We start from the raw sequence: 114,488 nt of genomic DNA, 5'->3' as shown, positions 1-114,488 counted from the left end.
CGAGTTCCTTACGGCGGCGGTCCTGCTGGGCGCTGCTGCGTTCAGCCGCCTCGAGCCGGCCCGCGTTGAGAATCCAGAGCCGGATGAGAATTCCGACGACGACCAGACCGGCGCTGACTGAGGTGAAGACAATCCCGGTGCCCAGTGCCCCCTCGGGCAGTCCGGGGGCGGTGATCAGCAGGGCAGCCAGGGTCAGCACTGCCCCGGCGCACCAGCCTGATGCCGCGCAGTACCAAGGTTTGGTCAGGGCCGCGACCACCAGCACCGCGATCTGGGTGACCATGGCGGTCACCGGCCAGGGCCAGACGGCGAGCTCAGCCTCGGCGGTGGCAGCCATGATTCCTGCTGAGGCCAGCAGGGAGAGCCCCAGACCCGGCCAGACCCAGCGCAGGGTCAGGATGATCGCCCCGCAGTGGACCAGTACCAGGACCATGGCCAAGGCCACGTTGACCGAGTAGAGCGCGGCGGTGATCGGCCAGCCGATGGCCAGCATCACCACGGCCACGAATCCCGCACCGATCCAGGACCAGGCCCGGGCGCTGAAGGAGGCCTGATGCCGGGAGATATGCCCGGTCTCTGCGGTGCTGTGGCCGAAGAATTCCCCGCGCCCCTCGGCGCCCAGCAGGGCGGTGGTGAGCATCGCGTCGAAGGAGGCCAGCGCTCGAAGCACCACCGGCAGGGTGATCAGGAACAGGAGCCCGGCCATGAAGTAGACCCCGGCGTCCAGGAGATACTGGGCGGTGCCGCTCTCCGGGATGATCTGCGGGTTGGTGGCCTCCATCAGCATGATGACCGGGCCGTCGTCGGGGATGAAGAGCGACCAGACAAAGTAGGTCAGCCCGGCTGGGCCGGCCAGACTCCAGACTGCGGTGACGGTGAAGGTGATCAGCCGCAGGGGCAGGGCGATGAGCATCTCGAAGACCAGATCCAGCCAGCGCCGCGGATCAAGCACCAGGCGCAGCTTCCCGGCCACCCCGGGCCCCAGGGGCCGATAGTCCACTGCGGCCACCGCCGCGCCCCAGTGCCGCAGCCGGTTGCGGTCCAGTTCGGCGAAGCCGGAGGCCACCACCAGGGTCATCGGCAGCAGCAGTGCCCCGACCCAGATGATCAGGGTTGCCACTGAGGTCACGGTCAGTCCCAGCAGCAGCCCGAAGCTGAACACGGCAATCGGCAGCCCCGGCAGGACATAGGCGTAGTGGCGGCTCAGCTGCTTCATATGGATCACCGTAGGAACCGGTTCCCTGCGGCGGCATCACTCTGCGGAGCCATTGCCCGGCGGTGCTGGTGATACTTCCGGGGTATTCTCCGACCGCGGGTCTGCCGGGGGTCGGAGCTGCCGGCGCCGCTGGGGTAGTTTGAGTCCATGACCGTGCGTGTGCTCATTGTTGATGACCAGTCCATGATCCGCGCCGGCTTCGCTGCCCTGCTGGACGCCCAGGAGGGGATTGAGGTGGTCGGCACCGCCGAGGACGGCGCCGAGATCACCGATGTGGTGCGGAAGTCGCGCCCGGATGTGGTGCTGATGGACATCCGGATGCCACGGGTCAACGGTCTGGAGGCCACTCGCACAGTCCTCAGTATGCCCGGTGAGCCGCCGAAGATCCTCATGCTGACCACCTTCGACGCCGATGAGTACGTCTTCTCCGCCCTGCGGGCCGGGGCCAGCGGCTTCCTGCTGAAGGATGCCGCCCCGGAGGAGCTGATCCACGCGGTGCGGGTGGTGGCCGAGGGGGAGGCGCTGCTGTCTCCGAAGATCACCCGGACTCTGATCGCTGACTACGCGGCCCGCCCGGCCGCCCCGAAGGCTGATCCCGCGGTGGCTGCGGCCCTGACCGAGCGGGAGCTGGACGTTATGCAGCAGGTGGCCCGGGGACTGTCCAACACTGAGATCGCCAAAGCGCTGTTCCTGGCGGAGCAGACGGTCAAGACCCATGTCTCCCGGATTCTGGCGAAACTGGACCTGCGCGATCGCACCCAGATTGTGGTCACCGCCTATGAGTCCGGCCTGGTCCGCGCCGGAGAGTAGCCCTGCGGATTTAGGCTAGGGGGATGACGACGCCGACTCCACCCCAGGCCAAGAAGGTTCCCACCCAGCGCACTCACCACGGGGATACGGTGACCGATCCCTATGAATGGCTCCGCGATAAGGAAAGCCCCGAGGTCATTGAGCATCTCCACGCGGAGAACGCCTATACGGAGTCGGTGACCTCGGATCAGGAGTCGCTGCGCCAGGCGATCTTCGATGAGATCAAGCACCGCACGGTGGAAACTGACCTCTCGGTACCGGCCCACCGCGGCGACTTTTGGTACTTCACTCGCACTATTGAGGGTGAGCAGCATCCGATCTACTGCCGGGTGCCGGTGCAGGACCCCGAATCCTGGGCGCCCCCGGAGCTGGAGCCGGGTGTGGAGCTGGCCGGTGAGCAGGTGTACTTCGACACCAATGCTGAGGCCGCCAAGCACCCCTTCTACTCCCTGGGTGGGATGTCCATCAGCGAGGACGGCGCCCTACTGGCCTACTCCGAGGACACCTCCGGAGATGAGCACTACACCCTGCGGCTGCGGAATCTGCAGACCGGGGAGAACCTCCCGGAGCAGGTGGACAATGTCCACGGCGGCGGCATCCTGGAGCCCACCGGCCAGCGGGTCTACTACATGGTCGCCGATTCAGCCTGGCGTCCCTACCGGCTCTACCAGCACACCGTGGGCACCTCCGCTGATCAGGATCGGCTGCTGCTGGAGATCGAACATGAGGAGCTGTGGACAGGGATCGGACTCTCCGCGGATAAGAAGGAACTGCTGATCGTCTCCGGGAACTCGGAGTACAACGCCACCCGGATTCTGGATGCCACAGATCCCGAGGCCGAGCCCCGCCTGCTGATCTCCGAGGAACGCCGGCTGCTGCATAATGCCGAGCCCATGGAGCTGGACGGCCAGCGGATGATCCTGCTGGTCCATAACGCGGAGGGCCCCAATAATTCGGTCTCGCTGACCACCACTGAGGATCTGGCCGCACAGGATCCTGCAGCCGAGTTCGATCCGGGCACCCCGCTGCTGCGGCATGAGGATTCGGTGAAGATCGATGACCAGCTGATGGTCACTGCAGCCCAGGTGCTGATCAGCGCCCGGGTCAACACGGTGGAGTCCGTCTACCTCCTGCCGCTGGAGACCATCCGCGAGGTGCGTGCGGGCGGGGCACCTGTATCGCCGTCGTCGTTGTCCTCCCCGCAGTTTGAGGAGGAACTGTGCACGGTGGCGCTGGTCTCTGCGGAGTACGAGGCCCCGCTGTTCCGGGTGCTCTACACCTCCTGGCTAACTCCCCCGCGGATCTACGACATCGACCACCACAATGTGGATGACCCGCAGCTTCGGCGTGAAACCCCGGTCAATGATGTGGACCTGGATGCCTACCGGGCCGAACGTGAATGGGCCACGGCCTCCGATGGCACCCAGATTCCGGTCACGGTGATCCGTCACCGGGATGTGACCGCCGATGGGAAGAACCCGCTGCTGGTCTACGGCTACGGGTCCTATGAGATCAGCATGGATCCGGCGTTCGGGATTCCGCGGCTGAGCCTACTGGACCGTGGGGTGGTCTTCGCGGTAGCACATATCCGCGGCGGCGGTGAACTGGGTCGGCGCTGGTATGAGGACGGCAAGAAACTGGCGAAGAAGAACACCTTCACCGATTTCCTGGCCGTGACCGATCACCTCAACTCTGCCGGCTGGGGCGATCCCACCCGCGTGGCAGCCCTGGGCGGTTCCGCCGGTGGCCTGCTGATGGGCGCGGTGGCGAATCTGGCTCCGGAGAAGTACCGGGCGATTGTGGCCCAGGTGCCGTTCGTGGATAACCTCACCAGCATTCTGGATCCGGACCTGCCGCTCTCCGCCCTGGAGTGGGAGGAGTGGGGCAACCCGCTCACCGACGCGGAAGTCTATAAGTACATGAAGTCCTACTCCCCATACGAGAACATCCACGACGTCGACTATCCCGCTATCGCTGCGGTGACCTCACTGCATGACACTCGGGTGCTGTATGTGGAGCCGGCCAAATGGGTGCAGCGGCTGCGTGAGCACCAGCAGGGCGATGCTCCGATCGTGTTCAAATGCGAGATGGACGGCGGCCACGGCGGCGCCTCGGGCCGCTATGAGCAGTGGAAGGAACGTGCCTGGGATTACGCCTTCCTGGCCCACCACCTGGAAGCTTCCGACCGCCAGTTCTGAGGTTGTTTCTGGTCATCTTCTGTAGTTGTCTGACCAGCGCCTTTTCTTCATATCACTGTGGAAGATCGCCATGTCTACCCCTGCTCATAGAGTTAATGCATGGAGCTAAAACTGGCGATGAGGCGCTGCCAGAACTTCGTGCTTTCGAGTGGAACATCAGCATGTCCAGACCCCAAAGTAATGTGGGGTTATGGAGAAAGAGTTCAGTTTCAGCGGAAGACTTCACACGGGGGTCGTCCCGGTACATCGGCATGTCCAGCCCCCTCGTACAGTGGAAATATGAAGACGATCAGTGGTTTAGGAAGGGTGACGTGCCGGGTATCTGGGCATGTCCACCCCCAGGGGTAGCGTGGGTTTTATGAAGGATGAACAGCAGTTTCCCCGCCCGGAGATTCCGGAGCGTGCCTCTCACCTCATCGGTGATGAGGAACTGGAAGCTGCCTGGGAATCCATCGTCGACGCCAACCGTGCAACGGCTGCCTCTATTGAGCACTTCCTCACCCATCGTGGGACCCGGTGGAAAGAGACCATGGGCGAGAATCCTCATGTACGAGCTGCAAATAATCGCCAGGCTAACCGGCATGCCGGACTCCTGCTGGGGATGAGTGACCAGCAGGCCACCGCAGTGCTCAATGCCGCCGAATACGTTCGTGAACATCTGCCGAAGTTCTGGAAAGCCTTCCGCTGTGGTGCCATTGCCCTGACCAATCTGCGCAAGGCCGCAGTGGAGACCCTCCCGCTCATCCACCGAGACGACCTCTTAGAGATCATTGACGAGGAACTGGTCGACATAGCCCCGGGAAAGACACCCACCGAGCTGCGGTCTTGGATTATCCGCAGGATCCCCGAACTGGATGTGGAGCTCTTCAACGAGGCAGCTGAAGAGGCTAAAGAACGCCGCTGTGTGACCTTCCACCACGGCACAGAAGGGATGAGCCTCATTGAGCTCACCATCCCCACGATTGAGGCCAAGGCCATCGAGAAGAAGGTCAACGCCGCAGCGCGAGGCATGAACCGGGCGCAGCCCAAAGATGCTGACAAGCCGCCCGTCTTTGACGAAACAGGCATGCACGGTCAGCCTCTGGCGGCTCCCCGGAGTGCCGACGGTTTTCATCCCGCCTCCACTGGAACCGGCGAGGGCTCTCCGGTGGATCACGACGCCCCGCACCCGGACCACGACCCCGAAATCACCGCCGACGAGATAGACGACCGGACTATCCGCCAGCGGGAGGCTGACCTCCTCAGCGCATGGCTGCGTGACGGTCACTGCTACACCACACCCATCTCAGCCAAGATCTGCGTGATGGTCCCCGAAGAAACCCTCACCGGAGAATCCGAGGAACCCGCCATCACCACCGACCGGGCCAGCGTCATCCCCGCAGCAGACATCCGGAAGATGGCAGCTGATCCCGAGGCGGATCACGAGTGGTACACCGCGGGCACCCGCAAGAACCAGCGGCGTGCTGACCGGGACGTTCTTAGCGTGGTCTACAACGGGCGCTTCGCACCAGAACGACTACGGGACGCTGTGATCTTCCGTGACGGGATCTGCCAGGCCACTGGCTGCACCATCCCTGCTGAACGATCCGATCTGGATCATCAGATCCCCTACGAACGAGCCGGCCCCACCACAGGATCAAACCTCTGGGCGCTATGCCGGAGGCATCACCGGCTCAAATCTCACGGTTACCTACCCCCACCCAACGCGGACCCACCGCGAACGAAAACCACTCGCCCCAAGGCCGCGTGAGGCTGCACAAAAAGGAAAAGATGCCACCACCCCTCACAACGAGGGGGATGGCATCTCCTTCAGGGAGCCCTGTGCGGGCTCAGCAGATTCAGCCCTTGAAGCGCTCGATGCTGCGCTGCAGCTCGGCCTCAGCCTCTTCGCGGCCTTCCCAGCCCTCGATCTTGACCCACTTGCCGGGCTCGAGATCCTTGTAGCGGGTGAAGAAGTGCTCGATCTCCTTGACCAGGAAATCGTTGAGGTCACTGATATCAGTGATGTCATCGAAGCGCTTATCGTCCGGGACGCAGACCAGCTTGGCGTCCCCGCCGCCGTCGTCGGTCATGTTCAGCACACCGATGGGGCGGGCCTCAACCACAACGCCGGGGATGAGATCCACATCGGGGATGTAGACCAGTGCGTCCAGGGGATCGCCGTCCTCACCCAGGGTGTCATCGAAGTAGCCATAGTGAGTGGGGTACTGCATGGGGGTGAAGAGTACCCGGTCCAGGCGCAGGCGGTGAGTCTCGTGATCGATTTCGTACTTCACACGGGAGCCAGCCGGGATCTCAATGGTGACGTCGCGGACAATTGCCACTGTGGGTCTCCTTAGCAGGTATGGGACGTTTTATGCCTCGACAGAAGACTACTACGCCGCCCGATGTCACCGTCGGCAGTGAAGAGCTGACCGTTGCGGGGCATACCCTCTAGAGCCGTGGCTTCTGGATCAGCGGCGTGTTTCTCATAGCCGGGATCAATCTCACCGAGCTCAAGTCCTGACCAGACCATCGGGATACCGGCAGCCGCCTCTGGTCTGGCCCGGTCCATCAGCTGCATATGCAGATGTGGCTGCGTCGTGTTGCCGGTATTGCCGATCTCCGCGATCCGCTGCCCCGCCTCCACCCGGTCTCCTCAGTCGATTGTGTGTAGTGGGCATTATCGCTTGGACGATTTATCTTGCGATGCTTCACTTCGGGGCCATTATGGTTATTCGCGACCTCGAGATCGAAGCAGACAGTGCATCTGGCCTCTGGGGGAGCGATCACTTCTGGTACGGCTTTATCGTCTTGCTGATGCTGACAATCTTCACTGAGGCACTGCGCCAGGGTAAAAAGAATCAGGATGAGTTGGAGGGCCTGGTCTGATGAGCCCGGATACCAGCGATGAGGGGCAGGTCATCTGCCATCTGGATGCCCTGTTGGCCGAACGCGGCATGACCCTGACCGAGCTCTCTGCCCAGGTGGGGATCACCTATGCGAATCTCTCAGTGCTGAAGAACAACCGGGCCAAGGCCATCCGCTACAGCACGATGATCGCCCTCTGCCGAGTACTGGACTGCCAGCCGGGGGATCTCTTCTCAGTCCGCTAGACGGAGACTCACGCCCAGCTGCCTAGCTAGGGTGGTGGCCGCCGCCTTCGCTCGGGCGGTGACACTGCGCTGTGGAAATCCCTGCTGAGCCCAGATGCGGTTGACCACCAGTTCGCCATTGCTGCGCCAGAGATCCACCCGGCCGATGAGCTGGGTGCCTGAGAGCACGGCCATCACATAGTGACCGTAGATTCGTTTGGCCTTGGGGACATATGCCTCAAAGGTGTAGTCAAAATCGAAGATCCGCAGGGCACGACGACGATCTCGCAGCAGGGGGTCGAAGGGGCCGATCAACCGGGCCTCTTTCACCGGCCCCAAGGAGCCAGGGGCGGCGTCGTCGGTGTTTTCAGCCAGGGATTCCGGCAGGACGTAGGCAGTCTCCCGCCAGCCCTGAACGCTTACGGGACTCAGTCCGGCCAGCTCGATCCCGTGGGCGGCATCGGCCTTATTGAGGTGATAGTGGTGGGCGAAATCGGTGACCGTCATGACTCCCAGCGCGGCCGCAGCCCGGTGGGCAAGACTTCCCCGCAGCCGGTCATCGGGCAGGGCCTCAGCCTCGCGCACCTCAGCGGGCAGGGCCCGTTCCGGCAGGTCGAAGAGGCGGATCACCCCGTCCCGGGCGGTGACCACGAGATCGCCCATCCGGACCATAAGCTCAGTAGCTTTCTTCACCGCTGACCAATGCCAGCCGGTGGTGCGTTCCGGACCGAACTCAGCCTCAATCACTCCGGTGGCCACACCGCCGGGATGCTGTTCCACCAGTTCCAGCACGCGCTGCCGAACCTCTGGTTCGATCTTGTGTCCGTGGCGAGCGCCGGTGGCCTCCCTGCGCAGCCGCAGCAGCGGCCAATCCTCCAATGGGAAGACGCAGGCCACTTTGGTGAATGCCTCAAAGGAAGCCGGCTGGTGGTCGGGCCAGAGTGCGGCATCCACCGCTTCAGCCTTATACCCGCGCGGCAGTCGGGTGAGACAGGTGAGCCGCTGGGCGGTGGAGACCCGGGTCAGGGGGTCCAACTGGATGAGACCGAGCCCGCGCAGAACATCAGCGGCGTCCTCATAGGTCTTCGGTCCGCCCGGGGCAGGGATCCCCTGCGCAGCGACCACCGCAGAACGCACCCACTCGCAGCTGACCTCCTCAGGCTGTGCAGACATGAAGCCATCCTGTCATGGTGGCCAGGACATCAGTCGCTGACTGATTCATGCACCCATTGGCGGATCAATTTCAGGCACTCCGTTGAAACCTGTCCGGCTGGGGTACTGAGCCTATCCCTGCTCAATACCCGAGGCTGCTCGGTCACCGCCCATCCGACCACATCAGACTGACCGGTAAGTGGGACATGGTTGGGCCACCCACGATCAACCGAAGTGACCGGGACACTGATCAGCAAAGTGTCCACAGTTTTGAGATACCTCCTACTGGAAATCACCACAATTGGTCGGCGCCCACCTTGCTCACATCCGACCGCTGGATCCAGATAGGCCCACCATAGTTCGCCGGGCTGCGGATCAGGCATAGTCGTCATTCAGATTCTCTAAACCGTCTCCAGCCAAGCGGTCCCATTCACGAGCCTCCTGGCGCCAGCTCTCCATATCTTCTGCAGAAGTGTTGGCGATGGCCTCCCCCAGTCGCGCCCACCGCGCCTCTCGTTCGGCATCCTCCGCGAGCTTTCGCAGGTAACTATCCATTGGGATGTGCTGGGCAGCAGCCTGCTCCTTGAGCAAGTCACGAGTCTCGCGCGACACCTTGATGGTAGTCATAGTCATACTTAAAGTATCCTTCGGAGGATACGCAAGTTCAATAGGGCTCAGAGGTCGAGGGTGAAGAGTTCGCAGGTGGTGTTGTAGTAGCGGTCGGTGGAGTCCTGGTGGGTCATGCCCAGCCGGGCCGCCACAGCCTGGGAGGCAGCATTATCAGCGTGGGTGACCGCCACCAGCTGCTTCAGCCCCTGCGCTCGGGCATGATCGACCAAAGCCTGGGCCGCCTCGGAGGCATATCCCTTACCCCAGGCCCGGGGGTGCAGATGCCAGCCGATCTCGACATCCTGCTCGCCTTCGATCCCCTCAGAGAAGGGAATCGGCTTCAGCAGTGCGAAACCCACTGCCGCGTCGTCGTCGGTGTTCTGTTCCTCGATCAGCCAGACTCCTGCGCTGGGACCGAACTGGGAGCGGTAGCGCTGGATCCGCTCGGCGGCCTCTTCACGGGTGGTCTGCACCTCACCTCTACCGATATAGCGGACCACCTCATAGCGGGAGTACATATCGACGACGAAGTCGATATCCCCCTCATCCGGGGCCCGCAGGCGCAGCCGTGAGGTCAGCATTATGCCTCCAGACGGTGGTTCAGACCGTTGCGGACCGAGGGCCATTCCGTGTTGAGGATGGAGAAGACCACGGTGTCCCGAATATGCCCGTCGGGGAAGAGAATGTGATTGCGTAGCACACCGTCCTGTTTGGCCCCCAGTTTGGCGATCGCGGCCCGGGACTGGTGGTTATGCCAATGGGTGCGCAGCTCCACCGCATTGCAGTCGAGTACTTCGAAGGCCCGCTGCAGCATGAGGTATTTCATCGCGAGGTTGATGCCGGTGCCCTGGGCTTCCCGGCCCAGCCAGGTGCTGCCGATCTCCAGGCGCTTATTCGTTGCGTCCAGGTTCATGAAGGTGGTCACGCCCAGGGCCTTACCGCTGGCGGGATCGGTCACCGCATAGGGAGCCTGTTTGCCCTGCTGCTGCTGATCGAGCAGCCGGGCGATCTCCTTACCCATGGCATCAGGGGCAGGCACATGTCGCAGATACCAGGTTTTCCAGAGTTCGCCGATACTGGCAGCAGCAATCAGCTCCTGCTCATGGGCCGGCTCCAGGGGAACCAAACGGACCAGACGGTGCTCAAGGACGGGGGTGGCGGCGAATTCTTCTGTACTCACCCGATCAACCCTACGCCGGTCTAGTCCCGCTCCAACACAACCTCTTCTGTGTTGGGGAAGAGGTACTTATAGACCAGCCCCGCCACTGCTGCCCCGGCCAGGGGCGCCAGGAGGAAGACCCACACCTGCCCCAGTGCCTCCGGGCTGAACCAGGCCACTGCCAATGAGCGGGCGGGGTTGACCGAGGTATTGGAAATCGGAATGGAGACCAGGTGGATCAGGGTCAGAGCAAGCCCGATGGCGATGGGGGCGAAACCTGCCGGAGCCCGGCTGTCAGTCGCGCCGAGGATGACCAACAGGAATAGGAAGGTCAGCACGAACTCCGCCAGCAGCACCGCAACCGCCCAGCACCAGGATGAAAGTTCCGATCAGCTCCGCGGCCAACCAGGAGTACAACGGTGATGACATGCGGTCAGCCTACCTGTGATCCACCTCATAACCCAGGGTCAGTATTGCCCTGGCCATCGGATACCCACTGACCTGCACGCATAACGCCTTCGACCAGGAGCTGGTCATTCAGAAGGACGAGATCAGCCCGGTTTCCCGGGGAGAGCGCCCCGGTATCGCTCAGCCCGATCATCCGGGCCGGATGGGCCGTTGCAGCCTGCAGGGCCTGAGCAGTGGGGACCCCTGCCTCCAGCACGCTGTGGCGTAGAGCTGCGGAGAGGCTCAGGGTGGATCCGGCGATGGCCCCGACTGCGCCATCGGGGCCCCGCAGTCGCGCCTCGCCATCGGCAACGCGGACCTCGAGACCGCCGAGGGTGTAGTCGCCGTCGCCGATACCGGATGCCGCCATGGCATCTGAGACCAGAACCGTCTTCTCCGGGGCAGTGGTAAAGACCATATCCAGCACCGCCGGGTGGAGGTGGACGCCATCGGCGATCAGCTCCAACCAGGCCCCGGCCTCCAGCAGTGCGGGGATGGGGCCCGGCTCCCGGTGGTGCAGCCCCGCCATCGCGTTGAAGAGATGGGTTCCGGCAGTGGCGCCGGCGGCGAGGGCGTCTTGGGTCTGCCGGTAGTCGGCATCAGTATGGCCCACTGCCGCAACCGCGCCCGCAGAGCTGACTGCGCTGATGGTCTCGAGAGCCCCCGGCAGTTCAGGGGCAATAGTCACCATTCTGATGGCCCCCTGCCCCAACAGCTGCTCGGCTGCTGCGGTCTCGGGGTTGGTCAGGACCTCGGGGTCATGAGCTCCGCTGCGGCCGGGGGCCAGCCAGGGGCCTTCCAGATGCACTCCGGCCAGTTCCCCGGAGTCCACCAGGGGTTTCAGCTCCTTGATCTGCTCGAGGAGCACATCCTGGGGTGCGCTGACCAGTGAGGCGAGCATCGTCGTCGTGCCCTGTGCCAGGTGGGTGGAGCGTACGGTCCGGGCGCCCTCGGCCCCCTGGGTGAAGTCTGCGCCTCCTCCGCCGTGACAGTGCACGTCCACGAATCCGGGGCTGAGCACTCCGTGGCTGTGGTGGAGATCCGCCGGCCCCGGCGGTGTTCCTGTGCCGGATTCAGCGATGCGTCCGTCCTGGATCCGCAGCCAGAGCGGTTCCAATCGGCCATCAGGGGTCAGGCCCCGTTCCGCGGAGATCAGCATGGGTCTAGGGGCGCTGCCAATCGGGGCGGTTCTGGTGCACGAACCGGTAGTAGTCGGTGTATTCCAGCTGGGATGCCGCCGCCTCATCCAAAAGGAGGGTGGCCTTCCGGTGCAACTGCAGGGCCGATGCCGGACACATACTGCTGATGGGGCCCTCCACTGCTTGGGCCACGGCCCTGGCCTTCTGCTCCCCCTGGGCCAGCAGCAGGACTTCCCCGGCGTCGAGAATGGTGCCGATCCCCTGGGTGATGCAGTGCACCGGCACCTCATCCTCGGAGTCGAAGAAGCGGGCGTTATCCGCCCGGGTGGCCGGGGCCAGAGTCTTCAGCCGGGTCCTGGAGGCCAGCGAGGAGGTCGGCTCATTGAACCCGATATGGCCGGTGGCTCCGATGCCCAGGATCTGTAAGTCCACCCCGCCGGCCTCGGCGATCCGCTGCTCATAGCGTTCACCGGCGGTCTCCAGCCGTTCGGGGTCGGCATCGGGGACGTGGACCCGGGCGGGGTCCAGGCCCAGGGGCCGACGCACCTTCCGGTCGATCACCGAGTCGTAGCTCTCCGGGTGCTCCTTGGGCAGGCCGACGTATTCATCCAGGGCGAAGGCAGTCAGTCCGGTCAACCGGGGGTGGGGATCAGCCGCCAATGCCTGGTAGAGCGGCACCGGGGAGGATCCGGTGGCCACGCCGAGGACATTGAGTGCCCCGCGCTCGAGCCGGTCATTGATGAGTCCGGCTCCATAGGCTCCGGCGGCCTGCGCGTCGGCGAAGATGACGACCTGCATTCAGCTCCCTCCCCCGCAGAAACCGGCGGGAATCGTTGATACTGCCATCCTACGTGCCGGGTCCCGGTGACCTGGGGTGACGGGCCGTACTATGGGTCAGGATGACGCTTGATGAGGAACTGGAACAGCTGCTGGCCGAGGCGACCAGGACTGCCGCGGAGGCCGGTGGCGCCCCTCGGAAGGATGGCGAGCTGCCCTGCGCTGCCCCGGGCGCGGAGGCCCTGATCGCCCACCGCGGGGAGATCCTCAGCCATCAGCACGCCGGGATGTCGGTGCTCTTCGACCAGGACGGCAGTCTCCTTCCCGCCTCGCAACAGCGAGCGGTGAGCTCCGAGGAGCTCTGGGATATCGCCTCATTGACCAAAGTGGCAGTTGCCGTCGCGGCTATGGTGCAGCACCAGCGCGGCAGCTTGGACTTAGACGCCCCCGTGGTGGAATACCTCCCCGAGTTTGAAACCGACGACGACGCCGCCACCTCTCCTCTCTCGCGACGGCATGTTCTGATCCGGCATCTGCTGAACCACACCTCGGGGCTCTCCTCAGTGGCCCGGCCCTGGACTGTGCCCGGCGGCCGCGATGACCGGGCGGCCTATCTGCTCAGCCGGCCGCTGGAGCGCACCCCCGGTGAGAGCCATGTCTACTCCTGTGTGGGGTTCATGACTCTGGGGCTTGCCCTGGAGCGGATCACCGGATTGCAGCTTCCAGAACTGATCGCTGAAACTGTCACCGGTCCCCTGGGGATGGAGTCGACCTCCTATACCCCGCAGCCGGGACTGCCGGTGGCCGCCACCGAATATGACACCACCACCGGACGGGGCCTGGTGGTCGGCGAGGTCCACGATGAGGCGGCCGGCGCCCTGGGCGGTTCCGGCAATGCGGGGCTGTTCTCCACGGCGGCAGATATCTTCCGGCTCGGTGAGGAGATCCGCACTGGTTCGGCTGGTGTTCTGAGCCCTGCAGGACGCCAGCTGCTGTCCACTGGGACGCTCAGTGCCGCAGAGCATGAGCGGGTCGGCTATAACCAGTCGATGGGTCTGCGGATGGGTCAATTCGGGTTTATGGGCACCGGGGATACTCAGGTGCTGGGGCATACCGGTTTTGTGGGCACCTCGCTGGTGATCGATCCCATCGACGACCTCGTGGTGGTGCTGCTAACCAATAATGTGCATCCGCATCGGGATGCCTTCATGCTGATGCCGCTGCGCCGGGCGGTGGCCGCTACTGCCCGCCGGGCTGTCACCTAGAGGTCGGCGACTGCCCGGAAGCTGGCGTCCAGGGCCTGCTGAGTGGAGTCCATATCCCGCATGGCCACCCCGGTGAGCAGGCAGTCGATGACCATCAGCTGGGCGATCCGGCTGGCCATTGCCGCCGGTCGGAAGGAGGTCTCCCGGGAGGCGGTCAACAGGGTGATATCCACTGTGGAGGCCAACTGGGAGGTGGGGTGATTGGTGATGCCGATAGTGGTCGCCCCCAGGGAGCGGGCCAATTCGATAGGCGCCAGCACATCGGAGGTGGAGCCCGAATGTGAGATCCCGATGACCACATCCTGTTCCCCGCGCAGCGAGACAGCCGTCATCGCCCCATGCCGGTCAGGATGCTGGAAGGTCGCCAGGCCCAGCCGGGAGAGCTTCTGGTCGAGGTCCAGTACGGCCACTGCACCAGCGCCGACGCCGACCAGGTCGATCCGGCGGGCGGAAACCACAGCGTCCACTGCCTTCTCCAGGGCGCCGACGTCGAGCATCTGGGCGGTCTCCTCCAGGGCACGGGTGCCGGCGTAACCGATCTTGGAGACCACATCCTCCAGGCTGTCGCTGGCATCCAATGCTCCCGAGAGCGGTCCGCGGGAGTTGCGGCCCTCCTCGATTCCGGCCTCTTTGGCCAGGGCCAGTTTCAGCTGGGGGTATCCGGGCAGGCCCAGCCGTTTGGCGAAGCGCACCACTGTCGGTGCCGAGGTATTGCACCGCTGGGCCAGGGTGGTAATGGACTCCCGAGCCACAGTGGCGGGATCCTCCACCACAGCTTCAGCCACCCGCCGCTCGGAGGGGCGGAGGTCTGGCAGCAGCCCGTTGATCCGGCTGACCAAGGTCACCCCGGTCGGCAGGTCGAGAGGCTCGGCACCGGTGCTTCGCTTTCTGGAGGCCATGCTGGAGATCATAGATCAGTTTGCCTCCAGTGCAGGGGCTAACCGTTCGTCATTCATGCGCAGAACCAGCTCCGCGGCCTCTCGGTCCAGGCCCCGGGTGAGCATCACTGCGGCGACTTTCACCCGGTCCCCGGAGTCCCGCAGAGCATGTTTCGCCCGGTTGCGGTCACATCCGGTGATCCGCATGATCAGCCGCTCACCGCGGTCGCGGAGTTTCGCATTGGTGATGGCCACATCCACCATGAGGTTGCCGTAGGTCTTGCCGTTCTGGACCATCACGGCAGTGGAGATCATATTCAGCACCTGTTTGGTGGCTGAACCGGCCTTCAGCCTGGTGGAACCGGCCAGCACCTCGGGGCCGACCTCGACCTCCACGGGGTACTGGACTGCCGCGCTGAGCTCGGAGCCGGTATTACAGGCGATACCGCCGGTCAGCGCCCCAACCTCGGCTGCGGCCCGGACGGCACCGAGCACATAGGGTGTCCGGCCTGAGGCAGCGATCCCGACGACGGCGTCCCGGCTGCTGATCTGCAGTTCGGCCAGATCCTTGGCCCCGGCCTCCTGGGAGTCCTCGGCTGCCTCCACGGCAGAGAACACCGCCTCCCGTCCGCCGGCGATCAGCGCCTGGATAGTCTCCGGGGAGGTGTAGAAGGTCGGGGGGCATTCGGAGGCATCGACGATGCCGAGCCGCCCGGAGGTCCCGGCGCCGAGATAGATGAGCCGTCCCCCGGTGCGCAGCCGGGCGGCGACACCATCGACCAATTGGCTGATCTGGGGCAGGGCCCGGTTCACGGCCCGGGGCACCTCGGCCTCGGCCTCGTTCATCGCCTCAAGGACGCCCAGGGTGCTTCGGGAGTCGAGGTCGCGGTAGCGTTCGTCGATTCCTTCAGTGGCCAGTTCGGCCAGGCTGTGGTCTGCTCCCACACTTTTTGTCATCCGCGGAACTCCTCACCGGGGTTGCTGAGCCGACGTCGCGGGTTCGGAGCCGCGGCAAGCAGGCGTTGGGTGTATTCATGCTGGGGGTTGTCGATGACATCGGCACTGCTGCCGCGTTCGACGACCTCCCCGCGGTACATCACCAGGGTCTCCTCGGAGTAGGCCCTAGCGGAGCCGAGGTCATGGGTGATGTAGAGGACTGCGAGGTTCTCCTCAGTGCGCAGCTGGTCCAAGAGGTCCAGAATCTCCTTGCGGATGGTGACATCCAGCATCGAGACCGGCTCATCGGCCAGCAGCACCTGCGGTTCGGCGGCCAGGGCCCGGGCGAAGGAGATTCGTTGGCGCTCACCGCCGGAGAGCTCATGGGGGAACCGGCGCAGATAGCGCTCCGGTGGGGTGAGATTGACCTTGCGGAGCAGGGCCAGGCTCTTCTCCTCGATCTCCTCGGCTCCCTTAGCGTGACCGTGGATGCTCAGCGCCCGGGCCAGGATGTAGCTGATCCGGTGCACCGGGTTCAGGGAGGCGAAGGGATCCTGAAGGGTCATCTGCACGGTGCTGGTGTAGCGGATGAAGGCCCGCCCCCGGTGGGCGGTGATCGGCTGCCCGTTGAGCAGCAGCTCACCGGAGGTCTGGGGCATCAGCTGGGCCAGCAGCCGGCCGACGGTGGATTTGCCCGAACCGGATTGGCCGACCAGGGCGGTGACCTGTCCGCGGCGCAGCTGCAGGGAGACATGGTCCACTGCGCGGAAACGCTGCCGGTGCAGGCCCACGCGTTTGCCACGGAAGTCCTTGACGAGGTCACGGGCCTCCAGGATCACCTCACCGGCGCCTGCGGCGGGGCCGTTCTGTGCATCTGTGGTGGGGACTGTGGTCATATCCGGGCTCCCAGGTTCGCGAGCGAGCTCAGCAGTGTCTTGGTGTAGGGGTGGCGGGGGTCGGAGTAGACATCGGTGGCCGGTCCGTATTCGACCAGGGTTCCGGTCTGCATCACCGCGATCGTGTCCGAGATCTCCAGCAGCAGGGAGAGATCGTGGGTGGTGAAGATGATGGCGAAGCCGTATTCCTCCCGCAGCTGCATCACCTGTTCGAGCACCTCCCGCTGAACCAGCAGGTCCAGGGCGGTGGTGGGCTCGTCCATGATGATCACATCGGGTTCCAGCACCAGGGCGATGGCGATGGCCACCCGCTGTTTCATTCCCCCGGAGAGCTCATGGGGGTAGGCGGTGACCCGCTCGGGGTCGATGCCGACCTTATGCAGCATCTCCTGGGCCAGTTCTTTCCGGCCTGCCGCTGACATCCCGGGGCGGTGGACCCGCAGGACGTCGTCGAACTGTGCTGAGACCCGCAGGACGGGGTTCAGCGCGTTCATCGCCGATTGGAAGACGATGGCCAGCTCGCTCCAGCGGAAGGCTCGCAGCTCCTCGGCCGGGAGGTTCAGCAGATCCACCTCGGTGCTCTCCCCGGTGCGGGTGCTGCGGTGATAGGTGATCTCACCACCGCTGACCTCTGCGGGGTTGCGCAGCAGCCGGGTGATGGCATTGGTCAGGGTGGATTTGCCGGAACCGGATTCACCGGCCAGACCCAGCAGCTCACCGCGGTGCAGGGTGATCGAGACATGGTCCACCGCCCGGACCGCCCCGTCCTCGGTGGGGTAGTCCACAATGAGGTCACGCACCGAGATCACCGGATCCCCGGGGACCTCGGATCCTCTGATCTGGGGCGGGCTGGCGTCGTCGTCGGTTGTCTCAGTGGATTCCGTACCTCCCAAACTCCCCTCTGAAACCCCGGAGGATGACGATGACGCCTCCGCACCTGCGGCTGCCGATGCTGCGGTGCTGCTCATAGCCGCGGAACCCCGACCGGCCGGGCGTGCTGCCTTGCGTCGGGATTTGCCGGTGCGCAGCCGGGGGTTGGCGTATTCGTCGATGCCGAAGTTGATCAGAGCGAGTCCGGCACCGATGATCGCAATCGCCAGACCCGGTGGGACGAACCACCACCAGGCCCCGACCAGCAGCGCCTGGTTGTTCTGTGCGAAGTAGAGCATCGAGCCCCAGCTGACCGTGGTCAGGGAGCCCAGGCCGAGGAAGGACAGTCCGGCCTCGGCGAGGATCGCCGCGATCGTGGAGAACAGGAAGCCGGAGGCGATCACCGGCAGGGCATTGGGCATCACCTCGTAGAACATGATGCGCATCCGGGATTCGCCGGTGGCGCGGGCGGCCTCGACGAAGTCTCGGTTGCGCAGGGAGAGGGTCTGGGCGCGCAGCACGCGGGCTGCCGGGGCCCAGGAGGTGATGGTGATGACGATGGCCACTGAGATCATCCCGCGGGTGGGCAAATAACCGGTGAGCACGATCAGCAGCGGCATTGCGGGGATGACCAGGAAGACCGCGGTGAGGATATAGAGCATCTCATCGGCGATCCCGCGGAAATAGCCGCCGACCAGGCCGACCAGCACGGAGACGATCTGGGAGAGCACACCGGCGATGAAGCCCACCGCCAGGGAGACCCGAGCGCCGTGGACGAACTGGCTGAAGACGTCCTGTCCGGTCTGGGTGGTGCCCAGCCAGTGATCGGCTGAGGGTGGCTGCAGTGGTGGGTTGCCGGTGGCCCGCGGGGCGTAATCGGTGATCATCGGCCCGAAGACCGCCAGCAGGACGAAGAAGATGACGATGATCAGCCCGGCGCGGACTTTGCCGGAGGCGGGCCAGAGTGAGTTCAGCTTCATGGGTTCAGGCCTCCGCTCGGGTGCGCGGGTCGAGGAAGATGTAGACGATATCGGCCAGGAGGTTGGCCAGGATCACCGCCAGGGAGATCACCAGGAACAGTCCCTGCATCAGCGGGAAGTCCTGGTTCTGTACGGCCTGGAAGAGGGTGTAGCCGACACCGGGGTAGTTGAAGATGACCTCGGTGAGCATGGACCCGCCGACCACTGCGCCCAGGGAGAGGGCGAAACCGGTGATCGAGGGCAGGATGGCGTTGCGGGCTCCGTAGCGCAGCAGCACTTTGCGGCGGGGCAGTCCCTTGGCCTCGGCCATGGTCACGTAGTCCTCGCCGAGGACGGTGACGGTCATATTGCGCATCGAGAGCACCCAGCCGGCGAAGGAGCCGATGACGATGGTCAGTGCCGGCAGGATGGCGTGGTAGATGACTGAGCTGATGAATTCGGGGTTCCACCCGGGGACCAGGATGGGCTGATAGGCGTTGGCCACCGGGAACCAGCCGAGGTTCACCGAGAAGATCAGCACCAGGATCAGGGCCATCCAGAAATAGGGCACACCGTTGAGGAAGGTCAGTGCCGGCAGCACGTAGTCGGAGCGTTTGCCCCGCCGCCAGGCGAGGATGACGCCCAGACCGGTGCCCAGCAGGAAGCTGATGATGGTGGTGACCCCCACCAGGCCGATGGTCCAGGGCATAGCCCCGGCGACGATATCGGCCACCGGCACCGGGTAATAGCCGATGGACAGGCCGAGATCCCCCTGGACGAGGGAGCTGAGGTAGTCCCAGTATTGGACCACCAGGGGCGCATCGGTGAGGCCATAGGCCTCGGCCATCGCTTCCAGAGCCCCCGGGTCCAGGCGACCCTCGGTGCGCTCCATGAGCAGCACCAGGGGGTCGCCCGGCATCAGTCGGGGGATCAGGAAGTTCAGCGTCAATGCGGCCCAGGCGATGAACACATAGAGCATCACCTTGCGCAGCAGGAATTTCACGTACGCCCTCCCAGGGGGATCAACAGCTCCGTCAGTGCTTATTCGGCGGGGGTCAGCTCACGGATGGTCAGGGCGTTATCCGGAGACTGGAACGGAGCACCCAGGGCGTAGGGATCATCCTCATTGGGGAAGCCCTCCCAGCGCTCGGTGCTGTAGTTGAACCAGTTCGGTGCCTGCACCAGGCCGAGGTAGGGGATCTCCTCCACGGCGATGCGCTGCAGCTCCTCCAGGGCCTCCTGCTGTTCCTCGTCGTCCTCGGTGTTGCGGAACTGGGCCAGTGCTTCATCGGCCTCATCAGAGTAGAAGCGGCCGAAGTTGGCGTTGACCGCATCGGAGTCGTCATCGGGGGCGTATTCCGAGGACATCATCTGCGAGTAGAGGTCATAGGGGGTCAGCCCCACGGGGATGGCGGCCATGGTCAGCTCGAAGTTTCCGTTATTGCGGGCTTCGATATAGGCCTCATGGGAGATGCCCTGGGGGTCGACGGCGATGCCGATCTCAGCCAGCTGCTCCTCCAGCAGCTGGGAGATATCCACCCAGTCAGGCCAGTCGGAGGGGATGGCCAGCTCCCAGGACAGCGGGGTGCCGTCGGGGGCCACCCGGATGCCGTCGGAGCCTTCCTCATAGCCGGCCTCGTCGAGGATCTCATTGGCCAGATCGGGATCGTATTCATAGGCGAGTTCTTCGAACTCGCTGGCCATGGCGTCATCGTAGGTCGGCAGTGGCAGGCCGGTGGGGTGTGAGGGCGGGGTGTAGCCCTGCATGGCCACCTCGGAGATCTGCTCGCGGTCGATACCGGCGCTGAGTGCCTCGCGCAGTTCGACGTCCTCGAAGATCTCCTCCTCGTGGTTCATCGCCACAGTGATCTGTCCGCCACCGGGGTACCAGTTGTGCCGGTTCTCCGGGTCCTGGTTGATGAAGACGTCTTCGATATTGGAGATGAAGCCGCCGGACCAGTCGAGGTCGCCTGCGGCCAGGGTGGTGGTCAGGGTCTCACCGGTCAGGGCCGGGTAGTGGATCTCCTGGACCTCGATGTCATCGGCGTCCCAGTAGTCCTCGTTCTTAGCGAGGATATAGAGCTGGTCGCTGAGCTGGTCCAGTTCGAAGGGACCGGTGCCGACGGGGTCTTCTTCATTGACGAACTCCGTGGGCTCATCGAGATCGGCCCAGATGTGCTCAGGCACGATCACAGTGTTTCCGATGGCGGCCTCATCGGCGAAGGCGGTCTCACTGAAGCTGATCACGGCGGTGTGATCATCAGTGGCCTCGGCCGACTCCACCGGCAGTGCGGAGAGGTTGGTGGAGGGGTGTTCGATCATCATATTGAAGGTGAAGGCGACATCCTCAGCGTCGAAGTCCTCGCCGTCGTTCCACTGCACGCCCTCGCGCAGGGTCAGGGTGACCTCGGTGCCCTCATCGTTCCACTCCAGGGATTCGGCCAGCCACGGGATGGGTTCACCGGGCTGCATGGGGGTGGAGATCAGCAGCGGCTCGTAGATGAACCCGCGGGTGCCGGCCAGAAAAGCTGAGGCGAAGGGGTTGAAATTGGCCTGGTGGGTGTTGCCGTCATTGGCGTGGATGGTCAGCGGCTGGACCTCACCGTCTCCGGCGGCTCCGTTGTCGCCTCCCCCGCAGCCGGCCAGGACCAGTGAGGCCGCGGCGAGACCTGCGGTGTATCTGATTGTGCGAGTGGTCCGCATAGTGTTCCTTCCATGGGATTGCGGTTAGCGGTGCGATGAATAGAGATCTGTGGCAGCCGGTGGTTCCTCGGCCGCGGGGCTCGCGGCGAGCACCTCGGTGAGCTCGGCGTCGTCGTCGATTCCTTCCCGCAGGGCAGCTGAGCCCCAGAGGAGGTCGATGAACGGGGGCCGGGTGGCATCAGTCTGTTCCCGCCAGAGCTGCTGCTCGGGGTAGAGCTGGGCGATGGTCTTCAGCACCTTCCAGCCGGTGGTCACCGGCTCGAATGCTTCAGCGTCGGTGAGGTGAAACTGGACCCCGTGGACAGTTTCGCCGGCCCATTTGGAGAAGGTGGGCCGGAAGACGGCCTCGCGAACCTCAAGGCCGGGCAGCTGGTGTTCGCGCAGGGCCGCGGCGAGCCGGGAATCGGTCCAGGCTGCTCCGAAGAGTTCGAAGGGTGCAGTGGTGCCGCGTCCCTCGGACAGGGTTGTGCCCTCGATCAGCCCCGTGGCGGGGTAGAGCACCGCGGTGGTGGTTGTGGGCATATTCGGTGAGGGCATCACCCAGCGGTGGGCACCCAGGGGCCGGTTCTCGGTACAGGTGATGACCTCGAGCTCCGCCTTGCTGCCGGTGGCCGCAGGCACGTGAACCTCGTTGAACCACAGGGCCAGTTCGCCCAGGGTCCGGCCGTGCTGCAGGGGAATGGAGACCCGTCCTACGAAGCTGGCGGCTTCTGGAGCTAGGCCCGGTCCTGCACTGCGGGTGCCCAGGGGGTTGGGCCGGTCCAGGACGGTGACGGCGGTTTCGGTGCGGGCCGCGGAGCAGAGCAGATCGTAGAGGGTCCACATATAGGTGTAGAACCGGGTGCCGATGTCCTGCATATCGACTACCACCTGCGGGGCTTCTGTCCGGCGTAGCAGGGCATCGAGGCCCTCACCTTCGAGGAGATAGGTGTCGAGAATCGGCAGGCCGGTGGCCGCATCGCTGCTGTCGCCGCCGGATTCCCCGGCCTGGGCGGCGCCCCAGTAGCCGTGCTCCGGTGTCAGCAAGGATCGGATACCTGCTCCTGCGGCCAGCAGTGCATCGACACCGCGGCCCAAATCCTCGGTGACGGAGGTGTAGTTGGTGCAGAATGCCAGGGGCCCGGCGGGCAGGATTGCCTCGCCGTTGAGGACTCGATCCAGCCCGGTCTGCACAGATGCCACGTGATGACTCCCTCATAAGGTGGTTGTCAATAACTTACGAGCCGGGGCAATCCATGTCAATAAATTTTGTGATCTGAAACATAGCCGTTACACGGTCAGGCGGGTTCCCATGGTGAGGCCCCAGGGCAGATGCTCGAGGGTGCGCAGCCCCATATGTTCGTAGAAGCCGATGGCGCGGACATTCCGCGCGCCGACTCCCAGATGCACCCCGGCCGCTCCGGCTTCGGTCAGCGCTGCGAGCACGCTGCGCAGCAGTTTGGCCCCGTTTCCGCCGCCCTGCGCCTCGGGCAGCAGGTCAATATGCAGATGGGCGGGGTGTTCGGCCAGCCAGGGCTGGGTGGTCCGCGGCGGGTTGTGGATCTTGCGGATCAGACGGGCATCGGCAGACTCATCCTCCTGGACCGGAAGGGGATAACGACGACGCAGCTGCGGCCACCAATGCTGTTCGCACCAGCGCTCGAAGGCAGTGGTATCAGCCACCCCCACACAGTAGCCCACCGCCAAGCCCTCGGGACTGCGCAGCACCCTAGCCAGCTCGGGGGAATGCTGCAGATAGGCGCCGAGGTAGAGATGCCCCAGCAGATCGGGGTCCTGATAGATCCCGGTGGCGTCTTCGCCGGAGTCCCCGGTGCGCAGGCAGATCTCGTAGAGCTGCCGGTGATCCTCCTGCCGGTAGTGGTCGATATGGATTGAGCGCTGTTGGATGTGCCCATGTTGAATATGCCCAGCGGCTTCGGGGAGGGCGATATCGGTGACCCATGGCAGGGGCCAGCCGGCAGCCCGGGCAGCCAGGCGCAGGGCCCCGATGACCGGCTGGGCGGCATCGCGGGCTCGGGCTCCCAGAGTTTCGGTGATTCTCTGGCGGATGGGTCCGGGGCTGGTCAGTACGGAGCCTGCCAGCACCACGGGGCTTTCGCCGTCGTCGACTGCTGACAGTGTCTGCAGCAGACCGGCTGCTGCGCCTTCGGTGATGGCTGAGGCGGTGGGATCACCGGCTTCGGCCTCTTCGGTGACCCTGCGGGCGAAGGCTCCGAGTTCGGCCGGCGAGCGCTTATCCAGCAGCCGGATGAGGTCCTGTCGGGGGTCACCGCTGCTGGGGCCGATCTCCTGGGTGAGCTCCAGTGCGGCTTCGGTGAGGCTGGTGGGCGCGCCCCGGTTGTCCAGGGCGGCTGCGGCGGCTCGGAGTCCCTCCAGGGCCAGCCAGATACCGCCGCCGATATCGCCGAGTTTCCAACCGAGGCCGTCGGCGCGCTGGGTCTGGGTGAAGCCTCGGTAGCTGGCGGCGATGGCGCCGGTGCCGGCCAGCAGCAGCGCGCCATCGGGGTCAGGGGAGCCTGCGGCGAAGGCGATCACCGGATCCGGGACCACCTGCATCGGCGCCTGGAGTCCGGCTTCGGCTGCCGCGGCGCTGAGCAGATCCTGTGCTGCAGGCATACCGGCTGCCCCGGCACCGGCGACTCCTGCCACCACTGCTTGGATATCCACAGCGACTTCCCGGAGGACGGCGCGGAAGACTTCGGTCAGCTGGGCGGGGAGGTCTCCGGCGGAGGAGCGGAGGTTCGCCCCGGGGCCGGTGACGAGGTTGAGCACCTCATAACTGGGGGTCATCACCGCTGCCCGGCTGCTGGTGCCGCCGATATCGAGACCCAGTACGGCGGGCGGGCGGATGTGGGTGTTCATAGTTAGTCACTTTCCTCGATCAGCCTAATCATGTAAACCTTTTGATATGGATCACCATCGACTTATCCTCGGCGTCCTGCTCCCCGGCTTCACCGGGACCACTGCTCCTGCCTGGCTGCTGCAGGCCGCGGAGGAGGGTCTGGGCGGTGTGGTGCTCTTTGCGCATAACACCCCCGATATTGCCACTACCCGGTCCCTGACTGACAGTCTCCATGAGGCTTATCCGGGCCTTCTGGTCACCATTGATGAGGAGGGCGGGGATGTCTCCCGGCTGCAGGCAGCCACCGGTTCTGATCTCCCCGGTGCCGCTGCCTTCGGGGCCGCCGGTGATCCGGAGCTGACCGAACGTGGCGGGGCGGCCCTGGGTGCTCTGCTGCGCAGTGCAGGGGTCGACGTCGATCTCGCACCGGTTCTGGATGTGGCCTCGGAGCCCCGGAACCCGGTGATCGGAGTGCGGGCCTTCCATACCGATACTGAGCAGACCGCCGCGCATGGTGCGGCCTTCACCCGGGGACTGCAGGCCGGCGGGGTGGCGGCCTGCGGTAAGCATTTCCCCGGGCATGGGGCCACCACGGTGGACTCCCATCTGACCCTGCCGGTGCTCGATGCTGACCGGGAGGTGTTCATGACCCGGGATCTGCCGCCTTTCACTGCCGCCGCCGAGGCGGGACTGGATTCAGTGATGACCGGGCATCTGCATATTCCGGCCCTGGGACCAGCCCCGGCCAGCCTGGAACCGGCGGTCACCGAGCTGGTGCGGGCCCTGCCCGGGGGTCAGGAGATCGCCATCATCACCGATGCCCTGGATATGGGTGCGGTGGCCGGCGCTGACCAGGAGACCTTCGGTGAGGCCTGTGTGCGCGCCCTGGAGGCCGGTGCGGATCTGCTCTGCCTCGGCTCCACCGCGGGCCGGGATGATCAGGAAATGTTCCAACTGGCCTATGACGCTATTGCCGAGGCGGTCCAGGCGGGGCGGCTGAGCTCCGAGCTGCTCTCCCAGGCAGTGAACCGGGCGGAGACACTGCGACGGCGGGTGCGCAGCTACCGTGCCGATGCCCAGGAGCTGGGAGCCGAGGAGGCACTGAATGCGGTGGCTGCCGCCGGCGCGGAGGCCGCCCGGAAGGCTGTGCGGGTAGTGCAGGGCGATCCGGTGCGCAGCGGGGATCCGGTACTGGTGGATCTGCGCCAGAAGATCAATCAGGCCGCTGGACGGGTAACCCCCGGGTTCTGGCGGGCCCTGCAGCAGCGTCACCCCCAGGCGCAGGTCCTGGCCCCTGAGGATCCGCAGGAGCTGGCGGGGATCACTCCCGGCTCAGCAGTGATCGCCCTGACCCGGGAACCCCTGGCCGATCCCGAGGAGCAGCGGCTGCTCGATGAGTTACTGCGTGCCCAACCGGAGGCGGTAGTGGTCCACGGCGGGACCGCGGCATCGGCCCCCGAGGTGGGCTCCGCCGCCCTGGTACTTGCCCATGGGGTCGGGCGGGCAAATGCTCAGGCGGTGCTTGACCTCATCTTCGGCGACACTGATTCCCGGGAGAGCTGATGCGGGTCCTAGCCCTGTCCTCGGGCACCTCGGTGGATGGCATCGACGTCGCCCTGGCCGATCTGAACTTCGCTGCGGATCCCTCAACCCTTGAGCTGAAACCCCTGGGACATCTGGAGGTGCCCTGGGATGCGCAGCTGCGGGAGCAGATTCTGGCCAGTCTCCCACCGGCTGAGGTGGGGGTCCGACAGTGGTGTGCATTGGACACCCGGATTGGGCAGGCCTTCGGTGAGGCCGGGCGGATTGGCCTGGCTGAGTTGGGGTCTGCTGAACTGGTGGTCTCTCATGGCCAGACCCTGTTCCACCATGTGGCCCAGGGACGGGTATTGGGGACCCTGCAGGTGGGTCAGCCAGCGTGGATCCACGCTGCCACCGGGCTGCCGGTGATCTCGGATCTGCGCAGCTCCGATGTGGCAGCCGGCGGTCACGGAGCACCCCTGGTGAGCCTCTTGGATCAGCTCTGGCTGGGTGAGCAGCCCACTGCAGTGCTGAATATCGGTGGGATAGCGAATCTCACCCTGGTCGGAGGCGAGGAGATCAGCACCGGAGATACCGGTCCGGGCAACTGTCTGTTGGATGCCGCTGCTGCCGAGCTGGGCCAGAAATGTGATGCCGGTGGGGCCCTTGCCGCGGACGGACAGGTAGATTCCCCAGCCCTGGAGGCCCTGCTGGCCGATCCCTATTACGCCCGCGATTTCCCGCGCACCACAGGCCGGGAGTATTTCCACCGGGACTATGTGGCCCAGCGGCTGGCCGAGGCCGGGGTTGCGGTACCTACCGGCAATGATCTCTTTGCGACCCTGACGGAACTGACCGCCCGGACCATCGCCGATGCTGTCACCGGTGCCCAGCGGCTGGTGCTCTCCGGGGGTGGGGCGCGCAACCCTGTCCTGGTGGACCGGCTGGCTGAGCTTACCGGCGAGGTGACCACCAGCAGTGAGCTCGGCCTGGCTGCCGATGCCAAGGAGGCCTATCTCTTCGCTCTGCTGGGGTTCCTGGCCGTACATGGTCTGCCCGGCACGGCACCGGCACAGCTGAGCGATCCCCATGGTCCCCGCGCCACAGGCGCCCAGAGGCCTGTTGTTCTGGGTTCGCTGACTCCCCCGGCGCCAGCTCCTTCAGTCGAGCAGTCCTCGGTGCCCGTGGAGCGCCTTCAGGTGGTGGATCCCTAGGCGGTCACGGTCTGCGGGGCCAGGACCTCGGCGGCAATCTCCAGCAGATGCCGGTAGCTGTAGCCGGTGGCCCGGCTCAGGGCGATCTCGCAGGCCCGGTTGCAGGAGGCGTGTTCGGCGGCGTCGTACTCTCTGACCTGTCCGGCCTCGGCTGCAGTGGCTGAGGCGGTCAGTTCGGGGTGGAGCATGCCCCGGTCCCCGGCGAATCCGCAGCAGCCCCAGTCCTCAGGGATATGCACCTCATCGGCAATGGCCTCGGCCAGTGCCTGCAGTGCAGGGTTCAGCCCCGATTTCTGGGAGGAACAGGTCGGATGCAGGGTCAGGGAGTCCACCGGCTGCCGGGGTGTGTCCACCAGGCGGGGCAGAACGGTCTCGATGACGAAGCTGACCGCATCCACCACTGGGGCCTGCTGCGCGATTCCCTGAACCCCCTCGGTGCAGGAGGTGGCATCGACAATCACCGGAATCTCCGCACCGTGGATCTGCTGGAGTTTGCCGATGGCTTCCTGGACCTTCTGTGCCATCACCTGGTGTCCACTGGTGAACCCCTTGGATGACCAGGGGGTTCCGCAGCAGAGCCCATCGATCTCCCCCGGGACGACGACGCTCACCCCGGCTGCCTCACAGAGCCGCAGCACGGCTGACTGCACACCTTCTGAGCCCTCCGCGGGGGCGAACATGGTGCCCTGGCAGCTGGGCAGGAAGATCGCAGCGGGTTCGCTCTGGCCAGCTGTGCTGGTGATCTTCTCGGTGACCCGGCTGCGGCGCTGTCCCCCTGAGGGGAGGTCCTGGGACCACAGCGGAATAGTGTCCGGACCCAGGACTGCCCGGGCGGCCCGGTTGGGGAGGGTGATCAGTCCTGGTGGTGCCTTCTGGGCGATATTCAGGGCAAAGCCTGCGGTATTGACTGCGGTTTTCCAATGCTGGGCCGCAGTCTTCCAGGTGCTCTGGGCCAGTCGGCCGTGTTCTTCCCCGCGGAGGCGTTTGACCATGGCCCCGGTGTCGATCCCCACCGGGCAGGCGGTGGCGCAGATCCCGTCGGCGGCGCAGGTGTCGATGCTCTCGTATTCCTGCTGCTGGTCGAGTTCGGCGACCAGGGCCTCGTCGCCGGCTGCTTTGGCCCGCTCCCGGGCACGGCGGATGACAATGCGCTGCCGCGGGGTCAGGGTGAGGTCCCGGCTGGGGCAGACCGGTTCGCAGTAGCCGCATTCCACACAGCGGTCCACCTCAGCGTCGATCCGGGCCACGGGTTTGAGGTCATGCAGATGGGCCTGGGCGTCCGTGGTCAACACCACCCCGGGGTTGAGCACCCCGGCGGGGTCAAAGGCGCGTTTGAGCGCATGCAGTGCCTCCACCAGCACCGGGGAGTACTGGCGGTCGATGAACGGGGCCATGGCCCGGCCGGTGCCGTGTTCGGCTTTGAGGTTTCCGCCATGGGCGAGGATGAGCTCGACCAGATCCTCGGTGAAGGCCTCCAGTCGTGCCAGGGAGTCGGGATCCTCCGTGTCCTCGGTGATCATGAAGTGCAGATTGCCGTCCTTGGCGTGGCCGAAGATCACCGGATCGGTATAGTCGTGGTCCGCCAGCAGGGCGGCGAGGTCCCGGCAGGCATCGGCGAGCCGTTCCACGGGGACCACCACATCCTCCAGCAGTGCGGTGGTGCCCGGGGGCCTGGCCTCGGCGACTGCTGCATAGAGACCCTTGCGTACGCTCCAGAGCGCTGCGCGGGTGCTCGGCTCGCTGCTGAGCTGGGCCGGGCGGGTGGTGGGCACACTGCTCAGCACCGGTTCGGCGAGACTGAGGGTCGCATCGAGTTCGGCCTGGTCATCCCCGCGGTATTCGACCAGCACTGCGGCGTGTTCGGCGATCGGGAATCCGTGGATGACCTCCGGGGCCTGGGGCAGGCGGCGGGCCACCTTCAGGGAGGCCGCATCCATCAGCTCCAGGGCCTTGGCCCCGGTTTCGACCAGGGCGGGCAGGCTCTGGGCGGCCTGGTCCACGGAGTCGAAGATCAGCAGGCCGGTGGCCGCTGCGGGTTGGACCTCAACAGTGCGAAAGACCGCCTCGGCCACAAAGCCCAGGGTGCCCTCGGATCCGATGAGCAGGCGGGTCAGCAGGGTCAGCAGATCGGGTGCCTCGCAGAAGGCGTCCAGGGAGTAGCCCATAGTGTTCTTCATGGCGAACCGTTCCCGGATCTCGGCCACGGCCTGGGGGTCTGCGGTCAGCTGTTTCTGGAGGCGTTCGAGTTCGGCCGCCAGCTGGGGTTCCTGCTCACGGAGGTGCTCCAGCGCCCCTTCGGCACCTGTATCCACCACAGTGCCTGATGACAGGACCAGCACCATGGACTCCAGAGTTCGAGTGGAGTTGTGCTCGATGCCGGCGGCCATTCCGGAGGAGTTATTGGCGATGACCCCGCCGATGGTGCAGGCGGCTTCACTGGCGGGATCTGGTCCCAGGGCTCGACGGTGCCGGATCAGCCGGGCGTTGACTGCTCGCAGTACCGCCCCGGGCTGGACTCGGACGCGTCGGCCGTCGTCGAGGACTTCGATCTCACGGAAGCCGCGCCGGGTGTCGACCAGGATGCCGGCCCCTGAGGCCTGTCCGGAGAGGCTGGTGCCGCCGGAGCGGAAGGTCACCGGCACACGGTGCTCGGTGGCCACGGCAAGTACTGCGGAGACATCCTCGATGGTCTCGGCGTTGACCACCACCTGGGGAACCAAGAGATAGTGGGAGGCGTCATGGGCCCGGGAGTGGCGGTCGATGGCGCGGCTGAGGACTTTCTGCTTACCCAGGGCGGCTTCCAGCGCGGTCAGCAGCCCCTGCTGCTGGGCGGGGGTCAGTTCCATGAGCTCTCCTCTGCGATCTGTGCCGCCCCCAGGGGCGCCAGGAAGGTTCCTGCTGGCAGGATATCGACCCGTTCGGTGAGGTTCAGGGATCGGATGAACGGGGAGTCGGCAGCCATGCGTTCGAGGTGACGGTGGACGGTCTCCTCCAGCCGGCTGCCCAGGGCAGTGACTCCGCCGCCGAGCAGTACTGCGGAGACATCCATGCTCAGCACCAGCAGCTGGACTGCGGCACTGATGCCCCGGCCCATACCCTCGCGCAGCTCGAAGGCGCGGGGCTCCCCTGCCTCAGCGGCTTCGAAAATCTCCGCCAGTGGCAGCTGGCCGGTGCCACCCCAGGCCCTGCTGACTGCTCCCCCTCCGGTGAAGGTTTCGATGCAGCCGCGCTGTCCGCAGGCACAGGGAGTTCCCTGCTGGTCGATGGAGAAGTGGCCGATCTCCCCGGCCACCCCCTCCTGACCACGGAGCAGTTTGCCGTCGATGACGATACCGGCGGCCACCCCGGTGCCGATATTGAGATAGGCCATAGATTCCGCCTGCGGGGTGTGGGCGGTGTATGCGCCCAGTGCGGCGGCTTTGACGTCATTCTCCACTCGTACGGGGATGCCCAGCGGTGCCAGTGCCTCGCGGAGGTCGAGGTCTTCGAGCTGGAGGTTCACCGCATGCCGGACCCGCCCGCCGGTGGCATCAATCTGGCCCGGGATACCGATGCCGAGACTTGCTGCCGGTTCCTGCCGGTCGCCGGTGAGCTGTGCGACGGCGTCGTTGATTCCTGTGATGACCCCGTCTGCGCCGGGGACGGTGGGCTGCCGCAGCCGGCGGATGACCTCTCCCTGCCCGTTGAGGGCAACACCTTCGATTTTGGTGCCGCCGATATCCAGGCCGAGCCGCAGTCCGCTCATCTGTCCCCTAAGTGCGCCGAAGATTTCCAGAATGTGAATCACACCTACAGTAGCGTCTAACCGATGATGACCTCGCTGTTTCCCCCGCCCCGTAGGATCACCGAGCTCGAGCGGACCCCGCCTGGGCCTGCTGCAGAGACGGTGGTCAGTCAGGACAGTGAGCTGCCCGAGCAGGGGTACCGGCTGGAGTATGCCGAGACCATTCGGATCACCTATGCCGATGCGGCCGGGCTGCGCTATGCCCAGCAGAGCCTGGAGCAGCTCCGGGGGCGTGCAGCTGAACAGCAGCAGGCGGTGCTGGTGGAGGACTGGCCGGATTTTCGTCGTCGTGGGTTCATGTTGGATATCAGCCGGGACCGGGTGCCGACCCGCCGGGCCCTGAGGCGTCTGGTGGATCTGCTGGTGCTGGGCCGGTACAACCAGCTGGAGCTCTACACTGAGCACACCTACGCCTATTCCGACCACGCTGAGGTATGGGCGGATGCGTCCCCGATGACGGCTGAGGATATGCGCTGGTTGGATGATCTCTGTGCGGCCCGAGGTATTGAGCTGGTGCCGAATCAGAACACCTTTGGGCATTGGGAGCGTTGGCTGACTTATGAGAGGTACCTCCCCCGGGCGGAGAATCCGGAGCCCCAGGAGTTTGCCGGTCTTATGCGGCCGCCTTCTACCCTGGCGCCCACTGATGAGAACGCGGAGTTCATCACCGGGCTGCTGGAGGAGCTGACTGGGCCGCTGCGCTCCTCCCGGATCAATATCGGTGCTGATGAGACCTGGGAGCTGGGCACTGGTCTCAGCCGCGAGCGCACTGAGCGCCAGGGGCTCGGCGAGGTGTTCCTGGACTATGTGGAGAAGGTGGCTCAGCCCTGGTTGGAACGTGGGCATACCGTGGAGTTCTGGGCCGATATTCTGGGCAGCTATCCACAGCTGATGGACCGGATCCCGGCCGGTATGGTGCCGGTGGTCTGGCTCTATGACTCCCCTGAGCTGACCGCTGAGGTGCTGGGCAAGCTCAGTGATGCCGAGCGGGCCCAGATGGAAGCCCATGGGGTGGATCTGGGGCAGCTGCCGAATTTTGAGGCACGGGCTGCTGCGCTGATCGAGGCCGATGTGCCGTTCTGGGTGGCCCCCGGCACCGGGACCTGGCAGTCCTTCACGGGCCGACTGGAGAATGCGATCGGGAACATCACCGACGCCGCCCGCACCGGTGTAAAACATGACTCCGAGGGTTTCCTGCTGACCTCCTGGGGCGATCACGGTCACTATGATCCGCTGCCGATCTCCTATGCCCCGGCTCTCTTTGGGGCTGGGGTGAGCTGGAATGCTTCTTCGGCAGAGGCCCTGGCTGAGCAGCTGCCAGAGGTTCTGGACCGGCTGGTCTTCGAGGATGAGGCGGGGGTGCTGGGCAGTGTGCTGGTCAGCATCGGGCAGGTCACCGATGCCCTGGATGCGAAGATGGCCAATGCCAGCCCGCTCTTTCGCGGGGTGCTGAAGGCCGGTGACCTCGAGCCGCACCATCTGCCGAGCGCGGAGAGCCTCGCTGAGGCCCGGGCAGCGCTGACCGGCGCCTTGGATGAGCTTCAGACGGCGAAACCTGCCAGTCCCGAGGGGCCGGTGGCTGTCCGGGAGATTGAGCAGGCTATTCGGTGGTCACTCTTCGCCACGGATCTGCTGGGCTCGGAGCTTCTACGTTCCGGGACACTTCCGCAGGCGGAGGCCCGGGTCTTCTTAGACCGGCTCGATCAGCTGCGTGCTGGTCAGCGCGAGACCTGGCTGCTCTCCGCTCGACCGGGTGGACTGGATACCAGCATCTCCCGTTTCGACCCCCTAGGTCAGCTGCTCAGTCAGTTTGCGCATGCCGCTGCGAGAGGTGCATGAAGTCTTTGAGCAGCTCATTGCCGGTGACCTCCACGCTCCAGCTGGGGCGGAGGAAGTCGGCCTTGGGCAGCCGCAGCTGGATTTCCCATTCGGGCTCTTTGCCGTGGGCATCGGCGACCCTGCGGGTGCCGGATTGGAAATAGCCGAGACCCTTTGAAACCCCGAGGCTGGGCTCATTCCAGTCATAGGCAGCGGATTCGGCGTACTGGGCATCGAAGTGGTCAAAGGCCCACATCAGCGCCGCTGCCCGCTGTTCCTTGCCATAGCCCTTGCCCTGCTGATCCGTGCGCAGCCAGGAGGCCGTCTGGACGGTTCGCAACACCCGGTACTCCTCGGCGTAGACATCCTGTACACCAATCAGCGGCCCCTCGGAACCATCTTCGTCTTTCAGGAAGACCCCCAGAAACAGGTACCAGGAATCCGGGCCGACGGCTGCGCGCTTCGACCACAGCCAGGGCAGGGAGTTCTTGGCGATATCCTCCGGGGTGTTCTCATTCCAGGCCGCGGCAAAGGCGTTCCGGGGTCCTGGCATGATCCCGGAGGAGGCCGCGGCCACGAACCCAGGGAAATCGGTCTCGCGCAGCTGACGCAGGATCAGCCGCGGGGATTCGATCCGCAGGCCGAAGGGCGGCCAGACCTCCTCCAATGAGAGGGAGGGATCATCCTGGGGCACCTGGAACTCAGTCATGCCCCCGAGATTACTTCAGCGCTGTGAGAGCTGGAACTTCAGGGAGAAGTTGTTCAGCAGAGCGGGCAGGTTCCCCGGCTGGAGACTGTGGCTGAGCATATCGATATTGCGCTGCCGGAGGATTTCGCCGAGGAAATTCGAGGTCAGCAGCAGCACCAGATGCCGTCCCGGGCAGATACCGGGGCCTCCGCTGAAGGGGATCAGCGGCCACTCCTCGGGTCCGCGATCATGGTCCCAGACCTCGGGGGCGAAGCGGTGGGCGTAGTCCAGGTGCCGCTCATCGCGATGGAAGAAGGGAGCGAAGATAAGCACCGATGTGCCCTTGGGCATCACCCCATGTTCGAACTCCACCTCACGGGTGGTCTCACGCAGAATCATTGGGGTGGTCGCCCACAGCCGCAGGGACTCCAGCACGGAGGCCCGCAGCAGCGGCAGCCTGGGTGCGGCGACCTCAGCCTCATGGCGGATCTGCATCCGGGCGGCCTCCAGACGGTCCGGATGGGAGCTCATCAGGGCCAGTGCCCGGAAGCTGGCCATTCCCGCGGGGTCGAAGGCGAAGAGCCACTGTGGCACCTGCTGGGCTGCCGGGCCTTCTTGTCCACCGGGCGGAAGAAGGCCCAATTGCCGCGGGCTCGCTGGGTCTCCATGAGCTCGATGAGCTCAAAGTCATCGCGGAAGGAGTCCCCCAGGACCACCCGGTTCACCATCCGGAACCAGGCGTTGTAGAAGGTGTCGTAGTCCAGGGTCCCGCCGGCCTCATCGACCTTCTCCAGGAGACTGGTGGCCTCCTGCTGCACGGCGGGGATGAACTGTTCGGCCATCCGGTGGATGGGATGATCATTGTCCAGCAGTTCCTCGTTGAGCCGGCGCCGTCGTTCCCGCTCCTGACCGTGGGAGACCAGGGCCACCTTAGGCTCGAAATGCTTCAGCGCATTCTGCTTCAGCGTCTCCGCGGTGGCGAAGGGTTCCGGGGACTCCTCGAGAATCCGGTGCACATGCTCAGGATCCAGCACGGTGGCCATCTTCTTAGGCGTTGAGAGCATCAGCGGACCCCGGCCGTATTTCTCCGACATCCTCTGCATCCGCTTGACCGCCCGGGCTTCAATACCGAGACGTTCGACGACGCCGACCATCTTGGGACGCCTGATGATGGGGCCCTTGGCAATCATGGGCAGCTCAACATCGCGCAGGATCTGCGTGGTCTCCCAGGCAGTGGCCTTGGGCAGCGGATTCTGTACGGAGGAAGGTTCTGGGGTGGAATGCGTCATGGGTGCAACTCAACTCGCTCTCTGGTGATGCACTCCTAGTGCTTTTACTGCAACACGCTGACCCGGAAATTCGCTGGCCGTCATAATTCTCGTGTGGCGTGAATCTCCGCGTAATATGACCGGCGCCACCCCGTATGTTTCCCCTCAGGAGATCAGCATGGACTCGCTCAATTCTGTGGTGCTCGCAGTCATCGGCATCGCGATGATGATTGCCGGGTACTTCCTCTATTCGAAGTTCCTGGCGAAGAAGGTCTATAAGCTCAACGCCCAGTTCAAGACCCCCTCCCATGAGTTCAACGACGGGGTGGATTTCGTCCCCACCAACCGGTACGTGCTCTGGGGGCACCACTTCACCTCAGTGGCCGGTGCCGCCCCGATCGTCGGGCCCGCCGTCGCGGTCATCTGGGGCTGGCTGCCGGCATTCATCTGGGTGGTGCTGGGCACGATTTTCATCGCGGGTATGCATGACCTCGGTGCGCTGTGGTCCTCCCAGCGGAATAAGGGCCAGTCCATCGGCACCCTCTCCGGCCGGTATATCGGCCCCCGCGGACGCAACCTCTTCCTGGTTGTGGTCTTCCTTCTCCTGCTCATGGTCGTCTGCGCCTTCGGCGTGGTGATCTCCGGGCTGCTGGTCTCCCAGCCCGGCTCGGTCATCCCGGTCTGGGGCGCACTGTTGGTGGCCCTGGTGGTCGGCCAGCTGATCTACCGGTTCAAGATGAACCTCCTGGTAGTCACCATCGGTGGTGTGGCCGCCCTCTACGGCCTGATCATCCTGGGTGACCAGTTCCCGGTGGAGCTGCCCGATCAGGTGCTGGGTCTGAACCCCGAGGGGCAGTGGATCATTCTGCTGTTCATCTACGCCGCCATCGCCTCCCTGCTGCCGGTCTGGGTCCTGCTGCAGCCGCGTGACTACATCAACGGCATCCAGCTGTTCATCGGCCTGGCCATCCTCTACGGCGCGGTGATGATCGCGACGCCAACTGTCATTGCCCCGGCCTATAACGAGGCCACCCCTGAGGGAACACCCTCACTGGTCCCCCTGTTGTTTGTGACCATCGCCTGTGGTGCGATCTCCGGGTTCCACGGCACGGTGGCCACCGGGACCACCTCCAAGCAGCTGGACCGGGAGACCGATGCCAAATTCGTCGGCTACTTCGGCGCCATCGGTGAGGGCCTGCTGGCCCTGGGCGCGATCATCGCCACCACCGCCGGTTACCAGACCCTGGCCGAATGGCAAGAGGTCTACTCCGAATTCAATGATGATCCGGTGAACAACTTCGTCGAGGGCGGTGGGGCCCTAGTGAATATGGGTCTGGGCATCCCCGAAAGTCTCTCGGCCACCATCCTGGCCACTATGGCCGTGCTTTTCGCCGCCACCACTATGGACACCGGGGTTCGCCTGATGCGCTTTGTGGTCCAGGAAGTCGGTGAGCTGGCCAAGCTCCGGATCAATATCTACGCAGCAACTGCCATTGCGGTGACCATCGCCGCGGCGCTGACCTTCTCCCAGGGTGCCGACGGTTCCGGCGGCATGCTGATCTGGCCGCTGTTCGGCACCACCAACCAGCTGCTGGCAGCCCTGACCATGGGCATCATCACGGTGATGCTCATCCGCAAGGGACGCCCCTTCCTGCCAGTGCTGATCCCGATGGTCTTCGTCCTGGTGATGAGCCTCTATGCCGCCCTGGTGCAGGTCACCGGGTTCTACGAGGATGGCAACTGGCTGCTCTTCACCCTGAACGTGATCATCCTGGTGGCCGGAACCTGGGTGCTGGTGGAGTCCATCATTGCGATGCTCACTGCCCGTAAACAGGAGAAGGAGCCGGAGGACGACGTCCTGCTCACCGAGGAGCAGAAACTGCCTTCCTGATTCAGTTCGGCCGTCCTGGTGGCATAGATCCCCCACGCGCGTGAATGTGGCCCAGATCACAGATCGGGCCATATACTGAAAATTCACGCGCTACATAACCAACGGATCACTCAGGAGCCACCATGGACGCGCCAAACTCACTCGTACTGGCGGTCATCGGCGTCGCGATGATGCTGGCCGGCTATTTCCTCTACTCCCGATTCCTCACCAAAAAGGTCTATAAGCTCAACGCCGAATTCAAGACCCCCGCTCATGAATTCAACGACGGCGTGGACTACGTTCCCACCAACCGTTACATCCTCTGGGGGCACCACTTCACCTCAGTGGCCGGGGCGGCACCGATCGTCGGGCCCGCCGTCGCAGTCATCTGGGGCTGGCTGCCCGCCTTCCTGTGGGTGACCCTGGGAACTGTGTTCATGGCGGGTATGCACGATTTCGGCACGCTGTGGGCCTCGAATCGCAATAAGGGCAAATCGATGGGTGCCCTCTCGGGCACCTATATCGGCAACCGCGGGCGGAACCTCTTCCTGGTGGTCATCTTCCTGCTGATCCTGATGGTGCTGGCCGCCTTCGCCGTGGTGATCTCCGACCTCCTGGTGGCCCAGCCCGGGGCAGTGATCCCCACCTGGGGCGCCCTGGTTGTGGCCGTACTGGTGGGACAGGCCATCTATCGGTTCAAGTGGAATCTGGTAGCCGTGACTGCCGTGGGTGTGGCCGCCCTCTACGGGCTGATCCTGCTCGGGGATGCCTATCCCATCTCGCTGCCTGAGGAGGGTCTGTTCGGCCTGACTCCCAATGCGATCTGGATCATCCTGCTGTTCCTCTATTCCGGACTGGCCTCGATGCTGCCGGTCTGGGTGCTGCTGCAGCCGCGTGACTTCATCAATGGGGTCCAGCTGTTCATCGGTCTGGGCATCATCTACGGTGCGGTGCTGCTGGCCACCCCGACTGTGGTGGCCCCCGCGGTCAACGATGCGGTGCCGGATGACACCCCATCCCTGGTGCCGCTGCTGTTTGTCACCATCGCCTGTGGTGCGATCTCTGGTTTCCATGGCATCGTCTCCTCCGGCACCAGCTCCAAGCAGCTGAATAAGGAGACGGACGCCCGGTTCGTCGGGTACTTCGGCGCCGTCGGCGAAGGTCTGCTGGCCCTGGGCGCGATTATCGCCACCACTGCCGGCTTCCAGTCCCTGACCCAATGGCGGGAAATCTACAGTTCCTTCGAGGCTGGCGGTGTCCCGCTGTTCGTCGAAGGTGGCGCCAATATCCTCAACTCCGGCCTGGGCATCCCCACTGGCCTCTCGGCAACCATCCTGGCGACGATGACGATCCTCTTCGCCGCCACCACACTGGATACCGCAACCCGTCTGAAGCGGTTCGTCATCCAGGAGATCGGGCAGATCGCCGGAGTGCGTATCCCGACTCTGGCGGCAACGGTCATCGCCGTCGTCCTGGCCTTCGCCCTGACCTTCTCCCAGGGCGGAGATGCCTCCGGTGGTATGCGACTGTGGCCGCTGTTCGGCACCACCAACCAGCTGCTGGCGGGTCTTTCGCTGACCATTCTGACCGTGATGCTCATCCGGAAGGGACGGCCCTTCCTGCCGGTGCTGCTGCCGGCGGTCTTCGTGCTGTTCATGACCATCTACGCAGCCCTGGTGCAGCTGATCGACCTCTTCCGCGCCCAGGACTGGCTACTGTTCACCATTGACATGATCATCGTGGTGGCCGCCACCTGGGTCCTGCTGGAGGCCATCATCGCTATGCTGGGCGCATGGAAGGGCCCCAAGGACCCCGAGGACGAGGTCGCACTGAGCGAGGACCAGAAATTCACCACCACCTGATGATCGGGTCGGTGGCATGAGCTGGTTCAAACGTGCCGATAGGGGGCTGCGTGAGTTCTACGCGGCCCCCTACCGTCGCGTCTTCGCCCGGGCCAAACGGGATGAGGAGGACCTCTTTATGATGCTGGTGCTCTCCGAGGCCTTGGGTGTGCCGAACCCGGCCTCCGGGGCCACCCTGGAGCTGCTTCCTGAGATGCTGGACCGGATGCATGACTGGCATATCCGGCAGGGCTTGGACAATTCCCCGATCGATGGACTCTCATGCTGTTAGACCTCGCCTCCTCCCGCCGAGTCCTTTTCATCGGCGGCAAGGGAGGAGTCGGTAAGACCTCCGTGGCCTCGGCGACCGCCTTGCATGAGGCTAAGGCTGGCCGCCGGGTGCTGCTGGTCTCCACTGACCCCGCCCATAACCTGGGCCACCTCTGGGGCCGAACGGTGGGCGATGAGCCGATGCTGCTGGCCGATGACGGCGGCTCCGGGGTGCTGGCCGGTATCGAGATCGACCCCGGTGCGACCATCGAGGGGCATCTAACCCAGGTGGGGCGGACGCTGCGAGATTTCATGCCCGAGCATCTGCATAAGCAAGTCGATGCCCACCTGGATCTGGCCCGCCAGTCCCCCGGCACCCATGAGTCGGCCATTCTGGAGCGGATTGCCGAGGTGGTGGAGCTCGCCGAGCGGGACTATGACCTCATCATCTTCGACACTGCGCCCTCCGGTCATACTGCGCGGCTGTTGGCACTGCCAGAGATTATGTCCGCCTGGACTTCAGGGCTCTTGGCCCGCCGCACTAAGGCGGAGCGGTACGGTGCCGCCGTCCGAGCCCTAGACGGCGATGATGATCCGACCTCCTCCGCTGGTGCCAACCGGGACCGCAGGATTCGTCAGGTGCTGACCCAGCGGAAGCTGAAATTTGAGTCACTGCGTGCCTTGGTCACCGATCCCAAACAGTGCAGCTTCGTCATCGTGCTCACTGCCGAGCGGCTGCCCGTGCTGGAGTCCGCGGAGCTCTACGGGGAGCTGCTTCGCCTGGGCGTGGATGTCGGCGGCCTGGTGGTCAACCGGCTGGCCCCGACTAATCAGGGCGATTTCCTGGCTGCAAGGCGCAACCAGGAGGAGAAACACCTCGTCGAGCTCACCGAGAAGCTCCCCTCAGCGGAGGTGGACACGCTGCCGATGCTGCCCGGGGATCTCGTCGGCGAGGAGGCGCTGAGCCGGCTCACCGCGGCCCTGCGCTGAGCTCAGTCCTCCAGGATGGAGTACAGAACGGGCACGAGGCCGTCGTCGTCGACTGTTCCGGTCACCTCATCGGAGACCTCGACAACTTCCGGGACAGCCTGCCCCATGGCGACCCCACGATGGGCCCACTGCAGCATCTCAATATCGTTGCGGCCGTCTCCGCAGGCGATGGTCTTCTCCTGCGGAACTCCCAGGGCATCGCGCAGCCGTTCCAGGGAGGAGGCCTTGGTGACCCCTTCGGCGGCGATATCGATCCAGGCTGACCAGCCCACGGAGTAACTGACTCCCTGCAGGCCGATGTCTTTGACCGCATGGGCGAACTCATGGGCGGTGGCGTCGTCCGAGTTGACCACCAGTCGGACTGCCTCGGCCCGCCGCATCTCTTTGAAACTCACCATCTCCGGGGCCAGCCCGAAGCTGCGGTCCTCGAAACGGGTGGTGGCGAAGAACTTCCCGGCGGAGGTCTCGATGGCGTAGCGGGCAGTGGAGAGCGAGAGCCGCTGGTTCAGCGCATCAAGAGCCGGGGCGGGGTCGAAGACCTGCTGGTCGATGACCTCATAACCGTCCTCCAGCTCGGTGTCGATCCGCAGGGTGACCCCACCATTGGAGCAGACCGCGTATCCGTGCGTGATACCGAAAGTTTCGATGATCGGCAGTGTGGCCGGCAGCGAACGGCCGGTGGAGACCACTACAGTGTGCCCGTCGCCGACTACAGCACGGCCAGCCTGTTTGACCGCCTCGGACATATGCCCGTCGTGGTTGACGATGGTACCGTCCACGTCCAGACACACCATCATGGTGCCCTGCTGGTAGGCGAAACTTCCCCCGTCGCCGGCCGCGGGGATGCTGAAATCGGGTTGGCGGGCGTGCTCTGCGGACTCCACTGGTGAATTCATAGGATAAACAGTGTACGACGACGCCGATTGCTCAAGTGGGCATCAATAGGCCGGTTTGGCTACTGTTGAGGAAGAATTCACGTAAGGAGCTGCAATGACCGGTTCGACCGTCACTATTACTGCCGGCGGCTACACCGCTGCCATTGGCCTGCGCGGCGGCCAACTGCTGAGCCTGACCAACACCAATCCCTATTCCGGGACCCCGCAGAACCTCATTGTGCCCGCTGACCGGGTGGAGGACTCCGCATTCGCCGGGGCTGTGCTGGCCCCCTGGCCCAACCGGATCGCCAAGGCGTCCTACACCTTCGGGGATACCACCTATGAGCTGACTCCGAATGAGGAGTCCACTGAATCGGCCATCCATGGGCTCTTCTATGCCGTGGATTTCGAGATCCAGTCCCAGCGTGATTCCGAGGTGCATCTGCATGGTGTCCTCGAGCCCAGCGAGGGCTACCCCTTCCGCCTGGAGGCTGCACTGGTCTACCGGGTCGGGGCAGGACTGGGGCTGACAGCTTCGCTGAGCGTGCGCTACCGCCCCCTGGAGGAGGATGCGGCTGCAGCCGCCCCCTTCGGCGCCGGTTTCCACCCCTATCTGACCGCCGGGGATGCCCCGCTGAAGGCCTGCCGGCTGAAGCTGCCGGCTGCCACTGTTGCGAAGACCAAACCCAACGGGCAGGTCACCAACCGCGGCCCGGTCACCGGGGACTTCGACCTCACCGACTCTCCGCTGCTGGCGGGACTCAGCATTGACCATGCCTATACCGACCTCCCTGAGGAGGGTTGGAGCGCGGAGCTGCTGCACGGACCCTCCGGGCTGATGGTGCGGATGATCTCCGACACCCCCTGGGCTCAGGTCTACACCGGGGAGAACGTGGGCCGCTCAGGTGTGGCAGTGGAGCCGATGACCTGCCCGCCGAATGCCTTCAACTCCGGGGAGAACCTCGTGGAGCTGACCCCCGAGGGCGGCTGGCACCGAGTCGGCTACAGCATCGAAGCTTTCCGTCTTTAGTCGTGTTGCGGAACCCAGTACTGGGGTGCGTCGACTACTGAGCGCAGGGCTCGCATTGCCCCGCCGGTGGTGGCGGGGGCGATTCCGGTGGCCGATTCTCTGACGCGCAGATCAGCCCAGGTTGAGGCCAGCACGCGCGTCTCGAGCTGCCCCTCGATACCCGGGCGCAGCAGATCGGTCAGCGGCCCGAAGTCCCCGCCGAGGACCACTTCATGCACATCCAGGACATTCATCGCCCCGGACAGTGAGATCCCCAGGGCCCATCCGGCCCGCTCGATGGCCTCAGTGGCCTGCCGGCCGGCCTCGTCCTCCCATTCGGTGAGATCCACCAGCTCCTGGATCTTCGCAGTGGGCTCCAGCCCGGCGGAGGTCAGCAGGGCTCGCTTGCCGGCATAGACCTCCAGGCAGCCTGTGGAACCGCAACCGCACTCTGGACCAGATGGTTCCACGGGAGTGTGGCCGAGCTCCCCGGCCCAACCATGGGGCCCGGGGTCCACAACCCCATCGATCACCACGGCGGAGCCGATGCCCATCTGAGCGGAGACATAGAGGAAGGTCTGCTCCTGACCCTCAGCCTCGGTGAGCTCCTGGGCGACCGCCAGTGCAGCGAGCTTGGCCTCATTGGCCACCAGAGCGAATGCGCCCAGCTCTCCCTGCTGATCAGGGGCAAGCAGGAGGTCGACGACGTCGATGCCCTGCCAGCCGAGGTTGGGGGCCAGCAGCAGGGACCGGGCATCGGAGGCCACCAGACCGGGCAGAGCCAGGACTGTGCCGACCACTTTGGCGCCGGCTTCGGTGGCCCCGGCGGCTACGCGCAGTGCCATCTCCCCGGCCTGCTGAAGGACCTCTTCGGGGTCCGAGCCCCGGTAATCGCCCTCCTGGATCTCCTCTGCCAGGGCAGTTCCGGTGAGATCCATAGCCCGGGCGGCCATAAAGTCCACATTGACCTCCACTCCGAGACCGGCCAGGGTCCGGCGGGCCGGGGTCAGCGGGACTGCGGGGCGCCCGCGGGTGGGTCCAATGATCGGGGAGCCCTCCCTGACGATTCCGGCAGCCAGAAGATCATCCACCAATCGGGAGACGGTGGAGCGGGTCATTCCGGTGCGGATGGAGAGGTCGGCGCGGGAGAGCGGTTCTGTGGCGGCGAAGATCTCCTCGGTGATCAGCAGGAGGTTGGCTTCACGCAGGGTCTCTTGGCGAGCCCCGGAGGAATTGCCATTGCCATTGCTGTGGCCATTGCGCCCCGGCAGCCCACTGGGCATTGAGCGCCTACCGAGGCGGGCCAGGGAGCCAGAACCGTTCCAGATCACGGACTTGATCTTATCCCCCTGACCAATTAGGTTTCATCTAGAAACAAAATGAGGCGCGTATCACACCGCTTGTGTTACATCGCCTGGATCTCGGATTCCTTTGGAGGACCCCATGGCTTCATCTCCTGCTGACTACAAGCTCTCCTTCGGCCTCTGGACCGTGGGCTGGACGGCCCGGGACCAGTTCGGTCAGGCCTCCCGGCCTGCGTTCGAGCCCTGGGACTACCTGCCCAAGCTCAAGGAGGCAGGGGCCTCCGGTGTGACATTCCACGACGACGACGTCGCCCCCTTCGGCACTGACGAGGCCGAGCGGGAGAAGTACTTCACCAAGTTCAAAGAGGTTGCCGAGCAGGTGGGCCTGAAGATCGAGATGGTCACCACCAACACCTTCGATCACCCCGTCTTCAAAGACGGCGGGCTGACCTCCAATGACCGCTCGGTGCGGCGATTCGGACTGCGCAAACTACTGCGCAATGTGGACCGGGCCGCGGAGTTCGGCGCCGAGACCTTCGTGATGTGGGGCGGACGTGAGGGCTCCGAATATGACAATGCCAAGGACCTCAATGCCGCCCATGACCGTTACGCCGAGGGCATTGACACTATTGCGGCTTATATCAAGGAGAAGGGCTACGATCTGCGGATTGCCCTGGAGCCGAAGCCCAATGAGCCCCGTGGTGATATCTTCCTGCCGACTATCGGTCACGCCCTGGGTCTGATCGCCAAGCTGGATAATGGCGACATCGTCGGGCTGAACCCCGAGACCGGCCATGAGCAGATGGCGGGCCTGAACTTCACCCATGGCATTGCCCAGGCGCTGTGGGCCGGCAAGCTCTTCCACATCGACCTCAACGGGCAGCGCTCCATCAAATATGACCAGGACCTCGTCTTCGGTCATGGTGATCTGATCAGCGCCTTCTTCACTATCGACCTCCTGGTCAACGGTTTCCCCAATGGCGGTCCGAAGTACGACGGCTGGCTGCACTTCGACTACAAGCCCTCACGCACCGATTACGTGGAGGGGATCTGGGATTCGGCTGCGGCCAATGCCGAGATGGTCACCCTGCTGGCCGATAAGGCCAGGACCTACCGGGCCGATCCCGAGGTGCAGGAAGCCTTCAAGAGCTCCGGGATCTTCGAACTGGCCCAGCCGACCCTGGCCGAGGGGGAGTCGGTGGCTGACTTGCTGGCCGACCGCTCCGCCTATGAGGATTTCGACGTCGACGCCGCCGCCGAGCGCAACTACGGCTTCGTGAAGCTCAATCAGCTGGCGCTGAAGCATCTGGTGGGCTAAAACTGGGGCCATGACACTCGTCGCCGGGATCGATTCCTCCACCCAGTCCTGCAAAATCGTCATCCGGGAAGCGGAGACCGGGGCCCTTGTCCGCTCCGGCTCCGCGAAACACCCCGAGGGCACCGAGGTTAACCCTCAGGCCTGGTGGGATGCCTTCCTGCAGGCCGTTGAGGCCGCCGGCGGGCTCAACGATGTCGCAGCTGCCGCAGTCGGGGGTCAGCAGCATGGACTGGTGGCCCTGGATGCTGAGGGTGAGGTCATCCGGGATGCGCTGCTGTGGAATGATACCCGCTCAGCTGCGGCCGCTGAGCAGCTGATCCTCGAATATGGGGAGGCCGAGCAGGGACCGGCGGCCTGGTCCCGGATGGTCGGTTCGGTTCCGGTGGCCTCATTGACGGTGACCAAGTTGCGCTGGCTGGCCGATGCCGAACCGCAGAATGCCCGGCGCATCGCGGCCGTCGCCCTCCCCCATGACTGGCTGACCTGGAAGATCTCAGGTTCCACCGATATCCGGGACCTCGCCACAGACCGCTCTGAGGTCTCCGGCACTGGGTACTTCGATCCGGCTCTGGGTCAGTACCGCTATGAGCTGCTGGCCCAGGCGCTGCGGATCAGTCAGGACCAGGCGGAGCGGATTGTGCTCCCCGAGGTCGCTGAGCCCAGTGAGCAGGTCGGCACCGGAGATGCCTCCCGTGGTTGGGGTGAGCTGGTGCTGGGTCCTGGCGCAGGCGATAATGCTGCAGCCTCCCTGGGTCTGGGTATGAGCACCGGGGATGTCTCCATCTCCATCGGCACCTCCGGGGTGGTGGCTGCGGTTTCGCCGAAGCCGATCCAGGACCCCACCGGGGTGATCGCTGGTTTCTCCTCCGCCACCGGGGAATACCTGCCCCTGGCAGTGACCCTCAACGGTTCTCGGGTGCTTGATGGGGCAGCGCGGATGCTGGGCACCGACCACGCTGGTCTGGCTGAGCTGGCCCTGGCCTCTGAGCCAGGTGCCAATGGACTGGGCCTGGTCCCCTATCTGGAGGGTGAGCGGACACCGAATTTCCCGCATGCCACCGGTTCCTTCGTGGGGCTGTCTCTGACCTCGATGAACCCGCAGGATGTGGCCCGGGCTTCGGTGGAGGGACTGCTCTGTGGTTTGGCCGATGGTCTGGAGGCGATGACGGCCCTGGGTGTCCCGGTCAACTCCATCCAGCTGATCGGCGGGGCGGCAAAGAGCCCCGCGGTTCAGCAGATCGCTCCGGCGATCTTCGAACGCGAGATCCTGGTCCCTGAGCCCGGGGAGTATGTCGCCGACGGCGCAGCCCGACAGGCCGCATGGGTGCTGACCGGCACCCCCACTCCCCCGGATTGGACGGCCTCCTTGGTGCAGACGTTCACTGCGGAGCCGGCCCGGTTCATCCGCGAGCGCTACGCCGAACGCCGCCACCTCTTCGCCGAGCGCAGCTGAACCTTCTCTACAGCCCCAGGAATTCCGCCTCCTGGAGTCCGCCGAGGGCATTGAGTCCCAGGAACAGTCCCAGCAGGAACAGCACCAGGGCCAGCAGAGGCCCCATGCCGCCCTGGGCCCCCTCCCCCACAGCTCGGGTTCGGAATTTGGTCACCCGGTCCCCGGAGGTCTTGCCGGCCTCTCGTTCGCGTTTGCGCCGCTTCCCGGCCTCGGTCCAGGGGTCCAGGCGCATGCTGTACCAGATGAGCCCGGCGGCAGTTCCCGCTTGGGCCAGCAGGAAGACCGGTGATTCTCGGTCCGTGCTGAAGGCGGAGACCAGCTGGTCTCCGAAGAGCACCAGCGAGCCCAGCAGAACCAGCCCGATCAGGGCATAGGCCCCGGCCACCACTGCCAGATAGATCAGGACTCGCCCTGCCCGGAGCCGACCCGGGGCCATCAGCAGCCATACTGGAATCAGCAGGGTGCCGAAACTGGTGGAGTCAATTAGGGCCAGTACGGCCAATATCCCCAGCAGGGCCAGCGGACCCGCCTCACCTCCTGGGGCGAGGTCAAGGGGTATCAGTTCAGTGGTCATACCCGTGATCCTCCCCTGGAACGTTGCCCGTACGCCTCGGCCAAAGGATGGAAGTTCCCTCCGCGGTCTTCCTGGTTCTCCATCCTTTGGGGGAGTTCCGATGACGGTGATTATGGTCGAATAGCTTATGTGAACCGCAGTTACCGTGCCCATCTGCATACCCTGGCCTATCTGGGGCTCGGGGTTGCCTCCTTGGTCGCAGGGTGGACTCTGCCGGCGGCTGTCTGGTGGCAGCAGTGGGGTCTGGAACCCACTGTCTGGTGGAGTGCTGGCACCTTGGCGGCCATGGCTGTGGCCATGGCGTTCAAAGTCACCCGGCCCACTCTGGCCCTGCTCTTGGGCGGAAGCTGTGTCCTCGTTGATCTCTCCTTCGGGGTCAGCCTCGGCATCCTCTTCTGTCTGACTGATCTCATCTACAACCACGGGATCAGGGCCGATCCCTATCGGGCCCGTGCTGCTGAGATGGCGCTTCCGGTCATCGCAGTGGGCTCCGCTGTGCTGCTGGGGGTTATCGCCGGAGGCGATGATTTCCTCAATATCCTGCTGATCACTGTCGCTGTCCTCTTAGTTCCCCTGTGGTGGGCCGTTGAGGTTCGCCGCGGTTATCCGGCATTTGTGGAGGATAAGATCCGCAACCGGCTCACCGAGGAGCGCAATGCCTCCCTGCTGGCAGAACAACGGCGACGACGACGGCAGGCGGTGGAGACCGAACGTCAACATATGGCCCGGGAACTCCATGATGTCGTCTCCTCCCAGGTGGCCTCGATCGCCCTGACCTCCGGTGCGGTGTTGAACACCGAGCCCGATGCCGAGCGAGACCGGGCGGCGTTGAAGACGATCCGTGTCACCAGTGTCGAAGCACTGGAGGAACTGCGTCAGATGGTCCAGGTCCTGCGCAGCGCCGATGCCGATGAGCAGGCTGCCGTTCAGCAGGTTCGAGCCCTTGAACCCGATGTGGTGCTGATGGACGCCCGGATGCCCGGCACTGATGGGATCGAGGCCACAGCCCAGATTGTGGCTCAGACGCAGACCCAGGTGCTGATGCTGACCACCTTCGACCTCGATGAGGTGATCTTCGGCGCCCTCCAAGCTGGGGCCGCAGGGTTTCTGCTGAAATCCGCCGAGCCTCCAGTGTGCTGACCAAACTGCAGGTGACCACGCGGATGCAGGCCGCGGTGATCGCCCGGGAGACGGGGCTGACGGACTAGGCGATCACCCAGTCGAAGGCTTCAGCCTTGGAGCGGGCGCCCTGGGCGGATTTCGAGCGGTTGGGCTCGCCCAGTTCCTCCACCAGCTGCTCCCCCATCCGCACGAGATCTGCGAAGACCTCGGGGTTGAGGTAGTCCGGGCGGGTGGCGAAGAGGAGGTCTTCACTGGAGGTATTTCCGGAGGCTCCGGGGGCGAAGGGGCAGCCGCCCAGTCCGCCGAGGGAACCGTCCAGGCACTGGGCGCCGGCCTGCACGGCGGCGAGGCTGTTGGCGACCCCAAGTCCCCAGGTGTCGTGCCCGTGGAAGACGATCCTGCGGCCCGGGGCCTCAGTGTTCACCCGGGAGATGAGGTTGCTGACCTGTGCCGGGACTGCCTGCCCGAGAGTGTCAGCCAGGACGATATCGGCACAACCGGCCCCGCGGGGGTCCTGGGCGATGGCCACGACCCGGTCGGGGTCGATCTGCCCTTCGAAAGGGCAGGTGAAGGACGTGGCCAGGCAGAGCTGGATCTTTCCATCGACCTCTTGGGTCAGTCGCACCGCCTCAGGCAGGGCCTCGAGGCTGACCTCAGTGGTGCGACCGATATTCGCCTTGTTGTGAGCATCGGAGACCGAGAAGCAGTACTGGAAGTTCTTCACCCCGGCCTCGGCGGCCATGGCCACATGTTTGGGTGTGGCCACCCAAATCCAGCAGCGTTCCAATTCTTCGGCGGTCAGCTGGGCGACGACCTCGAGGGTATTGGCCATCGGCGGGACTTTATCCGGCCGGGCCATGGAGCCCAGTTCGATCTCTGGGACACCGGCTTTGATCAGCTGCCGGACGATCTCTACTTTGCGTTCAGTGGGCAGGACTTTGCCGGTCAGCTGCAGTCCGTCGCGCAGGGTAACATCCCGGAGGTCGGCCCGGGGTGAGTAGTGGTGGCTGGACATCGGTTACTCCTTCTTCGCGCTGGAGGTCGCCTCGCTGATCTGTTCGGGGCTGAACCCCAGCAGCCCTTCGAGGATCTCCTGGGTGTGTTCACCCAGTTCGGGGCCGAGGTGTTCGATAGGTCGGGACTTCTCCCCGAAGACCGGAACCACACCGGGGAATCCGACGTCGTCGAGGGTTTCCTCCCCGGTGGAGACCGACATCGGTTGGACCATTCCGCGGGCCAAATACTGGGGGTCGGTGCTGATATCTGCGGCAGTGTAGATGGGCCCGGCCGGAACTCCAGCGGCATCCAGTGCTTCTAGTGCTTCCTGTTGGGTTTTGGTCTCGGTCCAGGCGCTGATGGCGGCGTCGAGCTCCTCGCGGCGCTGCCAGCGCTGGGCGTTGGTCTGCAGTCCGGGGTCCTCGCCGAGGTCCGGGCGGCCGATGGCTTCCATATAGCGGCGGAAGATGGAGTCGCCGTTGCCGGCGATGACCACACTGGAGCCATCGGAGCAGAAGTAGGCATTCGAAGGGGCCACGCCCTCCATGCGTCCACCGGTGCGCTCTCGGTCGATGCCATAGGCGTGATACTCCGGCAGCAGGGACTCCATCATGGAGAACATGGCCTCATAGAGGGCCACATCTGCAGTGCGCTCGGGCAGTGGGGCGGGTCCGGTGCCCTCTGCTCGGTTGCGTTCGCGGCGGAAGAGGCTCATGGCCACGCCGAATCCGGCGTAGAGCCCGGCGATGGAGTCACCGATAGAGACTCCCACCCGCACCGGGGGACGGTCGGGGTGACCCACGAGGTTGCGGAAGCCGCTGAAGGCCTCAGCCACGGCGGCGAATCCTGGGCGGGGCGCCAGGGGGCCGGTCTGACCGAAGGCGGAGATCCGGGAGATCACCAATTCGGGGTTGATCTCGTTGAGCACTTCGGGGCCCAGTCCCCATTTCTCCAGGGTGCCGGGCCGGAAGTTCTCCAGCAGGACATCGGATTCGGCCACCAGTTCCTTGACCGCCTGGACTCCGGCCTCGGAGCGCAGGTCGAGCACCAGGGATTTCTTATTGCGGTTCAGGGTTCTGTGCAGCATGGAGGTGCTGCCCTTATACATCCGCCAGTTGCGCAATTCATCACCGGTACCTGGGCGTTCGACTTTGATCACCTCGGCCCCGAAATCGGCCAGCAGCCTGCCGGCAGTGGGGGCGGCGATGTAGTTGCCCAGTTCAATGACCCGCACGCCACTCAGTGGCATCAATTACCTCCTGCTTGTGCCTCATATCACAGGCATATCCTACGGTGATGGCCATCAGTAGGTACGACGACGGCGCCTAAAGTCCACTCTCTGGACTCAGTCCAGCCCCACCAGCGAGCGCGGGGTGTGCCAGAGGACATCGGCCAACCAGGCATCACCCAGCCGCCAGTCCTCCAGGACCTCGAGCTGGTGTTCGTACCGGTAGGGGATGGAGGGGAAGTCACTGCCGAGGACAATCTTGCCCGGCAGCCCGGCGATGAGTTCGGGATAGTCCTGGGGCACCGGGGCGATCTGCTCCATGTAGTCGGTGCCGACCATAGTGGTGTCGAGGTAGACCCCGCGGTGTTCGGCGGCCAGCTGGGCGAATGCGTAGTAATCAGGCAGGCCCGCATGGGCGATGATCAATATGAGATCCGGAAACTTCTCGAGCAGTTCATAGATGGGTTCGATACCGGTGTGCTCGCCGGGGTGAGGTCCGTGACCGCAGTGGATGATCACCGGTGTTCCGGCTTGGGCCACTGCCTGCCAGGCCCCAGTCAGTTGGGGGTCGATGGGCGAGAATCCCCCGACTTGGATATGAATTTTGAAGATCCGAGCCCCGGCCTCCAGTGCGCCGATGGCAATCTCTTCGGCTTCGGGTTCGGGGTAGAAGGTCCCGGAATGAATGACCTCCGGATATTCGGCGGCCATCTGTGTGGAGTAGTCGTTGAGCCAGGCCGCCATCCCTGGTCGGTGGGCGTAGTTCAGGGTGCTGAAGGCTTTGACTCCGAGTCCGCGCAGCACCTCGACTCGCTGCTGTTCGGGGAGTCGGTAGGTGATGGGCCAGGCTGGGGCGCCGGCTGCCTCCACCTGGTCGAAGAAGGCCCAGACCTTCTCTTGGACCCGTTGGGGCATGAAGTGCACATGCAGATCGACAATGCCCGGAATGCCCAACCGCTGCAGCAGCATGGACTACCCCCGCCAGGTGGCCAGCCGGTGCACGGTTCCAGGGCTGAACCACAGCAGTGCGCCGGGCACCAGGCTGTCCTGAGCGGGGCCTGCTGCACTGATCGTGTGGACCTCGCCGCGACCCGCGGTAATGAAGTAGGCCTCAGTGGAGAGGGTGTGCAGATGCGGGGAGCCGCCGTGAAGCCCATCCGGGGTCTCCCAGTTGTAGACGCAGAGGTGGGAGAGGCTTGTTCCGCCGGAGAAATGCGGCAGGGCGCGGTCGACGACGGGGCTGGCAGTCAGTGGGTTTACCGGATCACTCATCCCAGCCGGTACTCCTTCGCAATAGCTTTCAGCTGCTGGCCTTCAAGGACTTCCTCGATGAAGACGAATCGGTGGTTCAGCCTCAGGGTACCGTCTGCCGGGAGGTGGATCTCCTGGTCGAAGGCCGGGGAGGGGCTGGCCACGGCGAAGATTCCGGTGCGGGTGAACCATTTGATCGGCGGGACTTCGGCATCAGCACTGGTCGAGGTCCCGGAGTAGACCAGGACTGTGCCCCCGCCGTCGTAATCGTCATGTTCTGAGCTGAAGGCAACCCATTCGGCCTCGGTGCCCATGATCTCGGCTTCATCCGATAGCCCCGTGGAGGAGGTGACCGAGCAGCCGGTCCAGGACCGGGGTCCGCGCCAGAACCAGCCGGTGTAGCCTGCATGCTCCCGTCCGGCGGTGGTGGGGCTGCCTAAGGCGATAGTGCTGCCGCGGGTATTGGTGATCTCTGTGGTCAGATCCACCGCCCAGAGTCCGCGGCCGGCGGCAAACCGGTTCTGATCCAGGGAGTGGATGCGATGGATGCGATGCTCATTCATCCAGTGTTCACCGGCTGCGGTGATCCACTTCAGGTCCTCGTCGAAGGTGACTTCACCACCGCCTGTGGGGTTGTTCCGGAAGCCGGTGTGCTTCATCGTGCCGAGGTTGTCCTTCATGACGTACCACTTGGTGTCTTTGTCGAATGAGGCCCCGCCCCAGAAGTTCTGGTCGTCGACATGGGACCAGGTGAACTGCAGTCCGGTGTGCCAGCGGTGGTCCCAGGGCAGGCGAACCGAGACCTCGGCCCCGCCGGTGAAGCGCAGCGGAAACAGATCACCTGCTACCAAGCACAGTGAACTATCGCCAATCAAGAAAACGGAAACTAACTATTTCTTGAGGATAATTCAATGAAAACTGGTACAAGAAGAACAATCGCCTCAGGGATACTTTCACTGGGACTTGTAGCTGGGGGGTCAGCAGTGGCGGCTGCGAACAACTTCGACCCTGGACCCCCTCCGTTCTGCGACAGCAGAAATCATGTAGCTCAATCTGGGGTGAGCTACATGACGTATATCTTGAGTAGAACGACAACCATAAATAACACCTGGTATCACACATATAACTGGCACACATCAATAGGCATAGATGAGTATTCAGGGGTAATAACATGTCGGCACGAAAATAGACCGACATCGCCTCTCTGATATATGCAGATCCGGAACACGAGGCCTAGAGCTATTTGAGGCCGAAGCCGGCGCGTTCGAAGACTCGGCGCAGGAAGTGTCGCTTGGCTGACAGCACTGCCTTGGGGCCGACTCGGCCGACCAGCTGGCGGGTCCAGGAGCTGGGTTTGCCCCAGCGGCCGAAGTACTCCGCCAGGGTCTGGTCGTAGTCGCCGACATCGGTGGCGGCTTCGGCGTCGTAGGTCTCCCAGTGCAGATAGGCGCTTTGCGGGATGCGGGGTTTGATACCGGCTTCCTCCCCTGGGTCGGGGTGACCGATCTCCAGACCCAGGAAGGGCACCACATACTCTGGGGTGCCGAGTATCTCCCCCACCCGTTCGGCGTCGTTGCGCAGGGAACCCAAAAAACAGGTTCCCAGCCCAAGAGAACGGGCAGCTGCCACCGCGTTCTGGGCGTTGATGCCGACATCGCAGGCACCGACGAGAATCTCATCAAGGTACTCGGCACCGGTGTATTCGACCTCCGGCTTCTCCTCTTGGGCCGCGGCCACTGCCTGCCGGATCCGGGAGGTATCGACCAGCCAGACCAGCACCACCGGTGCGGAGGAGATATGCGGGGCCTGAGCGGGGCCGCCCACTTCAGCCAGGGCCTGACGGGCCTCGGCGTCACGGACTGCCACGACGGAGACCACCTGCTTATTCGAGCTGGTGGAGGCTGACTGTGCCGCTGCGGCGATGGTGCGGATCTGGTTCTCACTGACCTCAGTGGGCAGCCATTTACGCACCGACCGGTGGGAGATGAGGTTCTCCAGAACGGGATTCCACTCCTCCGGGATGAAGTCAGGTTCTTTCCCCCAGCGGGCGGTGAGGTGATCCAGCGGTGTGGCAGTGGTTTCAGTCATGGATACGAATCTACCCAGCATCAACCGGTGACCGGACACTATGACTTCGTTTGACCCTCAGCTCACCCGTGCTGGTGTGGTCATCACCCGGGATCCGGGGATGCGGCGCAGCTGACCTGTCAGCGTGACCTCAGCGCCCAGGGGGAGGTCCCCCGCACTGGGGCCGATCCAGAGGTCGATGAGTCCCGGTTCCACAATCCGTGTGTAGTCCAAACCGGTGAAGGAGAACCGGTCGGCATTCACCTCAAAGGTGACCCGCTTCGACTCCCCCGGTGCCAGCTCTACCCGGGTGTAACTGCACGATCTCATTGCCCTGGGCGGCGGCAACCCCTATGTTCGGGATGCCCTGAACAGGCTGCACACCCACGCGCATCTGTTCCGGTTGGCCAATTACGCCCAGATCACCACACGTGCGGTGGATGAGCATGCCCTGATCCTCAGCGCCATGCGGCAGCGCGATCCCGGCGAGGCCGCCCTGGCCATGCGTCATCACATCAAGCTCTCGGCCGAGCGTTTCCGCACCAGCTTTCAGGGCGACTGATCAGCCTGCCTCTGCAGCGAATACCTCAGCGTACTGCTGTCGCAGCTGAGCCTTCTGCACCTTGCCCATGACATTACGGGGCAGGGCTGCGATAAACCGGTAGGCCCGGGGCTGTTTGAACCGGGCTAACTGCTGCGAGACATGTTCCTCAAGCTCCTCGGTCAGTGACTCATCGGGGTCTGCTGCCTCCTTCAGAACCACCGCCGCCAGCACTGTCTCGCCGAAATCTGGATGGGGGACGCCAACCACAGCCGATTCCTGCACTGCCGGATGGTCATCCAGGATTTCCTCAATCTCCTTGGGGTAGACGTTATAACCCCCGGAGATGATGAGGTCCTTATCTCGGCCAACGATGCAGAGGTAGCCGTCCTCATCGATCCGCCCGAGGTCACCGGTGATGAAGAAACCGTCCTCGCGGAACTCAGCTGCGGTCTTCTCCGGCATATTCCAGTAGCCGCTGAAGACATTGGGACCGCGCACCTCAACGATGCCGACCTCGCCCTGTTCCACTTCCTTACCGTTCTGGCGAGAGACCACTCGGACTTCCACACCGGGGAAGGGCTTGCCGACCGTTCCCGGTTTGCGCGGACCTCCACCGGAATCGGCGTCCGAAAGATATGGGTTGGTGGTGTTCATCCCGGTCTCGGTCATCCCGTAGCGCTCCAGGATGGCGTGGCCGGTGCGCTCCTCGAAAGCCTCGTGGCCCACTGCCAGCAGAGGCGCCGATCCCGAGACAAACAGCCGCATGCCAGAGCAGATCTCCCGGTTCAGCCGTGGGTTCTTCAGCAGCCGGGTGTAGAAGGTGGGAACGCCCATCAGCACGGTAGCCGAAGGCAGCAGATCCAGGATGGCCTCGGCGTCGAATTTCGCCAGCCAGTACATCGAGGCACCGGAGGCCAGGGTCATATTGGCGGCCACAAAGAGTCCGTGGATATGGAAGATGGGCAGGGCGTGGATCAGGGTGTCCTCGGCGGTGTAGTGCCAGGTCTCCAGCAGCGCCTGACAGTTGGAGGCCAGATTGTAGTGGGTCAGCACCGCACCCTTGGAACGTCCGGTCGTTCCTGAGGTGTAGAGGATCGCCGCGGGGTCCTCGGGCTGGGCCTCGTAGACCGCGGTATGCGGCTGGGTCTCCCGGAGGAGTGTGCCGTCCTGTTGAGTGCCCAGGGTCTCGACAACCAACCCACTGCGGTGGGCGTGCTCAGCAGCGGCCGATGGGTCACAGACCAGGACCTTCGGGGCGGCGTCGTCGATGAAATAGTCCATCTCGGCCCCGGTATAAGCAGTGTTCAGCGGCAGGAAGATCCCACCGATCTGAAGGGTCGCGAGGTAGAGCGCAATGGCCTCCGGGGATTTCTCCACCTGCATCGCCACCCGGTCCCCCGGTGAGACACCGTCGCTGACCAGATTGGCAGCAATGGCCTCGACCTTCTGCCGGGTCTGGCCGTAGGTGATGCTCTCGCCACCGGGGATATCGAAGAGAACCTTGTCAGGGCGTTGTTCTGCGTGGTTGCGGAATGCCTGGTAGATGGTGCCTTCTGACAATGTTCTTCCTTTCGGTCACACAAAAAGCCCGGCCCCACATCAGTGTATGGGGCCGGGCTTTCTTCAGGTGGGGAATTAGCCGGAGACTTTCTCCAGGTGGGAGCGGATGAACCACTGGAAGAGTTCCAGCTCCTTGATCTGACCGATCAGGAGATCCTCGGTGACCATATCGGTGTCGCCCACCTTGCCCATGACCTGACGGTGGTCCTCAATGACGCCGGTGTAGACCTTGTCGAGTTCCTTGAGGTGAGTCTCCACATCAGCCTTGAACAGGGGGTAGTCCTCCCATTTGCGTTCGGAGACCAGCTCACCGGAGAGCCCGGAGGGTGCAGTACCCAGGGTCGCAATCCGCTCGGCGACCTCGTCTGCGAACTCCCGGATCTTATCGGTCTGGGGGTCGAGCATCTCGTGGACGGCGATGAAGTTGGGGCCCACCACATTCCAATGAACATGCTTGAGCACGAGCTGGAGGTCGTTCAGGGCATGAAGACGGCCCTGCAGCAGGCTGGCAAGCTCCTTGCCATTGTCCTTGCCGATGCCGGGGACGGTGTAGTCAGCGTTCTTCGTCATCTCAACACTCCTTCGATGTTGATGCGCCGGCTCTCTGTCGGCGTCTGAGTTAATCTTAGGAACTCAAAACAAGCCGCGCTAGCAAGATAAGGCTGGTCTCACTAGCTGCTGCGAGAGTTCACAGTTCCTTGCTAACCAGTGAAGGTGAGTGTTACCTGACTAAAAACTGTGAGGAACGAGGACGCCGAGCTACTTCGGTTCAATAACCTCAAGTCCACCCAGGTAGGGACGCAGCCCCTCGGGCACCCGCACAGTGCCATCTGCCTGCTGGTGGTTTTCCAGGATGGCGACGATCCACCGGGTGGTGGCCAGGGTTCCGTTGAGTGTTGCCACCGGGGCGGTGGGGCCCTTGGAACCGTCCTCCTTGGTGGTGCGTTCCCGGATGTTCAGACGCCGGGCCTGGAAAGTGGTGGTGTCCGAGGTTGAGGTCAGCTCCCGGTAGGCGCCCTGGGTGGGAACCCAGGCCTCGCAGTCGAATTTCCGGGCAGCGGAGAGCCCGAGGTCACCGGCTGCGGTGTCGATCACCCGGTAGGGCAGCTCCATCTTGGCCAGCATTTCCTCTTCCCAGGCCAACAGCCGCTCATGCTCTGCCTTGGACTCCTCTGCCGAGCAGTAGACGAACATCTCCAGCTTGTTGAACTGGTGGACCCGGATGATGCCGCGGGTGTCCTTGCCGTGGCTGCCGGCCTCGCGCCGGTAACAGGTGGACCAGCCGGCGTAGCGCTGGGCGCCTTCGGAGAGGTCGAGGATTTCATCGGCGTGGTAACCGGCCAGTGCGACCTCGGAGGTGCCCACCAGGTAGAGGTCGTCTCGTTCGAGGCGGTAGATCTCGTCGTCGTGCTCCACATCGAATCCGGTGCCGGACATGGTCTCCGGGCGCACCAGGGTGGGGGTGATCATAGGGGTGAAGCCGTACTGCAAGGCCTGGTCCAGACCCATCTGCATCATCGCCAGCTCCAGTCGGGCGCCGATACCGGTCAGGAAGTAGAACCGGGAGCCGGAGACTTTGGCGCCGCGTTCCATATTCACCGCACCCAGGGATTCGGCCAGCTCCAGGTGGTCCTTGGGCTCGAATCCTTCGGCAGCGAAATCGCGCGGCTCGCCCACGGTCTTGAGGGTCACGAAGTCGTCCTCGCCACCGGCGGGGACACCTTCGTGGATGAGGTTGGGGAAGGAGCGCTGCAGGGAGGTGAGTTTCTCCTGGGCCTCATCGGCGGCGGCGTCGGCGGCTTTGACATCCTCGGCCAGCTGCTTGACCTCGGCCAGCAGCTGCTGCTTCTCCTCGCCCTGGGCCTTGGCGACCTTTTTGCCGAAGGATTTCTGTTCGGCACGCAGGGTTTCGAAGCGGGTGATCGCCGCGGAGCGGGCCTCGGAGGCCTCTATCAGGGCATCCACGTCAGATTCTGCGGCCCCGCGGGCACGCTGGCTGGCTCGATACTTCTCCGGATCAGCGATGAGGTCCTTGATGTCAATCACGGGTAACAGACTAGTACGCATCCGCCTCCTCCCGCGCCGAGGCGGGCCGGTTCCGCTAGGGTCGCATATATGACGGAGCGGGAAGAGACCGAGAAGCGCCTGGTCGGAGTGGTGCTCAACGTCGCCAAGGACGATGCTGCGCTGGTGGTCCGCCTGGTGCATGCCGCCTGCTCCCGGATGGGTCTGCCCGAGCCGATCATTATGGCCTCCTCCGCAGGAGATCCCGGGCACATCATGACTCGGCGCTGTGTGGATGCCGGCTGCACCACGGTGATTGCCGCCGGCGGTGACGGCACGGTCCGGGCGGTGGCAACCGAGCTGATCGGCACCGATATCGCCTTGGGCATCATTCCCCTGGGCACCGGGAACCTCTTTGCACGCAATATCGGTCTGCCGCATCATGATCTGCTGCTCTGCGCCGAGGGGGCTGTGCATGGGGATCCGCAGCTGGTGGATACTCTCGCCCTGAGCCTGGAGCGGGCCGATGGTCAGGAGGACACTGAGGTTTCGCTGGTGATCGCCGGCGGCGGGCTGGATGCCGAGGTGATGGCCGATACCCGTGAGGTGCTGAAACAGCGTGCCGGTTGGCTGGCTTATGGCGAGGCGGGCCTACGGCATGTGGCCGGTGCTCGTAAGGCAGTCACAGTAGAGCTCGACGACGGCACCACGGCTGATTTCCGGGTCCGTTCCGTCCTGCTGGCCAACTGCGGGACCCTGCAGGCGGGGCTGCAGCTGGCGCCTTCGGCCAGGTTCGACGACGGGAAGCTGGATATTGTGCTGTTCACCCCGCGCCATGCCTTGGATTGGGCGAAGATCGTCACCAAGACAGTTCTGCGGACCCATATGGAGGTCCCGGTGATAACAGTTAAGCAATCCCCCAGTACTCGGCTTTCGATGGCCGAGCCGATGCCCTTTCAGGTCGATGGGGACCCCGTGGGTGAGGTGACCTCAGTCCATGCTGAGGTGGTGCCGGATTCACTGATCGTCCGAGGGGTGGTCCCTCCCCTGCTGGAGGACCCCACACCGGACCCGCCGGTAGCGGACATCACCGAGGACTAGGATTCAAGTCCTCAACGACTCTATCCAGGCGCTAGCAGCTGCGAAGGCTTCTTCGGAGACTTCGGCGTGGACGGCCTGGGGCTTCTCATCGGCCCGGGGGTAGGAGCCGAGGAACCGGATCTTCGGGGAGATCCGGTGGATGCCGGCGAGCGCGTCAGCCACCCGGGGCTCAGCAATATGCCCCTCGAGGTCAATGGAGAAGTAGTAGTCGCCCATCCCGAATCCGGTGGGCCGGGATTCGATCCGGCACATATTGACCCCATTGGTCTCAAAGTGCTCCAGAATCTCCATCAGCCCACCCGGCCGGTCCTCCGGCAGAGGAATCATCACTGTGGTCTTATCTGCCCCGGTGGGTTCGGGCACCGGACCTGGCTTGGCCGCCCGGACAAACCGGGTCACCGCACCGGTGACATCCTCGATCTCGCGGGCCAGCACATGCAGACCCAGCTGCTCGGCCACCAGGGGCGCGCAGACTGCGGCATCGGCAATCGGGGTCTCCCCCAGCAGGCCGTGGGCGGCTGCTGCCGTTGAAGAGGCCGGCCGGTATTCGGCATGCGGCAGGTTGGCCTCCGCCCAATTGCGCACCTGCGCCCAGCCGTGGGTATGGGTGGCCACCGACTGCACCTCATCCAGGGACTTCGGCTCGGTGGCGACCAGCACGAAGGTAATCGGCACCAGCGCCTCGGCGGTGATGTGCAGGTTATGCGCCACCGAGACGGCATCCAACGTGGCGGTGACCCCGCCCTCTACAGAGTTCTCGATCGGAACGACCGCGGCGTCGGCGTCGTCGTTGTCCACCATGGACAGGGCGGCGAGCACACTAGTGGCCGGCAGTCGCTCGGCCTCATCGGCCCCGGGCATCTTCAGCAGGGCTGCCTCAGTGAAGGTCCCAGCCGGACCCAGATAGGAGTACTTCACAGGATGCGGGGGTCCTCTCCGGTGCTGGACTCCAGGGGTTTCTCCGCGTTGAGCCACTCACCGTAGCCGCCAGCGACCAGAAAGGCCGAGTAGCCCTGGCTGGTCAGCCAGCCTGCGATGCGTGAGGCCCGGCCACCGCTGCGGCAGAGCACGTAGTAGTCCTCATCGGGGTCCAATTCCTGGAACCGGGCGGGGATATCGTCCACCGGGATATGCACCGCCCCAGGTGCGTGACCCGGTTCGAACTCATAGGGTTCACGCACATCCAGAATCGCGGCGTCGTCGGGAACTTCTGCTGCGGGGACAGTCTCATAGTCGGACATGACTCAACATTATCGTCTCCGGTGCATAGGGTAAGGATATGGAGTCCTCCATCGCCCAAGCCCCGAATCCCGCCGCCAAGCACACTACTGACCTGTCAATGTCCGATTTTCGCGCGGCCACCGCCCTGCAGTGGCGGCATTCGGTGCTCACCGGGGAGGTTTCCTGTGTTGAGCTGACCACGATGGCGCTGACCGCAGCCGCGACGATGAGCGATCTCGGCTCGTTTCTGCATTTGGATCCGGAGTTTGCCCTGACCCGGGCTGAGCAGCAGGACCGGACGCTTCAGACCCTGCGTGGTGCCTCACCTGATGCATTGGCCCAACGCGCCCCGCTGGTGGGCCTGCCGACTGCGTTCAAGGACCTCGTGCCGGTGGCGGGGCTGCCGCTGACCTTCGGGACTCTGGCTGCTCCCGCGCAGCTGCCGGCCAAAGATGCTCCGCTTGCCCGAACTGTTCACCAGGCTGGGGCGGTCAGCATCGGTAAGACCCAGGTTCCGGAGTTCGGGCTGCCCTGTTATTCGGAGAATCAGCTCGCCGGTCCTGCCCGGAACCCTTTGGATATCTCCCGGACTGCCGGGGGCTCCACTGGTGGTGGGGCGGCCGCGGTGGCTGCCGGGATTCTTCCGATCGCCCCGGGAAACGACGGCGGGGGTTCAGTGCGGATCCCTGCGGCTGCCTGTGGGCTGGTGGGACTGAAGCCAGGCCGCGGCAGAATTCCCGACGACGACGCCTCTGCCTCAGTGCGGAACCTGGTGACCTCCGGTCCGATCGCCACGATCGCCGAGGATGCGGCCCTGCTCTTCGATGTGATGGCTGAGCAGCGCGGTTTCGCGGTGAACGCAGTGCAGCAGGCTCGCCGTCATGGGTTGGCTCCACTGACGGTGGGGGTGACCACGGAGTCTCCCTTCACCCCGGATCTGGATGTCGTCTTGTCCGAGGATGCCCTGGTGGCCCTGGAGAACGGGATCACCGCCTTGGGCCGGCTGGGCCACCACGTAAAGGGCACCGAGGACTGCACCGGGCCGGAGAGGTTCTGGACCGCTGACTATCACCGGGACTTCCAGATTCTGTGGACTGCACGCTTGGCGGAGCTGGGCTTCGGCGAGGAGCAGATCCAGCAGATGGAGCCGCTGACTCAGTACTTTGTGGAACTGGCCAGCTCGCGCTCGACGGCGACCACCGAGGCCGCAGTGGGCAGGCTGCAGGAGTTCGCCGATTCCGCTGAGGACATCTTCGGCCCCTGGGATGTGATCCTGACTCCGATGTTGGCTTCCGCCCCACCGGAGCATGGCTGGTTCGCCTCACTGTCACCGGAACAGAACTATGTGGAGCAGTGCCGGTTTACCCCGTACAGCTCAGTGGTCAATGTTCTGGGACTGCCGGCGATCAACGTGCCGGTACACACCAGTGAGGACGGTCTGAGCTGGTCGGTGCAGCTGATCGGCAAATTCGGCACCGAGGAGCACCTGTTGGCCCTTGCCGCCACCATCGAGCAGAGCCTGGACCGCTAGGCAGCTCCTGATTTGGCCGCCTGCCTTTGGCCACGCAGCAGTACCAGCGGAATGGCCAGGCCGACGACGGCTATGGCCCCGTAGATACCGACCACCGCCCAAGCCGAACCGGCAAGCACCAGCACTGGGGTGAAGGTAACTGCTGTGATTTCCACAGCTGTGTTCGGGATGGTGGCAACGGAGTACTGCTCGAGGGTGTTGGACCTCAACCGCGGGTCCACGATGCGCAGCATAGCGATGCCCATCGCGACGGTTCCCGTACCCCACCCCCAGGTGAAGAGCTGCTTCTCGAACCAGGCATCGCCTAGGACACGAGGAGCCATCACGAGTCCCAGCACAAGCAAGATGCCCAGACCCACCACAAACAGAATTGTGAGAGCAAGCCAGTTGTCTGCAACGACTGACGGTGCGATGGAGGCAATGCCGCAAACAACCAGAACATCGGTGGAGCTTCCAGATATCGACCGCAGTGACTCTTTGTCCATGTGGCGACTCGTTGAGGTCACCGACATCAGCCAGCGCAGCACAAGCCCCAGAATGAATGCCAGGGAGAACAGGGGAAATGCCACATCTGGGAAAAGCCCGCCCAGTATCTCGTTGACACCATAGGCACCTGCGGTCAGAGCAACGATGATCGAGACCTGAAACATGAGGGATTCGATCGAGGCTGAGGAGAAACGATGGTTTCCGATGGGTGAGGGATCTTCGTCGCCATCAAGGACGCCGGTACGAATATCCCGAGGCAGGTGGCGCATTCCCTGGAACTCGTTGACATGACCGCGGTTGGCAGCCACTTTCGCCTGAATGACGCCTCCAATAATGGCGATGAGCATACCCACTGTGGCGGAGGTGAACGCTAGAGACTGTGCACCTTCCCATCCGCTGTCCTCGAAGACGCCGCCGATGGCTGCCGCTGACCCAAAACCACCGACCCAGCCTGCGAAGAGGAGCAGCCCGAACCCGTCCGGAGTCCCCAGTAATGGCGCCAGTATCGCCAAGCCCACCAGAGCACCAATTGCCACCTGACTGGAGTAAATGAGCACGCTGTAGCTGGCGAAGTTTGCCAGGGGCCGCCCGATCTTTCGGAGGTCGAAATCACCGGCAAATGCGAGGCAGGCGAAAATCACAGCGATCAGAACCGAGGCATACGTTCCAAGATGCTCTGAGAACGGCAGGAGACCGAGGAATTCGGGGCCCAAGAACAGTCCTAGGAATCCTGCGATGACGCTTGCGGGGATGAGTAGGGACTGCACCGGTCGCAATTTGGCTCGGATGATGGTTCCTATGACCAGTAACAGGCCGATCAGTCCGAGGTCGGTCAATAATGTCCATGGGGTGAATTCCATGTGATCTCCTCTAGCTGGATTTTCAGATGCGAGATGTGACCTAGTCAGATTCTGTTCACGATGCGCCTCCCCTGCTTCTGAGCAGCATCTGTTCAACTGTCGGCCGGATCGACTCCAGCCGTGGCAGGAGCGCGAAGGGGTCCTCGCGCTGAACGCGGGCGCATAACGGCGAGGTGCGTCCTCCGCCCTTCAGAGGGACCATCTTGGTGCCTGGCCAGGGACTCATGGCCACAACTTCTGTCACGACAGCGAAGCCCAGACCGGCAGCTACTAGACCCAGCATTGCCTGCTCACTGGTGACATGAGCTGTGGGACGTGGACTCACGCCCGCGTCAGAGAACACCGAGGCGATCGCGTCGAAGGCGACAGGAGCCCTGGCCCGCTCAAAGAGAATGACCCCCTCTCCGCGCAACTGAGGCAGATCCATCTCTTCGCTGTCTGCCAGGGGGTGATCACGGGGCAGTGCAATGTATAGGGCCTCATCCAGGAATGTCATCTGGTTATGATCGGGGTCTTTCCAGGTCCGCAGCAGCGCTAAATCTAGGTCTCCCCGATCCAGTGCCCGGGCCTGCTGCTCACTTCCCATATCCGTGACGATGACGTCGAAATCTTCAAGTGTGGGTAAGAGCAGAGGAAGCAGGGCTGTGAAAGTGGAGCTCACCGCTCCAATCCGCAGCGGCCGGCGTGGGTGATCCTGAGCCCGACGAACGAGGTCGGGAATCTGATCAGCTCTGCGCAGCAGCACTTTGGCTTCCTCGTATAGCTGCCTCCCCGCTGGGGTGGGCAGAACATGACGAGTCGAGCGCTCGAATAGAACCACATCGAGGTCTCGTTCCAGCGTAGCGATGGCCTGGCTCAGTGGAGGCTGTGCCATCGTCAGGCGCCGGGCAGCTCGAGTAAAACTGCGCTCTTCATAGACTGCGCAGAAGTACCGGAGCAAACGGACCTCAATGTCTGTCACAGAATCAGCCTTAAGATCATGAGGAGAACCTCAGGGGGTCGAAGGACGAGATATCCAGACTGGGCCCGGAGCCGGTCGCTGATTCAACAGCGAGCTTGCCAAAGGTCGGAGCGAGTTTGAAGCCGTGCCCGGAGAGGCCGGCGGCGACCGCTACATTGTCTGAGATCAAACCGAGGAGAGCCCTGCGGTCAGGGGTGAAGAGGTCCATGTGGACGGAGTGACGGCTGGGCCTGCTGGGCAGATCTGGGATGAGGGAATGAACGGTTTCACCGATCTCCCGGAGAGCATCTTCCGGTAGGTGACGGGGGAGATCATCGGGTGCACGTTCTTCTGGAGGATCGTTCCAGACGTCGCCGACGCCTACTTTGACCAAGGTTCCATCCAATGTAGGTACCCCGAACAGGTGAGTAGTTCCCTCCTCGCTCTGAAAGTCGCGGATGAACGCCGGGCACACCTCAGGGGTGAAGTTGGCAGGGTCGCTGGGGGCGAACCAGGTCAGCGTGATTTTGCGGGCACTCAAGGCTGGAGTCAGTTGGGGCACCAGCTTCGGGGTCCATGATCCAGCGGCGATAACGGCGGCAGAGGCTCTCACTGTTCTATCGCCAACCTGTGCTTCAACGCCTCCGGGGGTATGGCGGAGGGAGTGCACTGGAGTATCAGTCAGGACTGCAGCGCCTGCTGCGACAGCTTGTCTCTGCGCCTCAGCAACACCTGCCTCGGAGCGGATGACACCCCCGAGTTGGTCGAGGATGCCCACATCCTGACCCAGCTTGTGGTGCTGGGGGAACTCTCGATGCAGTTCTTCGGCAGATAGGCGGCGATTGGGAAGATCGTAGCTCTCTGCGGTGTCCTTCACCCCGCGAAGCTGCGGCGCATCATCGGCGGCGATCGAAAGCACTCCGGTCTCAAGAAAGAGTCGCCGCCGTCCTGCCTTTTGCAGGTCCAACCATTCCTCACGCGCGTCCTGCAGCAGGGGAAGGTAGTCCGCCCCTTCGTGATACAGGGTTCGGTATAACCGGGACTCCCCTGCATAGGCGCCCCGGTCGTGCTCCAGACCGAACTGTTCCACACCAAGTACCGACAGCCCGATACGGGCAGCATGTCGAAGGGCAAAGGAACCGACGCTTCCCAGGCCGATGACTAGCAGGTCGAGATCATCGAATTGATCCCTGGTACGCGATGAAGGGGGTTGCGACATGTCCTGGAGTATTTCAGCAGCTCACACTAAGAACAATATCTTTCACATACTAATCTCATCTAGACTAATAGCAGATACATATATTTGTGAGCGAGCAGCCCCCACAATCGAGCAACACCTGGGGCGCTAGTTCTCCTCGTAGCCAAAGAGTGGGTCGTAACTGGTGACTGCCATATGCCACAGTGATTGCCGGTCCACGTCATTCTGGACCTCAACGGTCAGGATGCGCCCATCGGTGTCAGCGTTTCGGAACTCGATGAAATCGTAAGCCTCATCGGCGAGGTTCTGTTCGAAGGATTCCGCATTGGCCTCGGCCCTCTCTGGCTCCTCGTGGACGAGAATGATGCGGGTGATGTGCTCCCCGTCGACTTCATCGAATGCCATGCCCAGATAGGAATACCTCTCCAGAGGCTCGAGATCGGAGCCGCTCCCCCACCGAGGCACACCCGTGATGATCGCAGCGAAGTACCAATGCTCGGAATCGATGGCCTCAGCAGCAGCCATGATGTCCTCGTCATCAGCCACTGTGGCACCTTCGGGGGCCAGGGTGTTGTGATCCTCAAATCCGTTGCTGCTGACCAGTGTCTGACCTTCAAAACCAGTCTCGAATCCATCCGGCACAAGGTCATCATCCTGCAGCATTCCCTCAACACCGGGGTCCTCCGGCATTTCAGCCAGAGTTAAGTTCGCCTCAGGTGCGGCCCAGAAATCGACGTACTGATCCATATCGTGTGGATGGACTCCCAGCTCCTCCTGCCAGGCACCCACCCACCGCTGGTCAAGGAACCTGATCAGAGTGGACTGCTCCGCCTGATAATCGGCCTGAGCACCGCTATGAACTGACCGCAACCAGTCCTGATAGGCCTCGACGCCATCCTGACTCTCGTCACTGCCGATATTCATATTCGGGGCTGGTGGCTTATCCTCCCCGGTGAGTTCCGCCAGCCGGTCATAGTTGGCGGCTCTGATGCTCACCCCAACTAAATCCTGCCCACTACCCGCCTCAGACTCGTCTGCAGGTTGGGAAAAAGGACCGCCGCCGGTTGAATCGGCAGTCTCAGCACCCTCACGAGGATCAGGAATCCGCTCCAACTGATCCGCAAGCCGGTAGTCGGCACCACCACCGAAAACTCCGCATCCGGCCAGGGCAAAGGCCGCAGCGGCCGAGGCTGCCGCCGTCGTGAGTTCTCGGCGCATCGAATGTCACCCTTCGGAGTAGTTGAGCAGCGAATACCCGCCGTATACGAGGTTATACACCCAAGGCACGTTGTAGTCATCGTTGGAGCGTTCGAAGCTCAGCCGCAGAAGCTCCCCATCGACCTCTGACTCCGTCAGCTCAAGTGCGTCATAGGCCCGCCGGTGGGTATGTGCCGTCTCTTCTTCCAGAATCTGTTCGACCAGTTCAGCATTGGCCTCAGCCGTTTCGGCATCGTCATGCAGCAGTACGGCACGGTGGGTATGTGTGCCGTCCTCGTAATCTGAAGAAAGGCCCAGCCACTGATAGGGCTCAAGGAAGTAGTCGAGGTCAGAACTGCAGCCGGGGGCATGGCTGCCCTCACCGCAGGGCGTGGGGCGGCTGACTGCTGCGATGTACCAGTCATCCTCATCGATGGCCTCGGCGACGGTGGTCAGCCCCTCATCGAAGTCCGCCAGGCTGCCCTCGGTGTCCTGATACTTCTGAAGAACTTCCGCACTCTCCTCCGGAGTGCTTGCTTCCTGCAGCAGAATGCCGTCTCCTACTTCCATTCCACTTACCGAGCCGTCATCAGCGGTGTGGATGCCGTCCTGCTCATCATCTGCGTGCTCTGTGAAGAGATCGACGACGTCGTCGCCCTCCAGTAGTGAAGTAGAGAACCCTCCCATGCCGAGGGTACGGATGGTGGTCACGCGGTCCGCGTCCCGCTCATCCAGTCCGAAGGTGGCCGCATACTGGTCATGCGACTCAGACCCATGAGCTAATTCAGCGCGGTCAAATACCTGGGCGCCCGGTGCTTCCAGCCCCAAGCCCTCAGGGCCCCAGACCTCGTTATACCAGTCGGCACCGGCCTCATCCCAGGGCTGGGAGGAGCCCGAGTCTGGACGGTCGATGCCGGTGATCTCTTCAACCCGTTCCAGATCACTGGTGATGACCGAGATGAAGGCAGGATCGTGTCCACCTTCCTGCAAGGGGGTCTCTGGAATCGCCGGCAGCGACTCAATCTGTTCAGTCAGTCCGCCTGACTCCGAGGAGCAGGCTGTGACCGCTGCCATAGCGGCCACAGCCAGCACCCAACCGGTCTGCTTTCTCATCCCATTCCGCCGTGAGCACACAATCGCCATAGTGTGAACTCATCAGGTGAACTCTCGGTGAACGGCTTCAGTGCCGCTTAGTTGAAGGGTGCGATACGAAGACCCTCCGCAGTCATTATCACCGAGGGAGATTCGGTGAAGTGGACTTCCGCAATGACCAACTGCCCATCAGTTTCGGTCTCGAGCTCTTCGATTCCCCACTCACCGGCGAAGTTGCCCATCTGAACCTGGATCGTCCGCTCGTAGTCCGCCGCAGTGTCCGCATCGGGGAAGTGCCAGTAGAAATGGCCGATCTGGGTCCCGTCCTCCTGCCAGATGCCGTGGCCACGCCAATCGTAATCACCGCTGTGCTCACTGTCGGTCAATGAGCGTCGGATACCGGCCCAGTACCAATCATTGGCGTCGATGGCCTCAGCAATAACTACTGCCTCCTCGACTTCAGCAAGAGCCTTCTCCTCTCCCGCCTCCAACCCAGCCAGGGTCTCCGGGGTGCGCCCATAGAGCAGCCGCTCGTCCAGTTCCAGTGAATAGGCTTCTGAAACCACTTCGTCGACACGATTGTTGATTTCTACTGGACCCCAAACTCCGTTCTCATTGACCTCTCCGAAGGCCGCTTCCACCTGATCAATGTCGTATTCGCCCTCGACGACACCGTACTCACCGGCCGCAACAACGATTCGATCCACCTCCAATAGGGTGAACCCAAGGGGCGCTTGGGAGTACGCATCCAAATAATCCTGGTTCAACGGGGAACTCACCCAGGGGGCAGCTTCTACGAATACCGGGGCGTCAGCATCTGGCGCGGTCTCGCGCCCGGTAACAATGTCTGCCCATTCTTCATACTCCTGCTCAGAAGCTCCCGGTTCCGGCTTGGTCGTGCCACTGATCTCCGCGACAGCTTCATAGTCCACCGCATTGACCATGTGCATAAGATCTTCATCCTCGTAGGCCGGAAGGTATTCAAGGTCCTCGAGCAAGCTGGTGGATCCCTCGCCTGCCCCGCATGCGGTGATGAGCCCAGTAATGCCCAGGGCAGCCAGAGTAGCCTGTCCCGTCGTCGTTATTTTCTTAGCCATGTCCTTGGTTCCTAGTCCTCTGGCCTCAGTAGAAGGGCGGGCTGAGAGTCTGTTCAGCCAGCTGAATCGCACGCGGTGACTCAGTGAAATCGACCTCAGCTGTCACCAACTGGTTGTCGACACCCATTTCAAGGGATTCAATCCCCCAAGACTGCTCGAGTTCCTGGAGGTAGGTCTCGATGAGCTCGCGGTTGGCTTCGGCGTCCTCAGAAGACGAGTGGTACCAGTAGAAGTGACCGGTGTAGGTCTCGTCCTCGAGCCAGACGCTGTGACCTCGCCATTGGACCTCGGCACCATCCTCGAGGTCATAGGGACCACTGACGAGCACCGCCCAGAACCAGTCATTGTCATCGATGGCCTCGGCTACTGCGACCGCCCCGTCCTGGTCAGCCAGGGTCTCCACATCCCCGTCCGCCAGTTGGAGGGTCTCCTCGCCGCCGAAGGCGATCTTGCCGTCGATTTCAACGGCACCTGCCCGCTCCCGACTATCTGGTTCGTTGTTGTCCCAAACCCCGGCTTCGCTGGGTTCCCCATAGGCAGCATCGAGGAGTTCCTCCTCATAATCCCCTTCAAAGACTCCGTATATTGCTGGCCCCGAATACGCGCTCACCCGGTCCATATGCAGCGGGGAGAACCCAAACTGCGCGGCGGTGTCCTCCACGGAGGTCTCCCGGGTCATCGTCAGCGCCTGATGGCCTGGCAAGGTGACGAAGATCGGTGCGGAGTCCGCCGATTCTTCCTGCAGACCGAAGAGTGTTCCCTGCCAATCTCGGAACTCATCCTCACTGGCTCCCGGTTCGGGCTGTTCGTGGCCGGTGAGCTCACTGACGGCCTCGAAGTCCACGGCGTCTACGCGGTGGAAAGATGGATCGTCATCGGAATCACTGGGGACCGGCAAGTACTCGAGGTCGCCCGCCAGTCGGTCAGACCCGCCGAAGATCCCACATCCGGTGGTGAGTCCGGTCACACCGATCAGTGCCAGGGCACCCCACCCCGGCGTCGTCGTGCTCTTGGTTTTTCCGTTCCGTTTCATGCTGTTTATGCCCACCCTGCCCTGCTGACAAAAGCGCCGGGGCCAATAGACCCCGGCGCTTCAGCAGAACACCTTGTTCAGTACTTTCTAGGAGTACTTACTGGTTGTCCTTCTTGAAGTTATCGGTGAAGCCCTTGGCCTGCTCCTTGGCGTCGGAGGCGGCGTCCTTCACGGACTCCGCAGCGTCCTTAGCCTTGCCCTGGAGGTTCTGGGCCTTGCCCTCGCCCTCCAGCTCAGAGTCACCAGTGACTTTGCCGGCAGTCTCCTTGGCGGAGCCGCCGAACTTGTCCTTTGCGGCGTCAAACTTGTCTCCGAGTCCCATACTGAACTCCTTTCCACTAGGGAACCTGACACTGCCGACAATACCCAGGTCAGAACGATCTGTCACCAGTCATTCAGGGAAATCACAGCAACCTTCTAGCCCATGTTCTGGCGGGAAAACGGGGTGTCAGGCATCCGGCCTGGTCAGGCTGTGAGGACCAATCCATAGGTAACCTTGAGCGCTTCCCAGGGTTCTCCCAAGTTTTCACTTGCTAATGTGGACAAAGATGAATGCCGAACAACCCCCTGCTGAAGAACTGATCATTCTGCGTGCGCCCACTGTGGCAGACGGCGCAGATCTCTGGCGCCTGGCTGAGGGAACGGGGGTGCTGGACACCAACACCCCCTATGCCTACCTCCTGTGGGCCCGGGACTTCGCCGACACAAGTGTGATCGCCGAAGTGGAGGCGGAACCTGCCGGATTCATCTCCGGGTATATGAAGCCCTCTGACCCCCAGACGCTTTTCATCTGGCAGGTCGCCGTGGACTCCAATTTCCGGGGCCGCGGTCTGGCCAAGAAGATGCTCTTCGAACTGGTCGAACGCACCGGTGCCAAGCGTCTGGAGACCACAATCACCGCGGATAACGAAGCCTCAATCGCTTTGTTCACCGCTCTGGCGCGGCAGAACGACACCGAGATCGTCCGCCGTCCGCTGTTCACCGAAGACCTCTTCCCGGCCGACAGTGGCGAGAGCCACGCGACTGAGGACCTCTATGTGGTCGAACCGCTGAACGCCTGACCTGCGAAGAATTCGTACATCACCCACCCCATCAATAAATTGAGGACTGAGATACTGCATGGCTACTGACATTTTTGAAACTCGCGAGTCCCAGGTACGCAGCTACTGCATGAACTGGCCAGCCACCTTCGAGCGGGCCTCCGGGGCTTATCAGTGGAGCGAGGACGGCACCAAGTACCTCGACTTCTTCTCTGGAGCCGGTGCACTCAACTACGGCCACAACCACCCCGAACTGCGTGACCTCGTCGTCGAGTACGTCGCCAATGACGGAGTCACCCACTCCATGGATATGAAGACCCCGGCCAAGCGCCGCTTCCTGGAGACCTTCGAGCGGATCATCCTGGAGCCGCGCAACCTCGACTACAAGGTCATGTTCCCCGGCCCGACAGGCACCAACACTGTTGAGGCCGCGCTGAAGCTGGCCCGTAAGGTCACCGGCCGTCAGCACATCCTGTCCTTCACCAATGCTTTCCACGGCATGACCCTGGGCTCTCTGTCGGTGACCGGCAACTCTATGAAGCGCAAGGGTGCCGGTATTCCGCTGACCAACTCCTCGAAGATCCCCTACGACGACTACTTCGACGGCGACATCCCCGACTTCCTGTGGCTGGAGCGGGTCCTGGAGGACTCCGGCTCCGGTGTGGACAAGCCGGCGGCCGTCATCGTGGAGACCGTTCAGGGTGAGGGTGGGCTCAACGCCGCCCGTATGGAGTGGCTGAAGGCCCTGCACGATCTGCTGAAACGGCACAAGATTCTGCTGATCGTCGACGACGTCCAGGCCGGCTGTGGCCGCACCGGTAAGTTCTTCAGCTTCGAGGACGCCGGAATCGTGCCGGATATCGTCTGCGTCTCCAAGTCCATCTCCGGCTACGGTCTGGCCATGGCACTGACCCTGTTCAAGCCCGAGCTGGACGTCTGGGAGGGTGGCGAGCACAACGGCACCTTCCGCGGTAACAACCTCGCCTTTGTTACCGGCGCCCGGGCACTGGAGCTGTTCTGGTCCGATGACTCCTTCCAGAAGGAGCTGGCCGGCCGGATCGATGAGCTCAAACAGGGTCTGGAGAAGATCGCTGAGCACGTCAAGGGCGCCTATGTGAAGGGGCGCGGTTTCCTCACCGGTCTGCACTTCCCGAACCCGGACACCGCCGGCAAGGTTGCCGCCGAGGCCTATAAGCGCAACATGCTGATGGAGACCTCCGGCCCCGAGGACGAGGTCGTGAAGCTGATGCCGCCGCTGACCATTGACTCCGAAGACCTCCAGAAGGGTCTGAAGATTCTGGAAGAGGCCGTTCTGGCCGCCACCGGTCAGATGAGCGAGCCCAGCCGCCTGCGCCCCCCGCACTGAGCTAGTCCCGGCGGCGGGGAAACCCCGCCTGCCCGAGCTTCCCAGCGAAATTCCCGTATCCCAGTGAAATTTCCTGGGGAAGATGCAATATCCCTGGGAAACGTGAACCAGCTAAGACCTAAGGAGACGTATGTACACCCTGCACATTGATGACCTCAACGGCACCGACCGCGACGTCAAGGACGGCCACTGGCGCTCCCGCCGGATGGTCCTGGCCAAGGAGAAGGTCGGCTTCTCCCTGCACGAGACCACTCTCTACGCTGGCCAGACCTCCGAGTTCTGGTACGCCAACCACGTCGAGGCCGTCTACTGCGTCGGCGGCAAGGGCACTTTGACCAACCTCGAGACCGGTGAGAAGCACCAGATCACTGATGGCTTCCTCTACCTGCTCGACGGCCACGAGAAGCACCGCCTGGAGATCGAGGAAGAGTGCCGCATGGTCTGCGTCTTCAACCCCCCGGTCACCGGCCGCGAGGTCCACGACGAGAACGGCGTGTACCCGGTGATCATCGAAGACGAGTAGGAGGCGCCGTTCGTCTAAGCGAGGGCCCGGGACCCCGTGCAACATGGGTTGCGCGGGGCTAGGCCCGAGCGGGCGTCTACCCGGTCATCATTGAAGACGAGTAAGACTCGGCTATCTAGTCATCATTGAAGATAAGTAAATAACCCCTTCCCACGTCGTTCTACACTGAACGGCGTGTGGGAGAACCTGAAGCGCCATCTGGGGCGGCTGGCTAAGTCCTCGCCGCCACGCATGGCGCTTTTCATTTTCGCCGCGGTGATCGTCCTGTTCACCGTGCTGCTGATGATGCCTTGGGCCAGTGCCTCGGGCCGTTCGGCCAAACTGCACGACGCCGTCTTTGTGGCCACCTCTGCGGTCTCGGTGACAGGTCTGACCCCGGTCAATACCGCCGAGCACTGGTCCTTCGCCGGGCAGATCATCATCCTGGCCGCCATCCAGATCGGTGGGCTCGGCATCCTGACCCTGGCCTCTTTGGTCGCAGTCTCGGTGACCCATCATTTGGGCCTGCGTACTCGTCTGGTCGCCCAGGAGGGCATTGCCTCCGGCCCGTTGGGTGAGGTCGGATCCCTGATCAGAACCGTGGTGATCTGCTCCGCCGTGGTCCAGACCGCACTGGCGCTGGTCCTCGTGCCCCGGCTGATGATGCTCGAAGGCTCTGTGGGCACCGGAATCTGGCACGGGATCTTCTACTCCATCAGTTCCTTCAACAACGCCGGATTCGTCATCCACCCCGATGGTCTGGCCGGCATCGATAACGATCCCATCGTCCTGTGGACGATCATGATCGGGGTCTTCCTGGGCAGTCTGGGCTTCCCGGTCCTGCTGCTGCTGTGGCGCTACCGGTGGCATATCCGCTCCTGGAGCCTGCATACCAAACTGACTATGGAAGTCACCCTGTTGTTCATGGTCCTGGGCGCAGTCGGTTACGCGATCCTGGAGTGGAACCACTCCGACACCCTGGGCACCATGTCCACCGGTGAGAAGCTTCAGAACTCCCTGTTCGCCTCGGTGATGATGCGTTCAGGTGGTTTCTCCGTGGTGGACAACATCATGGAGCATTCCGAGACCATGCTGATCACCAACGCCCTGATGTTCGTCGGCGGCGGTTCGGCTTCCACTGCCGGGGGCATTAAGGTCACCACATTTGCGGTGATCTTCTTGGCATTCCTCGCCGAGGCTCGTGGTCATGAGGAGTCCTCCGCCCATGGCCGGACCATCCCCGCCCAGGCGGTACGCGTTGCCATCTCGGTGGTGGCCATGGCGGCGACCTTCATCCTCGCTGCCACCCTGGCGCTGATCATCATCGCCGGTGAGGATCTGGAGCGTCCGCTCTTTGAGGCGATCTCCGCCTTCGCCACCTGTGGCCTGACCTCGGGGCTGACGGAGGAGCTGCCGCCCTCGGGCCTCTATGTGCTCTCAGGCTTGATGTTCGCAGGCCGGGTGGGCATTATGACATTCGCTGCGGCTCTGACCCTGCGCCACAGCCGTGTGCGCTACCGCTACCCGGAAGGACGGCCGATCATTGGCTAAATCCCGCAGACAGCAGACCAATAAGCCCGTGCTGGTCGTGGGCCTGGGCCGGTTCGGCATCGCACTGGCTCAGCAGCTTGTCGACCAGGACAAGGAGGTCCTGGCCGTGGACCGCCACCGGTCCCTGGTGCAGAAGTACGCCGATGTCTTCACCCACACCCTGGAGGCCGATGCCACCGATATCGAGGCGCTGCGGCAATTGGGTGCCGAGGAGTTCGACTCCGCAGTGGTCGGCGTCGGGACCTCCATTGAATCCAGTGTGCTGATTGCAGCGAATCTGGTGGACCTCGGCGTCAGCCAGGTGTGGGCCAAGGCCATCAACCCCACCCACGGCAAGATCCTGACCCGGATCGGCTGCCATCACGTGATCTACCCGGAGCACGATGCAGGGGTGCGCGCTGCCCACCTGGTCAGCGGGCAGATGATGGACTTCATCAAGTTCGACGACGATTTCGCCATCGTGAAAATGCGCCCGCCCAAGGAACTGCAGGGCAAGACCATTGATGAGTCCCAGCCGCGTAAGCGTCATCAGGTCAATATTGTGGGTGTGAAGTCACCTGGTAAGGACTTCGTCTACGCCCAGCCGGACACCATGATCGGTCCCGGGGACACCATTGTTGTCAGTGGTGATGTCACCCAGTTGGAGTGGTTCGCCGATCACGCATGAGCGATAACCACCCCCGCGAGACGCCCCTGCCCCGTATTGCCATCCTCGACATCGGAATCGAGTCTTCTACCTTCTCGCCACACCGGTCTGACCTTGATGATTTCAATCAGCGACGCGGGGATGAGCTTCTGGCACGCTACCCCTTTCTGGCTCCCGGTTCACCCTTGCGGGAGGCCGCTGACTGGGTGCCCCTGATGCAGGCAAGCGCCATCCCGGGTGGCGCCGTGGTTCCAACAGCCTATGACCAGATGGAGGCCGAAATTCTGGACCTCCTGGAGGCCCGGGGCCCCTTCGATGGGGTCTTCTTCCATATCCACGGTGCGATGTCTGTGGTGGGACGGCAGGATGCCGAAGGGCAGCTGGCCACCAAGGTGCGCCGGGCCGCCGGAGACCAGGCCATGATCTCCACTTCTATGGACCTTCATGGCAATGTGACGCAGGAGTTGCTGGAGGCGGTGGATCTCATCACCTGCTACCGGATGGCTCCGCATGAGGACGCGGTGGAGTCGTGGGAGCGGGCAGTCCAGAATCTGGTGACGACCCTTCAGACAGGAAGCCGTCCGCGTAAAGCATGGGTGCGTGTGCCGGTGCTGCTGCCCGGGGAGAAGACCTCCACCCGCATTGAACCGGCCAAGAGCATCTACGCCCAGGTTCCAGTGACCGAGCAGCGGCAAGGCGTTCTGGATGCTGCCATCTGGGTAGGTTATGCCTGGGCCGATGAGCCGCGGTGCAATGCCACCGTAGTGGTCACCGGAGAAGACCAAGCCGTCATCACTGCCGAGGCCCGGCGCTTAGCTGAGCTCTACTGGGATGCTCGGGAGGACTTCGCCTTCGTGACCCCAACCGGAACCTTCGCCGAGTGTCTGGATCAGGCTCTGGCCAGTGATCTGCGGCCGTTTATGATCTCCGACTCCGGCGATAACCCCACCGCTGGCGGGTCAGGGGATATGACTTGGGCCGTAGCGCGCCTGCTGGAGCATCCGGCTGTCACTGGCGGGGAGGCCAGCGTCCTCTACACCGCGATTCCGGATCCTGAAGGCGCCCGGGCGGCCTACGCAGCCGGCCCCGGAGCCCAGCTGACTCTGACGGCGGGCGCCAGGGTTGATCATGAGCACCAGGGGCCAGTGACCCTGGAGGGTACAGTCGTCACGGCCACCGACGCTGATCCGGTAGGTGGCAAGGTCGCCGTCGTCGGCGTCGGTGGGCTGCATGTTGTCATCACAGAGCGCCGCAAGCCCTACCACCTGCGTGAGGATTTCGAGTATGCCGGGGTGAACCCGGATGAGTTCGACATCGTGATCTCCAAAGTCGGCTACCTCGAGCCCTATCTCTACGGGTTGGCCGCTGACTGGCGGATGGCTCTGACCCCCGGCGGGGTGGACCAGGACCTCCTGCGACTGGGACATCAGCATATTGAACGCCCCATGTTTCCTTTCGACCCCAAGATGCCGGATCCTGATCTCAGTCCGACCCTGCTCAGCCCGAGGGTGGAGAACGATGCCTGAGAACCAGCTTCTCGAGATCGCGGTCCAGGATGCAGAGGGCGCCCGGGCGGCAGCCGCTGCCGGTGCTGACCGTCTGGAACTGTGCCAGGGGCTGAGCCTCGGTGGTCTCACCCCCAGCCGCGCTCTGCTGGAGGACACCGTTAGGCTGAACCTTCCGGTTCGTGTGCTGATCCGGCCCCGTGCCGGCGGGTATCGCTACACCTCCGCAGAAGCTGCGGTAATGATCCACGACGCCGCCCACGCCCTGGAGGCAGGTGCTGAAGGGGTGATCGTCGGGGCGTTGACTGTTGACGGCCTGGATTCCAAGCTGCTGAGCGAGCTTGTCTCCGCTGCCGATGGCCACCCGGTGGTTCTGCATCGCTGTGCCGATGTGCTGCTCGCACAGGGATGGGGCCCGCAGCGGCTGGCCGAGGAGCTCATCGGGCTGGGGATAACCGGGGTGCTCAGCTCGGGAGGAGCCCCTACCGCGGCTCAAGGAACTGATGTGCTCTCGGAGCTGGCATCCTTCGATGCACTAGAAGTCATCGCCGGCGGCGGAATCAGGGCTGAGCAGATCTCGGCCTTCTCCGCGGTGGATGCCGTTCATCTCTCAGCCTCCAGCCCGGTTACCCGCGGCTCCTCCGGTCCCGGCGGCGGAGAGGAGAACTTTCCCACCACTGACGCGGATCTGGTCTCAGCCGCCCGTGCCGCCCTGGATTCCTTGAACCGTCTCTGATCGCTCAATGTCGGTCATCTATGGCGTAGCCGGTAGGCTTTTGTCCTGTGACGCCCATCGCATCCAAGACCGCGCTCATCTGGGACCCAGCGCTGCTGGGCTACCGGTTCAGCGCCTCCCACCCCATGGACCCGGTGCGCCTGGAACTCACCGAGCGGCTGGCTCGTCAGATGGGTGTGCTCAATCCTGAGCGGATCCGGCTGATCGCCCCGGAGATCGCCGACGACGACGCCCTCGCCGCTGTTCACGACCCCGCCTATATCGCCGCGGTGAAGGCCGAGGAGGTCTCCACTGAACATGGGCTCGGCACTGAGGACACCCCGGTGTTTGAGGGAATCCACGAGGGCGCGGCTCGGATCGCCGGGGGCAGCCTGCAGCTGGCGGATGCGTTGATCACCGGCACCGCAGTGCGTGGAGTGAATTTCGCCGGAGGAATGCACCACGCGGCTGCGGCGAAGGCCGGTGGGTTCTGTGTGTACAACGACGCTGCACTGGCAATCCGTCGGCTGCTGGATTCAGGAACCCGCCGGGCGGTATATATCGACGTCGACGCCCATCACGGAGACGGCACCCAATCGATCTTCTATGAAGACCCCCAAGTCATGACGATCTCCCTGCACCAGACCGGGGTGACTCTCTATCCGGGAACCGGTTACCCCAATGAACTCGGCACCGGCGATGCCGAGGGCACTGCGGTCAATATCGCCGTACCACCGGGCACCGGTGACGCCGGTTTCCTGCGGGCGTTCCACGCGGTGGTGCCGCAACTGGTGCGGACCTTCGAGCCCGAGGTAATCATCTCCCAGCACGGCTGTGACTCTCACGCCCAGGACCCCCTGAGCGACCTCGGGCTCAGTATCGATGGGCAGCGTCAGCTGGCCCTGGACATCGAGCATCTCAGCACCGAGGTGACCGAAGGCCGGTGGATCGCTACCGGAGGCGGAGGCTACTCGGTCTACGACGTCGTGCCCCGTGCCTGGACCCATCTGACGGCTATCGCCGCCGGGGATCCCATTCCATTGAAGACCGAAACCCCGCAGGGCTGGCGGGACTACGTTGAGCAGAGGTACGGGGAGAAGGCGCCTGCGCTGATGAATGACGAGGTGGAACTGTGGTGGAGGTCCTGGGAGTTGGGCTACGACCCCGAGGACAGTGTGGACCGCGCGGTGATGCAGACCCGCAAGGAGATCTTCCCGCTGCACGGCCTCGACCCCTGGTTTGACTGAGATCACCGTTTCGCCGCGCGCTATATCTTTTCCCCTTGGTTCGCCCTTATTCTCGAGAATCTGTAAACTCATCTGAGACCTTTTGGCCTATCCCCGATAGATAAGGACTGTGAACCTATGGGTTCTGTGATCAAGAAGCGCCGTAAGCGCATGGCGAAGAAGAAGCACCGCAAGCGTCTGAGGAAGACTCGCCACCAGCGGCGCAATAAGAAGTAAGCACTGCTTACCGTACAGTGGACCCCGGTTCTGATACCGGGGTCTTGCTGTATCTGGAGGAGATTATGAGCACTCACGACGTCGAAGTCCTCATCAAACCCGAATGCCACCTCTGTGCCGAGGCACTGGAGGTCACCGCCGGTGTCTGCGGCGAGCTCGGCCTGGACTACCGAACCACTGATATCACCGAACACCCGGATCTCGCGGCACAGTTCGCCGAGGAGATCCCGGTACTGCGGATCAATGGTGTGGTCCGCGACTTCTGGAAGTTCGATCCATCTCGGATGCGCCGGCTGCTCAGCTGAGTTCCTTAGCCCGGGCGATATTCGCCTCTACAGCTGCACGTACTGCCGCGGCCAGACCATGCTCGTCGAAGGCAGCGATAGAGCGCTCGGTGGTGCCATTGGGGCTTGTGACATTGGCGCGCAGCTGGCTGGCGTCCTCCTCTGAGGTGACCAGCATTTTTCCGGCCCCGTAGAGAGTCTTAGCGGCAATCTCTGCCGCCATCTGAGGGTCCAGCCCCTCTTCGGCTGCGGCAGTGGCCATCAGCTCGGCCAGATAGAAGGCAAAGGCCGGCCCGGAGCCGCCGATGGCTCCGATGATGTTGATCTGATCCTCCGGCACCGGGAACACCGATGCCACTGGCGAAAGCAGGCGGCTGACCAGATCCACATGCTCGTCACTGGCATGCGTACCGGCAGCCAGACCGATGGCTCCCTCCCCCACTGAGGTGGGTGTATTGGGCATAGTGCGGATTACCGGCTGCCCCTGCTGCAGGGCTACTTCCATCTTGTCGGTGGGCACACCGGCTGCCACAGAGACGACGACGGCGCCGGGCTTCAGCGCCTCTTTCAGCTCAGTGCACACATCGATGATCTGGTAGGGCTTGACCCCCAGGAAGACCACATCGGCACCGGTGACGGCTGCCGTATTCGCATCAGCCTGATTCTCCTCGGCCAGAACCTGCACGCCGTACTGTGCTGAGCGATCCTGGGCTGAGGCGGCCGAGCGTGAGGTAGCGGTGACGTCATCGGCCTGCACCCCGGAGTCCAGGAGTCCGGCCAGAATGGCTCCGTTCATCGACCCGAGCCCGATCATCGCAATCTTCACAGTGCTTCTCCTATATTGTCGGCGGTGCGCTGAGCCTGGACGAGGACCAGCTCAATGGCTTCCTCTTGATGATCTGGAGGATAGCCGTGAATGGCCAGCAGACGCCTGAGTTTTGAGCGCATACCGGCCTTAACCGATTCCCGATTGTCCCAGTCAATGGTGACCGAGTTCTGCACGGATTGGACCAGATCCACGGTGATATCACGCAGCTTCTGATCACCCATTTCAGTCACAGCGGTACCGTTCTGCGCCAAGGCATCGAAAAAGGCCAGTTCTCCGAGCGTCAGGTTGAGCTGCTCAGCGCGCTCTTGCTCGCTTTTCATTTCCTTGGCCACTTTCACCAACTCGGCCATCACTTCAGCAGCGGTTAGCGCTTGGTTGGTGTACTTCTTCACCGCAGCATCAAGCATCTCGGAGAACTTCCTGCCCTTGACCACATTGGTGCGCCGCACAGTTTTGATCTCATCATTGAGCAATTTGCGCAGCATAGCCAGATGGATGTGCTCTTTGTCCTTCTGGGCTGCCAGTCGGTCCAGAAACTCTTCACTGAGCAGGGATAGTTCGGGCTTCTCCCTGCCTTCGAACCCATAGACATCGATCACCCGGTCCGCGGTGATCGCTTGATTGACGATCTGGCTAATCGCCGTATCCGCTTCAACTCCAGCTGTTTCGGACTCCCCCGAGCCGGGGGCACGCATTTTCAGGATGGCTGTGCGCACAGCTGTGAACAGAGCAACGTCGTCTCTGATGGCGGCGGCCTCCTCGCTGGCTCCGCAGAGCGCGAAGGCTTTCACCAGAGCAAGGACATGGTCCAAGAAGCGATCGGTGTAGTTTTTCCCTTCGGAAGTGTCAGCGGCGCCCTGGGCAAGCACGTGGTCCATCACATGTTGATAGACACCAACCCGCTGGGCATCGGTCATCTCGCCCGTAACCCGATAGTCGACCCCATGCAGCATAGAACTGATGATCTGGTGCTTCTCCTGCATGAGGGCAACCATCTCCTCGATGGGCACCCCGGTGGTCTCCCGGTCTGATGGAGAGTACTCGGCCAATGCATCCTGCAACTTGGTGAAGATGCCGATGTAATCAACTATGAGCCCACCGGTCTTGTCCTTGTACCTCCGATTGACTCGGGCGATGGCCTGCATCAGGCCCGCCCCCTGCATGGTCTTGTCTACATACATCGTGTGCATCGCTGGGGAGTCAAACCCGGTCAGCCACATATCCCGCACAATGACCAGCTCCAGAGGATCAGTCGGGTTCTTGGCCCGGGCTTTGAGCTGATTGCGTTGTCTAGCGTCATAGAGATGCGGCCGGAACTCTGGTGGGTCCGAAGCAGAGCCGGTCATCACTACTTTGATACTGCCCTCAGCTACTTCGTCAGAATGCCATTCTGGGCGCAGTGCGATGATCTTGCTGTAAAGGTCGACCGCAATCCGTCGGCTCATAGTCACGATCATTGCTTTGCCAGTCATCTCAGCCCGGCGGGCCTCCCAGTGGGAGACAATATCCTCCGCCACAAGCTCGAGCCGGGACTGGGACCCGACGACTTTCTCCAACCTGGCCCATTTGGATTTTGCCTTCTGCGCCGTGGCTTCTTCGGACTCTCCTACCGCTGATTCAGCAAGCTCATCCAGAGCCTCAAGATCCGTTTTGTCCAGAGCGATCTTGGCCAACCGAGATTCGTAGAAGATTTTGACTGTAGCTTCGTCGGCCACGGCCCGGGAAAGGTCATAGACATCGATGTAGTCTCCGAAAACGGCCTTGGTAGATTTATCAGTGGATTCAATGGGAGTTCCGGTGAACCCGAGGTACGTTGCATTGGGCAGAGCATCACGCATGTACTTGGCTAGGCCCCCGCGCAATTCTCCCGCAGCGGTGAGGGTTACATCCAGACCGTACTGTGAGCGGTGGGCTTCGTCTGCAATGACGACGACGTTTCGCCTGTCGGTGAGCAAACGATCGCCCTCTACCTCGCCTCCGAACTTCTGCAGGGTCGTGAAGATGATGCCCCCAGAGGCCCGGCGTAGTTTCTCACGCAGATCCTCCCGCGTTTCGGCTTGAACTGGGGTTTCTGCCAAGATCGAGGCGGGGGCGAAGACCTCCTCGAACAGTTGGTTGTCGAGGTCCTGACGGTCTGTCAGAAACACCAGGGTGGGGTTACCCATTCGATCATCGCGCATGATCTTCCCAGCAAAGAAGAGCATCTCCAGGCTTTTGCCAGAGCCCTGTGTGTGCCAGACGACACCGCCTCGCTTATCTCCCTCCGGCGAACTGGCGTTGACTACCGAATCTACAGCTTTGTTCACGGCCCAATACTGGTGGTACTTGGCTACGCGTTTGACCGTGATGTTCTTAGCCTGGCCACTCTCCGTGCTGGTGGTTTCCTCGGAGAAGACAATGAAGTTAGAGATCAGATCCAGGAGCCGCGGGGGATCGAATACCCCGCGGATCAGCACATCGAGAGAAGGAGCGCCGGGCAGCGCTTCAGTCCCGTCAGTGGTCTTCCACGGGGCGTAATGCTCAAACCCAGCGGTAAACGTCGCCATCCGCGCATTAGACCAATCACTGATCACAGTCACCGCGTTGGTGGTGAAGAGGCTAGGGATGTCATCCCGATAAGTCTGAATCTGGTTCCATGCCGACTTTAGGCTGGCGGACTGAGCTGAGGGACTCTTCAGTTCAAATACGGCGACCGGGATGCCGTTGAGGAACACGACGACGTCGGGACGCCTGCTCCGGTGCTCGACGATGCTGAACTGATTCACGGCCAGCCAGTCGTTGGCAGTGGCATCTTTGTAGTCCACGAGCTTGAGCCGCTTAGTTCGCTGATGGCCGTCGCTGCTGTAGGTGACCGGTACTCCGTCGAGTAAGAACTCGTGCCGTCTCATGTTCTCTGCAACAAGGTCCTGATGCTCGGTGCGCAAGAAGCGTTTTACCGCCTGTTCCTGCTGCTCTGCGTCGGCCGTGGGGTTTAGCCGAGCGACGGCGGCACGCAGTCTGCCTGTGAGGAGAGTGTCTGACCAGCTCTCGCGTTCAGCATTAAGAGCATCAGGGGCAATGTCTACCCCATGCAGAGTCTGGTAGCCGAGCTGGCGCAGATGGTCCAGGGCAGCATTTTCTACCGCCTCCTCATTGAATGCCACCACGTCAGGCCCTCCCTCAACCGGCACGAGCGATCTACCATCACCCTACAAGCTGCTTAGGAGCTTGCCCCACGCGGTATAATAATGAGTGAAAAGGTTCCACCCCGCTGAGAAAAGCCCCCGGGCTTTGCCGCAAGGCTAGGCGGGGTGGTCATTTTTAATAGTATCGAGTGTTGCCTTGGCTAAAGAGGTCGAACAACTGGGGATCTATCGGCTCGAGAGCCTCAAGAGGACCAGGGTCTTCATTCTCCAGCCAGCGGTACGTAGACCAGGCGAGATAGTCCGCAATCTGTCCATTGAGATCTGATTTCACTGGGTGGAACATGACGTGGAACGGCACGCCAAGTGATTTGATCTTCGGCTTCACCACTTTGAGGAAAGCCTTCCGCTGCTTCCCAGTGAGAACTGAGTCGAAGACGAGCACGATTTGCTCAAACGCATAGTCCGGCCCACATTCAGATACCAACCATCGCGCCACTGCGGTGCCGAAGACTTCCATCATTCCGGCGTCACTTTGGCGTTTGGGGTGAGTGTAATGCTTGTCCACATACAGGACTTTTGCCCCGAAGTGTGAGCTGAGACTTGAGATGGTCTCAGCAGCCCGTTTGCGCGTACTGCGGGAATTATTAGTGGCGTGGAACTCGAGGTCTTCGCTCCCCTCCGCCATGAGCTCGTACTTCAATCGCTGCATGGGGGCGGCTGTCAGGTTAGGATCCATCGTGTAGACCGCGGCAACGACGAAGTGGTCAGTTCCCTTGGCGGAAAAGTTCAGATCACCGGACTCGTCGAGGAATACGAACAGAGTTCGATCAGACACCCAACCCCTCCCCCACAGCCTCAGCGGCTTCTGGGACGCGGACCCTGCCAGAGAGGAGCTCCGGCAGCAACGCGTCCCGGAGACCGGATAACTTCCGGTTCTCATCAGTAAGACTTGTGATCCGGGTGTCCAATGAAGAAAGCTGGGCCTCGAGTTCTCGGACACCGGACTCAGATGGCCACGGAACTTGGGCGGACGTCAGGCTCTTTTTGTTCATCGAGCCAAAAACGGTGCCCTCTTGCTCAAAAGGCGCCCATACTGCATCAGCTGCCTGAAGCGAGTAATAGCAGGTGCTGGGAAAGCTGCTCGTCACAGCTGCGAGGCCGCGACCGATACAACAGTACTCTTTTGCCCGATTCAAACGTCCCACCGGCGCTCGCACCGAGATCAACGTGGCGTTCGCATGTGCGGTTCTTACGGGGCCTGTTGTCCAAACCCGATAACTCGGGTGACGAACACCGAAGTCCTTGACACCCTGATAGAAGGGCACCCCCTCGCCTTCCTCATTGTAGGTGTCGCCGGGCGGTGAACTTCCCATCGTGACCTCAGCGATGTCCGTAAGCGTCTGCACTTTGTCAGCTGCTTTGCGGAAGAGCGCTTCTCCAAGATCCTCAGCCGAATCTATCGCTCGGCAGTTGGAGTCGATCTTGTCGTCCAGGGCACCCAGCGTTGCTGCGATCCCCCGCTGCTCTTCGAGGGGCGGGAGGGGCGGCAGCGGAAATTCCATGATCTGCGTCCCGCTAATGTGCGGTACGGCTGATCCAGTTTCCGTGCCGCGAATATAATTCGTGAAGTCACGGCTACCAATGATGTAGCCCAGGTACCTCTGGTCTAGGTGATCCCTCGCACGAAGCCGCGCCACTCGCTGGACCAACATCGCGGGCAGGTCCGCTTCGCGGACAACCGCATACTTAAGACCGGCCGAAATCCACGGCCGATCCATTGCTATCACCACGTCACCTGATCTGAGCTCGTACTTCGTCAAGTCCGGCGAAATACCCTCTGGCCAGTGCTTCGAGCCGGACCATCGCAGAGTGCCCTGGGCAATGTTGTCACCTCGAAGCAGACGGACGTGGGAAGCGTCCTCACTAAAACCTCGACTCTTGAAAGGGAAGCCGGTGACCAGCTCAACGTGCTGTCCGAGTAAGCTCACTTCAAGTCACCCAGCCGCTCACGGATGGTCTGCTCCAGCTCGCGGCCGCGGTCGAACTCGGCGTAGAGCTCGCTGGTCAGGCGCTCGATCTTCTCCTGGATCGGCTCGTCGTCGTCCTCAACCGCCTCAGCGCCGACGTACCGCCCCGGAGTGAGCACAAAGTCATGCTTCTCGATCTCTTCCAGCGACACCGCTTTCACGAAACCGGGGACGTCGTCGTACTTTCCGTTTTTGTTCCGCCAGGCGTGGTAAGTATCGGAGATCTTGGCGACGTCATCATCATCGAGCACTCGCAATTTGCGAGACTCCATACGGCCCAACTTCCGGGCATCAATGAACAAGACCTCACCCTTGCGTTCCCGGCGCCCGTTGCCGTGACGGTTCTTACTGAAGAACCACAGACTCACCGGAATTCCAGTGTTGAAGAACAACCGATCGGGCATGGCAACAACACAGTCCACTAGGTCTGCCTCCACCAGCCTCTGGCGGATATCTCCCTCACCACCAGATTTAGAGGACAACGAACCATTGGCCAGCACAATCCCGGCCGTGCCGTTAGGCGCTAGGTGGTGGATAAAATGCTGCACCCAAGCAAAATTACTGTTCCCTTTGGGCGGCAAGCCATACTGCCAACGGGGGTCATCAGCCAGCTTGGGGTGGAACCAGTCGTCCTGATTAAAGGGCGGGTTCGCAATTACAAAGTCCGCCTTGAGGTCGGGATGCAGATCCTCTGCAAAGGAGTCCGCTGATTTAGTCCCCAGGTCAGCTTCAATGCCCCGGATAGCCAGGTTCATCTTGGCCAGCTTCCACGTAGTGTGGGTGTACTCTTGGCCGTAAATTGAAATATCCGTCTGCTGTCCGCCGTGAGCCTTCACGAACTCAGTCGACTGCACAAACATGCCGCCTGATCCACAGGCGGGGTCAAACACCCGGCCAGCGTAGGGTTCCAGCATCTCCACAAGAGTCTTGACCACTGAGCGTGGGGTGTAGAACGCACCGGCGTCCTTACCCGTCTCTTTACCCGCAAACTGACCGAGGAAGTACTCGTAGACGCGCCCGAGTACATCGTCCGAACCGTGGTCATCGGTGCTTGTGAAGCCGATATTGCCCACGAGATCCACCAGCTGCCCCAACCGGCCCTGATCTAGGCCCTCCCGAGCATAGTTGCGCGGCAGCACGCCGCGCAGGGTGGAGTTCTCCTTCTCGATGAGGTCCATAGCTGCATCGACCAGCTCACCAATTGCGGGAGTCTTGGCCTGGTCCTGCAGGTACTTCCAGCGGGCATGCTCTGGAACCCAAAACACGTGGTGGGAGGTGTACTCATCCCGGTGCTCCAGGAAGTGAGGAATCTGTTCAGCCGGGATACCCTCAGTGCGCAGCTCAACCTCGAGCTGGTCGCGACGTTCGGTGAACCGGTCAGAGATGTACTTCAGGAAGATCAGCCCAAGCACCACATGCTTGTACTCGCTAGGTTCTTGGTTGCCTCGTAACAGATCCGCAGCATCCCAAAGCCGCTGCTCGAGAGTCTTGGTATCAGCCTTCTTCGGTTTCCTGGCACGGCTCTTACTACCAGTGGCTGCAGTGTCAGTCGTGCCCTGCGGCGTCGTCGTCCCCATGATCATCCAGCCTATCTGGATGCCCCGACATCCTCGGCAATCAGGCACAACCTACCCGTTGTGTGAGCCTATCGGACCTCAAAAGGTGAGGTTCAAAGCTGGGCGATGATCTCAGCGCGTTTGGCCTGGTACTCCGATTCCATCAGCAGTCCCTGGTCATAGAGCTCGCGGAGACTGCGCAGCCGCTCAGCGGCCTCCGGATGCGGCATCGAGGAACCAGTGGGCAGACTCCCATAGGGGTCGAAATCGTTCCCTGGGGCATACGGCTCAGGCGGCCCCTGCCAGGCCAATGCCGTGCGGATCCTGGTCTCCAGCCGAGTGGCGTCCTCGGCCACCATGCTGCTGAATGTCAGAGAGCCGGTGAGACTTTCGATGGTCAGGCTGCTGTTGATCAACCCTCGTTTGCTGTGCACTGCCGTAATCGTTTCAGCGGGACGTTCCTCGAGTTCACGTCCGGTGAGACCTGCCCGCAGACCGAAGACCCGGTGCGTTGTCAGCACCGCAATTCCCTGCCCGTCGTTGAAGGAGGCAGATGCCATCTCCAGGACTGCCTCCTGGGACTGCAGCACTTTGGGCAGTGCCTTGATAGACCCTCCGGTCCAGAATTTACTCGCCATCCGCTGCCGGGCCTCAGCGATCTGCTGCTTATGACTCATACCCGAAGTTTAAACCTGTCCGAGGTACTCTCGGGCGAAGGCCAGAGACTCGCCCAGCATCTGCTCACGCTGGCCGACCTTACGTTTGGACCGGGTGGAGACCTCCACGGCCACCCCGCCCTGGAAACCGCCCTCGCCGAACTCCGGCTGGCTGATCAGCTGCAGGGTCTCAGCCACTCGCTGGTTGCCGTGGCCTGGGACGAGGTGGTCGTCTTTGAACCCATTGGACCAGCCATCGGTAAGATGCACATGCCGCAGCCTGGAGCCCAGGGCTGCCACGTTCTCGTAGGAGTCGTCCTCAGCCGTGGCCGCATGGGAGAAGTCCCAGGTCACGTGCCGATAGCCATAGGGCACCGGATTCCAATGCGGCAGGTACATCGCCGCCTCCCGGCCCCCGGCCCGCCAGGGGTACATATTCTCCACCGCAATCGCCACTCCGGTGTGCTCCTCGATCTCCTCCACCAGGGAAGGGAACCTTTCGGCATAATTGCCCTGCCACCGGAAAGGCGGATGAGCGACGACGACGTCGCAGCCCACCTGTTTTGCCAGGTCGGCTGATTTCCAGAGCTTATCCGAGGCGGAACCCCAGACCTGCTGGGTCAGCAGAAGGGTCGGGGCATGAATCGCCAGTACCGGCAGCCCGAAGCGCCAGGAGCATTCGTTGATCACCGATGCCAACTGAGTCTCTGCCCGGTGGGTGACCATGATCTCCACCCCGTCATAACCGAGGTCCTCGGCCATGGAGAAAGTCTCAGCGACCCCCAGCGGATAGACCGAGGAGGAGGACAGGGAGACCGGGATGGACCGGCGGACCGGCTGCTCAGACACGGGCGTGCTCCACGGCGATCGCTTTCACATCCTTATGGGTGGGCCGCCGCAGTTCGCGGTTGAGGTCCACATGTCCTACTGCCGGGGCATGTGGGATTTCCACATTCACATCCCGGGCCAGAGTGTCCAGCCGGCGAAGGATAAGACCCTCACGCAGCGCCCAGGGACAGATGGTCAGCTCCTCGATGCCGAAAGTCTTCATGGCCGTCTCGGCCACCAGCGCACCGGCAAACACCTGTTTGGAACGCATCTCCGAGACTCCGGGCAGTTTGGCCCGCTCTTTGGCGGTCATCTCGCTGAGTCGTTTGGTCAGCCCCCGCAGTTCCTTCAGCTGTAGGACCCGTTTCACATAGGGTCCCTCGGCCGAGGGAGCGGCCCCGGTCATCCGCGCCAGGGAGCGGAAGGTCTTGGAGGTCGCGGTGACCTCCAGCTGCTCCTTCAGCTGCGGGAATTCCCGGCGAGCAGCCTCAATCTCCTCGCGCACATAGGTCTTCAGTGCCTTGACCTCGGTCTTACTGGGGGCGGCACCATCGGCCATAGTGCTGGGCAGGAAGTCCCGGGTCAGCCGTCCAGCACCCAGTGGCACCGAGAGTGCGGTCGAAGGCAACTCGTCTTGACCATAGGCCAGCTCCAGGGAACCGCCACCGATATCGAAGTTCAGGATGTGACCGGCACTCCAGCCCCGCCAGCGACGCACCGCGAAGAAAGTCATGGCCGATTCCTGAGCCCCGGTAAGCTCCGTCAGCTCAATCTCGGTCTCCTGCTGGACCCGGGCGATAACCTCGGCCCCATTGGCGGCCTCCCGGATCGCGGAGGTGCAGAAGCTGAGCATATCCTCGGCCCGATGCCGAGCAGCGAACCGGACAGCCTCGGAGATGAAGCCGATCAGCTCGTGTTGGCCCTCATCGGTGATCGCCCCGGCCTCGTCGAGATACTTCACCAAGGACAATGGCCGCTTATGTGAGGCGAATGCCGCCGGCTTCGCCCCAATATGAGCATCCACGAGCAACAGATGGACCGTGTTGGAGCCGATGTCCAGAACTCCGAGTCGCATATGCCTGTTCTCTTCCCCTTATGAGCCTCGGCTAGGATTTCGCGGCCGTTTTCCGGCCGCCCTTCTTGGTGGAACCGGATGAGGATCCGCCGCCACTCTTGGCCCGCTTCTCCGCCAACAGGCTGAAGGCCTGATCCTTAGTCAACTGCTCCAGCTGAACGCTGCGCGGGACGGTGACATTGGTCTGCCCATCGGTGACATAGGGACCGAAACGACCATCCTTGACCACCACGGCACGCTCAGTGATGGGGTCAGTGCCGAACTCCGCCAGGGGCGGTTTGGCCGCCCCACGACCACGCTGTTTCGGCTGGGCGAAGATCTTCTTGGCCTCATCCTCAGTGATGCTGAACAGCTGCTCCTCGCTCTGCAGCGGGCGAGTGTCAGTGCCCTTCTTCAGATAGGGACCGAAGCGGCCGTTGAGCGCCAGAATCTCCTCATCACCATCGGTTCCCACGGTCCGGGGCAGGGAGAGCAGCTTGAGCGCATCTTCGATGGTCACCGTCTCCAGGTCCATCGTCTTGAACAGGGAGGCCGTACGCGGCTTTTCCTTCTTAGGCTTCTTCTTCGGCTTCGGTTTACCGTTCTTGTAGTACTCGGTGGGCTGAGCGTCCATATGAGCCTGGATCTCTTCCTCAGTCATCTCCGGGATGACCTCGGTGACATAGGGCCCATAGCGGCCGTCCTTGGCCACGATCTCCCGGCCAGTCTCAGGATCGGTGCCCAGCACCTTGCCGGAGTGGGCGGCCTGCTCGAAGAGTTCCTCAGCCTTCTGCCGGGTCAGCTCATCAGGGGCGAGCCCGTCCGGGATATTGGCCCGCTGCAGCTTCAGCTCACCGTTCTCATCGGCCTCACCATCGGGGTTGGGGCGCTCCAGATAGGGGCCGTATCGGCCAACACGGACCTCAACGCCGTCGGCGACCTCAATGGTGTTGATCGCCCGGGCATCGATCTCACCGAGGTTATCCACTACAGCTTTCAGTCCCGCCTGCGGGCTGTTGGCACCGAAGTAGAAGCCCTGCAGCCAGGCTTCACGTTCGATCTCCCCGCGGGCGATCTGGTCCAGCTCATCCTCCAGCCGCGCGGTGAAGTCGTAGTCCACGTAGTGACCGAAGTGTTCCTCCAGCAGCCGGATGACACTGAATGCGGTCCAGGAGGGCACGAGGGCATTACCGCGTTTGGTCACATAGCCGCGGTCCATGATCACGGAGATGGTCGGCGCGTAGGTAGAGGGTCGGCCGATCTCCCGCTTCTCCAGTTCGGCCACGATCGTAGCCTCGGTGTAGCGGGCCGGCGGCGAGGTGGTGTGCCCTTTGGCCTCAACGTCATCGGAGGTCAGGCCCTGCCCCTCTTCGAGTTTGGGCAGCCGCTTGTCCTTGGCGTTCTCAGCCGGTTTGCCGGCGTCGTCGTTGTCTTTGATCTCCTCGTAGGCGGCCAGGAACCCGGGGAAGGTGATCACCGTTCCGGAGGCGCCGAAGGTCGCGCTGCGGCCATCGCTTGCGGTGCCGGTCAGCCGCACACTGGCGGTGAAACCCTTGGCATCTGCCATCTGGGAGGCGACGGTGCGCTTCCAGATCAGCTCATAGAGTTTGAACTCATCGGCGGAGAGCTCATTGCGCACCTGCTTAGGCGTGCGGAAGGAGTCACCGGCCGGGCGGATCGCCTCATGGGCTTCCTGGGCGGTGTCACTGCGCCGGGCGTAGAACCGGGGCTTCTCCGGCACAGATTCGGCACCGTAGAGCTCGCTGGCCTGCCGCCGAGCCGCCTGCAGCGCCTCATTGGAGAGCACTGTGGAGTCGGTACGCATATAGGTGATGTACCCGTTTTCGTACAACCGCTGAGCCACCTGCATGGTCACCCGGGAGGAGAACCGCAGCCGGCGGGCCGCATCCTGCTGCAGGGTCGAGGTGATGAACGGCGGCTGAGGCCTGCGGGAGTAGGGCTTGTCCTCCAGGGAGTCCACGGTGCAGGGCACCTCAGTGAGCCCCTCCGCCAGGGATACCGCGTCATTTTCACCGAGAACGACGACGTCGCTGCGGTTCTTCTTCAGTTCACCCTTATCAGTGAAGTCGCTGCCGGCGGCGATGCGTTTACCGTCCACGGCATGGAGCTTGGCGCCGAAGCTCTCCCCGGAGTCGGTGACGAAGGTCCCGGAGAGGTCCCAGTAGTCAGCGGGGATGAAGGCCATGCGTTCACGTTCCCGGTCGACCACCATGCGTGTGGCAACCGACTGCACACGGCCGGCGGAGAGGCCCCTGCCGACCTTGCGCCAGAGCACCGGTGAGATCTCGTAGCCGTAGAGCCGGTCGAGGATACGGCGGGTCTCCTGGGCGTCAACGAGGTCAGTGTCGATCTCCCGGGGGCTCTCCATGGCCCGCTGGATGGCCTCTTTGGTGATCTCGGTGAAGGTCAGCCGGTAGGTGGGAACCTTGGGTTTGAGGACCTCGTAGAGATGCCAGGCGATGGCTTCACCTTCGCGGTCGGCGTCAGTTGCGAGGTAAAGTTCGTCGGCCTCTTTGAGCTGCTTTTTCAGCTCCCGGACTTTGGACTTCTTGGAGTCGGAGACAACGTAATACGGCTCGAAACCATTCTCGGGGTCCACCGCGAATTTCCCGAACGGGCCCTTCTTCATATCCGTGGGCAGGTCGGAGGGCTGCGGGAGGTCACGGATATGCCCGGCGGATGCATCGACGATGAAATCCTCGCCGAGGTATTTGGCGATTGACCGGGATTTAGCCGGGGACTCGACAATGACCAGTTTCTTGCCTGACACGTATCTCCTTGGGCTGTGCAGCGGTGCAACTGAGCGCGCCCCAACCGGGCGGTGCGCCGTCGAGTGCTCACTATAACAGTGCGATGGCGGGGCTCCACTTCGGCCGCTGCGGGAACCGCTACGCAGCCGTGCCGCCACTCACTCACGCGCTGATGCGCGCTCGCTCCCGCCTAAACCCACCCGAACGCCTGCTCCGCGAACCCCTGCGCGTCGTTCTGACCACGCGGGCATCTTCGCTCGGCTCAGTCGGCGAGGTAGCCCTCTATATAGAGGTCGAGGACCTCCTGGGTTAGATTATCCTCATCGGCATCTGTGAGCGAACAGACAGCGGTGATCAGCTGACCTGCGTTGAATTCCCCGTCGGCGGCGGAGAGGAACCCTGCCGCCGAGGAGCTGATCGGCCGGGCTCGGCGGAACCCGGCACCCTGCCGGGCGATGATCACCTCGGGGTGTTCGGCGCCGAAGCGCTGGTACCGCTCCTCGGTGACACTCTCCGGCACGGTCAGCGCGCGGTTAAGTACTGTATGGTCGCCGCGGCGTCGGACGGTCTCACCGATCACCGGGCCCAGGGGTTGTTGGATCTCTCCGGTGAGTTCCTCGCAGCGGACCCAGCGCACCGGTTCCCCCTCACCCATGACATGGGCCTGGGGTTTGCCCAGCCAGATCATCCCGAATCCGATCTGTTCGACCCCGCGGGAGGCGAAGTCCCGCAGGTAATGGGCGTAGCGGCGTCGGTATTCGGCGATACTGCGTTCCTCGGAGGCATCGCGCAGCCAGGTCTCGGCGTACTGCGCCGGGGTCTGGACATCACGCTGGATGAACCAGGCATCCAGCCCGGTCCCCTCAACCCATTGGCGGGGGCGGGTGTCCCAGGTTGTGTCCTCTCCGGCGCGGTGCATCTCCCAGTTGCCCAGCATCTGGGCGGTGCCACCAGGGGTCAGCACCCGCGGCAGAGCACTGATCAGTTCCTGCATCAGGGCATCGCCCTCGCGGCCGCCATCGCGGTAGATGTACCGGTCGGCCTCGGTTTCGCCCTCGGTGCGCGGGGTGATCACAAACGGCGGATTGGAGACCACCAGGTCGAACTGCCGGCCGGCCACAGGTTCGAACAGTGAGCCCTGCAGCAGCTCCACCCGCGCTTCGAGGTTCTGCGCGTCCAGGCGAAGCGCCTCGGCGTTGAGCAGCAGGTTGAACCGGGCGAAGTCCAGGGCGCGCGCGGAGATATCGGTGCCGACCACATGTTCTGCGTGGTCCAACAGATGCAGCAGCTGGATTCCGCAGCCGGTGCCTAAATCTAGGGCTGTGCCCACCGGGGCGCGGTGGGTGATCCCAGCCAGGGTGAGGCTGGCCTGGCCGATGCCGAGCACATGTTCATGCGGCAGCGCTCCTTGGACCTCGTGGGCGGCAAGGTCGCTGGTCACCCAGAGGTTCTGTTGCCCACCGGTGGTCTCCACCTGGTAGGGGCGCAGGTCGCTGAGCGGCCGGACCACGCCCTCGCGGGTCTCCACCAGCTCGAGGTCTTCCAGACCCTGCAGTCCGGTGCGCGGCAGGGCCGATTCCACCTGGTCGGGGGTGACTCGGACCGAGACCAGCCATAGGGCTGTCAGGACCGCGCAGCGCTGCCGCCTACTGCTCACCCCGGTGCTGGCTGGGGGCAGTTCAGCCTCGACCACCAGTTGGCCGGGCACCACCTGTTCACGGTCCAGGGCAGTGACCGCATCGGTGCCGAGGAGCTCAGCCACGCCGTCGTTGGTGAATTCCGCCTCGGTGAGGTCGGCATGGAGCTTGCTGATCAGTTCGAGATCGTGGCTGCTGGGTGTTTTCATGGTCGGCGCACCTTGTCCAGGACCCCCTGGTTGGGGTCATTGGGGTTGGCGGCAAGCCGGGCCTCGCATTTGCTGCACCGCACAGTTTCGGGGATGTGTTTGCAGTCCTCGCAGTACAGCTGCAGGTTGGAGCAGCCCCGGTCCAGGCAGTTATAGAACGACGACGTCGCCGCAGAGCAGTTCACGCATTCACCGATGGTTTTGGCGTCCTCGCTGAACCGGGTGTTCATCCGCCCGTCGAAGACGTAGAGCTCGCCCTCCCAGTAGCCGGAGTCTCCGTAGGTCTCCCCGTAGCGGACGATGCCGCCGTCAATCTGGTAGACCTCCTCGAATCCGCGGTCCTTCATCAGGGCTGAGAGCACCTCGCAGCGGATCCCGCCGGTGCAGTAGGTGACCACCGGCTGATCTTTGAGGTGGTCGTATTTGCCGGAGTCCAGCTCGGTGATGAAGTCGCGAGTGGTCTCGGTGTCGGGGACCACGGCGTCGCGGAATTTCCCGATCTGGGCCTCCATGGCGTTGCGGCCGTCGAAGAAGGTGACCTCCACGCCTTCGCGTTTTTTGGTCTCGACCAGCTCGTGGACCTCCTCGGGTTTGAGGTGCTCACCACCGCCGATGACGCCGTCGTCGTTGACTTTCACCTGATCAGGCACCCCGAAGGCAACCAGTTCGGGCCGGACTTTCACGCTCAGCCGGGGAAAACTCTCAGCCCCACCCTCGGACCATTTGAACTCGGTGCCGCGGAAGGGGGTGTAGGACTTGGTCTGTTTCACGTAGCGTTTCACCGCCGCCATCTCGCCGCCGACAGTTCCGTTGATGCCGTGTTCGGAGATGATGATCCGGCCGGTGAGTCCCAGCTGTTCACAGAGCGTGCGCTGCCAGAGTTTGACCGCCTCGGGGTCTTTGATAGGCGCAAACTTGTAATAGAGAACAATGCGAGATTCGGTCACATAACAAGACTACGACCCGCGGCCCCAAGGCTGGGATTCGCGGGGCTGCCGGGGGTATGTGACCGGCCTCTGACCGGCGGCGTTCAGCAGATTGTTACTTCCGCCCACTATCCCTAACTGTGAGGTTCCTTATATGTTGGAACTGAGTGACTACAGGGAAGCGAGCTGCAAATGACTTCTGAGCTGAACGACGCATTGGTCCAGACGTGGGTGACCGGGTGGGCCCGCACCCACGGCTATGAGGTGCAGCATGAAGGCAATATCCATTCTGCACGCCTGGGTCCGGATTCGGATGAGTGGGAATACGTGATCTTCGATCCGGAGGAGACCGAGCTGCGCAAGGTCGCTTCCGCTGTGACTAAGAGCCCCGCCCGGCTGCTGACTCTGATTGCCGAGCCGGATGCCGACATCATGGACAAGTCCGAGGTTGATGGCCTGGAGATGATCAGCGACGAAGAGAAGCTGATGGTGGTCGATATGGAGACTCAGGATGTTGAGGATCCGATCACCCCGGAGACTTACACCACGAGCCGGGAGGACTTCGAGGGCTGGACACTGTTCACCGTGCATCAGGGTGAGAATGTGGCCGCCCGTGGCCGGATGGCTGTAGTGGATGATTTCTGCATTCTGGACCGGATCTACACCTCCCCGGATTACCGCCGGCAGGGGCTGGGCACGTTCGTGACCCGTGCGCTGCTGGCGATTGCCCATGAGCACGATGTCGCCGAGGGTCTGCTGGTTGCCACCCATGACGGTAAGGAGCTCTACGAGTACCTGGGTTGGACTCACCTCGGTGATGTTCATGTCTTCGGCGCTCCGGGGGCGAAGGACCGCCGCCGGCCCAGCCATTCGCAGATCGACGAGGAAATCTCGCAGTAAGGTTTTCCACAGGGGTGGCGGTTGTGCAGCAGTGTGACTAAAGTAACATTCACAGTTCCGCAGAGGGGAACGGAACTGTGTTGCTTAGGTACATACTGCGGCGGCCTGATCTGTTCCGGACTGTCGCGCGACAGGACGGATACGGATTGTGGCTGTGCGATACACGGCGCCCCCTGCGGTGATAATTCTGGCGCTGACCGGCTGCGCCGGAGGTGCGGAGGCCGAGGAGTCGGAGCCCACAGTGCTGGAATCTCTGCCAGCTGCGGAGGGTACGGAGACTGGGAAGGAAGACCCGGGGGAGTCTGCTGAACCGGATGAGCCCTCGGGGGATTCAACGGATGACGACGACGCCGAACCAGTCCCAGCGTCTTCCGACGGTCCAGCCGAAAACTGGCCAAAGCCCGAGGTGCCCGAGGAAATCTACGAACCCACCGAAGAAGGCGCCGAGGCGCTGATTCAGTACTGGTTTGACGCCAGACACTATGCCCGGATCACAGGCGACCTGGAACCCCTCGAATACGTCTCCGCCGAAGATTGCGATGTATGTGACTACGGCATTGCTGCGATAGCCGAAGTTTACGAAAACAACGGTTGGTATGTCAGTGAGCCAGAGATCATTCTCGACTCCTACGTGCAGCTCGAATCAGAAACCAATGCCACTGGCATCTTCGGGATGCAAGAACCGATGTTCCAGACATACTGGCAAGAAGAGCTATACGACGAAAAGACCGAGGACAACTTCAGTGGTTTCGGCTATTCCGCCGTTTATGTCGACGACAGATGGCAGGTCTTCGACTTTAGTTACCTCGGGGAATACGACGAAGAAGCAGATGAGCCCATTGAGGACAGTGAAGAGCTGTGAGTTCATTGACGATCCTTGGTTCCACACTTCTTCTTGCCTTTTCTCCAGCTTCCACAGGAGCAGAGGATAGTGGCCCTGAGTTGGAGGTAGAGGGATGGTGGGACGAAATGACCACAGAAGTACAAGTTCAACGCGAGACTCCTTCTACTGAATCTCGCACTGAGAGACAACGTCCCTCTGAACCTGGCTCCCCTGGCCGCAACGCTCCACCCAACGCCCCTATCTCTTCACCTGGCGGCCCAGGCTCCTCCCCACCGCCGGCGTCGTCGTCCTCTTCGCATTACTGCGTAGTCCGCGGCGCTCTCAACATGCCTTGTCAGAACGTACTGAACAACATCGGCAGTTCCATCACCGGAGGCTCCAGCGCATGTGTGCTCGGCGGGATGTTGGGCCGAGGCCGCGTTGGTGAGGCACTCACCGCCCCGGACTGCAGCGATGAGCCGCCGGTTCTCTCAACTCCGGAAACGCCCACTGCGGACACCGTCGTAGAAACCGAGGAAGAGGAGACCATCAGCGTCTATGAGCAGATCCCGGGGCTGATGGAGGAGGAGTTTGCCTCGCTGCCGATTGACCCTGGAGAGGTCAGCTTTGAGCCCGAGCTCCTTGGCTTCGGTTACATCAACCGGCACACCAACATCTTCAGCACTGCCGAGACCCAGGTGCTGACCACCGAGCTGCTCGGTGTGGAGGTTGAGGTCCGGACCATCCCCACTGAGCATCACTTCGACTACGGGGACGGAACCACCCGCAGCAGCGCCGATCCCGGCGGGCCGGTCAGCGGAGAGGCCATCATCACCGACGCCGAGACTCCCACCAGCCACGTCTACCAGGACACTAGCCGGCACCCGGTGCAACTGAACACCACGTTCATCGGCGAGTACCGGGTGCCCGGCGGCCCCGCTCCGCTGGACAGCTGGACCCCGATCACCGGTACCACCACCATCCCGGCCACCCCCGGTGAGGCCGATATCTGGCGCATCAACCACCGGCAGGTCTCCGGCGAGTGCCAGGACACCACCAACTGGGGCTGCTCCGGCCCGGTGGAACTAGAGCCCGGCGATCAGCCACCGGAAATCTTCGCCGATCACTACGATGACGCCGGCAACTACACCGGTCCATAGCTATTTTGTTCACTCTGCGTAGGGATTTGCACTCTGCATGACGCTATAACGCTACGCACAGTCCACAAGGCTACGGAGAATCCGGGACACCCCCGCAACCGGCAGTACGCTGAACGGGTGCACCATCCCCATCACGACGACGCCGGGACTCCCCTGGCCCTGTTACGCGCGGCCAAGCTGCCGCTGCGGGTCGGGGAAGGCTCCCCGATCAAACACATCCACACCCTTGAGGCACGTGATGCGCGCACCGTGGCATGGCCGCAATGGGTGCCGGCTGAGCTGAAGGCCGCCTACCGGCAGACCGGGGCCAGCACGCTCTATACCCACCAATGCGAGGCCGCCAAGGCTCTGCACACCGGGCGGCACACCATAGTGGCCACCGGCACCGCCTCCGGAAAGTCGTTAGCCGCCCAACTGCCCGGGCTCGCTGCCATCCTCGGCGCAGAACCAGCCCCCGGGGTCACCGCACACCCCGCCGGAGAGGCCACCATCCTCTACCTCTCCCCCACCAAGGCCCTGGCCGCCGATCAGCTCGATGCCTTGGAGGAACTGGCTGAGACCGTGGGCCGGGCCGGTCCCTCCGGTGGTATCCGTCCGGCCAGCTATGACGGGGACACCGACCCGGAGTCCCGCCAGTGGGTCCGTCAACACGCGAATCTGGTGCTCAGCAACCCGGATATGCTCAACGCCGGCATCCTGCCCAACCATCGGGGCTGGGCACGGTTCCTCTCCCGGCTGCGCTACGTGATTATTGATGAGGCCCATACCGCCCGGGGCATCTTCGGCTCGCATATCGCCCTACTGCTGCGACGACTGCGGCGGGTGGCCAGGAGCTACGGAGCCGATCCGGTATTTGCCGGAGCTTCGGCAACTAGTGGTGAGCCGGCGTCGTCGTTCGCTCGACTCATCGGCGAGGCAGAAGGCAACGTTACCGCCGTCACCGATGACGGCTCCCCACACGGCGCGGTAGACGTCTATCTCTGGGAGTCGGCGCCGGCCGAACAGACCGGCGACAATGACGCTCCGCTGAAACGCAGCCTGACCGTGGAGTCTGCCGATATCCTCACCAGTCTGGTCACCGCCGGGTACCGCAGCCTGGCGTTCATCAAGTCCCGGCGCGGGGCCGAGACCATCGCTACGATCACCCGTGACCACCTGCTGGAGACCGACCCCGCGCTGAAGGATCGCGTGGCGGCCTACCGCTCCGGCTACCTCAAGGAGGAACGCCGGGAGTTGGAGGAGGCCCTGCGCACCGGGGCGCTGCTGGGGGTGGCCTCCACCCCGGCACTGGAGCTCGGCATTGATATTGCGGGGCTGGACGCCGTGGTGATCGCTGGCTGGCCGGGGACTCGGGCAAGCTTCTTCCAGCAGTTGGGCCGGGCCGGGCGCACCGGGCAGCGCGGGGCGGCATTCTTCGTGGCCGGGGATGACCCCTTGGACACCTATATGCTCAACCACCCGGAGACGATCTTCAGCACCGGGGTGGAGGATGCGGTCACCGATCCGGACAACCCGCATGTGGCCGCCCCCCACCTGCTAGCCGCAGCTCAGGAACTCCCACTCCTCCCCGATGACATCGGCGGGCAGGGCCTCTTCGCCGGACTGGGCTGGTTGGTGGATTCGCTGACTGAGCAGGGGCATCTGCGGCGCCGGCCGCGGGGCTGGTTCTTCGGCCACGACGACGTCTCGGCAGCCTCCTGGGTCAAGCTGCGCTCCGACGGCGGCGGCCCGTACACCATTGTTAGCGTGGAGGACGGGACAGTGGTCGGAGAGATGGGCGCCGCCCAGGCTCAGCCGCAGGCCCACCCGCAGGCGGTGTACGTACACCAGGGCCGGACCTTCATCGTGGAAGAGCTGGACCAGGAGAACAACACGGTGCTGGTGACCCCCGTCAGCCCGCCGTTCTACACCCAGGCCAGGGAGACCACCTCGATCAGCGTGCTGGAGGAGACCGAGCGGCAGGTCCATGGAGATTTCACCCTATGCTTCGGCACGGTGGAGGTCAGCTCGGCGGTGACCGGGTTCCAGCGCAAGGCGCTGGGCAGCTCAGAAGTGATCTCCGATGAGCCGCTGGACTTACCGCCCTCGCAGCTGCGCACCCAGGCGATGTGGATCAGCGCCCCGGAGACCGCCCTGGTCCGCGCCGGGATGACCGTGGAGCATATTCCGGGGGCGTTGCATGCGGCTGAGCATGCCATGATCGGGCTGCTACCGCTGCTGACCAGCTCGGACCGCTGGGACATCGGCGGAGTCTCCACCGCACTGCACCGGGACACCGAACTGCCCACTATCTTCGTCTACGACGGGCACCCCGGGGGAGCCGGCTTCGCCGAACGCGGATTCCGCATGGCCCAGGAATGGATACAGGCGACGACGTCGGCGATCCTCTCCTGCGGCTGTCAGGACGGCTGCCCCAGCTGTGTGCAGTCCCCGAAATGCGGCAATAAGAACTCCCCACTGAATAAGCAGGGCGCCCTCACCCTGCTCCGCGCGGTTTTCTCAGCGGAGGACAAAGCCTTGCTTTAAGGGGTCTGCGGGGTCTGCTTCGAAAGTATGGTGCCCTGTCCGGAAAGCCATCCCAGTGACATGGGGAACCACCGCATCATGCCCATCGGCGGTGACCCGCTCGGCCCACCGGGCGTGGAAACGCGTGTTGACGATGGAGTCATGCACGAGGGTCTGGTTCTGCTCCAAAGTGCCATCGGCAGCCAGAGCGGCTACCCGGGAACAGGTTCCCGATCCGCAAGGCGAGCGGTCAACCTCCCCGTCTGCAAATACGGTGATGTTTCGCTGGTGCGGAGCTCCTGTGCTCTCCTCCGTTCCGAGGTCATCGAAAAGAATAGTGCCGTAGATACCGCTGAGCCGTTCATCAGAGGGGTGCTCAGCCCAGGAGGTTCCGTTGAGCTTCCACTTGATCTCGCGTCCCGCTGCGATCAGAGCAGTGTAGTTCTCCGGGATAACACTGAGGCCTACCGAGGATGCTGGCACATGGGCGTATATTGCCCCTCCGTAGACCACATCTGCGGTGACCTCTCCATGTGAAGTTTCTACCGGCACTTGGCGGTGGAGCACATAGCTGGGCACATTGACAAAGTCCACCGCCACAGGCTTGCCCTCCTGGGAGGTGCTGACCCTAGCGATCACTCGGCCAGAGGGCACATCAATGCTCACCTCAGTGGTGCCAGAGGGGTCCGGTGTGACTAACCCCGACTGAACAGCCCACACCCCCAGGGCCATCGTGCCGTGGCCACAGGCGGTGGAGAAACCGTCCTTATGCCAGAACAGGACCCCCAGGTGGGCGCCCTCGTCATTCGGGGGAACGATAAACCCGCCGTACATATCCGCATGGCCCCGCGGCTCATAGCAGAGGAACTGACGCAGCTCTTGGGCAGCAGGGTCATTGACCGCCCGAACGCGACGCTCGGCCACTGTCTCACCGGGAAACTCCACCGGCGGCTGCTCCACGATCCGGAAAGGCTCACCCTCGGTGTGGTAGTCGACGGTGCGGATATCTTTCATGCTTTTCTCCGATCATATGAGTGAGCGCCCGGCCAGGTTCCCGATAATTCCACTTCAAGACCACACTTACTTAGCCGTGCTGTCCAGGAGCCGGCGCTGGGCCCGGCGTTTGAGCAGAGTTCTCACAGCAGCCCCGATCACGATCAGGACCACCACCGACCAGATAACCACTGCGAAGGTGCTGGAAAGGAAGTATGCAGGATCTCCCTGAGAAACTCGCATACCCCGTACAAAGTTATCTTCGATAAGAGGCCCCAGGACGAACCCCACAAGCATCGAGGCCAGGCTGTAGTTGTACTTCCTCAAGAAGTAGCCCACTGCGCCAAGAGCCAGCATGAGATAGAGGTTGACCATATTGTTGCTGACGCTAAAGACACCCATGCTGGCCACCAGGACAATGACGGGAATGAGGATATAGCGGGGAATCTGCAGGATTCGCACCCAGATCCCGATCATCGGAATATTGAGGACCAACAGCATGACATTCGCGATGGCCAGCGCTCCGATGACTGACCAGAACAAGTCTGGCTGCTGTTCCATCATGAGGGGCCCTGGCTGGATGCCGTGAACGATCATGGCGGAGATCATCAACGCCAGAACTGCGGAAAACGGCAAACCAAGTACGAGGACCGGGACGATTGAACCGATGGCAGCAGAATTATTGGCTGCTTCTGGTCCTGCGAGGCCTTGAACCGCGCCTTTGCCGAACTGGGACTTATTGCGCGCTATTCCCTTCTCCATGCGGTAGGAGACGAAAGTCGAAATCGTAGCGGAGGGCATGGGCAAAGTTCCCAGAATAAACCCGAGGATGGAACCTCGGCCCCAGGGGCCCCAGGACTGGCGGATCTCTGAGCGTGACGGGACAAGATCTTTAATTCTGATCTTCTTATAGGAGGCCCGCTGGCGCTTGTCCTCAATCAGGTACAAAATCTCTGAGACGCCATAAATGCCAACCGCGAGCACAGCGATATGGATCCCGAGGGTGAGATCCAAGTTTCCAAAGGTATAACGGGGATAGCTTGAGGTGGACTCCATCCCTACCGTGGCGATGACGACGCCGAGGATCATAGGAAGTAGACCTTGGGCGAGAGTTCCCCCCGAAATTCTCGCCAGAATCAGCAGTCCGCCAGCGGTCAGTGCAAAGTAATCAACAGCGTTGAAAGTGATCGCGAAACTGGCGACAAATCCGGATGAGTAGACAATGAATACCAGGCCGATGGTGCTCGCGATGAATGCACCAATGGCAGTAATGGCAAGGGCCGGGCCCGCGCGCCCTTTTTGCGCCATGGGGTAGCCGTCAAAGGTCGCGACAACAGCAGTGGAGTCGCCCGGGATATTCAGAAGGATCGAACCGGTGGAGCCGCCGTACTGGGCACCTACGTATATACCGGCAATCAGAACCAGGCCGACCACTGGATCGAACATAAAGGTCAGGGGAAGCGCAATCGCTGCACCAGCAACTGCCCCCAAGCCGGGCAGGACCCCGATGAGCGTACCGACGAAAGCTGCAATCAAAGCGGTCAGCAGCAGCTCGGGGGTGAAAGCGAGCTGGAGCCCATGCAGAAAACCCTCAGTGGCAGACATTGCTATCTCCTCAATCCGTAATTACCAAGGGAAGGCGACGAGGCGGACTTGGAGCAGCTCGATGAAGATCAAACTCGCACCCACTCCGAAAACAACTGCATAGATACCCCCGCGTATATCCCATTTAGAGCGGAGCAGCCCGATGACATAGAACATGTAGACCGAGCTCACTATGTAGGCCCCGAGAATCGGAAGGAGGATTACATAAGCAACCGTTGCGGCTGAGAAGAAAGCTACAAGCTTCAGGCTCTTACCTGTCGGGAAGAGGTCAGCAGGAGCCGTTCTCACCACCTTGAGCGACTCGATGAGCGCCAGCACTGAAATCCCCACCCAGGCAATCCCGGTGACCCGGGGCCAGGTTCCTGGCCCCGGGTCACCGGATGTGCCGTTTGGCATATCGAAAGCCATCCACACGTACCCGACAGCAAGAACCAAACTCAACGTTGCAAATACCACAGAACCTGATCTGCGCCCTTCGACGTGCTCCTCCGGAGGCGTCTCCAGATTCTCGCCACCTGGCTCGGCTTCGTGCTCAGTTCTTGGTTCTAGTGTCATGTCGTCTTTCTGAGTCCGTGGTGAATGCTAGGCCGGAGGATCAGCCTTCTTCGATGTCACTGTCCTGAGCGGACTCCACAGCTTCCTGGTACAGCTCTTCTTCGCCCCGCAGCCACTCTGCGAGGTCATCACCGGCGATAGGAGAAGGAAGGTAGCCATTCTCTTCAGCCCATTCAGCCCATTCATCGCTTTCTGCCACTTCAAGGGCCGCGGCCTCAAGAGTCTCCAGGACATCATCATCTATGCCTGGAGGCGCCACGACCATGTATGCGGTCTGGAAGGGAATGTCATATCCCGCCTCTTCAAAGGAGACCGCACCGGGCAGGCTGTCATTAAACTCTGGGGTACCCACATGGGCCAGCGGGCGCAGCGCCCCGTCCTCCACATTGCCCATCTGACCAGCGGCTGTCACACCAGCAGCGTCAACCTCTCCAGAGAGCACGGCGGTACCGGCTTCCCCACCACCAGACATGGCCACCAGGTTCAGATCAATATCTGCCTGCTCCTCAAGCTCAAGGAGCATCAGCATTGCCTCGTTGAGCTGGCCGCCTGCAGAAACGGTAATCTCTCCAGGGTTCTCCCGTGCGGCCTCGATGAAATCATCAAGCGTCTCATAAGGGGAGTCCTCAGGGACGAACAGAGCGTCGGGCACTTCCAGCATGCGCACGATGGGCGAATAGTCATCCACACTTTGGTACGCAAGGTCCTCGTTGAGCAGTGGCTGGGTAATCAGCCCGGTGTGGCTGGCCAGGCTCATCCGGTACCCGTCTGGTTCGCCGCCAAACAGGTCTGTTAGCGCGACGGTCTCGTCACCACCCGGCAGATTCTCCACGGTAGCGCCGACACCGAGTTCATCTGCCAGACGAGTCGAGAACTCCCGGCCCACGGGGTCCGCACCCCCACCTGGGTCATAGGGAACGATGTATTCCAAATCGGAAGATGGGTATTCCCCGTCGTCCTCTCCACAAGCGGCAAGCAAGAGAGCAACAGCTCCCAGGCTGGCGATGCCTTTTGTCTTGTTCATATGAACTTCCTATCCTCGTTCGGCGCGAGTAGGGCACGCATTACAGCTAGTCGGCATCTCTTGACGGCACCTCTTATGAACTATGACATGTAAAGTTTTACATGTTTCGCTCATCATGGCAGGTCTCCAACCAGTCATGCGATCACCCTCTTAACTACATGTAAGGTGCGTCACGTGAAATATTACAGGTTACATAGAAGGTGTTCAAGCTCTATGCCTCCCTTTACACGATGTTCACAAAGTTCTTACAGACGGGTTATCTGGCCCAGGACAGAACGAAGATCAGCTGCTTTCGCGCCCCGATTCGCCTGCTAGAGCTCGCAGGCTCACCGGTATTGCTGGCCCACGGCGTGCCACGGCTTGGGCCACATCGGCCGAATCTGATGACGCCAGGCAATCTGCCGCTTGTCCGCACATCCGCCCCTGGCACCAGCCCATTCCTATTCGGGTAGCACCTTTCAGCCCCCGCGGTTCCTCAGCCGAGAGACTGTCTATAGCCTCCTTGGTCTTTTGCCAGGGAACTTCTTCACAACGGCAAATTACCGTCTCATCAGTGAGCCATTCAGGCCACTGCTGGGGCAAAGGGTGGGCCCGGTGCATCGCCTGGGCAAAAAGCCGGTGGTTTCGGCGCAGTACACGATCTTTAATATCAGCTGAAGAACGCGGCGGGCGGCCTCCACCCCTGAGTCCCGCCACCTGCCGGCCAGCAATCCGCCCTTCTGCTACCGCAGCAGTTGCGCCCGCGACCCCAGTAATTTCACCGGCAAGATAAAGTCCTGGCACACTACTCTGCTGATCCTTGTCGACCTCTGCTACCAGAGAGCCATCGGCATCCCGGAACATCTGCGCACCCAGCTGAACAACAAGTTCAGACTGCGGCACAAAACCCCAACCGAGGCCTACTAAATCGACATCCTCAATTATTCGCTCCGTGCCCGGCAATGCCTTGCCATCCCGGTTCAGCCGAGCGGTGGAGACCGCGGTGGCTCTCTGGTCTCCGTGGATGGCGACGACGGCTCTCCTGCGGAAATACGGCACCCGGTGGCGCGCCAGAAGTGCAATATATTCGGCGCCCTCTTTGCCCTTTGAAGGCACTAGAGCAGCGCTCACACCACGAGGGACCCATCCGGTAAGGTCTGAGCTTTCACAAATCGCTGCAACTTCTGCTCCAGCTTGAAGAACCGAAGCGGCAGCCGAGAGGAGAAACGGTCCCGTGCCTCCGAGAACCACACGTTGTCCCGGGCTGATGCCCTGGGTCTTGATGAAGGCCTGGATCCCCCCGGCAGCCATTACCCCCGGCAGGGTCCATCCTGGCACGGGCAGTTGGCGGTCATAAGCCCCTGGGCAGAGCACCACGGTATGAGCCCTGATCTGTGTGAGGCCCTGGTGCTCTGGCTGAGATTCCGGCACAGGAGCAATGCTCAGGCTGAAAGGAGAACCGGCCTCGGCGGCAATAACGTGAGAGGCAGGGAGGTACTGCAATTTCCCCGCCGAGATCGCGTCGTCGACCGCGCTGGCTAGGCCGGTATACGTTTTCCAGCCGTGGTGCCAGACAGCGGGATCCTCTGAGCTGCTCTGCTCATCGGCATGGCGCCAGTACTGGCCCCCGAATTGCCCTGCGGCATCAATGAGCACTGTGTGAGCTCCCCCTGCAGCTGCCTCACTCGCAGCGGCAAGGCCAGCCGGGCCCGCGCCAATGACGGCTACCTCATACGTGTTCTCGGTATCAGCCATCCATAGGCTCCGTCTCAATACTCATTCCCTCAGCCACCTGCACCAGGCAGGCGCGCAAAGAGGGCTGTCCGTCGACTGTGACGAGACAGTCAAAGCACACACCAATTCCACAGAACAGACCCCGACCCTTTCCTGCGAACCGGGTTTCTCTCCAGTGGAGGCGGTCCTCGGCCAGCATCAGAGTCGCAGCTACGGTGCGGCCGGCTTCTGTGGTGACCCGGCGGCCATCAACTGTCACTGTGACTGTTCGGAATTCTCCGGCAGTCATGGCACCTCCTGACCTTCTGGGACTGCGGCCGTATCGAAACGTGCCGGCGAAAAGGGACCTAATTCGATGTCGGTCTGTTCTCCGGTGAGTGCCTGGGCGATGAGTTTTCCTGTCCCTACTGAGAGACCAATTCCAGCACCTTCATGACCGCAGGCGTGCCACAGGCCCGGCACCCGGGGGTCCGGGCCGATGACGGGTACATGATCAGGGCTGTAGGGGCGAAAGCCGAAGTAGTGGCGGAGAATCCTGGTCTCTTGCAGGAAGGGGAAGAGCGCAATGGCATTCCGGGCGATCATCTGCAGGGCTTCAGGATTCAGGGTGTGGTCGAAACCGACCCGTTCCCGTGAAGATCCGATGAGGATGCTGCCGGCCTGAGTGCCTTCCACCACCGGGGAGGCTTGTAGCCCTTCCTCAGAAGAACCTACGTTGTCGATGTACTCGGCGGCATAGACCTTGCGGAAGACCATGGGCGGCAGGGGCTCTGTCACGAGCACATAACCTCGTCGCGGTCCCACCGGGACATTGACTCCCGCCAGCTCCGCTACCTCTGCTCCCCACGGTCCAGCTGCATTAATAACTGTTTGGGCGTAGTAGGTTCCTTGAGATGTGCGGACCCCTTGGATCTGATCTCCGGTGCGGACCATTCCTGTGACCTCAGTGTCGAAAAGAAGCTCTGCACCGGCCTCACGCGCCATTCTCAGCAGATGCGCAGTAAGAAGCATCGGCATCACTTGACAGTCGTCAGGGTAGAAAGCTGCTCCAACAGCTTGATCAGTCACATTGGGTTCAAGCTCCTTCAACCCCGGAACGTCAATCTCCTCTACCTCGATGCCATGCTGACGCTGCACTTGCAGGGCCCGCTGAAGGGAAGCCATCGAAGACTCTTGGGAAGCGACAATGATTCCGCCCTTGTTTTCGAACTCCCAGAGATGTGCGAACTCCGCAAGCTCACCGCGCCAGAGACCTAGTGAATAATTGGCAAGATCAAGTTCAGGACCGTGTTCTTTGTCCGAGACCAGCAAATTGCCCTCACACCGCGAAGAGGTCCCCCCGCCAGGCCTCCCCTTATCGACTACGCGTACCGAAAGTCCAGCTTTAGCGCAGAAGAAAGCTACTGCTGCGCCCACAGCACCTGAGCCGATAATCAGAACATCGGAGGGACTCGACTGCATCCTCACTCCGGCAAATCTTCATAGAGGAGAGGCGTAATGGCCTCTGCGTTCTTGCCCTCTGTTCCCTCAGACCACAGCTGGGAGGCGTGCCCGAGGTGACGCATGATCACTGCATAAGCGCCGTCGGCGTCGCCCTCTGATATCCGGTCCAGCAGTTCCAGGTGCTCTTGTGCCGAATGGACAAGCTTGCCAGTCTCTGCCAGAGGACGAAGGGCGCGTAGGCGTGTCTGCCCCCTGAGCCGGGTGCAGAGGTCAACTAGCCGCTTGTTCCCTGTGTACTCGAGGATGTCAGCGTGAAACTCACGGTCTTTGACAAGATAAGTGCGCAGGTCTCCCTCGGCTGCCGCCTCGTTCATTTGTTCTGCTTTGGCCCGCAGTGCAGGGAAGGCGTCTTTGGGGATCTTGCCGACGACGGCGCGAGTGGCCGGGCCCTCCAGAAGCTGCCGCACGGCTGTGACTTGGCGGAGCTCCTCAACTGTCATATCCGTCACCCGGAAGCCCTTATTCTTCACCGGAGTGACCAGACCGTCGTTAGCAAGGTCCATCATGGCTTCACGCACCGGGGTTGCGGACACGCCCAGCGGTTCAGCGAGCGCAGGAGCTGAGTACAGCTCGCCCTCTTCCAAATCCCCAACAATAATGGCGGTACGAAGTGCTTCAGTCACCGTTGCACGAAGGCTCTTGTACTGCTGAATAGTGCTCAGCGGAATTTCATGTGCAGCCATTTCGTCTCCCCTGTTGGTTATGCGCCCGTACGGTAGGCATCTGCTCTCATGTGATATGTCAGAGCCTACAACTCGAATCCTTGCGGATAGGGGTCACTGGGGTCGAGCATGTATTGGGCGGTTCCGGTGATCCATGCGCGTCCACTGACTGTCGGGATGACTGCCTGGTACTGGCCCACCTGTGTCTCCTCCACCAGTTGGCCGATGAACCGCGAGCCGATAAAGGACTCGTTGATGAAGTCCTCCCCCAGGCCGAGTTCACCGCGCCCGTGCAGCTGAGCCATGCGAGCGCTCGTTCCCGTGCCGCAGGGGGAGCGGTCAAACCAGCCGGGGTGGATGGCCATGGCATGCCTGGAGTGCTGAGCAGTGGAGCCGGGGGCCTGAAGATACACATGGTGACAGCCACGGATATCTTCACGCTCTGGGTGGATGGGCTCATCTGTGGCGTTGATCGCCGCCATAATGCTCAACCCAGTTTTGAGGAGCTCGTCCTTAGCCCGGCGTTCGAAAGGCAGACCGAGTTTCTCCAGCTCCACCACGGCATAGAAGTTCCCGCCGAATGCCAAGTCGTAGGTCACAGGCCCCACGCCTGGGACTTCTACCTCCGCCTCTGTTCGCATCAGGAATGAGGGAACGTTCTGAATGGTCACGGATTCGGCGCGGCCTTCTTTAACCGCTACTTCAGCGGTGACCAGGCCCGCCGGAGTGTCCAGCCGGACAGTGGTCACAGGTTCATTCACCTCGACCATCCCGGTCTCCACCAGGACCGTCACCACGCCGATGGTGCCATGACCACACATGGGAAGCAGACCGGAGACCTCGATGAAGAGGACTCCCCAATCAGCATCCTCACGTGTGGAGGGCTGGAGAATAGCCCCGCTCATGGCACTGTGCCCGCGGGGCTCCCGCATCAGAAGCAGGCGGAGGTCATCCCGGTTCTCCATGAACCATGTTCGCCGTTCAGCCATAGTGCGCCCGGGGATGGGGGCGACACCTCCGGTGATCACCCGGGTCGGCATCCCCTCGGTATGAGAGTCAACGGCGTGGTAAACGTGATTGCTGCGCACGGCTCTGAGCCTACTTGTAGCCCTTGGCCACAGCGGCCTCAGTGTCGGCGGTGATGCCCTTATGCATCCACTCCACCAATGGGCCACGTGGAGGACGGCACTTGCCTCCCTTGAGGCCAATGATGTCCATGGACAGCTTGATGGCTTGGACAAACTCCGTTTTAGTGTCCCACCGCAACAGCGAGTGCAGGTCGGTGTACAGCTCCTTCGCCTTGACCAGGTCTTCAGCCTTGCCCGACGTGGAAAGGCGGTAGAGCTCCACGGTGGTCTGCGGGATCGCATTGGGGTAACCCGCGACCCACCCGACGGCCCCTGCCAGGCCTACCTCCAGGACAGTGTCATCGGTCCCGATGATCAGGTCCATCTCCGGTGCGAGTTCCTTGATTTCATAGGCCCGCCGCACATCACCGCTGAACTCCTTGACACCGACCATATTGCCCTCTTCATGGATACGGGCAATCAGCTGAGGGGTTAGGTCAACTTTGGTGTCAATCGGGTTGTTGTAGCCCACCACGGGTAAGCCGACTTCACCCACCAGCCGGTAGTGCTCTACGACCTCATCATGGTTAGCACGGTAGGAATTCGGGGGCAGCAGCATCACACAGTCAGCGCCAGCCTTGGCTGCGTGTTCAGCCCATCGCTGTGACTCCAGGCCGCCGTAAGCGCCCACCCCGGCCATCACGGTGAAACCCTCGGGGGCAGCTTCAATAGCGGTCTCGACCACTTTGGCCCGCTCCTGGTCAGTGAGCACCTGGTACTCGCCGAGGGAGCCATTGGGGGCAACACCGTCACAACCGTTAGCGGCCAGCCATTGGACGTGTTCCGCATAGGCATCGTAGTCAACTGAGAGATCATCCTTGAAGGGAAGTGCAGTGGCCACGATGACGCCGTGCCAGGGCTTACGCTCGCTCATATTCATGCTCCTTTAGAACTCTGGGACTGCCTGGGCAAGCCCCCAGAACAGTTATGTGAACTGTAACATTTTACATAGAAAAGTGCACCCCTTTTCGTCACAAATTTTGGCCGCGTTCACAATTCAGTGTGGCGGGCCTGATACTAAGACCAGTACGATGTGAAATGTTACAAACTAGAGTTCGAGCGAGGAGACACCCATGAGCACAGCGCCAACTGACCAGGACACTACCTATCACTCCCTAGTGGACGGAGCTGCTCTGGCAGGCACTGCCGGCTCCATCCGAGCGGTTAACCCTGCCACTAACGGGGAGGGCGAAACAGAGTTCACACTTCTGGATGATGACCAAGTCACCAAGGCCACTGAGGCTGCAGAACAAGCCTTCGCTGCATACCGGACGATCACACCCCAACAGCGCAGCGCATTCCTGACTGCCGCAGCAGCCAAAATCGAAGCCTCCGGCGAGCAGATCATCACCACTGCAATGGCTGAGACCGGTCTTCCCCAGCAACGTCTTCAAGGGGAGCTGGCGCGCACGGTCAACCAGCTGAGACTGTTTGCCAAAGTAGCCGAAACCGGGGACCACCTCGGAGTTCGTATTGAACCAGCCCTCCCCGACCGCAAGCCTCTGCCCCGTCCCGATCTACGGCAACGGAAGCTAGCGCTTGGCCCGGTGGCGGTCTTCGGCGCCTCGAATTTCCCTCTGGCCTTCTCCGTGGCCGGTGGTGACACCGCCTCTGCTCTGGCAGCGGGCTGCCCCGTAGTCTTCAAGGCGCATAATGCGCATCCCGGCACCAGCCAGATTGTCGGTCAGGCGATCTGTGCGGCAGTGGCTGAACAGGGACTGCCATCCGGAGTGTTCTCCCTGGTCTACGGCCACGGCAAGGAAGTCGGCCAAGCTCTAGTCCGGGATCCGCGCATCAAGGCAGTGGGCTTCACCGGCTCCCGCAGCGGCGGCACCGCGCTGATGGAGACAGCCGCAGCCCGCTCTGAGCCAATTCCTGTTTATGCGGAGATGAGTTCCATCAACCCGATCTTTGTGCTCCCCTCGGCCCTGGAAAAGAGCGAGGAGCTTGCCAGTGGCTTCGTCACCTCCCTGACCGGTTCAGCCGGCCAGCTCTGCACCGCCCCCGGACTGCTCTTCGTCCCTGAGGGGCCGGCTGGGGACGCCTTCGTAGAGCAGATTAGCCAGCAGCTCAGCGAGACCACCGGGAGCACAATGCTCACACCGGGGATCTGCGCCAGCCGAAAGCGCGGCGAGGAGACCCTGGCGGAGCTTCCGGGAGTGGCACAGGTAGCACGCGGCGCTGAGGGATCCGGGGAGAATGCCCCTGCTGCAGCGGTCTACTCCACTGATGTCTCGACTTTCCTCTCCACCGCCGCTCTTTCTGAGGAGATCTTCGGCTCCGTCTGCCTGGTGATCCGCTATGCCAATGCTGCCGAACTCACCGAGGCAGTCACCGGCCTGGAGGGTCAGCTCACGGCGACTCTGCATCTGGACGAGGAAAATGCCGACGACGTCGCAGTAGCCCGGAACCTCCTACCTCACCTGGAGCTGAAGGCCGGCAGGATCCTGGTGGGAGGCTGGCCCACTGGCGTCGACGTGGGCGATGCGATAGTTCACGGCGGGCCCTTCCCCGCCACCAGTGACGGCCGCTCCACCTCGGTGGGCACTCTGGCCATTGACCGCTGGCTGCGCCCTGTGGCCTACCAGAACCTGCCGGAGGCGCTTCAACCCCAGGAAGTGCGCGAGTCCAATCCCTGGCACCTAACCCGCCGCATCAACGGCGAGTATCAGCTGGCCTCTAGAAAATGAGCGGGCAGCAACCTCACCTGCCCACGGCGTAGCCCTGAGCACCACGCGGGTTCGCGGCGGCTTTGAACCATTCGCCGTCGCGGGCTACCGCGGAGAGCCTGCCCTCACTCCAGTCCTTACCAACCACCACATCGTGGCCGCGGCTGCGCAGCTGGGCCAACACGGCGTCGTCGAACCTGCCCTCCATCACAATCTGGGCCGGGTGCGACTCCCGCGGGTAGAAGGAACTGGGCACATGGGTTGAGTGGAAGGCCGGGGCGTCAATCGCTTCCTGGAGGTTCATCCCGCCGTGGACCAGATTGAGGAACAGCTGGAGGCTCCACTGGTCCTGGGAGTCCCCGCCGGGGGTGCCGAAGGCCAGCCAGGGCTTGCCGTCGCGCAGCGCGAAGCTGGGGGTCAGAGTGGTGCGCGGGCGGGCGCCGGGCCGCAGCGAGTTGGGCAGTCCCTCCTGCAGCCAGAACATCTGTGCCCGGGAGGTCAGGCAGAAGCCCAGTTCGGGGATGGTCGGTGAGGACTGCAGCCAGCCTCCGGAGGGCGTGGCTGAGATCATCATGCCCGCAGAGTCGACGACGTCGACATGGCAGGTATCGCCGCGAGTTTCGCCGGTAGGTGCCACAGTTGGCTCCCCGACGCCGGCGGGGATGGTGGTGAGGCTGGCCTCCGGGTAGTCAGGCAGCACCGGGGTGCGGCCGCCGGGGCTTCCCGGGAGCAGCTCAGTGGAGGCCTGCTGCCCGATGAGCTGGCGGCGGGCGGCAGTGTAGTCGGGGCTCAGCAGGTCTTCGAGGGGGACCTCTGTGAAGCGGGGGTCGCCGTACCAGGCTTCCCGGTCGGCGAAGGCCAGTTTGTGCGTCTCGGTGATCAGGTGGACCCATTCGGCGGATCCGGGGGTCAGTGCATCGAGGTCATAGCCGGCCAACAGGGCCAGCTGCTGGAGCATGACCGGGCCCTGGCCCCAGGGACCTGTCTTGCAGACGGTGTAGTTGTGGTACTCCAAGGTCTGCGGGGCTTCAACCTCCGGCTGCCAGCCGGCGATGTCCTCGGCGGTGAGCAGCCCGGGGTTGGTCTGCCCGGAAGTGTCCATGGCCTGGTTATTCGCACAGAAGTTGCCGATGGCTTCGGCCACGAACCCCTGGTACCAGGCGTGGCGGGCGGCATCCAGCTGGGCATCCCGGCTGGTCCCTGCGGCCTCGGCTTCCTGCAGGAGCCGGGTGTAGGTCTCGGCCAGCACAGTGTTGCGGAACCTGGTGTGGGGCTTAGGCACCGTACCGCCGGGCAGCCAGGTCTGGGCCGAGGTGGGCCAGTGCTCGGTGAAGAGGTCCTTGACCGTGTGCAGAGCATTGGAGACGTTCGGCAGCAGGGGGTGGCCCTTGGCGGCCAGGCTGATGGCCGGTTGAAGGATCTCGCTCAGGCTGAGCCGGCCGTGGCGCTGCAGCAGGGTCAGCCAGGCGCCGAAGGCACCGGGCACCACCGCGGAGAGCAGCCCGGTACCGGGCATGATGTCCAGTCCCATGTCTTTGAGCCGGGCGACGGTGGCCGCCTGGGGAGCGGTGCCCTGCCCGTTGATCACCTCTGCCTTCTGCTGCTCCTGTGACCAGACGATGATGGGCACTTCTCCGCCGGGGCCGTTGAGGTGGGGTTCGACCACTTGCAGGGCGAAGCCGGAGGCTGCCGCGGCATCGGCGGCGGTGCCGCCGCGCTCCAGGATGCTCATGCCTACTGAGGAGGCGAGCCAGTGGGTGGAGGCGACCATTCCGAAGTCACCGAGCAGTTCGGGGCGTGTGGTGTCAGACGTGGTCCCAGGATAGTTGCCGGAGGCAACCACCTTATGCAGGCCTAGGTTTTCCACAGTTCTGGTTTCGGGCTCCCGGCGCGCCGGAGCCTCCACAGAGCCGCGACTTTCTGCACCAGGGCTGCGCTTTCGGGCCGATGGTGGAAGTGCCCTTGCCGGACCTCGGCAAGCGGCTCCCTCCATAGTGAGTAAGGAGAGAACGATGAGTGATCAACCTGATCCTCTGGTGCGCACACTGCATGAGGAGGAGGACGGCCTGGCCACCGCGGAGTATGGCATCGTCATGCTTGCCACAGTACCCATATTTACCCGTATTATTGAGGTATGAATACTACGCCTCCGGGACTTGATTTAGGGCCTGAAACCTGTGTGATCTACTGCCGTATCAGTTCTGACCCTACGGGTGAGCGGGCAGGAGTTGAACGCCAGGAAGCGGCCTGCCGGGAGAAGGCGCAGTCTCTGGGCATGCATGTCGAGAAGGTCTACATCGATAACGATGTGAGTGCCACCAGTGGAGCGGCTCGCCCCCAGTTTGAGGACATGCTGAAAGCTAAGCCCGAGGCTGTGCTTGCCTGGCACCAGGACCGATTGTTGAGGCTCACTACTGACTTGGAGAAAGTCATCAACCTCGGGGTGCCGATCTACACCGTAGTCTCGGGCACGCTTGATCTTGCCACCCCTGCGGGCCGGGCGGTAGCTCGCACTGTGGCGGCGTGGAATACGTATGAGGGCGAGCAAAAGGCTGAACGTCGCCGTGCTGCCAACCGTCAGCAGGCAGAGCGTGGCGCATGGCAGTTCTCCCGCCGACCCTATGGTTATCGGCGAGTTGAGGGCCGGATCGAACAAGTGCCCGACGAGGTTGAAGCCATTCGAGAGGCGTTCGCTGCCTACCTCGCGGGCCGGTCCTACCAGTGGATTGCTGATGACTTCAACGCCAAGGGACGGACTACCACGCTGGGTTACCCCTGGCGGGCAGACCATCTGCTGGAGCTAATGCGCAACCCCCGTCTCGCCGGAATCGTGGTCTATAAGGATGAAGAGTTGCCGGACGTAGAACCGAGCTGGGAGCCGATTATCGACCGGCGGACCTGGCAGGACTTCCAGGAGGTGAGGAGCGGGCGCAAGAAAGCCGGGGCACCTTCTGCGGGAAAGCCGAAGCACTTTCTCTCAGGCTTCACCGTATGCGGCGTATGCGGGGACAGGCTCTATGGGAACTACATCTCTCGACCGCCGAAGAAGGACGGCACCCGACCCCAGTATCGGGTCTACGAGTGCGTCAAGAACAAGTGCATCAACATCAGCGGCGATCCCCTCGATACCTTCATCGAGAAGGTCGTTCTGACTCGCCTGTCCGATAAGAAGATACTGCGGGCACTGCGATCAAAGCCTGACCTTGCCCCGCTGGAGGCGGAGCTTTCTGAGTTGCGCGGGAACCGCACCAGCGTGGCCGAACTTGTTGGGGAGGGTCTGCTGAGCCGTCGCGACGCCCGCACCAAGCTCGAAGACCTCGGTCACCGTATCGAACGGGCACAGTCGCGCCTCAACGCGCTGCGGGCTGAATCTCCGCTGAATGACCTAGCTATGTCACGGACGATTCCTAGCCGCTGGCGCAAGCTGGGCTTGGTCGAGCGCCGCCGCGTGGTTGCTGACCTGGGGCTGACGATCACGGTGAACCGTGGGCAGCGCGGCAAGGTCTTCCGCGACGCCGAGGGAAACCGGACGATCAACCCTGATCGACTCGAAATCGACTGGCATTGATAGAAGCCCAAGAATGCTCCCTTGCGGGAAGCCCCCGGTGGGCAGTCGCTCTGACCATGATCCACCGTGGGCGGCCCGTCCAGCCGATCGCGGCACGTCTGAAGAGTGACCGATAAATCGTATTCTTTTCGTATCACAAGCGTATTCATGCCATCTATGCTTTGCCAATATGCTGCTAATCAGATAAGGTAAAAAGGCTCATCGCAGATGAGGGTGTAGCAAAGGCCTAAATCCTCCAGTGTCCAGCAGCGCTCGGGTGATGTAGTTAGTCAGGTTCCGGAATCCCAGGGCAGTGCCGCGCAGGTGTTCGAGGCGGCCGTTGATCGCCTCGGTGGGGCCGTTGGATGTGCCGGGCCTCTCGAAGTAGGCCAGGATGTCGCCGGCCCGCTTGTTCAGGGTCCGGCCCAGCTTCTTCAGCTCGGTCAGCTTCGCCGGGATTCCGCGGCGCAGAGAAGCGATCACCTCTTGAAGCAGCTGCTTGCCGTCCTTCTTAGAAGGGTGGCGGTAGGCGGCGACTATCTTCTGATACACACTCCAGGTCGCCTCGACTTCGACGTGATCATCAGAGGTGAAGACTTTCTCGAGTCTGCGGGCCTGGGGTTCGGTGAGCAGGTCAGCTCCGGTGCGCAGAGTCCTCCGGGCTCCGTAGAGAGGGTCGCCAGAACGGCCGCTGTGATGTCTCAGGGGATCGTGCACAGATGTGTCTCAAGACATCGTGGACATATCTATGTCTCAG

At 62.8% G+C, this 114,488-nt stretch carries 105 protein-coding genes and 2 pseudogenes (1 of these 107 running past the window's edge); 37 read left to right on the top strand and 70 right to left on the bottom strand.

Annotated features, from left to right (window positions below):
- A protein-coding gene (locus HGQ17_RS07105) for a sensor histidine kinase (RefSeq protein WP_168887270.1) crosses the window boundary here: on the bottom strand, positions 1-1,216 show its 5' portion. 611 nt of this gene lie to the left of the window's left edge; the window shows 1,216 of its 1,827 coding nt (coding positions 1-1,216); its start codon is at positions 1,214-1,216; the stop codon falls past the left edge of the window.
- A 147-nt stretch (positions 1,217-1,363) separates the two neighbouring features.
- On the opposite strand from HGQ17_RS07105, the gene HGQ17_RS07100 reads away from it, so the two are divergent.
- The 3 genes from HGQ17_RS07100 to HGQ17_RS07090 all read left to right on the top strand — a co-directional run bounded on the left by HGQ17_RS07100 (position 1,364) and on the right by HGQ17_RS07090 (position 5,974).
- Positions 1,364-2,026: a response regulator gene (locus HGQ17_RS07100; protein WP_168887269.1), complete on the top strand. Its 663-nt coding sequence runs from the start codon at positions 1,364-1,366 to the stop codon at positions 2,024-2,026.
- Between the two features lie 23 nt (positions 2,027-2,049).
- The gene (locus HGQ17_RS07095) at positions 2,050-4,224 is read left to right on the top strand and encodes a S9 family peptidase (protein WP_168887268.1); all 2,175 of its coding nucleotides are present in this window, start codon (positions 2,050-2,052) and stop codon (positions 4,222-4,224) included.
- 358 nt (positions 4,225-4,582) lie between these two features.
- A complete protein-coding gene (locus HGQ17_RS07090; RefSeq protein WP_168887267.1) occupies positions 4,583-5,974 on the top strand; it encodes an HNH endonuclease in 1,392 nt (463 codons plus the stop codon).
- Positions 5,975-6,062: 88 nt separating this feature from the next.
- On the opposite strand, the gene HGQ17_RS07085 is transcribed toward HGQ17_RS07090, so the two are convergent.
- Together HGQ17_RS07085 and HGQ17_RS07080 are read right to left on the bottom strand one after the other, a co-directional pair.
- Positions 6,063-6,542, bottom strand: a complete 480-nt coding sequence (locus tag HGQ17_RS07085; RefSeq protein ID WP_168887349.1) for an inorganic diphosphatase — start codon at positions 6,540-6,542, stop codon at positions 6,063-6,065.
- A gap of 17 nt (positions 6,543-6,559) precedes the next feature.
- Complete coding sequence (locus tag HGQ17_RS07080; protein WP_168887266.1) at positions 6,560-6,853, bottom strand: M23 family metallopeptidase; 294 nt, start codon at positions 6,851-6,853, stop codon at positions 6,560-6,562.
- 26 nt (positions 6,854-6,879) lie between these two features.
- Here HGQ17_RS07080 and HGQ17_RS07075 point away from each other — a divergent pair, with 26 nt between their 5' ends.
- Together HGQ17_RS07075 and HGQ17_RS07070 are read left to right on the top strand one after the other, a co-directional pair.
- A complete protein-coding gene (locus tag HGQ17_RS07075) occupies positions 6,880-7,095 on the top strand; it encodes a hypothetical protein (RefSeq protein ID WP_168887265.1) in 216 nt (71 codons plus the stop codon).
- Entirely contained in the window at positions 7,095-7,319 is a 225-nt protein-coding gene (locus HGQ17_RS07070) for a helix-turn-helix domain-containing protein (RefSeq protein ID WP_168887264.1), read from the top strand. Before HGQ17_RS07075 ends, HGQ17_RS07070 begins: the two co-directional genes overlap by 1 nt.
- Here the strand turns inward: HGQ17_RS07070 and HGQ17_RS07065 are convergent.
- From HGQ17_RS07065 to HGQ17_RS07030, 8 genes and pseudogenes are all read right to left on the bottom strand, one after another.
- Positions 7,308-8,471 (bottom strand): DNA glycosylase AlkZ-like family protein, encoded by a 1,164-nt coding sequence (locus HGQ17_RS07065; protein WP_168887263.1) that lies wholly within the window; start codon positions 8,469-8,471, stop codon positions 7,308-7,310. The two genes, HGQ17_RS07070 and HGQ17_RS07065, sit on opposite strands and share 12 nt — an antisense overlap.
- Positions 8,472-8,500: 29 nt before the next feature.
- Positions 8,501-8,833, bottom strand: a complete 333-nt coding sequence (locus HGQ17_RS07060; RefSeq protein WP_229503376.1) for a type II toxin-antitoxin system PemK/MazF family toxin — start codon at positions 8,831-8,833, stop codon at positions 8,501-8,503.
- The gene (locus tag HGQ17_RS07055) at positions 8,826-9,077 is read right to left on the bottom strand and encodes an antitoxin (protein WP_168887261.1); all 252 of its coding nucleotides are present in this window, start codon (positions 9,075-9,077) and stop codon (positions 8,826-8,828) included. Before HGQ17_RS07055 ends, HGQ17_RS07060 begins: the two co-directional genes overlap by 8 nt.
- A 47-nt stretch (positions 9,078-9,124) precedes the next feature.
- A complete protein-coding gene (locus HGQ17_RS07050; RefSeq protein WP_168887260.1) occupies positions 9,125-9,640 on the bottom strand; it encodes a GNAT family N-acetyltransferase in 516 nt (171 codons plus the stop codon).
- A complete protein-coding gene (locus HGQ17_RS07045; protein ID WP_168887259.1) occupies positions 9,640-10,239 on the bottom strand; it encodes a GNAT family N-acetyltransferase in 600 nt (199 codons plus the stop codon). Before HGQ17_RS07045 ends, HGQ17_RS07050 begins: the two co-directional genes overlap by 1 nt.
- A gap of 20 nt (positions 10,240-10,259) precedes the next feature.
- A pseudogene (locus tag HGQ17_RS07040) lies at positions 10,260-10,580 on the bottom strand (aquaporin); the annotation flags it as partial.
- A gap of 92 nt (positions 10,581-10,672) precedes the next feature.
- Complete coding sequence (gene nagA, locus HGQ17_RS07035) at positions 10,673-11,824, bottom strand: N-acetylglucosamine-6-phosphate deacetylase (RefSeq protein WP_168887257.1); 1,152 nt, start codon at positions 11,822-11,824, stop codon at positions 10,673-10,675.
- A gap of 4 nt (positions 11,825-11,828) precedes the next feature.
- Positions 11,829-12,602 (bottom strand): glucosamine-6-phosphate deaminase, encoded by a 774-nt coding sequence (locus HGQ17_RS07030; RefSeq protein WP_168887256.1) that lies wholly within the window; start codon positions 12,600-12,602, stop codon positions 11,829-11,831.
- Positions 12,603-12,703: 101 nt separating this feature from the next.
- Here HGQ17_RS07030 and HGQ17_RS07025 point away from each other — a divergent pair, with 101 nt between their 5' ends.
- Positions 12,704-13,846 carry a serine hydrolase domain-containing protein gene (locus HGQ17_RS07025; RefSeq protein WP_168887255.1) on the top strand — a complete coding sequence of 381 codons (1,143 nt, stop codon included), beginning with the start codon at positions 12,704-12,706 and terminating at the stop codon, positions 13,844-13,846.
- Here the strand turns inward: HGQ17_RS07025 and HGQ17_RS07020 are convergent.
- The 8 genes from HGQ17_RS07020 to HGQ17_RS06985 form a co-directional block, all read right to left on the bottom strand.
- Positions 13,843-14,745, bottom strand: coding sequence for a MurR/RpiR family transcriptional regulator (locus HGQ17_RS07020; protein ID WP_168887254.1), 903 nt, complete (start codon positions 14,743-14,745; stop codon positions 13,843-13,845). The genes HGQ17_RS07025 and HGQ17_RS07020 overlap by 4 nt on opposite strands.
- 15 nt (positions 14,746-14,760) lie before the next feature.
- Positions 14,761-15,681: an N-acetylmuramic acid 6-phosphate etherase gene (gene murQ, locus HGQ17_RS07015; protein WP_168887253.1), complete on the bottom strand. Its 921-nt coding sequence runs from the start codon at positions 15,679-15,681 to the stop codon at positions 14,761-14,763.
- A complete protein-coding gene (locus HGQ17_RS07010) occupies positions 15,678-16,556 on the bottom strand; it encodes an ABC transporter ATP-binding protein (protein WP_168887252.1) in 879 nt (292 codons plus the stop codon). Before HGQ17_RS07010 ends, murQ begins: the two co-directional genes overlap by 4 nt.
- Positions 16,553-18,406 carry a dipeptide/oligopeptide/nickel ABC transporter permease/ATP-binding protein gene (locus tag HGQ17_RS07005; RefSeq protein ID WP_168887251.1) on the bottom strand — a complete coding sequence of 618 codons (1,854 nt, stop codon included), beginning with the start codon at positions 18,404-18,406 and terminating at the stop codon, positions 16,553-16,555. Before HGQ17_RS07005 ends, HGQ17_RS07010 begins: the two co-directional genes overlap by 4 nt.
- A gap of 4 nt (positions 18,407-18,410) precedes the next feature.
- Entirely contained in the window at positions 18,411-19,388 is a 978-nt protein-coding gene (locus HGQ17_RS07000) for an ABC transporter permease (RefSeq protein ID WP_168887250.1), read from the bottom strand.
- 38 nt (positions 19,389-19,426) lie between these two features.
- The gene (locus tag HGQ17_RS06995) at positions 19,427-21,088 is read right to left on the bottom strand and encodes an ABC transporter substrate-binding protein (protein ID WP_168887249.1); all 1,662 of its coding nucleotides are present in this window, start codon (positions 21,086-21,088) and stop codon (positions 19,427-19,429) included.
- Between the two features lie 24 nt (positions 21,089-21,112).
- Positions 21,113-22,270, bottom strand: a complete 1,158-nt coding sequence (locus HGQ17_RS06990; protein ID WP_168887248.1) for an exo-beta-N-acetylmuramidase NamZ family protein — start codon at positions 22,268-22,270, stop codon at positions 21,113-21,115.
- Positions 22,271-22,357: 87 nt separating this feature from the next.
- Positions 22,358-23,950 carry a GNAT family N-acetyltransferase gene (locus HGQ17_RS06985; protein ID WP_168887247.1) on the bottom strand — a complete coding sequence of 531 codons (1,593 nt, stop codon included), beginning with the start codon at positions 23,948-23,950 and terminating at the stop codon, positions 22,358-22,360.
- Between the two features lie 46 nt (positions 23,951-23,996).
- Between HGQ17_RS06985 and HGQ17_RS06980 the strand changes: the two genes are divergently transcribed.
- Together HGQ17_RS06980 and HGQ17_RS06975 are read left to right on the top strand one after the other, a co-directional pair.
- Positions 23,997-25,493, top strand: a complete 1,497-nt coding sequence (locus tag HGQ17_RS06980) for a glycoside hydrolase family 3 protein (RefSeq protein ID WP_168887246.1) — start codon at positions 23,997-23,999, stop codon at positions 25,491-25,493.
- A complete protein-coding gene (locus HGQ17_RS06975) occupies positions 25,493-26,665 on the top strand; it encodes an anhydro-N-acetylmuramic acid kinase (RefSeq protein ID WP_168887245.1) in 1,173 nt (390 codons plus the stop codon). The genes HGQ17_RS06980 and HGQ17_RS06975 overlap by 1 nt, the downstream gene beginning before the upstream one ends.
- On the opposite strand, the gene HGQ17_RS06970 is transcribed toward HGQ17_RS06975, so the two are convergent.
- Positions 26,662-29,511 (bottom strand): FAD-binding and (Fe-S)-binding domain-containing protein, encoded by a 2,850-nt coding sequence (locus HGQ17_RS06970; RefSeq protein WP_168887244.1) that lies wholly within the window; start codon positions 29,509-29,511, stop codon positions 26,662-26,664. The two genes, HGQ17_RS06975 and HGQ17_RS06970, sit on opposite strands and share 4 nt — an antisense overlap.
- Positions 29,502-30,410 carry an ROK family protein gene (locus tag HGQ17_RS06965; RefSeq protein ID WP_324615216.1) on the bottom strand — a complete coding sequence of 303 codons (909 nt, stop codon included), beginning with the start codon at positions 30,408-30,410 and terminating at the stop codon, positions 29,502-29,504. The genes HGQ17_RS06970 and HGQ17_RS06965 overlap by 10 nt, the downstream gene beginning before the upstream one ends.
- Positions 30,411-30,473: 63 nt before the next feature.
- Between HGQ17_RS06965 and HGQ17_RS06960 the strand changes: the two genes are divergently transcribed.
- Positions 30,474-32,288: a family 20 glycosylhydrolase gene (locus HGQ17_RS06960; protein WP_168887243.1), complete on the top strand. Its 1,815-nt coding sequence runs from the start codon at positions 30,474-30,476 to the stop codon at positions 32,286-32,288.
- On the opposite strand, the gene HGQ17_RS06955 is transcribed toward HGQ17_RS06960, so the two are convergent.
- Genes HGQ17_RS06955 through HGQ17_RS15025 form a run of 3 tightly spaced genes read right to left on the bottom strand, consistent with a single transcriptional unit; the run spans position 32,251 to position 34,244 of the window.
- Positions 32,251-32,976, bottom strand: coding sequence for a GNAT family N-acetyltransferase (locus tag HGQ17_RS06955; RefSeq protein ID WP_168887242.1), 726 nt, complete (start codon positions 32,974-32,976; stop codon positions 32,251-32,253). The genes HGQ17_RS06960 and HGQ17_RS06955 overlap by 38 nt on opposite strands.
- A 15-nt stretch (positions 32,977-32,991) precedes the next feature.
- Positions 32,992-33,513, bottom strand: a complete 522-nt coding sequence (locus tag HGQ17_RS15030; RefSeq protein WP_211090500.1) for a cytochrome P450 — start codon at positions 33,511-33,513, stop codon at positions 32,992-32,994.
- A complete protein-coding gene (locus HGQ17_RS15025; RefSeq protein WP_211090499.1) occupies positions 33,486-34,244 on the bottom strand; it encodes a cytochrome P450 in 759 nt (252 codons plus the stop codon). The genes HGQ17_RS15030 and HGQ17_RS15025 overlap by 28 nt, the downstream gene beginning before the upstream one ends.
- 157 nt (positions 34,245-34,401) lie before the next feature.
- Here HGQ17_RS15025 and HGQ17_RS06945 point away from each other — a divergent pair, with 157 nt between their 5' ends.
- From HGQ17_RS06945 to HGQ17_RS06930, 4 genes are all read left to right on the top strand, one after another.
- On the top strand, positions 34,402-36,114 hold the full coding sequence (locus HGQ17_RS06945) for a carbon starvation CstA family protein (protein ID WP_168887241.1): 1,713 nt from the start codon (positions 34,402-34,404) through the stop codon (positions 36,112-36,114).
- A 122-nt stretch (positions 36,115-36,236) separates the two neighbouring features.
- The gene (locus HGQ17_RS06940; protein WP_168887240.1) at positions 36,237-37,955 is read left to right on the top strand and encodes a carbon starvation CstA family protein; all 1,719 of its coding nucleotides are present in this window, start codon (positions 36,237-36,239) and stop codon (positions 37,953-37,955) included.
- A gap of 16 nt (positions 37,956-37,971) precedes the next feature.
- A complete protein-coding gene (locus tag HGQ17_RS06935) occupies positions 37,972-38,226 on the top strand; it encodes a cory-CC-star protein (RefSeq protein WP_168887239.1) in 255 nt (84 codons plus the stop codon).
- Entirely contained in the window at positions 38,217-39,194 is a 978-nt protein-coding gene (locus tag HGQ17_RS06930; protein ID WP_168887238.1) for an ArsA family ATPase, read from the top strand. The genes HGQ17_RS06935 and HGQ17_RS06930 overlap by 10 nt, the downstream gene beginning before the upstream one ends.
- A gap of 2 nt (positions 39,195-39,196) precedes the next feature.
- Here the strand turns inward: HGQ17_RS06930 and HGQ17_RS06925 are convergent, their stop codons facing one another.
- Positions 39,197-39,991, bottom strand: coding sequence for an HAD family hydrolase (locus HGQ17_RS06925; protein ID WP_229503392.1), 795 nt, complete (start codon positions 39,989-39,991; stop codon positions 39,197-39,199).
- A gap of 193 nt (positions 39,992-40,184) precedes the next feature.
- Here HGQ17_RS06925 and HGQ17_RS06920 point away from each other — a divergent pair, with 193 nt between their 5' ends.
- Positions 40,185-41,099 carry an aldose epimerase family protein gene (locus HGQ17_RS06920; RefSeq protein WP_168887237.1) on the top strand — a complete coding sequence of 305 codons (915 nt, stop codon included), beginning with the start codon at positions 40,185-40,187 and terminating at the stop codon, positions 41,097-41,099.
- On the opposite strand, the gene HGQ17_RS06915 is transcribed toward HGQ17_RS06920, so the two are convergent.
- Positions 41,096-42,409 carry an ROK family transcriptional regulator gene (locus tag HGQ17_RS06915; RefSeq protein WP_168887236.1) on the bottom strand — a complete coding sequence of 438 codons (1,314 nt, stop codon included), beginning with the start codon at positions 42,407-42,409 and terminating at the stop codon, positions 41,096-41,098. The two genes, HGQ17_RS06920 and HGQ17_RS06915, sit on opposite strands and share 4 nt — an antisense overlap.
- Before the next feature lie 112 nt (positions 42,410-42,521).
- On the opposite strand from HGQ17_RS06915, the gene xylA reads away from it, so the two are divergent.
- Positions 42,522-43,700, top strand: coding sequence for a xylose isomerase (xylA, locus tag HGQ17_RS06910; RefSeq protein WP_168887235.1), 1,179 nt, complete (start codon positions 42,522-42,524; stop codon positions 43,698-43,700).
- Positions 43,701-43,710: 10 nt separating this feature from the next.
- Positions 43,711-45,153, top strand: a complete 1,443-nt coding sequence (locus HGQ17_RS06905; protein ID WP_168887234.1) for a xylulokinase — start codon at positions 43,711-43,713, stop codon at positions 45,151-45,153.
- Positions 45,154-45,160: 7 nt separating this feature from the next.
- On the opposite strand, the gene HGQ17_RS06900 is transcribed toward HGQ17_RS06905, so the two are convergent.
- Positions 45,161-45,727, bottom strand: coding sequence for a hypothetical protein (locus HGQ17_RS06900; RefSeq protein ID WP_168887233.1), 567 nt, complete (start codon positions 45,725-45,727; stop codon positions 45,161-45,163).
- Positions 45,728-45,856: 129 nt separating this feature from the next.
- Between HGQ17_RS06900 and HGQ17_RS15695 the strand changes: the two genes are divergently transcribed.
- Positions 45,857-46,867 (top strand): ATP-binding response regulator, encoded by a 1,011-nt coding sequence (locus HGQ17_RS15695; protein ID WP_211090498.1) that lies wholly within the window; start codon positions 45,857-45,859, stop codon positions 46,865-46,867.
- A 64-nt stretch (positions 46,868-46,931) separates the two neighbouring features.
- On the opposite strand, the gene HGQ17_RS06890 is transcribed toward HGQ17_RS15695, so the two are convergent.
- The 7 genes from HGQ17_RS06890 to HGQ17_RS06860 form a co-directional block, all read right to left on the bottom strand.
- Positions 46,932-47,864, bottom strand: a complete 933-nt coding sequence (locus HGQ17_RS06890) for a beta/alpha barrel domain-containing protein (protein WP_168887232.1) — start codon at positions 47,862-47,864, stop codon at positions 46,932-46,934.
- A 3-nt stretch (positions 47,865-47,867) separates the two neighbouring features.
- Entirely contained in the window at positions 47,868-49,094 is a 1,227-nt protein-coding gene (locus tag HGQ17_RS06885; protein WP_168887231.1) for a CaiB/BaiF CoA transferase family protein, read from the bottom strand.
- A 96-nt stretch (positions 49,095-49,190) separates the two neighbouring features.
- A complete protein-coding gene (locus HGQ17_RS06880; RefSeq protein ID WP_168887230.1) occupies positions 49,191-50,042 on the bottom strand; it encodes an amidohydrolase family protein in 852 nt (283 codons plus the stop codon).
- A 3-nt stretch (positions 50,043-50,045) separates the two neighbouring features.
- Complete coding sequence (locus HGQ17_RS06875; protein ID WP_211090497.1) at positions 50,046-50,345, bottom strand: cupin domain-containing protein; 300 nt, start codon at positions 50,343-50,345, stop codon at positions 50,046-50,048.
- Positions 50,342-51,175 carry a DUF6807 family protein gene (locus tag HGQ17_RS06870; protein ID WP_229503375.1) on the bottom strand — a complete coding sequence of 278 codons (834 nt, stop codon included), beginning with the start codon at positions 51,173-51,175 and terminating at the stop codon, positions 50,342-50,344. The genes HGQ17_RS06875 and HGQ17_RS06870 overlap by 4 nt, the downstream gene beginning before the upstream one ends.
- A 388-nt stretch (positions 51,176-51,563) precedes the next feature.
- Positions 51,564-52,412, bottom strand: a complete 849-nt coding sequence (locus tag HGQ17_RS06865; RefSeq protein WP_168887228.1) for a nitroreductase family protein — start codon at positions 52,410-52,412, stop codon at positions 51,564-51,566.
- Between the two features lie 57 nt (positions 52,413-52,469).
- Positions 52,470-52,721: a fibronectin type III-like domain-contianing protein gene (locus HGQ17_RS06860; protein WP_168887227.1), complete on the bottom strand. Its 252-nt coding sequence runs from the start codon at positions 52,719-52,721 to the stop codon at positions 52,470-52,472.
- Between HGQ17_RS06860 and HGQ17_RS06855 the strand changes: the two genes are divergently transcribed.
- Positions 52,708-52,953, top strand: coding sequence for an FCD domain-containing protein (locus HGQ17_RS06855; RefSeq protein ID WP_168887345.1), 246 nt, complete (start codon positions 52,708-52,710; stop codon positions 52,951-52,953). The genes HGQ17_RS06860 and HGQ17_RS06855 overlap by 14 nt on opposite strands.
- Here HGQ17_RS06855 and HGQ17_RS06850 read toward each other — a convergent pair whose 3' ends face one another.
- The 3 genes from HGQ17_RS06850 to serS all read right to left on the bottom strand — a co-directional run bounded on the left by HGQ17_RS06850 (position 52,954) and on the right by serS (position 56,541).
- Positions 52,954-54,495, bottom strand: a complete 1,542-nt coding sequence (locus tag HGQ17_RS06850; protein ID WP_168887226.1) for an AMP-binding protein — start codon at positions 54,493-54,495, stop codon at positions 52,954-52,956. It abuts the gene before it with no gap.
- Between the two features lie 75 nt (positions 54,496-54,570).
- The gene (locus tag HGQ17_RS06845) at positions 54,571-55,065 is read right to left on the bottom strand and encodes a Dps family protein (RefSeq protein ID WP_168887225.1); all 495 of its coding nucleotides are present in this window, start codon (positions 55,063-55,065) and stop codon (positions 54,571-54,573) included.
- A gap of 189 nt (positions 55,066-55,254) precedes the next feature.
- The gene (gene serS, locus HGQ17_RS06840; protein WP_168887224.1) at positions 55,255-56,541 is read right to left on the bottom strand and encodes a serine--tRNA ligase; all 1,287 of its coding nucleotides are present in this window, start codon (positions 56,539-56,541) and stop codon (positions 55,255-55,257) included.
- A 69-nt stretch (positions 56,542-56,610) separates the two neighbouring features.
- Between serS and HGQ17_RS06835 the strand changes: the two genes are divergently transcribed.
- Entirely contained in the window at positions 56,611-57,600 is a 990-nt protein-coding gene (locus tag HGQ17_RS06835) for a diacylglycerol/lipid kinase family protein (RefSeq protein ID WP_168887223.1), read from the top strand.
- Positions 57,601-57,603: 3 nt separating this feature from the next.
- Here the strand turns inward: HGQ17_RS06835 and pheA are convergent, their stop codons facing one another.
- Together pheA and HGQ17_RS06825 are read right to left on the bottom strand one after the other, a co-directional pair.
- A complete protein-coding gene (pheA, locus tag HGQ17_RS06830; RefSeq protein ID WP_168887222.1) occupies positions 57,604-58,518 on the bottom strand; it encodes a prephenate dehydratase in 915 nt (304 codons plus the stop codon).
- The gene (locus HGQ17_RS06825; protein WP_168887221.1) at positions 58,515-58,841 is read right to left on the bottom strand and encodes a rhodanese-like domain-containing protein; all 327 of its coding nucleotides are present in this window, start codon (positions 58,839-58,841) and stop codon (positions 58,515-58,517) included. The genes pheA and HGQ17_RS06825 overlap by 4 nt, the downstream gene beginning before the upstream one ends.
- 38 nt (positions 58,842-58,879) lie before the next feature.
- On the opposite strand from HGQ17_RS06825, the gene HGQ17_RS06820 reads away from it, so the two are divergent.
- A complete protein-coding gene (locus HGQ17_RS06820) occupies positions 58,880-60,352 on the top strand; it encodes an amidase (protein WP_229503374.1) in 1,473 nt (490 codons plus the stop codon).
- On the opposite strand, the gene HGQ17_RS06815 is transcribed toward HGQ17_RS06820, so the two are convergent.
- From HGQ17_RS06815 to HGQ17_RS06780, 8 genes are all read right to left on the bottom strand, one after another.
- Positions 60,349-61,698, bottom strand: coding sequence for a sodium/glutamate symporter (locus tag HGQ17_RS06815; protein ID WP_168887220.1), 1,350 nt, complete (start codon positions 61,696-61,698; stop codon positions 60,349-60,351). The two genes, HGQ17_RS06820 and HGQ17_RS06815, sit on opposite strands and share 4 nt — an antisense overlap.
- 55 nt (positions 61,699-61,753) lie before the next feature.
- Complete coding sequence (locus HGQ17_RS06810; protein WP_168887219.1) at positions 61,754-62,659, bottom strand: LysR family transcriptional regulator; 906 nt, start codon at positions 62,657-62,659, stop codon at positions 61,754-61,756.
- Between the two features lie 16 nt (positions 62,660-62,675).
- Positions 62,676-63,857 carry an N-methyl-L-tryptophan oxidase gene (solA, locus tag HGQ17_RS06805; protein WP_168887218.1) on the bottom strand — a complete coding sequence of 394 codons (1,182 nt, stop codon included), beginning with the start codon at positions 63,855-63,857 and terminating at the stop codon, positions 62,676-62,678.
- 126 nt (positions 63,858-63,983) lie between these two features.
- Positions 63,984-65,054: a hypothetical protein gene (locus HGQ17_RS06800; protein WP_168887217.1), complete on the bottom strand. Its 1,071-nt coding sequence runs from the start codon at positions 65,052-65,054 to the stop codon at positions 63,984-63,986.
- Positions 65,055-65,060: 6 nt separating this feature from the next.
- On the bottom strand, positions 65,061-66,146 hold the full coding sequence (locus tag HGQ17_RS06795; protein ID WP_168887216.1) for a hypothetical protein: 1,086 nt from the start codon (positions 66,144-66,146) through the stop codon (positions 65,061-65,063).
- Positions 66,147-66,223: 77 nt separating this feature from the next.
- The gene (locus tag HGQ17_RS06790) at positions 66,224-67,222 is read right to left on the bottom strand and encodes a hypothetical protein (RefSeq protein WP_168887215.1); all 999 of its coding nucleotides are present in this window, start codon (positions 67,220-67,222) and stop codon (positions 66,224-66,226) included.
- 25 nt (positions 67,223-67,247) lie between these two features.
- Positions 67,248-68,255, bottom strand: a complete 1,008-nt coding sequence (locus HGQ17_RS06785; protein WP_168887214.1) for a hypothetical protein — start codon at positions 68,253-68,255, stop codon at positions 67,248-67,250.
- 97 nt (positions 68,256-68,352) lie between these two features.
- Complete coding sequence (locus tag HGQ17_RS06780) at positions 68,353-68,577, bottom strand: CsbD family protein (protein WP_168887213.1); 225 nt, start codon at positions 68,575-68,577, stop codon at positions 68,353-68,355.
- Positions 68,578-68,803: 226 nt separating this feature from the next.
- Between HGQ17_RS06780 and ectA the strand changes: the two genes are divergently transcribed.
- The 10 genes from ectA to HGQ17_RS06730 all read left to right on the top strand — a co-directional run bounded on the left by ectA (position 68,804) and on the right by HGQ17_RS06730 (position 77,348).
- The gene (gene ectA, locus HGQ17_RS06775) at positions 68,804-69,316 is read left to right on the top strand and encodes a diaminobutyrate acetyltransferase (protein WP_168887212.1); all 513 of its coding nucleotides are present in this window, start codon (positions 68,804-68,806) and stop codon (positions 69,314-69,316) included.
- Positions 69,317-69,374: 58 nt separating this feature from the next.
- Positions 69,375-70,661 carry a diaminobutyrate--2-oxoglutarate transaminase gene (gene ectB, locus HGQ17_RS06770; RefSeq protein WP_168887211.1) on the top strand — a complete coding sequence of 429 codons (1,287 nt, stop codon included), beginning with the start codon at positions 69,375-69,377 and terminating at the stop codon, positions 70,659-70,661.
- Between the two features lie 130 nt (positions 70,662-70,791).
- Positions 70,792-71,184: an ectoine synthase gene (locus tag HGQ17_RS06765; protein WP_168887210.1), complete on the top strand. Its 393-nt coding sequence runs from the start codon at positions 70,792-70,794 to the stop codon at positions 71,182-71,184.
- 174 nt (positions 71,185-71,358) lie between these two features.
- Positions 71,359-72,714, top strand: coding sequence for a TrkH family potassium uptake protein (locus HGQ17_RS06760; RefSeq protein WP_324615214.1), 1,356 nt, complete (start codon positions 71,359-71,361; stop codon positions 72,712-72,714).
- 28 nt (positions 72,715-72,742) lie between these two features.
- A complete protein-coding gene (locus HGQ17_RS06755) occupies positions 72,743-73,381 on the top strand; it encodes a potassium channel family protein (protein WP_168887342.1) in 639 nt (212 codons plus the stop codon).
- On the top strand, positions 73,378-74,886 hold the full coding sequence (locus HGQ17_RS06750; RefSeq protein WP_168887209.1) for a M81 family metallopeptidase: 1,509 nt from the start codon (positions 73,378-73,380) through the stop codon (positions 74,884-74,886). Before HGQ17_RS06755 ends, HGQ17_RS06750 begins: the two co-directional genes overlap by 4 nt.
- A complete protein-coding gene (locus HGQ17_RS06745; protein WP_168887208.1) occupies positions 74,879-75,601 on the top strand; it encodes a copper homeostasis protein CutC in 723 nt (240 codons plus the stop codon). The genes HGQ17_RS06750 and HGQ17_RS06745 overlap by 8 nt, the downstream gene beginning before the upstream one ends.
- A 92-nt stretch (positions 75,602-75,693) precedes the next feature.
- Positions 75,694-76,827: an acetoin utilization protein AcuC gene (locus HGQ17_RS06740; RefSeq protein WP_407670762.1), complete on the top strand. Its 1,134-nt coding sequence runs from the start codon at positions 75,694-75,696 to the stop codon at positions 76,825-76,827.
- A gap of 117 nt (positions 76,828-76,944) precedes the next feature.
- Positions 76,945-77,043, top strand: coding sequence for a 30S ribosomal protein bS22 (locus HGQ17_RS06735; protein ID WP_081652675.1), 99 nt, complete (start codon positions 76,945-76,947; stop codon positions 77,041-77,043).
- Positions 77,044-77,108: 65 nt separating this feature from the next.
- Entirely contained in the window at positions 77,109-77,348 is a 240-nt protein-coding gene (locus HGQ17_RS06730; RefSeq protein ID WP_168887207.1) for a glutaredoxin family protein, read from the top strand.
- On the opposite strand, the gene proC is transcribed toward HGQ17_RS06730, so the two are convergent.
- The 11 genes from proC to trhO all read right to left on the bottom strand — a co-directional run bounded on the left by proC (position 77,341) and on the right by trhO (position 92,966).
- Complete coding sequence (gene proC / locus HGQ17_RS06725; protein ID WP_168887206.1) at positions 77,341-78,153, bottom strand: pyrroline-5-carboxylate reductase; 813 nt, start codon at positions 78,151-78,153, stop codon at positions 77,341-77,343. The genes HGQ17_RS06730 and proC overlap by 8 nt on opposite strands.
- Positions 78,150-81,302 carry a type I restriction endonuclease subunit R gene (locus HGQ17_RS15690; RefSeq protein ID WP_168887205.1) on the bottom strand — a complete coding sequence of 1,051 codons (3,153 nt, stop codon included), beginning with the start codon at positions 81,300-81,302 and terminating at the stop codon, positions 78,150-78,152. The genes proC and HGQ17_RS15690 overlap by 4 nt, the downstream gene beginning before the upstream one ends.
- Before the next feature lie 154 nt (positions 81,303-81,456).
- Positions 81,457-82,116 carry a DUF3800 domain-containing protein gene (locus HGQ17_RS06715; protein WP_211090494.1) on the bottom strand — a complete coding sequence of 220 codons (660 nt, stop codon included), beginning with the start codon at positions 82,114-82,116 and terminating at the stop codon, positions 81,457-81,459.
- Entirely contained in the window at positions 82,109-83,101 is a 993-nt protein-coding gene (locus tag HGQ17_RS06710) for a restriction endonuclease subunit S (protein ID WP_168887203.1), read from the bottom strand. Before HGQ17_RS06710 ends, HGQ17_RS06715 begins: the two co-directional genes overlap by 8 nt.
- Before the next feature lie 164 nt (positions 83,102-83,265).
- Positions 83,266-84,885: a class I SAM-dependent DNA methyltransferase gene (locus HGQ17_RS06705; RefSeq protein WP_168887202.1), complete on the bottom strand. Its 1,620-nt coding sequence runs from the start codon at positions 84,883-84,885 to the stop codon at positions 83,266-83,268.
- 92 nt (positions 84,886-84,977) lie between these two features.
- Positions 84,978-85,541 (bottom strand): SHOCT domain-containing protein, encoded by a 564-nt coding sequence (locus HGQ17_RS06700; RefSeq protein WP_168887201.1) that lies wholly within the window; start codon positions 85,539-85,541, stop codon positions 84,978-84,980.
- A 9-nt stretch (positions 85,542-85,550) separates the two neighbouring features.
- Positions 85,551-86,369 carry a sugar phosphate isomerase/epimerase family protein gene (locus HGQ17_RS06695; protein ID WP_324615213.1) on the bottom strand — a complete coding sequence of 273 codons (819 nt, stop codon included), beginning with the start codon at positions 86,367-86,369 and terminating at the stop codon, positions 85,551-85,553.
- Positions 86,362-87,423, bottom strand: a complete 1,062-nt coding sequence (locus HGQ17_RS06690; RefSeq protein ID WP_168887200.1) for a Ppx/GppA phosphatase family protein — start codon at positions 87,421-87,423, stop codon at positions 86,362-86,364. Before HGQ17_RS06690 ends, HGQ17_RS06695 begins: the two co-directional genes overlap by 8 nt.
- A 31-nt stretch (positions 87,424-87,454) precedes the next feature.
- Positions 87,455-90,193 (bottom strand): type I DNA topoisomerase, encoded by a 2,739-nt coding sequence (topA, locus tag HGQ17_RS06685; RefSeq protein ID WP_324615212.1) that lies wholly within the window; start codon positions 90,191-90,193, stop codon positions 87,455-87,457.
- Between the two features lie 242 nt (positions 90,194-90,435).
- A complete protein-coding gene (locus HGQ17_RS06680; protein WP_168887199.1) occupies positions 90,436-92,019 on the bottom strand; it encodes a DUF7059 domain-containing protein in 1,584 nt (527 codons plus the stop codon).
- Positions 92,016-92,966, bottom strand: a complete 951-nt coding sequence (gene trhO, locus HGQ17_RS06675) for an oxygen-dependent tRNA uridine(34) hydroxylase TrhO (protein WP_168887198.1) — start codon at positions 92,964-92,966, stop codon at positions 92,016-92,018. The genes HGQ17_RS06680 and trhO overlap by 4 nt, the downstream gene beginning before the upstream one ends.
- A 171-nt stretch (positions 92,967-93,137) precedes the next feature.
- Between trhO and HGQ17_RS06670 the strand changes: the two genes are divergently transcribed.
- The 4 genes from HGQ17_RS06670 to HGQ17_RS06655 all read left to right on the top strand — a co-directional run bounded on the left by HGQ17_RS06670 (position 93,138) and on the right by HGQ17_RS06655 (position 98,354).
- Complete coding sequence (locus tag HGQ17_RS06670) at positions 93,138-93,845, top strand: GNAT family N-acetyltransferase (protein ID WP_168887197.1); 708 nt, start codon at positions 93,138-93,140, stop codon at positions 93,843-93,845.
- 241 nt (positions 93,846-94,086) lie between these two features.
- Positions 94,087-94,707 (top strand): DUF6318 family protein, encoded by a 621-nt coding sequence (locus HGQ17_RS06665; RefSeq protein WP_168887196.1) that lies wholly within the window; start codon positions 94,087-94,089, stop codon positions 94,705-94,707.
- Positions 94,708-95,015: 308 nt separating this feature from the next.
- On the top strand, positions 95,016-95,828 hold the full coding sequence (locus HGQ17_RS06660) for a hypothetical protein (RefSeq protein WP_229503373.1): 813 nt from the start codon (positions 95,016-95,018) through the stop codon (positions 95,826-95,828).
- Positions 95,829-95,945: 117 nt separating this feature from the next.
- A complete protein-coding gene (locus tag HGQ17_RS06655; protein ID WP_324615211.1) occupies positions 95,946-98,354 on the top strand; it encodes a DEAD/DEAH box helicase in 2,409 nt (802 codons plus the stop codon).
- Here HGQ17_RS06655 and HGQ17_RS06650 read toward each other — a convergent pair.
- From HGQ17_RS06650 to HGQ17_RS15245, 10 genes are all read right to left on the bottom strand, one after another.
- On the bottom strand, positions 98,328-99,347 hold the full coding sequence (locus HGQ17_RS06650; RefSeq protein WP_168887195.1) for a proline racemase family protein: 1,020 nt from the start codon (positions 99,345-99,347) through the stop codon (positions 98,328-98,330). The genes HGQ17_RS06655 and HGQ17_RS06650 overlap by 27 nt on opposite strands.
- Positions 99,348-99,413: 66 nt before the next feature.
- Entirely contained in the window at positions 99,414-100,931 is a 1,518-nt protein-coding gene (locus tag HGQ17_RS06645; protein WP_168887194.1) for a tripartite tricarboxylate transporter permease, read from the bottom strand.
- Between the two features lie 21 nt (positions 100,932-100,952).
- Positions 100,953-101,486, bottom strand: coding sequence for a tripartite tricarboxylate transporter TctB family protein (locus tag HGQ17_RS06640; protein ID WP_168887193.1), 534 nt, complete (start codon positions 101,484-101,486; stop codon positions 100,953-100,955).
- Positions 101,487-101,526: 40 nt separating this feature from the next.
- Positions 101,527-102,510 (bottom strand): Bug family tripartite tricarboxylate transporter substrate binding protein, encoded by a 984-nt coding sequence (locus HGQ17_RS06635; protein WP_168887192.1) that lies wholly within the window; start codon positions 102,508-102,510, stop codon positions 101,527-101,529.
- A gap of 282 nt (positions 102,511-102,792) precedes the next feature.
- On the bottom strand, positions 102,793-104,244 hold the full coding sequence (locus HGQ17_RS06630; protein WP_168887191.1) for an FAD/NAD(P)-dependent oxidoreductase: 1,452 nt from the start codon (positions 104,242-104,244) through the stop codon (positions 102,793-102,795).
- Positions 104,237-104,512 carry a (2Fe-2S)-binding protein gene (locus tag HGQ17_RS06625; protein WP_168887190.1) on the bottom strand — a complete coding sequence of 92 codons (276 nt, stop codon included), beginning with the start codon at positions 104,510-104,512 and terminating at the stop codon, positions 104,237-104,239. The genes HGQ17_RS06630 and HGQ17_RS06625 overlap by 8 nt, the downstream gene beginning before the upstream one ends.
- Positions 104,509-105,684 carry an NAD(P)/FAD-dependent oxidoreductase gene (locus HGQ17_RS06620; protein ID WP_168887189.1) on the bottom strand — a complete coding sequence of 392 codons (1,176 nt, stop codon included), beginning with the start codon at positions 105,682-105,684 and terminating at the stop codon, positions 104,509-104,511. The genes HGQ17_RS06625 and HGQ17_RS06620 overlap by 4 nt, the downstream gene beginning before the upstream one ends.
- A 2-nt stretch (positions 105,685-105,686) precedes the next feature.
- On the bottom strand, positions 105,687-106,409 hold the full coding sequence (locus HGQ17_RS06615; RefSeq protein ID WP_168887188.1) for a GntR family transcriptional regulator: 723 nt from the start codon (positions 106,407-106,409) through the stop codon (positions 105,687-105,689).
- Positions 106,410-106,474: 65 nt separating this feature from the next.
- The gene (locus HGQ17_RS06610) at positions 106,475-107,476 is read right to left on the bottom strand and encodes a proline racemase family protein (RefSeq protein ID WP_168887187.1); all 1,002 of its coding nucleotides are present in this window, start codon (positions 107,474-107,476) and stop codon (positions 106,475-106,477) included.
- 10 nt (positions 107,477-107,486) lie between these two features.
- A complete protein-coding gene (locus HGQ17_RS15245; RefSeq protein WP_168887186.1) occupies positions 107,487-108,389 on the bottom strand; it encodes a dihydrodipicolinate synthase family protein in 903 nt (300 codons plus the stop codon).
- Between the two features lie 199 nt (positions 108,390-108,588).
- Here HGQ17_RS15245 and HGQ17_RS06600 point away from each other — a divergent pair, with 199 nt between their 5' ends.
- A complete protein-coding gene (locus HGQ17_RS06600) occupies positions 108,589-110,205 on the top strand; it encodes an aldehyde dehydrogenase (NADP(+)) (RefSeq protein ID WP_168887185.1) in 1,617 nt (538 codons plus the stop codon).
- A 13-nt stretch (positions 110,206-110,218) separates the two neighbouring features.
- On the opposite strand, the gene HGQ17_RS06595 is transcribed toward HGQ17_RS06600, so the two are convergent.
- Positions 110,219-112,051, bottom strand: a complete 1,833-nt coding sequence (locus HGQ17_RS06595; RefSeq protein ID WP_324615209.1) for a gamma-glutamyltransferase family protein — start codon at positions 112,049-112,051, stop codon at positions 110,219-110,221.
- Positions 112,052-112,196: 145 nt separating this feature from the next.
- On the opposite strand from HGQ17_RS06595, the gene HGQ17_RS15495 reads away from it, so the two are divergent.
- Together HGQ17_RS15495 and HGQ17_RS06590 are read left to right on the top strand one after the other, a co-directional pair.
- A complete protein-coding gene (locus tag HGQ17_RS15495) occupies positions 112,197-112,322 on the top strand; it encodes a hypothetical protein (RefSeq protein ID WP_267873160.1) in 126 nt (41 codons plus the stop codon).
- The gene (locus tag HGQ17_RS06590) at positions 112,319-113,752 is read left to right on the top strand and encodes a recombinase family protein (RefSeq protein ID WP_168887184.1); all 1,434 of its coding nucleotides are present in this window, start codon (positions 112,319-112,321) and stop codon (positions 113,750-113,752) included. The genes HGQ17_RS15495 and HGQ17_RS06590 overlap by 4 nt, the downstream gene beginning before the upstream one ends.
- Positions 113,753-113,950: 198 nt before the next feature.
- On the opposite strand, the pseudogene HGQ17_RS06585 reads toward HGQ17_RS06590, so the two are convergent.
- Positions 113,951-114,427: pseudogene (locus HGQ17_RS06585) on the bottom strand (transposase); the annotation flags it as partial.
- Positions 114,428-114,488 lie beyond the last annotated feature (61 nt).

The organism is Nesterenkonia sedimenti (assembly GCF_012641515.1).
Classification (GTDB): Bacteria; Actinomycetota; Actinomycetes; order Actinomycetales; family Micrococcaceae; genus Nesterenkonia; species Nesterenkonia sedimenti.
This window is presented reverse-complemented; position numbering and strand designations above follow the sequence as displayed.

Excerpts from the sequence above, each read along its gene's own strand:
- HGQ17_RS07100 (WP_168887269.1), top strand. The coding sequence starts at position 1,364 with ATGACCGTGCGTGTGCTCATTGTTGATGACCAGTCCATGATCCGCGCC.
- HGQ17_RS07095 (WP_168887268.1), top strand. The coding sequence starts at position 2,050 with ATGACGACGCCGACTCCACCCCAGGCCAAGAAGGTTCCCACCCAGCGC.
- HGQ17_RS07090 (WP_168887267.1), top strand. The coding sequence starts at position 4,583 with ATGAAGGATGAACAGCAGTTTCCCCGCCCGGAGATTCCGGAGCGTGCC.
- HGQ17_RS07070 (WP_168887264.1), top strand. The coding sequence starts at position 7,095 with ATGAGCCCGGATACCAGCGATGAGGGGCAGGTCATCTGCCATCTGGAT.
- HGQ17_RS07065 (WP_168887263.1), bottom strand. The coding sequence starts at position 8,471 with ATGTCTGCACAGCCTGAGGAGGTCAGCTGCGAGTGGGTGCGTTCTGCG.
- HGQ17_RS07060 (WP_229503376.1), bottom strand. The coding sequence starts at position 8,833 with ATGCCTGATCCGCAGCCCGGCGAACTATGGTGGGCCTATCTGGATCCA.
- HGQ17_RS07055 (WP_168887261.1), bottom strand. The coding sequence starts at position 9,077 with ATGACTACCATCAAGGTGTCGCGCGAGACTCGTGACTTGCTCAAGGAG.
- HGQ17_RS07050 (WP_168887260.1), bottom strand. The coding sequence starts at position 9,640 with ATGCTGACCTCACGGCTGCGCCTGCGGGCCCCGGATGAGGGGGATATC.
- nagA (WP_168887257.1), bottom strand. The coding sequence starts at position 11,824 with ATGCTGATCTCCGCGGAACGGGGCCTGACCCCTGATGGCCGATTGGAA.
- HGQ17_RS07030 (WP_168887256.1), bottom strand. The coding sequence starts at position 12,602 with ATGCAGGTCGTCATCTTCGCCGACGCGCAGGCCGCCGGAGCCTATGGA.
- HGQ17_RS07025 (WP_168887255.1), top strand. The coding sequence starts at position 12,704 with ATGACGCTTGATGAGGAACTGGAACAGCTGCTGGCCGAGGCGACCAGG.
- HGQ17_RS07020 (WP_168887254.1), bottom strand. The coding sequence starts at position 14,745 with ATGGCCTCCAGAAAGCGAAGCACCGGTGCCGAGCCTCTCGACCTGCCG.
- murQ (WP_168887253.1), bottom strand. The coding sequence starts at position 15,681 with ATGACAAAAAGTGTGGGAGCAGACCACAGCCTGGCCGAACTGGCCACT.
- HGQ17_RS07010 (WP_168887252.1), bottom strand. The coding sequence starts at position 16,556 with ATGACCACAGTCCCCACCACAGATGCACAGAACGGCCCCGCCGCAGGC.
- HGQ17_RS07005 (WP_168887251.1), bottom strand. The coding sequence starts at position 18,406 with ATGAAGCTGAACTCACTCTGGCCCGCCTCCGGCAAAGTCCGCGCCGGG.
- HGQ17_RS06995 (WP_168887249.1), bottom strand. The coding sequence starts at position 21,088 with ATGCGGACCACTCGCACAATCAGATACACCGCAGGTCTCGCCGCGGCC.
- HGQ17_RS06985 (WP_168887247.1), bottom strand. The coding sequence starts at position 23,950 with ATGAACACCCACATCCGCCCGCCCGCCGTACTGGGTCTCGATATCGGC.
- HGQ17_RS06980 (WP_168887246.1), top strand. The coding sequence starts at position 23,997 with ATGGATCACCATCGACTTATCCTCGGCGTCCTGCTCCCCGGCTTCACC.
- HGQ17_RS06975 (WP_168887245.1), top strand. The coding sequence starts at position 25,493 with ATGCGGGTCCTAGCCCTGTCCTCGGGCACCTCGGTGGATGGCATCGAC.
- HGQ17_RS06970 (WP_168887244.1), bottom strand. The coding sequence starts at position 29,511 with ATGGAACTGACCCCCGCCCAGCAGCAGGGGCTGCTGACCGCGCTGGAA.
- HGQ17_RS06965 (WP_324615216.1), bottom strand. The coding sequence starts at position 30,410 with ATGAGCGGACTGCGGCTCGGCCTGGATATCGGCGGCACCAAAATCGAA.
- HGQ17_RS06960 (WP_168887243.1), top strand. The coding sequence starts at position 30,474 with ATGATGACCTCGCTGTTTCCCCCGCCCCGTAGGATCACCGAGCTCGAG.
- HGQ17_RS06955 (WP_168887242.1), bottom strand. The coding sequence starts at position 32,976 with ATGACTGAGTTCCAGGTGCCCCAGGATGATCCCTCCCTCTCATTGGAG.
- HGQ17_RS15030 (WP_211090500.1), bottom strand. The coding sequence starts at position 33,513 with ATGGCCAGCTTCCGGGCACTGGCCCTGATGAGCTCCCATCCGGACCGT.
- HGQ17_RS15025 (WP_211090499.1), bottom strand. The coding sequence starts at position 34,244 with ATGACGCATTCCACCCCAGAACCTTCCTCCGTACAGAATCCGCTGCCC.
- HGQ17_RS06945 (WP_168887241.1), top strand. The coding sequence starts at position 34,402 with ATGGACTCGCTCAATTCTGTGGTGCTCGCAGTCATCGGCATCGCGATG.
- HGQ17_RS06940 (WP_168887240.1), top strand. The coding sequence starts at position 36,237 with ATGGACGCGCCAAACTCACTCGTACTGGCGGTCATCGGCGTCGCGATG.
- HGQ17_RS06935 (WP_168887239.1), top strand. The coding sequence starts at position 37,972 with ATGAGCTGGTTCAAACGTGCCGATAGGGGGCTGCGTGAGTTCTACGCG.
- HGQ17_RS06930 (WP_168887238.1), top strand. The coding sequence starts at position 38,217 with ATGCTGTTAGACCTCGCCTCCTCCCGCCGAGTCCTTTTCATCGGCGGC.
- HGQ17_RS06925 (WP_229503392.1), bottom strand. The coding sequence starts at position 39,991 with ATGATGGTGTGTCTGGACGTGGACGGTACCATCGTCAACCACGACGGG.
- HGQ17_RS06920 (WP_168887237.1), top strand. The coding sequence starts at position 40,185 with ATGACCGGTTCGACCGTCACTATTACTGCCGGCGGCTACACCGCTGCC.
- xylA (WP_168887235.1), top strand. The coding sequence starts at position 42,522 with ATGGCTTCATCTCCTGCTGACTACAAGCTCTCCTTCGGCCTCTGGACC.
- HGQ17_RS06905 (WP_168887234.1), top strand. The coding sequence starts at position 43,711 with ATGACACTCGTCGCCGGGATCGATTCCTCCACCCAGTCCTGCAAAATC.
- HGQ17_RS06900 (WP_168887233.1), bottom strand. The coding sequence starts at position 45,727 with ATGACCACTGAACTGATACCCCTTGACCTCGCCCCAGGAGGTGAGGCG.
- HGQ17_RS06890 (WP_168887232.1), bottom strand. The coding sequence starts at position 47,864 with ATGTCCAGCCACCACTACTCACCCCGGGCCGACCTCCGGGATGTTACC.
- HGQ17_RS06885 (WP_168887231.1), bottom strand. The coding sequence starts at position 49,094 with ATGCCACTGAGTGGCGTGCGGGTCATTGAACTGGGCAACTACATCGCC.
- HGQ17_RS06880 (WP_168887230.1), bottom strand. The coding sequence starts at position 50,042 with ATGCTGCTGCAGCGGTTGGGCATTCCGGGCATTGTCGATCTGCATGTG.
- HGQ17_RS06875 (WP_211090497.1), bottom strand. The coding sequence starts at position 50,345 with ATGAGTGATCCGGTAAACCCACTGACTGCCAGCCCCGTCGTCGACCGC.
- HGQ17_RS06865 (WP_168887228.1), bottom strand. The coding sequence starts at position 52,412 with ATGACTGAAACCACTGCCACACCGCTGGATCACCTCACCGCCCGCTGG.
- HGQ17_RS06860 (WP_168887227.1), bottom strand. The coding sequence starts at position 52,721 with ATGAGATCGTGCAGTTACACCCGGGTAGAGCTGGCACCGGGGGAGTCG.
- HGQ17_RS06845 (WP_168887225.1), bottom strand. The coding sequence starts at position 55,065 with ATGACGAAGAACGCTGACTACACCGTCCCCGGCATCGGCAAGGACAAT.
- HGQ17_RS06835 (WP_168887223.1), top strand. The coding sequence starts at position 56,611 with ATGACGGAGCGGGAAGAGACCGAGAAGCGCCTGGTCGGAGTGGTGCTC.
- HGQ17_RS06825 (WP_168887221.1), bottom strand. The coding sequence starts at position 58,841 with ATGTCCGACTATGAGACTGTCCCCGCAGCAGAAGTTCCCGACGACGCC.
- HGQ17_RS06820 (WP_229503374.1), top strand. The coding sequence starts at position 58,880 with ATGGAGTCCTCCATCGCCCAAGCCCCGAATCCCGCCGCCAAGCACACT.
- HGQ17_RS06815 (WP_168887220.1), bottom strand. The coding sequence starts at position 61,698 with ATGGAATTCACCCCATGGACATTATTGACCGACCTCGGACTGATCGGC.
- solA (WP_168887218.1), bottom strand. The coding sequence starts at position 63,857 with ATGTCGCAACCCCCTTCATCGCGTACCAGGGATCAATTCGATGATCTC.
- HGQ17_RS06800 (WP_168887217.1), bottom strand. The coding sequence starts at position 65,054 with ATGCGCCGAGAACTCACGACGGCGGCAGCCTCGGCCGCTGCGGCCTTT.
- HGQ17_RS06795 (WP_168887216.1), bottom strand. The coding sequence starts at position 66,146 with ATGAGAAAGCAGACCGGTTGGGTGCTGGCTGTGGCCGCTATGGCAGCG.
- HGQ17_RS06790 (WP_168887215.1), bottom strand. The coding sequence starts at position 67,222 with ATGGCTAAGAAAATAACGACGACGGGACAGGCTACTCTGGCTGCCCTG.
- HGQ17_RS06785 (WP_168887214.1), bottom strand. The coding sequence starts at position 68,255 with ATGAAACGGAACGGAAAAACCAAGAGCACGACGACGCCGGGGTGGGGT.
- HGQ17_RS06780 (WP_168887213.1), bottom strand. The coding sequence starts at position 68,577 with ATGGGACTCGGAGACAAGTTTGACGCCGCAAAGGACAAGTTCGGCGGC.
- ectA (WP_168887212.1), top strand. The coding sequence starts at position 68,804 with ATGAATGCCGAACAACCCCCTGCTGAAGAACTGATCATTCTGCGTGCG.
- ectB (WP_168887211.1), top strand. The coding sequence starts at position 69,375 with ATGGCTACTGACATTTTTGAAACTCGCGAGTCCCAGGTACGCAGCTAC.
- HGQ17_RS06765 (WP_168887210.1), top strand. The coding sequence starts at position 70,792 with ATGTACACCCTGCACATTGATGACCTCAACGGCACCGACCGCGACGTC.
- HGQ17_RS06750 (WP_168887209.1), top strand. The coding sequence starts at position 73,378 with ATGAGCGATAACCACCCCCGCGAGACGCCCCTGCCCCGTATTGCCATC.
- HGQ17_RS06745 (WP_168887208.1), top strand. The coding sequence starts at position 74,879 with ATGCCTGAGAACCAGCTTCTCGAGATCGCGGTCCAGGATGCAGAGGGC.
- HGQ17_RS06735 (WP_081652675.1), top strand. The coding sequence starts at position 76,945 with ATGGGTTCTGTGATCAAGAAGCGCCGTAAGCGCATGGCGAAGAAGAAG.
- HGQ17_RS06730 (WP_168887207.1), top strand. The coding sequence starts at position 77,109 with ATGAGCACTCACGACGTCGAAGTCCTCATCAAACCCGAATGCCACCTC.
- HGQ17_RS06705 (WP_168887202.1), bottom strand. The coding sequence starts at position 84,885 with ATGGGGACGACGACGCCGCAGGGCACGACTGACACTGCAGCCACTGGT.
- HGQ17_RS06700 (WP_168887201.1), bottom strand. The coding sequence starts at position 85,541 with ATGAGTCATAAGCAGCAGATCGCTGAGGCCCGGCAGCGGATGGCGAGT.
- HGQ17_RS06690 (WP_168887200.1), bottom strand. The coding sequence starts at position 87,423 with ATGCGACTCGGAGTTCTGGACATCGGCTCCAACACGGTCCATCTGTTG.
- HGQ17_RS06680 (WP_168887199.1), bottom strand. The coding sequence starts at position 92,019 with ATGAAAACACCCAGCAGCCACGATCTCGAACTGATCAGCAAGCTCCAT.
- HGQ17_RS06670 (WP_168887197.1), top strand. The coding sequence starts at position 93,138 with ATGACTTCTGAGCTGAACGACGCATTGGTCCAGACGTGGGTGACCGGG.
- HGQ17_RS06660 (WP_229503373.1), top strand. The coding sequence starts at position 95,016 with ATGCCTTGTCAGAACGTACTGAACAACATCGGCAGTTCCATCACCGGA.
- HGQ17_RS06650 (WP_168887195.1), bottom strand. The coding sequence starts at position 99,347 with ATGAAAGATATCCGCACCGTCGACTACCACACCGAGGGTGAGCCTTTC.
- HGQ17_RS06645 (WP_168887194.1), bottom strand. The coding sequence starts at position 100,931 with ATGTCTGCCACTGAGGGTTTTCTGCATGGGCTCCAGCTCGCTTTCACC.
- HGQ17_RS06640 (WP_168887193.1), bottom strand. The coding sequence starts at position 101,486 with ATGACACTAGAACCAAGAACTGAGCACGAAGCCGAGCCAGGTGGCGAG.
- HGQ17_RS06635 (WP_168887192.1), bottom strand. The coding sequence starts at position 102,510 with ATGAACAAGACAAAAGGCATCGCCAGCCTGGGAGCTGTTGCTCTCTTG.
- HGQ17_RS06630 (WP_168887191.1), bottom strand. The coding sequence starts at position 104,244 with ATGGCTGATACCGAGAACACGTATGAGGTAGCCGTCATTGGCGCGGGC.
- HGQ17_RS06625 (WP_168887190.1), bottom strand. The coding sequence starts at position 104,512 with ATGACTGCCGGAGAATTCCGAACAGTCACAGTGACAGTTGATGGCCGC.
- HGQ17_RS06620 (WP_168887189.1), bottom strand. The coding sequence starts at position 105,684 with ATGCAGTCGAGTCCCTCCGATGTTCTGATTATCGGCTCAGGTGCTGTG.
- HGQ17_RS06615 (WP_168887188.1), bottom strand. The coding sequence starts at position 106,409 with ATGGCTGCACATGAAATTCCGCTGAGCACTATTCAGCAGTACAAGAGC.
- HGQ17_RS15245 (WP_168887186.1), bottom strand. The coding sequence starts at position 108,389 with ATGAGCGAGCGTAAGCCCTGGCACGGCGTCATCGTGGCCACTGCACTT.
- HGQ17_RS06600 (WP_168887185.1), top strand. The coding sequence starts at position 108,589 with ATGAGCACAGCGCCAACTGACCAGGACACTACCTATCACTCCCTAGTG.
- HGQ17_RS15495 (WP_267873160.1), top strand. The coding sequence starts at position 112,197 with ATGAGTGATCAACCTGATCCTCTGGTGCGCACACTGCATGAGGAGGAG.
- HGQ17_RS06590 (WP_168887184.1), top strand. The coding sequence starts at position 112,319 with ATGAATACTACGCCTCCGGGACTTGATTTAGGGCCTGAAACCTGTGTG.